Raw genomic sequence first — 113465 nt, forward strand, 5'->3', positions numbered from 1 at the left:
CGGCGGCGTGACGGGGGCCGTCGGAGGAGGGGACGACCTCCTCGGGCACGGCGTCGATCGCGGCGTCGACGTCGGCGTGCGCACCGGGCTCCGGCTCCGCGTCCGGGGTCTCCTGCGCGAGCGCATGCTCGTAGGCGAGCGCGTGCACGGCGATCGAGGAGGCGACGGCGGCCTGCTGCTCGTCCTCGGCGGAGGGCTGAGCCGGCTGCTCGGCCGCCAGCGCGGCGGCCTGTTCGGGCGTCAGTCGGGCGTCCTGGTCCTCCTCGTCCTCGTCCACGAGGTCGAGCACGATGGGCTCATCGCCGTAGATGTCGCCCGCCGGGTCGCCCGCGAGCGGGGCCGGAGCGGGGAGCCGCTGCTCGGCGTCGAGGAACTGCTTGGCCTCGAAGGCACCCGGGTTGAAGACCTCGTCGATCCCGCCGAGCCCGCTCATGCCTTGAGCGCTTCCGAGAGCTTGACCCGGCCACCCATTTTCAGCAGCGAGTTCTCGTAGATCCGCGAGCCGACGAGGATGACGAGCGCCGCAGTGACCGCGAGGATCAGCAGGGACAGGATCGGCTCCCACCACTGCGCCGAGCCGACGAAGAGACGGACGGGCATGCCCACGGCTGCCGAGAACGGCACGTAGGACATGATCGTCATCACCACCGGGTTGTCGTTGAAGAAGATGACGGCGAAGTACGGGATCATGATCAGCATCGTAATCGGCGTGGTGGTCGAACCGATGTCCTCTTGACGCGAGACGAGGGAACCGGCCGCGGCGAACAAGGCGGCCAGCAGGATGAAGCCGAGCACGAAGAACACCACGAACCAGACGACCGGGGTCCCGAGGCCGGCCAGCAACTCCGTCTGGCCCGTCACCGTCAGCCCAACGACCGACAGCGCCGCGATCGCCAGGATCTGCCCGAACGCCAGGATGCTGTTGCCGAGCACCTTGCCGGCGAGGAGCGCCTTCACGGGGATGGCGGACATGAGGATCTCGACGACGCGGGTCTGCTTCTCCTCGACGACGCTCTGCGCGATCGACGCCCCGAAGGTGGTGGCGGAGACGAAGAACACGAGACCGAACCCGAGCGACACGATGTAGAGCAGGAAGCCGGCGGAGCCGTCGGCGTCGGGGTCGAGGATGGTGACCTGCGGCTGTGCGCTCAGCTGCATGATGAGCGTGCTGGAGGCCTCGGAGTCGAAGATGACCTGGACGCCGGTGGGGTTGTCGTCGGTGGCCGGTGCGATCGCCGCCTCCACGTCGCCCGACTTCACCAGGGCTTCAGCTGCGGCGACGTCGGCCGCCTCCGTCACGTCGAAGGTCTTGCCGTCGACGAGTCCCGCACCCGCGTTCCCCACGACCGCGACCCTCGTGGTCTCCGTGGCGGTGTTCTTCGCGAGGAACCCACCGACGACGATGCCGGCGAGGATCACGAGGAGCAGGATGCCCGTCGAGATGAGGAACGTCTTGCTCCGCAGACGCATCTTGACCTCGCGCTCGGCGACGAGGCCGATGCTCTGCACGAGGCTGGGGGAGGCCGGGCCGGAGCGACGACGACCGGCGGGCTGGATCGGGGACTCGGTTGCCGTGGTCACTGGATGACCTCCTTGAAGATCTGGGCGAGGGTGGGTCGGAGGGGGGCGAAGCTCGTGACGTCGCCCTGGGTCAGCGCCTCACGGAGCACGGCCTGCGCCGCCTGGGCGTCGTCGGCGTCGAAGAGGGCGTAGCCACCGTCGAAGTCCACGACGGAGATGCCCGGACGCTCGCGCAGCCAGCCGGTGTCGGCCGCGGTGAGCAGCTCGTAGCGGTTGCCGGCGTGGGCTTCGCGGAGGGACTCGCGCGAGCCGGAGGCGCGGATCCTGCCACCGGCGATGATCACGAGGTCGTCGCAGAGGCGCTCCACGATGTCGAGCTGGTGGCTCGAGAACAGGACGGGGGAGCCGTCGGCGGCGAATTCGCTGAGCACCCCGACGACCACGTCGACCGCCATCGGGTCGAGGCCCGAGAACGGCTCGTCGAGGACGAGGACGTCAGGGTCGTGGACGAGCGCCGCGGCGATCTGCGCCCGCTGCTGGTTGCCGAGCGACAGGCTCTCGAGGGCGTCGTTCCGGCGCTCGCCGAGGCCGAGGCGCTCGAGCAGTTCGCCGGCGTTGCGCTTGGCCGCGTGGGTCGTGAACCCGTGGAGGCGGGCCAGGTAGACGAGCTGTTCCTCGACCCGCATCTTCGGGTAGAGGCCGCGCTCCTCCGGCATGTAGCCGAACCGGCGGCGGTCCTCCGGGGTGAGCGGGGTGCCGTCGAGCGTGACGGTCCCGGCGTTCGCGGCGAGGACACCGAGCAGGATGCGCATCGTCGTCGTCTTGCCGGCGCCGTTCCCGCCGACGAACCCGGTCATGCGGCCGGGGGCGACCTGGAAGCTGACGTCGTCGAGCACCTTCCGCTCGCCGTACGACTTGTCGATGTGGCTGAGTTCGAGCATCGGCCGCCTCCTGTGATCTGCGTGCTGGACCGAGTGTCCTGCGTCGGGTTCTCCCGGTATGGCGATCACGCTACGCGGCGCAGGGTGCCACCGGCATCCGCCGCAGGGCGGGTTGACGCGACGACGCCCGGCATCCCTCTCCGTCGAGTGGGGGATACCGGGCGTCGTGGATCGGCCGAGCGCTGGATCAGGCGGGGCGGGACTCCGGGGAGACCGTCTTCGAGGGGTCGGTCTCGGCGACGGAGCCGATGGCCTCGTCGATGCGGGCGATGACCGCGTCGTCGAGCTTCACACCGGCCGCGGCGGCGTTCGCGGTGACCTGCTCGGGACGCGAGGCCCCGACGATCGCGCCGGCGATGTTGTCGTTGTGCAGCACCCAGGCGAGCGCCAGCTGCGCCATCGTGAGGTCGAGCTCGTCGGCGATGGGCTTCAGCTGCTGGACGGCCGTGAGCACCTCGTCGTCGAGGAAGCGCTTGATGGTGTCGGCGCCGCCCTTCTCGTCGGTCGCCCGGCTGCCCTGCGGGAGCTCTGCGCCCGGGAGGTACTTGCCGCTGAGGACGCCCTGCGCCACCGGCGACCAGACGATCTGGGAGATGCCGAGTTCGCGCGAGGCCGGGACGACCTCCTCCTCGATGACCCGCCACAGCATCGAGTACTGCGGCTGGTTCGAGATGAGCTGGAAGCCCAGCTCCTTGGACAGGGCGTGGCCGGCGCGCAGCTGCTCGGCGTTCCACTCGCTCACACCGATGTAGAGCGCCTTGCCCGCCCGGACGACGTCGGCGAAGGCCTGCATCGTCTCCTCGAGGGGCGTCTCGCTGTCGTAGCGGTGGGCCTGGTACAGGTCGACGTAGTCGGTACCGAGACGCGTGAGCGAACCGTCGATCGACTCCATGATGTGCTTGCGCGACAGCCCGACGTCGTTGTGCCCCTTCGGGCCGGTGGGCCAGTAGACCTTCGTGAAGATCTCCAGGCTCGCGCGTCGTTCGTCCTTGAGGGCGTCGCCGAGCACCTGCTCCGCCGCCGTGTTCGCGTAGGCGTCGGCCGTGTCGAAGGTGGTGATGCCGGCGTCGAGGGCGGCACGAACGCTCGCCGTGGCGACGTCGTTCTCCACCTGCGAGGCGTGGGTCAGCCAGTTGCCGAAGATGATCTCTGAGATCTTGAGTCCGCTGTTACCGAGGTATCGAAATTCCATGGTCGTCACGCTACTCCTCGCATCCGACCGACCAACGGGGTTGCGCTGAGACGGAGCGAACCCTCAGCTGCGCGGCGACGCCAGCCCGTGCTCGTAGGTGTAGATGACCGCCTGGATGCGATCGCGGAGGGCGAGCTTCTGCAGCACCTTCGAGACGTGGGACTTCACGGTCGCCTCGCCGACGAAGAGCCTGGTCGCGATCTCCTGGTTGGACAGGCCCTGGGCGACCAGCTGCAGGACCTCGCGCTCGCGCTCCGTCAGCTGCTCGTAGTCGGCACCGGTCGTCGGCCCGGCCGGGACGGCGGGGTCCTGCACGGCGTCCTCGACGACGGGGCTCTGCCGGGTGAACCCCTCGATGACCCGGCGCGTGACCGCCGGCGAGAGGAGCGCCTCCCCGCCCGCGATCACCGAGACCGCCGCGACGAGTTCCTCCGGCGACGAGTTCTTCAGGAGGAACCCGCTCGCACCGGCCCGGAGCGCCTCGGCCAGGTAGTCGTCGCGGTCGAAGGTGGTGAGGATGAGCACTGCGGCGTGCACCTCGGGATCCGCGACGATCCGGCGGGTGGCCTCGAGCCCGTCCATGCCCGGCATCTGGACGTCCATGCAGATCACGTCCGGCGCGAGCGTCGTCGCCAGCGCGACGGCCTCGGCGCCGTCCGACGCCTCACCGACGATCTCGATCCCGGGCTGCGAGCCCAGGATGATGCGGAAGCCGGCGCGCAGCAGCTCCTGGTCGTCGACGAGGAGGATGCGGGTGGGCTGCTCGGTCATGCCTGGTCCTTCGTGGTGGTGGTCTGGGGTCGTCCTGCGGCGGCGGAGGCGAGGCGGGCGTCGGCGATCGACGTTGCGACGGGCTCCATCGCCTGGTCGCCCGGCCGGCCGAGCGGGATGGCGGCCCGCACGAGGAAGCCGCCGCGGGCGCGTGCCCCGACCTCGAGGACGCCGCCCGACGACGCCACGCGCTCCCGCATCCCGATGAGTCCGAGCCCACCGCGGCGGGCCACCGTCGGGACGGTCCCCGTGTTCGTGACCTCGAGCTCGACCGCGTCGTCCAGATAGCGGAGCCTGAGTTCGGCCGTCGCCGTGGTGCCGCCGTACTTGCGGGCGTTCGTGAGCGCCTCCTGCGCGATCCGGTACAGGTTGAACGACACGACGGCCGGGATCGGGACTGGTGTGCCCACGAGTTCGAACCGCGTCGGCAACCCGTTCGCCGTCGACTCGTCGGCGAGCCGGCCCAGCTGGCCGACGCCGACGGTCGACGGGCTGCTCTCCTCGTCGGTCGGTTCGCCGTGCGCGCGGAGGGTGCCGAGCATCTTGCGCAGCTCGTCGATCGCGCTCCGTGCGCCCAGCTCGACGTTCGTGAGGGCATCCCGCGCGGCAGCCGGGTCCGCATCGAGCACGGTGCGCGCGGCACCGGCCTGGACCCCCATGACCGAGACGTGGTGGGCGACGACGTCATGCAGCTCGCGCGCGATCCGTACCCGCTCCAGGGCGACCGCCTGTCGGGCCGAACGGGCACGCTCCGCCTCGAGCTCGGCCGTGCGCTGCTCGAGCGCCGCCCGTTCCCGGGAGGACTGGTACACGCGCTCGCCGAAGAAGTAGGCGGCTCCGAAGTAGAGGATGTTCGTCAGGATCTGGATGAGGATGAACGCCACGAGCGGCGAGAAGAGCCCCACCCGGGAGAGGCTGGGCAACGCGTCTGGGTCGGTCGCCTGGATGAACATGGAGATGAGCAGCCAGACGAACATGGCGACGATGATGAGGACGCGGACGAGTGCAGCACGACGTCGGTTCGGGACCCACGCCCCGACCGTGTAGATCGCGAGGAACAGCGCGATGTTCGTGAAGAGGACCTCGGGTACGAGCACCGTGCCGCCCACGATGAACATGACGGCGACGACGATCGAGACGGCGCACGGGAAGCGGCGGCGAAACGCGAGCGGCGCGGTGATGCCGATCGCCCAGAGGACGGACGCCCACATCGGTGCGGGCTCGGGGTAGAACCCGGCGATCGTGTACAGCGTGAGGCTGAGGAGGGTGCCGACGCCGAGGGCGATGGCGAGGATGATGTCGGACCGCTGTTCCGACGGCGTCGCGGCCGGACGTCGCCACTCGGCGTCGTAGGGGTCGACCGGGCGGTCCTGCTGGTCGACGGCGGGCTCGCTCATGCCGTCCACGCTAGCGCGACGCCCCGCCTGGGACATCCGTCGAGCGGCGGAGCGCGGCGGTCCGGTGCTCGAACAAGAGCCCGGAGCGGCACTCAGGAGAGTGCTGCTCCGGGCTCCTCCGCGGCACGGTCGGGTCAGGCCGCGGATCGCCCCGTGATCCCGGCGGTCGACGTGATGACGTCCGCCATCTTCTTGCCGAGCGCCTCGTAGAACATCGACAGGGGGAACTCGTCGTCGAGGACCGCGTCGGTGAGTCCGCGCGGCGGTCCGCTGAGGATCTCGTCGGACAGCCCACGCGCCCACTGCGACGCGGGGTGCGGCGTCAGCGTCGTCCGGACGAGCTCGTACGCGGCAAGCCAGTGCGCGGTCTTCGGACGGTCGATCGATCGCCAGTACAGCTCGTCGATGCTCTCGCCGAGCCGCACGACCACGTCGGGGACCTCGTCCCAGTCGATCGTGAGCCTGGTGTCGGTCCAGTGCAGCACGCCGTGCTGGTGCATCCACGCGAACAGCAGCTGGCCGCCGACGCCGTCGTAGTTCCGGACGCGCGAGCCGGTGATGGCGAACCGGAAGATGCGGTCGAAGATGATCGCGTACTGCACGAGTTTCGCGTGCTCGAGGATCGCCACGTCCGCCGCGTCGAGCGTCTCGGTCTCCGCGCGGGTCGTCAGCGTGCGCTCCAGCCGGACCGACTCGCGGAACGCCGTGAGGTCGCAGCGCAGCTCCTCGAGGGAGTACAGGAAGAACGGCATCCGCTGCTTGATCATGAACGGGTCGAACGGGAGGTCACCGCGCATGTGCGTGCGGTCGTGGATGAGGTCCCACATGACGAAGGTCTCCTCGGCCAGCTGCTGGTCGTCCATGAGGGACGCGGCGTCGGCCGGGAGCTCCAGCTTGGTGATCTCGGCCGCCGCTCGGACGACCCGACGGTACCGGGCCGCCTCGCGGTCCTGGAAGATCGCGCCCCAGGTGAACGCCGGGATCGCGCGCATCGCGACCGTCTCGGGGAAGAGGACCGCGGAGTTCGTGTCGTACCCCGGCGTGAAGTCGAGGAAGCGGATCGGCACGAAGAGCGCGTTCGTGTAGTCGCCGGCCTCGAGCGCGGCGATGAACTCGGGCCAGATGACCTCGACGAGCACGGCCTCGATGTGGCGGTCGGTCGAACCGTTCTGCGTGACCATCGGGAACACGACGAGGTGTCCCAAGCCGTCCACGCGGTGCCGCTCGGGGTGGAAGGCGACGAGCGAGTCGAGGAAGTCCGGGACGCCGAAGCCGTCGCGCTCCCAGCGGTCGAAGTCCGCGACGAGGGCGTCGAGGTACTCGGCGTCGTGCGGGAAGTTCGGAGCGAGGGTGCGGACGCTCGCGACGATCGTGGCGACGTGCCCTGCCGCCGGCCCGTGGTCGCTCGCCTCGGGGATCGAGCCGTCCTTCACCTGGACGGCCTGCAGCGCGGTCGCGGCGGCCTTGAGGTCCGTCCAGGCCGGGTGCCCGACGAGTGCGGCGGCGTCTTCGACGACCTCCGGCTCTCCGACGATGCTCTTCGTGTGGGTGGTGGCGACGTTCGACATGGTGAACCTCCTTCCGCGTGCGCAGGCGTCGCCCGGGGTGGGTGACGATTCCTTCGAGCGTAGGGGCGGAGGGGGTGCGGATTTCTTGCGTCAGGAGCGACTTCGCTGCAACATTCGGCCGTTCGCGCTGGGGAACTGCACGGCCGACCGCGGCGTGCCGCTACCCCCAGCGGCGCTTGATCCAGCGGTCGAGGACACCGACGAGCGCATCGGTGATCGCGCCGAGCAGCGCGAGCACGATGATGACGAAGAAGATGCGGTCGACCCGGCCGTTGTTCTGCGAGTCCACCAGGCGGAATCCGAGTCCCATGGACGAGGCGATGAGCTCCGCCGCAACGAGGAACAGCCACGACTGCGCCAGCGCGAGCCGGAGGCCGGAGACGACCGAGGGCGTCACGGCGGGCAGCTGCACCGTCCGGAACAACGCGACACCGTTCAGCCCGAAGGCGCGGCCGGCCTCGACCAGGTGCTTGTCGACGTGGCGGAGCGCGGCGGAGACCGTCGTGTACACCGGGAAGAACGCGCCGATCGCGATGAGCGTGATCTTCGACTCCTCACCGATCTTCAGCCAGAGGATGAGCAGCGGGACCCATGCGAGCGACGGGACGGCCCGGATCGCCGCGAAAGTCGTCGACAGCAGGATGTCGCCGAGGCGCGAGAGCCCCACGACCGCGCCGAGGACGAGGCCGAGGGCGGCGCCGATGAGGAACCCGATGAGGACGCGCTGCACCGAGATGGCGACGTCCTGCTGCAGCCAGCCGCGCTGCGCGAGATCGACGCCGGCCGCCCAGACCTCGGCGGGTGCCGGGAGTTGCGAGGCCGGCACGAGGCCGAACGCGGTGACCAGCTGCCAGGCCCCGAGGATGACGACGGGGACGAGGAAGCCGCCGAGGACGACGACGATCCTGCGGGACCCGAGGACGGCGCGCGCTTCGCGGCCGGACTGGGTCGCCTGGGCACCCGCGGCTGCGGTGGTGCCGAGACCGGCGAACTCGGTCATGGGTTCCTCTCGGGACGGTTCAGGGGCCGGACTACTTCGTGCCGATGGCGGACGGGTCCGCGTCGTCCACGAAGCTCGGGTTGAAGAGGTCGGCCAGGGCGTCGTCGACCTTGTCCTGCGACGAGACGTCGCCGGACTCCACGAAGATCGGGCCGATGATCGACAGGACCTGCTCCTGCGCCTTGCCCGGGGCCGGGTCGACGTCGAGGTTCGAGCGCTCCGTGATCACCTTCGTCGCCACGGCGAGGTCGAGGCCCGCGGCGTCCGCGAGGATCTGCGCCGTCTCGTCGGGGTTCGACGCAGCCCATTCACGAGCGTGCTCGTAGGCGTTGACGACGGTCTGCGCGACGTCCGGACGCTCGTCGATGAAGGACTCGGTGGCGGCCAGGATGCCGTAGCTGTTGAAGTCGACGTTGCGGTAGATGAGCTTCGCGCCCGCCTCCTCGGCGCCGGCCATGATCGGGTCGAGACCGGCCCAGGCGTCGACGGAGCCGTTCTGCAGGGCCGCCCAGCCGTCGGCGTGCTGGAGGTTCTCGATCGTGACGTCGGAGGCGGACAGGCCGGCCTCGTCCAGCGCCTGCAGGAGGAAGAAGTAGGGGTCGGTGCCCTTCGTGGCGGCGACCTTCTTGCCCTTGAGCTCGGCGACGTCCGTGATCGTCGAGCCCTGGCCGACGACGATCGCCGACCACTCGGGCTGCGAGAAGACGTCGATCGCCTGGATGGCCGATCCGTTCGCCCGGTTCAGGAGCGCGGCGGACCCGGCGGTGGACCCGACGTCGATCGCGTCGGCCCGCAGCGCCTCGTTCGCCTTGTTGGAGCCGGCCGACTGGACCCAGTTGACGGTGATGTCCTGGTCGTCGAGTGCGTCCTCGAGCCAGCCCTGGTCCTTGATGATGAGGGAGAGCGGGTTGTAGGTCGCGAAGTCGATGTTGAGCGTGCCGCCCTCGGTGGTGCCGGCGGTGCTGTCGCCGCCGGCCGCAGGAGCGTTCTCGCCCGCGACGCAGCCGCTGAGGAGGAGCGCTGCGGCGGCGGTCGCGGCGACGAGGGCCGCGCGCCCGGCGCGGGAGGTGGTGAAGCGGCGTCGTGAGGTCATGCGTTGGTCCTTGCTGTGGATCGGTGCGGGATGACGGCGGAGGTGGTGGGTGGCTCAGTACGGGAAGTGTGGGATGGACGGCAGTCGTTGGTCGCCGCGGGCGAGACCGTGGCGGTCGATGCCGAGTCCGTCGAGGAGGCGGCCGCGCAGCTCGGCGAGCTCGGCTGACCCGCGGTCGCGCGGGCGGTTGCCGGGGACGGTCACGGTCTGCGCGATGGTCGAACCGGGCTGTCCCTCCTCGCGACCCAGGAGGATGACCCGGTCGGCGAGCTGGAGGGCCTCGTCGACGTCGTGCGTCACGAGCAGGATGGTGGTGGGCGCGGCGAGGTGGATGGCGAGCAGCAGGTCCTGCATCTTCAGCCGGGTGAGGGCGTCGAGGGCACCGAACGGTTCGTCGAGGAGCAGGACGCCCGGCCGGCGGGCGAGGGCCCTGGCGAGTGAGGCGCGTTGCGCCATGCCGCCGGAGACCTCCCGCGGGCGGTGGTCGGCGAAGTCCGCGAGCCCGACGAGTTCGAGCAGTTCGGCGACGCGGGCGCGCCCTTCGGCTGCGGGTGTCCGCTTGGGCAGACCGAGTGCGACGTTCGCCGCGATGGTGCGCCAGGGGAGGAGTCGAGGCTCCTGGAAGCCGAAGGCCGTGCGCGGGTCGATGCCGGCGACGGGCGTGCCGTCGATGAGCACGGAGCCGGCGGTCGGGTGGTCGAGGCCGGCCGCGATCCGCAGCAGGGTGGACTTGCCGCAGCCGCTCGTACCGAGGATCGCCACGACCTCGCCGGCCTCGGCGGTGATCGTGACGTCGCGCAGCACGGGCCGCGGGGCGTCGGCGCGTTTGCCGGCACCGCTCGCGAAGGTGCGGCCGACCCCGGCGAACGCGACCGTGGAGGCACGATCCGCCGAGCCGACGTGGACGGCGTCGCGGGTGACCGGCGAGCTCGCGGCGAGCGGGCTTGGGGCAGCGTTCGTCATGGGTCTCGGGCTCCAGGGGTGGGGTGCCCGCCATGCTACGCGAGGGTGACGGACCGCTCTCGGCCGCCGAAACAGAGCGTCACATTGGCCTCCGCCGGTGACATCCGGAGGGTTCCGGTGTTATGCGTCCGCTACCAGCTGCCGACCTGCGTGAGGGCGACGTCGAGGATGGCGACGGCCTCCTCCCGGTTGACCCGGGCGAGCAGCAGCGCGCTGACCGACAACGACGTGAGCTGTCGGGCGGCCGCGGCGAGTTCGTCCGCGTCCGCCTCGGGACGGGCGAGGGCGAGGGCGTCCGAGACCGCGGTGGTGAGCTCGGCCCGGTAGCCGTCGACGACCTCGCGCAGTGCATCGTCGTGGGCCGCGAGGCCGGCCGCGCTGTTGAGGAGGAGGCAACCGCGGCGGGGGGAGTCGTCGGGCAGGGTCGCGATGACCGTCTGCACGCCGGAGAAGTAGGTGGTGAGCCCGGCTCTGCCGTCCGTCGCCCGCGCGAGGACCGAGAGGCGCGGTCGGATGACGGTGTCGAGGTAGTCCTGCACGGCGGCGTCGAACAGCCCGCGCTTGCTGTCGAAGGCGTGGTAGAGGCTCGACCGCCGCAGGCCGGTGGCCGCTTCGAGGTCGGCGAGCGAGGTCGCCTCGTACCCGCGGTCCCAGAAGACGTCGCGCGCCGCCTGGACGACGGCGACGGTGTCGAACTCCTGCGTGCGTCCCATGGGTGCCTCCTCCTGGCTCGGCCGGCCCTCCGGACAGGCGGGTTGTGTACCGAGCGTTCTACTATTATAGTAGACCCATCGGTACAGAACGTCGCTCCGTTCGGACGACTCGACGCCGATCTCCCGGAAGGCCCGTCCCATGCTCGTCGTCAGTCTCGTCCTCGTCGGCATCGCCGCCCTCCTGCACGTCTACATCTTCGTGCTCGAGTCGCTGCGCTGGACCGAGCCGGCAACCCGCAAGACCTTCGGCACCTCGGAGCTCGAGGCCGAGACCACCCGCGGGATGGCGTACAACCAGGGGTTCTACAACCTGTTCCTCGCGATCGGCACGATCGTCGGCATCGTCTTCCTCATCACTGGCTCGACCGGTATCGGCGCGGCCCTCGTCTTCGCCTCGGCCGGCTCCATGCTCCTCGCCTCCCTCGTCCTCATCACCTCGGACCGCACGAAGGCCCGCGCCGCGATCGTCCAGGGGACCACCCCGTTGCTCGGACTCATCGCGCTCGTCATCGCACTGGCCGTCTGACACCTCCGCGACGCCCCAGGCGTCACCCCGTCCGCAACCCGACGACGTGCTGCGCGCTCCCACCGAATCACCGCACCAAGGAAAGGCACCACATGAACACCCCGCGCTCAGCACCCAGATCCAGCTCGTCTCGCGACCGGTCGGCTGGCCGACCGAGTCCGACTTCCGGACCGTCTCCGTCGAACTCCCGGAGCTCGCGCCCGGCCAGCTCCGAGTTCAGAACCTCTTCCTCTCCGTCGACCCCTACATGCGCGGTCGCATGAACGACGCCCGCTCCTACGTCGCGCCGTACCAGCTCGGTGAGACGATGACCGGCGGCGCCATCGGCCGGGTCGTCGAGTCTGCCGCCGAGGGCTTCTCCGTCGGCGACGTCGTCCTGCACCAGTTCGGCTGGCGCGACCTCGTCCAGGAGGACGCCAGCGGGTTCCGCGTCGTCCCTGAGCTCCCCGGCGTCCCGCTGTCCGCCTACCTCGGCGTCCTCGGCATGACGGCCCTCACCGCGTACGTCGGTCTGCTCGAGGTCGCCAGGTTCCGGGAGGGCGACACGGTGTTCGTCTCCGGTGCGGCAGGTGCCGTCGGCACGATGGTCGGCCAGATCGCCCGTCTCAAGGGCGCGAAGCGCGTCATCGGTTCGGCCGGATCGGCTGAGAAGGTCGCCCTGCTGACGGAGAAGTACGGCTACGACGCCGCGTTCAACTACAAGGACGGCCCCGTCACCGAGCAGCTCGCGGCCGCGGCACCCGACGGCATCGACGTGTACTTCGACAACGTCGGCGGCGAGCACCTCGAAGCGGCGATCGACGCCTTCAACGACGGCGGACGCGCAGCGCTCTGCGGCGTCATCTCGCAGATCAACGACACCGAGCGTGCCGAGGGCCCGCGCAACCTGTCGAACATCGTGACCCGCGGGCTGACCCTCACGGGCTTCACCGTCGGCAACTACACGCAGCACTTCCCGGCGTTCTCCGGTGAGATGGGCGCCTGGTTGCAGAACGGCGACGTCGTCTTCGACGAGACCGTCTACGAGGGCCTCGACCACACGCTCGACGCGTTCCTCGCGCTCATGCGCGGCGCCAACACCGGGAAGATGGTCGTCAAGCTCTGACGCGATCCCTCGACCTCGCCTGACACCGGCGATCGACGGCCCGTCCACCCGCTCCGGGTGGACGGGCCGTTCGTCGTCGTCAGACCGCTGCGAGGACCCCGCCGGCCGCATCGATGCGGGCCATCGCGAGGCGTTCGGCGGCGACGAGCGTCGTGACGCCCTCCGCTGCGGCGTCCCGGTAGATCGACTGCACGGTCCGCCCGATCGCCGACACCCGCTGCTCGATGGCAGCGGCATCGGCGCCCGGTTCGGACGCCATGGCGAGGTAGATCACGCCGCCCGCGTTCGCGACGAAGTCCGGCGCCCACAGGATGCCGCGCTCCTCGAGGGCCACCGCGTCGGCGCGGGAGGCGAGCTGGTTGTTCGCCGCCCCGACCACGGCGCGACACCGCAGCTGCCCGATCACCCGGGCGTTCAGGGCGCCGCCGACGCCGCACGGCACGAAGAGGTCCGTCTCGACGAGGTGCTCGTCGCCCGGTTCGATCCAGCTGGCGCCGATCTCCTCGGCGAGGGCGCGCTTCCGTGGGTCGACGTCGGTGACGATGAGGCGAGCACCCTCGGCCGCGAGCCGTCGGGCCAGACGGCCGCCGACCTGGCCGAGCCCGGAGATCGTCGACCGGTGGCCCGCGACGAGCGGGGTGCCGAAGACCGTCTCGAGCGTCGCGGTGATGGCCGCGTGCACGCCGGCAGCCGTCGCCTCGCTCGGTTCGCCGACGCCACCGCGGTCGGCCGGCAGCCCGCTGACGTGGTCGGTCCGCTCGGCGACGACGGCCATGTCCTCGGCGGTCGTGCCCACGTCCTCCGCGGTGCGATAGGCGCCGCCGAGTGCTTCGACCGCGTCGCCGAGGTCGAGCATCGCGTCGCGGCGCTCCGCGGGGTCGAGGGTCGTGCCGACGGGCAGGTGGATGACGGACTTGCCGCCGCCGTGCGCGAGACCGGCGGCCGCGTTCTTCATCGTCATCCCCGCGGCCAGGCGGAGGGAGTCGTCGACGGCCTCGAGCCAGGACCCGTACCGCCAGAGCCGCGCGCCGCCGAGGGCCGGCCCCAGGGCGGTGGAGTGCAGGGCGACGCTGATGGTCAGCCCGGAGCGCGGTCCGCGGCTGATGGAGAGGCGTTCGTGGGGGAGGGTGGTGCTGTGCATCGCGTCGCTGGACGCGACCGGGTCGAATGACGTCATCGTCGGATCTCCTCGTGGGTGATTGGTGCGGGCTCCTGGTGGGAGCGGATCGCAGGGCGATGGTGGTGCCCGGCTCTCCTCCCCAGATTCTCCACGCCGACCGCCCGCTCCACAACCGTCGGCTCGACCGGGCCGCCGGACGGGCTGCACCTAGGCTGGACGGCATGGGCGGAGTGCTGACGGGGTTCGCGATCATCGGCACCGTGATCCTCGTCGGCTACCTCGCCGGGCGTCTCGAGGTCGGGGGTCCGACGACCGGGCACGTGCTCAACCGGGTGGCGTTCTTCGTCACCAACCCGGCGCTGCTGTTCACCGTGCTCGCCACGGCCGACCTGCACGAGGTGTTCAGCAGTTTCATCTGGGTCGCCCTCGCGAGTGCCCTGTCGGCCGCCGCGCTCTTCGTGCTGCTGAACGCCGTGTGGCTCCGCAAGGACCTCTCGGTCGCGACGATCGGCGCGCTCGGCTCGGGCTACGTCAACGCCAACAACATCGGCATCCCGGTGGCGGTCTACGTCCTCGGCGAGGCCGGCTACGTCGCCCCGGTCATCCTGCTGCAGCTCCTCGTCTTCGCCCCGATCGCGCTCACCATCCTCGACGTCAGACAACGCGGCTCCGTCTCCTTCCTCGGCATCGTGACGCAGCCCTTCCGCAATCCGATGATCGTCGCGTCGATCGTCGGCGTCGTGCTCAACCTGTTCGGCGTCCGGCTCCCCGAGCCCGTCATGGCTCCGTTCGGGCTCCTCGGCGGCGCTGCCGTGCCGCTCATCCTCATGGCGTTCGGGATGTCGCTGCACGGCATGCGGCCGTTGCAGGCCGGCAGCGGACGTCGGGAGATCTTCGTTGCGACGGCGATCAAATCGGTCGTGATGCCCGGGTTCGCCTACCTCATCGCCCACTTCGGGTTCGGGCTGAGCGGCACGCCGTTGTTCGCCTCCGTCGTCCTCGCGGCCCTCCCGGCGGCCCAGAACGTCTACAACTTCGCCAGCCGCTACGAGCAGGGTGTCACGCTCGCCCGCGACACCGTCCTGCTGACGACGATCCTCTCCGTGCCGGTCCTCGTCGTCGTCGCCGCCCTGCTCGCCTGACCCCCGGAGCCGGTCTGTTCAGAGCGCCGCTGTCCTCCGAAGTATGGACAGCGATGGCCGGAAAAGCCGAACGATCGCGACTACTCTTGGGCGGGCACGACTGAGATATACCACCGTCCAGTCCGGCGGAGCGCCGTCGGACCCGACCCGATGGGACGACATGACCGAAGGCACGACCCCACGACACGAGCGTTCCGGAGACTGGGCCGCATCCCGCGAGACCGTCGGCGACGAGATGCTCGCCGTGCAGGACTTCTCCGGTGAAGAGGAGGGGTACCACAAGACCCTCAAGCCGCGGCAGATCCAGATGATCGCGATCGGTGGCGCGATCGGTACCGGGCTCTTCCTCGGAGCCGGCGGTCGCCTGAACAGCTCCGGCCCGGCGCTCATCCTCGTGTACGCGCTCTGCGGGTTCTTCGCCTTCCTCATCCTCCGCGCCCTCGGCGAACTCGTCCTCCACCGCCCGTCCTCGGGCTCGTTCATCTCCTACGCGCGTGAGTTCTACGGTGAGAAGATGGCGTTCGGCGCGGGATGGTTGTACTTCCTCAACTGGGCGATGACCTCGATCGTCGACGTCACCGCGGCAGCGCTCTACATCAAGACCTTCGGCAAGCTGTTCGGCTGGAAGGAGCTCGAGGACTTCCCGCAGTGGGTCTTCGCGCTCGCAGCTCTGGTGGTGGTGCTGGCGCTCAACCTCGTCTCCGTCAAGCTGTTCGGGGAGATGGAGTTCTGGTTCGCGCTCATCAAGGTGTCAGCGCTCGTGATCTTCCTCATCGTCGGCGTCTGCTTCATCGTCTTCGGCGGACGCACCGACATCGGCGCCGTCGGATTCTCGGTCATCGGCGACAACGGCGGGCTGTTCCCGGTCGGGGCCTTCGCCCCGATGATCGCGATCTCCGGTGTGGTCTTCGCCTACGCGGCCATCGAGCTCGTGGGCACGGCGGCCGGTGAGACGGCCGAACCGAAGAAGATCATGCCGAAGGCCGTCAACACGGTCATCTTCCGCATCGCGATCTTCTACGTCGGCTCGGTGCTGCTCCTGTCGCTCCTGCTGCCCTACACGGCCTACCAGGCCGGTGAGAGCCCGTTCGTCACCTTCTTCTCGCACATCGGGTCGGAGCAGGCCGGGGCGATCTCGGCGTCCGTCATGAACTTCGTGGTCCTGACCGCGGCGCTGTCGAGCCTCAACGCGGGCCTCTACTCGACCGGTCGCATCCTCCGCTCGATGGCCGTCAACGGTTCGGCCCCCGCGTTCACGGGCAAGATGAGCAAGAACGGCGTCCCGTTCGGCGGGATCCTGCTCACCGCTGCGCTCACCCTGCTCGGCGTCCTGCTGAACGCGCTCTACCCGTCGAAGGCGTTCGAGCTCGTGCTCGAGATCTCGGCCATCGGCATCATCGGCGGCTGGGCGACGATCATCCTCTGCCAGATCCAGCTGCAGCGCTGGGCGAAGCAGGGCAAGGTCGAGCGGCCGTCGTTCCGCCTGTTCGGAGCACCGTTCACGTCGTATCTGACGCTCGCGTTCCTCCTGTTCGTCCTCGTGACCATGGGCTTCTCGGAGACCGGGCGCTGGGTCCTCGCCTCCCTCATCGTCCTCATCCCGATGCTCATCGTCGGATGGTTCGCCGCCAAGCCGCGGATCATGGCCGCTGCGGCCGCACGCGAGGGGCACACGGGCACCTGGCCGGTGGTGGCCGAGCGCCCCGCCATCGATGCGAACAAGCGGAAGCGCGGGGGCGCACCGCGGTCCTAGCGGGATGCAGGTGCCGACGGGTCGGTGGTTCGCGGGGAATCGCTAAGCGATAGTGATCACTTCGGGTCGGTTTCGAGCATTCCCTTGCACCTCGGATGTCGGTTCAGCAGGATGTGGGCAACCTCTTCCGTGCACCACCGGACCCCGCTGGAGTTCCCGTGAACCGTCGTCTCCGTCTCGTCGCCGTGCTCGCCGCGTGCGGCATCGTCGTCGCCACACCGCTGAGCGCTGCGGCGCAAGCACCTGCCCCGACCCCGGCCGACACGGTCGCCTACGAGCCGAGCGACGCGATCATCGCGAATCCCGAGCGCGGCTTCGACCACACGAACAACACGCACTACTACCCCGAGGGGACCGAGGGCGGGCCGGGGTACACACCGCTCGACGTCGCCACGCTGGCGGCCTACCGCGAGGAGGGCATCACCGAACTCGTCCGCGTCTTCTACCTGGAACGGTTCGTGGCCGAGCCGACCCTCGACCCGGCCTGGCTCGCACTCGTCCAGGCCGACTTCGACGCGGCTCGCACCGCCGGCATCTCGATCATCCCCCGCTTCGCGTACCTCGCTGGCGGCGACTTCCCCTACACGCCGCCCTACGGCGACGCACCGCTCGACATCGTGCTCACCCACATCGAGCAGCTCACGCCGATCTTCCAGGACAACGCCGACGTCATCTCCGTCGTCCAGGCCGGCTTCGTCGGCCTCTGGGGCGAGGGCTACTACACGGACCACTTCGCCGCGGACCCGGCGAACCCCGGTGTCCTCACGGACGAGGACTGGGCGAAGCGCCGCGCGGTCGTCGATGCGCTCCTCGAGGCGGTTCCCGCCGACCGCTCCATCCAGGTGCGGACCATGAGCATGAAGCAGAACATCCTCGGGGTGCCGTCCGGGACCGCTGGGGCCATCACCGAGGCGCAGGCGTTCGACGGCAGCGCCATCTCGCGCATCGGTCACCACAACGACTGCTTCCTCGCGGCACCCGACGACTGGGGCACGTACCTGTCCGACCCGATCTCGCTCGATCAGGACTACCTCGCGCAGGAGAGCGACTGGGTGCCGGTCGGCGGTGAGACCTGCAACGTGAATCCGCCGCGGTCGGAGTGGGCGACCGCCTCGGCCGAGATGGAGCGCTACAACTTCAGCTACCTCAACTGGGACTACCTGCAGGACGTCCTGCAGTCCTGGGGGCAGGAGAACCTCGACACCACCGCGAAGCGACTCGGCTACCGATTCGTGATGACGGAGAGCTCGGTCGTTGACGGCACGCTCTCGCTCACGGTCCGGAACGACGGTTGGGCGGCACCGTACAACAGCCGGCCCGCGTACCTCGTGCTGTCGAACGCCCAGCGAACGGTGCGCGTCCCGTTCGGTTCGGACGCCCGCACCTGGGGTGCAGGGGAGACCGTCACGCTCCAGGCCTCACTCGCCGACGTCCCGGCCGGTCGTTACGACACCGCGCTGTCGTTGCCGGCCACGCACGAGTCGGTCGCGGCCAACCCGCTCTACGCGGTCCAGACCGCGAACGTCGGCACCTGGGACGCGGCGACCGGCGTGAACAGCCTGCAACGTCAGGTGACTGTCGGCGCCGACGGGGTCGTCATGGCCGAACCGGTGGCCGGTGCTGCGGCCAGGCTGCCCGACACGGGCGTCTCGTCCTTCGCTCCCGCATGGCTGGGTGGTGGCGTGATCGCCCTCGGTGCCCTTGCACTGGTCCTCGCCCGCCGCCGTCGTCAGGCCTCCTCGCCCGCGTCCTGATCGGGGGACGTTCACAACTCCTGCTCGATCGGGGCGGCTACCGTCTCCGGTCTCGGACAGGGCCGCCGAGGCATGACCTGCAGGAGTTGTGAACACGGTTCGGACGGTCGGGCGGTCGAGCGCCGGACGATTGGGTGAGGCGGGGCCAGCGGGTGCCTGTCCGCAGGCGAGGCCGTCTGCCGTGTTCACAACTCCTGCTGAGTGCTCGTTCTCGGCGCCTGGGGTCCCAGCCGAGCGCTGGCGTGCTCCGACAGCAGGAGTTGTGGGCGGTGCGGAGCGGTGTCAGCCGAAGATCATCGGCGAGTCGTCGTCCTCTTCGTCGGAGAGGGTGAAGTCGAGGTCGACGACGACGGGAACGTGGTCGCTCGGACTGTCGCCCTTGCGCTCGTTGCGGTGGATCGACGCCTCGACGACGTGGTCCGCGAACGCCTGTGAGCCGTAGATGAAGTCGATGCGGAGGCCCTCGTTCCGTGGGAACCGGAGCTGCTTGTAGTCCCAGAAGGTGTAGCCCTCGGGGACGAACGGTCGGACGGTGTCCTGGAGTCCCGCGTCGACGAAGGCGGCGAGAGCGGCGCGCTCCGGTGCGGAGATGTGGGTCGAGCCAGGGCCGAAGCTCGGGTCACCGACGTCGGAGTCGAGCGGCGCGACGTTCCAGTCACCCATGAGCGCGAGTGGCAGCTCGGGGTTCTCGGCGAGCCAGGAGCGGGTGTCGGCCTCGAGCGCGGCGAGCCAACGGAGCTTGTAGTCGTAGTGCGGGTCGCCGACCGCGCGGCCGTTCGGGACGTACAGGCTCCAGAGGCGGACGCCGTCGACCGTCGCGCCGATGGCTCGCGCTTCGAGCGGCAGGCCGTCGGCGTCGAACCCGGGACCGTCGAGCGCGAGGCTCGCCGGTGGCTTGCCGAAGCCCGGCATGTCGGGGAAGCCGATCTGCACGTCCTCCATCGGGAGGCGGCTGGCGATGCCGACGCCGTTCCACTGGCTGAGCCCGTGCAGCTCCACCTGGTAGCCGGCCTTCGTGAAGGCCTCCATCGGGAACTGTTCGGGCTTGCACTTGAGCTCCTGCATGGCGAGGACGTCGACGTCCTCACGGACGAGCCAGTCGACCACGCGGCCGACGCGGGTACGGATCGAGTTGACGTTCCAGGTGGCGATGCGCATGCCCCAACGCTATCGAACCTGCCCCGCCCTCCGTCTCCGTCCGATGTCCCCAACTCAGGAGACGCTGGGCGTGTCGCCCGGGCGTGCCGCCGGTGAGCCCCGACACGCCGGAGGCTTCCTGAGTTAGGGACAGAGGACGAGGCGTCGGGTAGGGCGACGGGTGGGGGATTGAGCGGAGGTTCCCAGGGATGGCGCGCAGGTGTCGCGTACCGTCGAGGGTATGACGACGTCCACCGCCGCCACGTTCAGCCTGTCCGCCGCCTCGACCGGAGGGGACAGTGCCCTCGGAGGGGTCGCCGACTGGGCGGTCGACCTCATGGAGACGTTGGGTGGTCCGGGGGCCGGGCTCGCCATCGCCCTCGAGAACCTCTTCCCGCCGCTGCCGAGCGAGATCATCCTGCCACTCGCCGGATTCGCCGCCAGTCAGGGCAAACTCGGGCTCGTCGAGGTCCTCATCTGGACGACGGCCGGCTCCGTGATCGGTGCGCTGGCCCTCTACGCGATCGGTGCCGTCCTCGGACGGGACCGCATGCGCCGCCTCGCGGAGCGGGTCCCACTCGTCCACGTCGAGGACGTCGACCGCGTCGAGGCCTGGTTCCAGAAGCACGGCTCGAAGGCCGTGTTCTTCGGACGGATGCTCCCGATCTTCCGGAGTCTCATCTCCATCCCCGCCGGCGTGGAACGGATGTCGGTCCTGCGGTTCACCCTCCTCACCTTCGCGGGCAGCGCCATCTGGAACACCATCTTCGTCCTCGCCGGCTTCTTCCTGGGCGAGCAGTGGCACATCGTCGAGGAGTACGCGGGCATCCTCCAGAAGGTGGTCATCGCCGGCGTCGTGATCGCCGTCGGCGTCGCGGTCTGGCGTGGCGTGCAGCGCTACCGCCGGGAGCGCAGCGGCGCCGGTCGGGCCGAGGGCTGACCGTCCCCGCCGGGACCGTTCTCAGGACTCTTGCGGTGTGTCCCCCGTCGCCGCCACCGGGGCACCGACGGACTCCTGAGAACGGTCCCGCTCACACCCAGCGGGGCGTGGTGAGTTCCTCGGGCTCCGGCGCGGTGTGCGAGGCGGCGACCGACTGCGCCTCCACGCGGATCGCGTCGAGGACCGTCCGCACCGCCAGCCGTTCGGCGCGGTCGGGCCGCGACAGGGCGACGATCCGACGCGTCGCGTCGAGCCCAGCGAGCGGGCGGAGGACGATGCCGCGCTCCGGGCCGCTGGCCGTGTATCGCGGGAGGAGGCCGATACCGAGGCCGGCCGCGACCATCGCCTCGGCGATGCGGTTGTCGCTCACCCGCTGCACCACTCGGAGCTCGCCGCCCGATTCTGCCTCGATGCTGCGGAGCAGGCGGTCGAGCGGATAGCCGACCGGCACGCCGATCCAGGACTCGTCCGCGAGGTCCGCCGGGGTCAGGACGGTCTGGCCGCTGAGGCGATGCCCGACCGGCAGCACGACGTCGAGCGGCTCGGAGAGCAACTGCGTGATGCGGAGGCCGCGACGGACCCAGTTACGCTCGCCGCTGATCGCCTGCGCGATGACGATGTCGAAGTCGGCCGCCAGATCGGGGAAGTCCTCGAGATCGGGATCGCGGTCGCTCACGACGACCCGCAGGCCGGGTACCGCGTCGAGCGTGCGGAGCACGGCGGGGACGACCATCTGCCCGAAGGTGGGGAAGGTCGCGACCGTGACGGTGCCGATCGGACGGTTGCGGTACTCGTCCCACACGCTCGTCGCCCGCTCGATCGCGACGGCGACGTCCGTGGCGCTGGCCGCGAGGGCCCGGCCGGCGTCGGTGAGGACGAGCCCGCGACCACGCCGTTCGGTGAGCGGCAGGCCGGCCTCGCGCTCGAGGACCTTGAGCTGTTGGGAGACCGCGGACGGGGTGCGATGCGTGGCCTCGGCGACGGCGTGCACGGTGCCGCGCTCGGCGAGTTCGCGGAGCAGGTCGAGTCGGCGGACGTCCATGTAGCGATGCTACCGAGTGACGTCAGTATTGTTCGCTTGTCCTTCACGTCCAACAGGCGTTTCATAGAACCATGACCATCTATCTCGGCATCATCGCCCTCCTCGCTGCGAGTGCAGCCGTCGGATCGGTCGTCGTCGTCAAGCGCGACGGCTACCGTGCCATCCCGGCCCGCACCTACCCGAAGTCCTTCTAGGACCTCGCACCCGCCGGCCCGACCGGCGCATCCGACCTCCTCGCGACTCGTCGCCGGGAGGTCGTTCCATGTCCGCGCCGCGAGAGGCGCTCAGGCGAGGAAGCCGCGCAGGAGCGCCTCGGAGCCGGCGACGTGCTCGGCCATCGCCTGCGCCGCCTCCTCGGGGTGACCGCGCAGGATCGCCTTGACGATGCGCTCGTGCTGTTCGTCCGAGTGCGCGATGTTCACGGCCAGCAGCGGGATGCCGTTCAGGAGTTCGTTGACGCGCATGCGCGACTCGGCGACGAGCGGCAGCAGGCTGGGTGCACCCACGAGCTCCGCGATGAGCAGATGGAGGCGGGAGTCGTGGCGGCGGTAGTCGGCGGGCACCGCGTCCCGGCAGTCTCCGAGCGCCTGCCACAGGCGCTCGCGGTCGGCGCCGGAGAGCTTGCACTGCGCCGCCTCGCGCGCCGCTCCGACCTCGAGGATGCTGCGGAGCGTGAGCGTGTCCTCGATCTCCGCCGCTGAGATCGTGACCCTGCCGACCTCGGGGCGGTCGGCCGCGTTGATCGTATCGTCGTCGGGCAGCTCGTCCATGACGAACGTCCCGCCGTAGCGCCCACGCCGCGAGGTCAGGTAACCGGCCTCGGTGAGCGCGGCGATCGCATCCCGCACGGTGTCGCGGCTGACCCCTTGCATCGTCGCGAGTTCGCGCTCGGCCGGCAGACGACCGCCCGGCTCGATGAGCCCGAGACGGATGGACTGCAGGAGTCGCTGGACGGTCTCCTCGAAGGCGTTCCCGGCGCGGCCCGGACGCAGGAGGAGCTCGGCGCTGAGCACCTCGGTCGCCTCGTCGCCCTTCCGCGTCTCGCTCATCGGATCAGTCTATTTCCCCGGGGTCGCGTCCCCGCCCGGGCATGTCGTCAGCTCATTCCGGGGTCACGTAGGCGGAGGAGATGCCGCCGTCGACGAGGAACGTCGACCCGGTGATGAAGGACGAGTCGTCGCTCGCGAGGAAGGCGACGGAGGCGGCCAACTCCTCGGGCTCCGCGAACCGACCGAGGGGGATGTGCACGAGTCGCCGCTGCGCGCGCACCGGGTCCTTCGCGAAGAGCTCCTGCAGCAGCGCGGTGTTGACGGGACCCGGGCACAGGGCGTTGACGCGGATGCCCTGCCGCGCGAACTGTACGCCGAGCTCGCGGCTCATCGCGAGCACGCCGCCCTTGGACGCCGTGTACGAGATCTGCGAGGTGGCCGAACCGAGGACGGCGACGAACGACGCCGTGTTGATGATCGAGCCCTTCCCCTGCCGCACCATGTGGCGGATGGCGGCGCGCGAGCACAGGTAGACCGACTTGAGGTTCACGTCCTGCACCCGCTCCCAGGCCGGGAGCTCGGTCGTCTCGATCGAGTCGTCGTCGGGCGGTGAGATGCCGGCGTTGTTGAAGGCGATGTCGACCGAGCCGTAGGTCTCGGCCGCCGTGTCGAACAGGTGGTCGACCTGCGCCTGGTCGGTCACGTCCACCTGGACGAAGAGCCCACCGACGAGCTCGGCCGCCGCCTGGCCGGTCGTCGGGTCGAGGTCGCCGATGACGACGGTCGCGCCCTCCGCGGCGAAGCGCTTCGCGGTGGCGAGACCGATGCCGCTCGCGCCGCCGGTGATCACGGCGACCTTCCCGGCGAGCCGCTGGGTGAGGTCGATGGGGGTGATGGTCATGTGGTGCTCTTTCTCTCTGCCCCGCCCTTCGACAAGCTCAGGGACCGGGGTGGTGCTCAGGGACCGGGGTGGTGCTCAGGGACCGGGGTGGTGCTCAGGGACCGGGGTGGCGCTCGGGGACCGGGGTGGCGCGGCCCTTCGACAAGCTCAGGGACCGGGGTCGACGGCGAGGAAGACGTTCTTCGTCTCGGTGAAGGCGAGCGGCGCGTCGGGACCGAGCTCGCGCCCGAGACCCGACTGCTTGAACCCGCCGAAGGGGGTGGAGTAGCGGACGGAGGAGTGGGAGTTGACGGACAGGTTGCCCGACTCCACCGCTCGGGCGGCCCGCATCGCACGGCCGATGTCACGGGTCCAGATCGAGCCGGAGAGGCCGTACTCCGTGTCGTTCGCGAGGGTGAGGGCGTCGGCCTCGTCCTCGAAGGGCAGGACGGCGACGACGGGACCGAAGATCTCCTCCCGGACGGTGCGGTCGTCGCGGCCGGGCGTCAGCACGGTCGGCGCGAACCAGTACCCCGGGCCGTCCGGGGCGCTCCCGGTGAAGGCGACCGGCGCGCCCTCGGGCACGTACGAGCGCACGGCGGCCAGGTGCGGAGCGGAGACGAGCGGCCCCATCTCGGTGGCCTCGTCGTTCGGATCGCCGACGACAACACCCTGCACGGCCGGCTCCAGCAGCTCCATGAACCGCTCATAGACGCTCCGTTGGACGAGGATCCGGCTGCGGGCGCAGCAGTCCTGGCCCGCGTTCTCGAAGACGCCGTAGGGGGCGGCGGCGGCCGCGCGTTCGAGGTCGGCGTCCGCGAACACGATGTTGGCGCTCTTGCCGCCGAGTTCGAGGGTGACGCGCTTCACCTGCTCGGCCGCGCCGGCCATGATGCGCTTGCCGACGGCGGTCGACCCGGTGAAGACGACCTTCCGGACGGTCTCGTTCGTGACGAAGCGCTCGCCGACGACCGATCCGCGGCCCGGCAACACCTGGAACAGGCCCTCGGGCAGGCCGGACTCGAGGGCGAGTTCGCCGAGGCGGATGCTCGTCAGTGGCGTCCACTCCGCGGGCTTCAGGACCACCGCGTTCCCCGCCGCGAGCGCCGGCGCGAAGCCCCAGGCCGCGATCGTCATCGGGAAGTTCCACGGGGTGATGATGCCGACGACGCCGAGCGGTTCGTGGAAGGTCAGGTCGATGCCGCCGGCGACGGGGATCTGCTGACCGAAGAGCCGTTCGGGCGACGCCGAGTAGTACTCGAGCACGTCGCGGACGTGTCCGGCCTCCCACCGCGCCTGGGTGATGGGGTGGCCCGAATTGACGACCTCGAGGCTCGCGAGGTGCTCGCGGTCGGCGTCGACCGATGCGGCGAACCGGCGGAGCGCCTGGGCGCGGTCGGCGGGGCTGACGGCCGCCCAGGACCGCTGGGCGACTGCGGCGCGAGCGATGGCGGCGTCCGTCTCCGCGAGGTCGAGGTGCTCGACGGTCGTGACGACGTGTTCGTTCGCCGGATTGAGGATCGTGTAGCTCACGGTGCGGTGCTCCTGCTCTCGGTGCCGGGTGTGGTGCTGGTGCTGGTGGGGAGACCTGCGGTGGTCCCGGCGTCGCGGTGTCGTCTCGCGGCGTCCACGAGCCCGGCGAAGAGACGCCGGTCGGCCGTCTCCTCCTCGGGGTGCCACTGCACGGCGAGACCGAAGGGGACCGTCGGCAGCTCGACCGCCTCGATGACGCCCTCCTCGGTGCGGGCGGTGACGACGAGTCCGTCGGCGACGCGGTCGATCGACTGGTGGTGGTAGACGTGCACGTCGAGCTCGTCGTCGTCCTGCCGGAGCAGCGCGGCCAGTCGCGAGTCGGCGTCGATCGCGACGGTCTTCGGGCCGAAGACGCCCTCGCCGGGCTGGAAGGAGTCGTCGCCGACGAGGTCGGGGAGGTGCTGGACGAGCGTCCCGCCGAGCGCGACGTTCAGCAGTTGCGCGCCACGACAGATGCCGAGGAACGGCAGCTCGGCGTCGATCGCCGCCGTGAGCAGCGCCTCCTCCCAGGCGTCCCGATCCGTCCGCGGACGACCCGTGCGGGGGTGGGCGGCTTGCCCGTACAGGCCGGGGTCGACGTCGGCGCCACCCGAGACGATGAGTCCGTCGAGGCGGGCCAGCACGGACGCGGCCACCGCTCGGGTGACCGGCTGGGGTGGGAGGAGGACCGCGATCCCGCCCGCATCCGTCACGGCGTCGAGGTACACCTTCGGGAGGAAGGACGCCGGGACGTCCCACACCCCGGTCTGGGCCTGTTCGAGGTAGGTCGTGATGCCGATGAGCGGAGCGCTCGAGACGGGCGGGTCGGTCGCTGGGACGTTCGGGTCAGAGGCGTTCAAAGCCGCGCACCCGCTCCCAGTCCGTCACCGCGGCGTCGAAGGCGGCGAGTTCCACCTTCGCGAAGTTCAGGTAGTGGTCGACGACCTCGTCGCCGAAGGCCTCGCGGGCGGTCGTCGACTGCGAGAAGAGCTCGGCCGCCTCCCGGAGCGACGTCGGGACGCGGGGTGCACCGCCCGTGTAGGCGTTGCCGCTGGTCGGGTCCTCGAGCTCAAGTTCGTTCTCGATGCCGTGCAGTCCGGCGGCGATGAGCGCGGCGACGGCGAGGTACTGATTGACGTCGCCGCCCGGCACCCGGTTCTCGACGCGCATGCCGAGCCCGCGGCCGACGACCCGGAGTGAGCACGTGCGGTTGTCGTGTCCCCAGGCGACGGCCGTCGGGGCGAAGCTGCCGTCGACGTAGCGCTTGTAGGAGTTGATGTTCGGGGCGAAGAACATCGTCAGCTCGCGCATCGCGGCGAGCTGCCCGGCCAGGAAGTGCCGGAAGAGCTTCGACATGCCGTCGGGCGCGTCGGGGTCCGCGAACACGGCCGAACCGTCCTCGCCGCGGAGGCTGATGTGGATGTGGCAGCTGTTGCCCTCGCGCTCATCGAACTTCGCCATGAACGTGAGGCTCTTGCCGTGGGCGTCGGCGATCTCCTTCGCCCCGTTCTTGTAGATCGAGTGGTTGTCGCAGGTGACGAGGGCGTGGTCGTAGCGGAACGCGATCTCCTGCTGTCCGAGGTTGCACTCGCCCTTGACACCCTCGCAGTACATGCCGGCGCCGTCCATGGCGTTGCGGATGTCGCGCAGCAGCGGCTCCATGCGGGTCGAGGCGAGGATCGCGTAATCGATGTTGTAGTCGGTGGCGGGGGTCAGCTTCGTGTAGTCCTTCGCCCAGGCCTCCCGGAAGGTGTCGTCGAAGACGAGGAACTCGAGCTCCGTGCCGACGAAGGGGACGAGGCCGCGTTCGGCGAGCCGCTCGAGCTGGGCGATGAGGATCTGGCGGGGCGAAGCGACCACCGGGGCGTCGTCGAGCCACTGGAGGTCGGCGGTGACGAGGGCCGTGCCCGGCAGCCAGGGCACGCGGCGGAGGGTCGAGAAGTCGGGGATCATCGCCATGTCGCCGTAGCCGCGTTCCCAACTCGACATCGCATAGCCGTCGACCGTGTTCATCTCGACGTCGACCGCGAGCAGGTAGTTGCAGCACTCCGCCCCGTGCTCGGCGACGTCCTCGACGAAGAGGCGGGCCGAGACGCGCTTGCCGACGAGTCGGCCCTGCATGTCGGTGAACGCGAGGATCACGGTGTCGATCTCGCGCGCGGCGACGGCCGTCGTGAGCTCCTCGAGCGTCAGGTTTCCTGAGCGTGGGTGCATGGCAGCTCCTCGTTGATCCGGGGGACCCGTCGTGGGCGTTCTGCCTCGATGGAGAACTGAAAGGTCGCGAACTCGACCATTACATCACAGCACCTCCGGCTGATCGAGGCATTTCCGAGATGGATTTCCCCACAAAGGTATGTACACGCGACCATTGCAGGTCCTAGAGTCGGGCCAACCGAATCTGAGGACGTTGTGCGAGCCCGACGAGCGCGCAACCCGAGCGACAGGACGCATCGATGGCTGACGACACGCGCAAGATCTCCGGGGTGACCTACACCGCGGCTGGCGAGGGGTACTTCGAGAAACGCAGCCTGAAGCGGTCGGCCGGAGTGTGGGGCCTCTGGGGCCTCGCCGTCGCGGCGGTCATCTCCGGCGACTTCTCCGGCTGGAACTTCGGCATCGACTTCGCCGGGTTCGGCGGCATGCTCATCGCCTTCGTCGTCCTCGTCGCGATGTACTACGGCATGATCTTCTCGATCGGGGAGATGGCCGCGGCGATGCCGCACACCGGCGGGGCCTACTCCTTCGCGAGAGCGGCGATGGGACCGCTCGGCGGGTTCGTGACCGGACTCGCGGAGACCATCGAGTACGTCGCGACCACGGCCGTGATCGTGTACTTCTCGGCCTCCTACGCCGACGCCATCACGAGCGAACTGCTCGGCTTCTCCATGCCGTCGCCCGTGTGGTGGGCGATCCTGTACGTCGCGTTCATCGCGCTCAACTCCGCAGGTGCGAGCATCTCCTTCCGCTTCGCGATCGTCGTCTCGATCATCTCCATCGGTATCCTGCTCGTCTTCTCCGCGATGGCGATCTTCTCCGGCCAGTTCGCCTGGGCCAACCTGTTCGACATCGCCCCCGACGCGGGTCAGACCGAGTTCCTGCCGCACGGTGTCCTCCCCATCCTGTTCGCCCTTCCCTTCGCGATGTGGTTCTTCCTCGGCATCGAGGAGCTACCGCTCGCGGCGGAGGAGTCCCACAACCCGGTGCGCGACATCCCGAAGGCAGGGTTCTGGGCTCGTGGAACCCTGATCGTCACCGGCTTGCTCGTGCTGTTCCTCAACACCGGTGTGATCGGTGCCGAGGCGACGGGGACGGCAGGGGAGCCCCTGCTCGACGGCTTCCGGGCCATCGTCGGTGACGGTGCGGCGGCGGTCCTCGCCCTCTTCGCCCTCATCGGGCTCCTCGCCTCGCTGCAGGGCATCATGTTCGCCTACGGTCGCAACATGTACTCGCTGTCCCGTGCCGGGTACTACCCGCGGTTCCTCTCGCTCACCGGCAAGCGGCAGACGCCGTGGGTTGCCCTCGTGGCCGGGGCGATCATCGGGTTCATCGCGTTGCTCGTCGTGGACGCGGCCGGTGGATCGGGCGGCGTCGCCGGGGCGATCGTGCTGAACATCGCGGTCTGGGGCGCGGTCCTCGCGTACCTCATGCAGATGATCGCGTTCCTGCTGCTGCGGAAGAAGTTCCCGAACGCCAAGCGGCCCTACCGCAGCCCGTGGGGTGTGCCGGGGGCGGTCATCGCAGCCGTCATCGCCGCGCTCATCTTCGTCGGCTTCCTGCTCAACCCGACGTTCTTGCCGGCGATCATCGCGATCGTCGTCGTGTACGTCGTCATGCTGGTCGCCTTCGCCGTCTGGGGTCGCCACCGGCTCGTCATGTCGCCGGAGGAGGAGTACGCGGTCTCCGGCGGCCTGCACGGCGACCCGGAGACGGACGGCTACGGCGGCGCGACCGAGGCGGAGCTGCTCGCGGCCGACCGGCCCGAGGACCCGGGCTCCGGCACCGCGCGTTGACCCCCGGACGCAGCCGCCCCGACGCAGGTCGGTGGCGGCGTGGCGTCCCCGAGCCCCGGCTGGTCGTGCCGACACGCCGGGGCTCTCCTGCGTCCGGGATGCGGACCGCCCCCATCCGGGCGACTGCGGCGATGGGGGTCACAGCTTGTAGACTCGTCGACGTGACGGACGCACGAGCTCAGCTCATTGACCACATCTCGGCGGAAGCCGTGTTCCACGGTGACTTCACCCTGACGAGCGGCAAGAAAGCGACGTACTACGTCGACCTCCGCAAGGTGAGCCTCGACCACCGCGTCGCGCCCCTCATCGGGCAGGTCATGATCGACCTCATCGCCGACGTCCCCGACGTCTTCGCGGTCGGTGGCCTCACCATGGGTGCCGACCCGGTGGCCGCCGCGATCCTGCACCAGGGTGCCGCGCGCGGGCTCACCTACGACGCGTTCGTCGTCCGCAAGGAGCCGAAGGACCACGGCCGCGGCAAGCAGGTCGAGGGCCCCGACCTCCAGGGCAAGCGCGTGATCGTGCTCGAAGACACCTCCACCACCGGTGGCTCACCGCTCAAGGCGGCCGAAGCGCTCGAGAAGGTCGGAGCCGAGGTGGTCGCCGTCGCCGTCGTCGTCGACCGCGCGACCGGCGCCCGCGAGATCATCGAGGCCGCGGGCTATCAGTACCTGGCCGCGATCGGCCTGGAAGACCTGGGACTCGTCTGATGTCCGGCGACGGAACCGGAAGCGGCGGGGCCGGGCTGCCGGACGAACCCGCGGACGGAACCGACTGGCTGCTCTCGCAGCTCGACGCCGACGACACGGAGGCGATCGAAATGCAGCCCGACACCGACGCGGTCGACGAGCAGCCGTCGGCAGCCGTCACTTCGGTGCCCGCTGACGACGACGACCGGACGCGCGTCCTGCCCGTCATCGGCGACGCCGATGCGCAGGCTCCTGTCTCACCGGTCGCCTCCCCCCTGCCGGCCGAGCCTCAGTGGTCTGCCCCTCCCGTTCCGGATGCCCCCGTGGCTCAGGCGCCAGTCGCGCCGACGCCCGCTCCCACCGAGCCCACGCCCGCTCCCACCGAGCCGACGCCCGCAGCTTCGGCCGTTGGTCCCGGCGAGTTCGCGAGCGAGGCCGAACTCCTCGCCTGGTGGCAGAGCCAGGTGCCGAACCCGGCCGACGACACGACACCGGTCCCGACACCGTCGGCGCCGGACGCTCCGAGCGCGGAGCCCGCCGCACCCGCCACGCCTGCAGCCCCGGCCGACCCGACGCACGAGGAGGCCCCCGCCCGGTCAGAGGGTCTGCGCCACCCGAACGCCCTCGAACTCCCGGTCGTCCCGCCGACCCCTGCCCCGGCATCGCCCGTGCCGCCCGCCCGCAACGAGCTGACGGTCGACACCGACTCCGTCCTCCAGCACGCGCCCGCCGGCACCTTCCGGCCCGCGCCCACGAACCCGGTCGTCCTGCCACCGGTCGACGACGAGCCCTGGAGCCTCGGCGGCAGCGACGACACCGACGCCGCTCCAGTGGCCGCGGAGGACGTCTCGACGGCCGTCCTGCCCACGGCCCGAGCACTCGCAGCCGACGACCCGGCTGCCTGGGCCGCGGTCGAAGCAGAAGAGACCGCCGCGACGACCTCCACTTCGACGCCCGCCGGCGGCACTCCCGCCGCACCGCTGCCGCCCACCGCCCCGCCGGTGACGCCGATGTCCGCCGCCGCGGACCACGATGTGCCGTCCGGCTCCGCGACGACACCCGACACCGAGGTGCAGGACGACGATCTCCCGGAGGGCTCCTGGAGCCTCTCCGAGACGTTCGGCGACGACGTCCTCGGTGGCGAGACCGTCGAGGTCCGTGACACGACGATCGACGCTTCGGCGCCCACCGCCGCGCGACCCGACGAAACCCCGGACGACGACGCAGCTGCCGATGAAGCAGCTGCCGACGACGTCTGGACCGCCGAGCCGGCGACTGCCGACGCCTCCGCACCGCGCACGGATCCGCTGGCCTGGTTGACGGAACCGTTCGGTGAGACGTTCGGCGCCGCGCCGGCGGCACCGGAGGAGCAGCCGTCCGAGGAACCGCAAGCGGAGCCGGTCGAGGAGGCACCCCAGCAGGTCGACACCGCGGAGGAGTCCGTCGACGTCGCCACCACCGACGAGGCGACGTCTCCGACCGCGAGCGAGCCGGTCCAGCCGACCGCCGACTCGGACCCCGAGCCCGCGTCCGACGGCATCGTCGCCTCCGAGCCGATCACCCCCGCGGCACCGTTCCGCTGGGACACGGTCGCGGCGGCGTCGCCCGCGAGCGCGGCAGAGCCGACCTCACCAGCCGACGTCCCGTGGCCCGAGACGGTCCCCGACGTCGACGCCGAGCCGCTCGATGAGACGCGGCCGTTCGACAGCCTCGGCGGTCCGGGCTTCTCGGCCCTGGCGGGTGCCGCAGCCGCAGCAGCAGCCGTTCCTCCTGCGCCGACACCCGACACCGAGCTCGGCCGCGACGATGCGCCGGTCGACGACGACGCGACGGACACCGCCGACGTCCCCCCGGCCTTCGGCCCTCCGACCCCGAAGGCCGAGCGTTCGATCACGGAACTCATCTCCCTCGACGGCGTGCAGCCCGAGCCGACGGTCAGTCCCTTCGGCACCGCGCCATTCGTGTGGGACCTCGCGCCGAACGACGCCCTCGATCCGCTCGTGCACGCGGCCCCCACGACCCAGCCCATCCCGGTCCCGCCGGTGGAATGGGAGGGCGCCGAGTCGCCAGCCGTGAGCGCGGAGTCCCTCTCGGAGCTCGCGCTCGAGGGCGAGGTGCCAGATGCCGCGTTCATCGCCGGCGACGTTCAACCCTTCGCTCCGGGCCTCGCCGCCGTCACGCTCGGTCGCCCGCTCGTCGACGGACCCGGTGACGAGTTCGCCAGCTGGACCGACGACGCGACCGAGACCGACAGCTCCACGCTGGACGACGCACCGATCGTCCCCGCCGCGAACGACACGGTCGACCTCTTCCCGACGCTGTCGCTCGGTGGGTTCGACGCAGCCGTCGCGGCCGGTGGCCTCGCCGCTGCAGGGGCCGCAACCGCTGCCGGTGCCGCTTCCGGCCTCGGCTCGGGCGACGACTCCGACGACTCGGAGACCTCGGCCGACCTCGACGCCGACTCCGCTCCCGAGACGGCACCGACCCCCGTGGCCGAGACGGCCGCACCCGAGACCCCGGCGTTCGCCGTCGACCCGGAGGAGCTCGACGACGAGTTCGACGAGGAGATCGTCGAGTTCGACGCCGCCCCGCTCGCTGCAGCGGGCGTCACCCCGCTTCCGTCGTTCGTGCCGGACGGGGCCGTCGCCGACGGTGCGACCGATCCCACCGCGGATGCCGCCGCGTCGGATGCCCCACTCGCTGACGAGGGCTCGATCGACCCTGAGCCGGTCGGCGAGCCCGAGCCGGTCAGCGAGGAGCTGCGGCTCGAGTCGCTGTTCGACCTCGGACCCGAGACGGATGCGGTCCAGGTCGCCCCGGCCGATGACGCCGCGACCGACGGTGAGCCGGCTGCCACGCCGCCCGCCGACACCGAGCAGGCCGACGGCACGGCCACGGTCGCCCCGTCCGAGCCGTCCGATCAGCCAGACGCCACCGCCACCGCCACGGCGGAGGCGGCCTCGGCACGGTCGCTCGCAGACGCCTTCGCCGCCGAAGGCGGCTGGTCGCTCCAGGCCGACGCCGTCGCCGACCCTGATCTCCCGCTGGCCCCCATCCCGGGCCTCGTCGCCGCCGACGGTACCGATGTCGACGACACGGACCCCGACGACGACACCGGCGGGTCACGACGAACCGGGGCCCACGCTGCCGGAGATAACGACAGCGCTCCCCACACCTCCCCGGAGGCCGAGCCCGATGTCGCCTCGAACACCGCGCCCACACCAGTGACCCCCGCCTCGGTGTCCGTCTTCGGCGCACACGCCGCCGCCATCCCCTCGCAGGGACCGGTCGCGAACGTGCCGCAGACGGCCCCGGCCGCGCTGCCCGGCGAGACGGTCGCGTTCCCGGAACTCGACGGCGCGAGCGCGCTCACGACCCCGGCCGCGGCCGCGGGCATCGTCGGGGCCACCCTGCCGCCTCAGGCCACGCAGTCCGCTCCCGACCGCGATCTCCCCGAATACCGCGGAGAGCACGCGGATCAGGGCATCCCGAAGGCGCTGCTCTGGGCGGTCGTCGGCCTGGGTGCCGCGGTCCTGCTCCTGCTCGCGTTCTACTTCGGAACGCTCGTCGGTGCCGCGAACGCGGCCGGTGCGGCTGCAGACGCCACGATGCCGAGCGCCTCCGCAGGATGGTCGACGGCCGGGGCCCCGGACACCCTCTGACGACACACCTCACACCGCGGATGCATGCCGGACGAGGCATGCGTGCTGATGACGCGGGTCAGGCGACGTCGATGACGGTCACACCCGTCGAGCGGTCGCCGGACGCCAGGGCGACGAGTGCGGCAGGAGCCTCGTCGAGGCCGATGCGGTGTTCGATGAGGTCCTGCGGGCGCAGCGCGCCGCTCGCGACCAGGTCGAGCAGCTCCGAGTAGTCGGACGCCGGCATGCCGTGGCTGCCGTGGAGCGACAGCTCCTGCGAGATGATGCGCGGCAGCGGGAGTGTCGGTTCGCTCGAGAACAGCCCGATCTGCACCTGACGTCCCATCGGCGCCAGTGCCAGGAGGCTGAGGCGCATCGTGGACTCACGCCCGAGGGCTTCGACCGAGACCTGCACGCCCGCCGGCGCGGCTTCGGCGATGCGCGTGAGGACGGCGGCCTCGTCGAGCCCGCTCGAGTCGATCGTGTGCGTGACGCCGATCGACGCCGCACGCGCCAGGGCAGAGGCGTCGATGTCGACGGCGATGACCTCGGCACCGAGCGCGACGCCGATCATGGCCGCGCTCAGCCCCACGCCGCCGCAGCCGACGACGAGCAGGCGCTCCCCGCTGCGGAGCCCGGCGCGGTGGACGAGCCCGCGGAAGGCCGTCGCGAAGCGGCACCCGAGGAGGGCGGCGGCGCCGGCGTCGAGGGACTCGGGCACCGGGATGAGGAGGGCGGCGGCGCCGGCGTCGAGGGACTCGGGCACCGGGATGAGGTTGACGTCCGCGTCGTGCAGGGCGACGAGCTCCGCGTAGGAACCCCAGTGGGTGAAGCCCGGCTGCGTCTGGTTCGGGCAGACCTGCCCGTTCCCCGCGAGGCACTGGGCGCAGCGTCCGCACGCGCACACGAAGGGCACCGTGACGCGGTCGCCCACGCGGAACCGCTGGACGGCGGGGCCGACGGCGTGGATGCGCCCGACGAGTTCATGGCCGGGCACGTGGGGGAGGGCGATGCCGTCGTCATGCCCGAGCCAGCCGTGCGCATCGCTCCGGCAGAGACCCGTGGTCTCCACCCGCACCACGACGCCTGCGTCGGACGGCACCGGATCCGCGACGTCGCGGACCTCGGGCTCGGCGGTGAACTGGTCGTAGACGACGGCGCGCATGGAAGTCCTCGGTGCGTGGCGGGGCGGAGTGGTTCGGTGTGGCTGGTGGTGGCGGGAGGGCCTAGATCTCGACCTCGACGGGCTCCGTCTTCACGAGGTCGATGACGCCACTCAGGATCTCGTTCGGACGGAACGGGTAGCGGTTGATCTCGGCCTCGTCGCTGATGCCCGTGAGCACGAGGATCGTGTGGAGACCGGCCTCGATGCCCGCGACGATGTCGGTGTCCATGCGGTCGCCGATCATGCCCGTGTTCTCCGAGTGGGCGCCGATCTTGTTGAGCGCCGATCGGAACATCATCGGGTTCGGCTTGCCGACGACGTAGGGCTCCATGCCGGTGGCCTTCGTGATGAGGGCCGCGATGGCGCCGGTCGCCGGAAGCGGGCCGTCCTTGCTCGGTCCGGTCGCGTCCGGGTTGGTCACGATGAAGCGCGCGCCGCCGGCGATGAGGCGGATGGCCTTGGTGATGGCCTCGAACGAGTAGTTGCGGGTCTCGCCGACGACCACGTAGTCGGGGTTCGTCTCCGTCATGGTGAAGCCGGCCTCGTGGATGGCCGTGGTGATCCCGGCCTCCCCGATGACGAACGCCGAGCCGCCCGGCTCCTGCTCGGCCAGGAAGGCGGCCGTCGCGAGTGCGGAGGTCCAGATGAACTCCTCGGGCACGTCGAGCCCGGAGGCACGCAGTCGGGCGCTCAGGTCGCGCGGGGTGAAGATCGAGTTGTTGGTGAGCACCAGGAAGGGCGTCCGCTGGTCCTGCCACTGCTGCAGGAGCGCGGCGGCACCAGGGAGGGCGTGGTTCTCATGGACGAGCACGCCGTCCATGTCGGTGAGCCAGCATTCGACCTCGTCGCGTCGTGACATGCGTTCCTCCAGGTGCTCCGTGCGGGCTGCGCGAGCGCTGCGCCGCGGGGGTGGCGCGGCGTCGGGCCCGGACCTCCAGTGTGGCACGGCGCGGGTAGGGTTGGCTGGTGCCAGAGACCCCGCTCCACCCGGACGACCCGGTCGCCGGTCCCGATCAGGCCGAGAGCCCGATGGCCGGCGTCGGTCCGTGGCCGGGGGAGTGGCCGGACGACCCCTGGTACGACCCCGAGCTGCTGCGCGACGGCGACACCCGGAACGTCGTCGACCGCTACCGGTACTGGTCGATGGAGGCCATCGTCGCCGACATCGACGACCACCGCCACCCGTTCCACGTCGCCATCGAGAACTGGCAGCACGACATGAACATCGGGTCGATCGTGCGCACCGCCAACGCGTTCGCCGCCGACACCGTCCACATCGTCGGCCGCCGTCGCTGGAACAAGCGCGGAGCCATGGTGACCGACCGCTACCAGCACGTCGAGCACCACGTCGACGTCGCGGCGCTCGTCGCCTGGGCGTCGGCGGCCCAGCTGCCGATCATCGCGATCGACAACGTGCCGGGATCGGTCCCGATCGAGACGTTCAGGCTCCCCGAGCGGTGCCTCCTCCTCTTCGGACAGGAGGGGCCGGGGCTCTCGCCGGAGGCGCTCGCCGCGGCCGACGCCGTGCTCGAGATCACCCAGTTCGGGTCGACGAGATCGATCAACGCGTCCGCGGCAGCGGCCGTCGCGATGCACGCCTGGGTCATGCAGCACGTCTCCTTCAACGCATCCTGATCGGGTTGGCCCCCGTCCGCGGGTGGTTTCCAACGGCAGCGCTGCGCCTACCTCAGGAACACCTCAAGATTCCCTCAATTGACCCCGCGGTCCCCCAAAGTGCCGACACCGCCCGGCATACTGTCTAGCGGAGCAACACTCCACCGCTGAACCCGAATCCCTCCGGCACCCGAAGCCACCGAGGGCCACCGCACGGACCCGAATCCGTGCGGTGCGAATCGGCGGTCACCCGAAGGATGAATCGAAGATGACGCACCGTTCTGCCCTGGGAGCCTCGCCCGAACGAGGAACCCGCCCGTCCAAGGTCCGTGGCATCGCCGCGCTCGCCGTCCCCGCAGCCCTCGCGGTCGCCCTCATCGTCGGCGTCGCCGCGCCGGCTCAGGCCGACGCCCGGGTCGACGAGGCGTCGAGCTCGATGAGTGCGACGCAGACCGGCTCGGGCGAGCTCATCGCTCCGGCCGGTGCGTTGTTCGCCTCGCTCCTCATCTGGGGGGCCGGAGCCGCCTTCGCGACTCGCCGCCGGATGCTCGCCGAACAGCGCGAGGAGGCGTCGCTGCTCTCCAGCTGATCAGCGCGCTGCACCCGCAGCTGGTCGCCGTGGCCCGAACCGCGTCGCTCAGCTGCTCCAGACGGAACGCGCCCGTTCCGTCGCACCGGTGGCCGCCGGGAGTCCCCCCACTCCCGGCGGCCTCCGGTGTTTCCGGGGTACGACGGCGGGGTCTCCGCCACGGACGACGGCCGGTCCGTCCGGTGGCTCGACGACGTTCCAGAGAATCTGCCGCGTTCCGCGTCATGATCGCGCCTCCGGTCGATCACTCAAGGGAGTGCAACGCTGTCGGGCGGACCCGAACCCGGATCGACGCGGCGCTCGGACGCCGACGTCGAACGATGCCCGACCCGAATGGGCGTCGCACGCAGCAGGCGGACCACACGCGCCGGAGCGTCGTCCCACCCGAGGACGACGCTCCTGCGCGGGCTCCTGCGTGCACGACCGGTGCCTAGCCGATGAGGCTCGGTCGGAGGTCGCGGAGCGTCCTGGCGTGCGTCATCCGCGTCACGCCGATCGCCGAGAGGCTCAGTGCGATCGCCAGCCAGGCGAGCAGGACCCCGGCGTCCTGCAGCGCGGCGTCCATCCGTCCGCCGTACATCAACTGGCGCATGCCGTCGACCGCGTAGGACATCGGGAGCACGTGGTGTAGTGCGGCCAGCGGCGCCGGGAGCGTCTGCCACGGGAACGTCCCGCCGGCGGTGACGAGCTGGGCGACCATGAGCACGAGTCCGAGGAACTGCCCGACGCTGCCGAACCACACGTTGAGCGTCAGGATGATCGCCGCGAAGGTGAGGGACGCGAGCGCCATCATCCCGTAGGTCGCGAGCGGGTTGTGGACCTCGAAGTGCAGGGCGCCGGCGAGGATCCCGAACAGCGCGACCATCTGGATCGTGCCGAGGAGGCCCGGCGTGAGCCAACCGGCGACGGTCACCTTGATGGGGCTGTGGAGCGCGGTGATCGCGCGCCGCGAGACCGGCTTGACGATGAGGAAGAGCGCGTAGATGCCGATCCAGGCGGCGAGGCTGACGAAGAACGGGGCGAGTCCGGCCCCGTAGGTGCCCGCGCTCGTCACCGAGGAGTTGGTCAGTTTGACCGGATCGGCGATCGTCTTGGCCTGGAGCTCGCGGGAGTCCGCGGTGGTCGCGGGGATGGCGTCCGCGCCGGACTGCAGACCGTCGCGGAGGGTGACGATGCCGTCGCGGAGGGTGCCGAGGCCCGTCTGCAGGGTCGTGAGGCCGGTCTGCAGCGATGCGGCACCGTCGGCTGCCTGCTGTGTCCCCGAGGCGAGCGCGGGCATGGCGTCGCTCAGCGTCCGGGCGCCCCCGGCAACCTGCTGGGCACCACTGTTGAGCTGGTCGACCTGCGAGACGACGGTCTGGACACGCTCGTTCGCCGTCGTGGCGTCGGCGGCCACCGGGTCGAGCAGTGCCAGCACCTGGGCGATCTGCTCGGGGGTGAAGCCGTTCTTAGCGAGGGTCTGGGAGATCTGTGCGCGGGCCGCGGGGATCGAGTCGACGAGTCGCTGTGCGGCCGCGCCGACCTCGTCGCCCTTGCCGGCGAGGGTCGACGTCCCGGACGCGACCTGCTCGGCACCCGCGGCCAGCTGATCGGTCTGGGCGGGCAGGCTGGCCGTCCCCGAGGCGATCTGCGCGGTGCCGGAGGCGAGGGTCGCCGCACCGGCCTGAGCGGTCCCGGCACCGTCGAAGGCCTGCTGCGCACCGTCGGCCAGCTGCGTCGCGCCCGAGGTGGCGTCGACGAGCTTCGTCTTGATCGTGTCGAGCGCGATGAGGAACCGGCCGGCGGCCTGGCGGTTCACCGTCTGCACGATGGTCGCCTTGATCTGCTTGACGGCCTGCTCGCCGATCGTCGTCGCCAGGTAGCTGTTGGCGTCGTTCGTCGTGAGCTGGACCGTCGCCTGCTGTGGGGCGTCGCCCGACGCGGAGGTGAGCGAGGTCGAGAAGTCGGCGGGGATCGTGACGCTGAAGTCGAAGGTCCCGTCGTTCACACCCCGGGCGGCGTCGGCCGCGCTGACCTCGTGCCAGGCGAACGATCCGTCCTCGATGAGCTGGTCGGCGATGTCGTCGCCGTAGTTCTCCGTCTCGCCGGTCGCGTCGCCGGTGGTGTCGTCGGTCGCCGGCGCACCGGTGTCCTCGACGACGAGCGCCACGGGCACCTGGTCGAGCTTGGCGTACGGGTCCTGGTTCGCCCAGAGGTACAGGCCGCCGTAGAGCAGCGGGACGCACATGAGGGCGACGAGGGCGAGCCGCGACATGGGCGTGGCCCACAGGCGGGACAGTTCGGCGCGGATCATCGCGAAGATCTTCACAGGAGGTCCTTCTGGGGACGGGTGGTGCTGACGGAGGGGAGTGCCGGGCGGTCGTGACGCATGAGGCGCGTCACGACCAGTCCTGCTGGAAGAGGGGGACGAGTTCGTCCGTGGCGTTTTCGGACACCGGGGCGTCGGCGGTGGCGTTGATGGCGGTCGCCGAGGCGTCGCCGGCGATCACGAGGATGCCGTAGCCGCGGGCGGCGAGCTTGCGGGCGAGGTTCCACCACTCGAGCGGGTCGCCGCCGTGGCGGTCGGGGGAGACGAGGACGAGTGCGGTGACGTCCTCCCGGAGGACCGCGAGCTCGGTGAGGAGCCGCACGCGGTCGGTCGGCGCGACGGTCGAGATCGGCTGCTTCGCGAGGTGCGCGAGGTCGAGCGACTCGAGGAACCGCGCGACGGCGAAGGGGTGGCTCGCCCGGCCGGCGAACATGAGCTCCTCGGCGACGACGCCGGAGACTGCTACGCCGCTGGCCGGTTCGGAGACGTCGGGGGCGTCGATGAGGGCGATCACGCGGCGCATCGTCTTGCGGTCGGTCGCCCCGTCGACGAGGACGGTCCCGGTGTCGGGCTTCATCCGGCCGGAGGCGATGAGGCCGAGGACGGTCGGCCGCTGCTCGGTCTCAGCGCGGGCGAAGGTCGCCTCGCCCGTTCGGAACGAGAGGGAGGTCGGCTCGAGGACGATGCCGCCCTTTCCTTTGGAGACGCCGTCGAGTTCAACGCGCATGGGAGGACTCCTCGTTCGTACCGGTGCCGGTGGTGTGGCGGTGGGTGTCTGCGTGCTCGGTGTCGGCGCGGTCGGCGACCGCCGTGGCGTCCTGCCACGACAGACCGACCGCCCCGAGGGTGGCGAGCATGACGAGGCGGCGGCCGGCGCTCGTCGAGAGGCCGGATCGGGTCGCCTCTTCGAGCACCCCGACGGCCGTGCTCTCGACGAGTCGGGCGAGCACGCCGGCGTCGATGTCGGGGCGGATGGAGCCGTCCGCGACGCCCGCCTCGACGGTGCGGAGGAGGAGGGTCCGAACCGGTTCGAGGGCGGCCGCCGTGACGGCGCGGAGCGGCCCGCGGACGGCGAGCGGCGCCATGATCCGGACGTGGTCCACCTGGGCCCAGAGGACGTCGCCGATGAGCGCGATGGTGGTGAGCGGGTCGTCGCCCTGGACGGCCGTGATCGACGAGGCGACGCGCTCGGCCCCCGCCACGACGACGGCGTTCACGAGCTCGTCGCGCGTGGCGAAGTGTCCGTACACCGAACGGCGGGTGAGGCCGGCGGCCGCCGCGATGGTCTCGAGGCTGGCGTCGGGGTCGCTGCGGAGCGCCAGGCGGGCGGCTTCGAGCAGCGCGACCCGGTTCTCCGCGGCGTCGCGACGAGGGGCGCGCGACCCGCTCGCAGGCGCTTGGGTGGTGGTCATGACAGCGATCGTACTATCTTGCACAGCGGTGTGCAATATCGATGTCGCCAGGTGCGGCGAGCTCTCAGCGAGGGCTGCCAGCTTCCTCCCACGCCAGGGCCTGGGAACGGAGCTATGGTTGAACGATGACCGGTGAGAATCTGATGGCAACCCCTCCGACACTGCTGCCGGACGACAGCGCCACCGATGCCGAGTTCCACGCGGCCGTCGGTTCGATCGAGGCGCTGGCGGACCTCCTCGCGGCCCACCCCCGCTCCTCGCTCGGCTGGGCACTCCTCGCCGACGCGGTCCACGACCCCCAGTCGCCGATCCCCGGCTACGCGGCCGCTCGGGTCGGGTACCACCGCGGCCTGGACTCGCTCCGTGCCGCCGGCTGGCGCGGTCAGGGCCCGATCCCGTGGTCGCACGCGCCGAACCGCGGGGTGCTGCGCTCGCTCTACGCGCTCCGCCGCTCCGCGAAGGCGATCGGCGAGACCGAAGAGGTCGAGCGTCTCGACACCTTCCTGCGTGAGGCCGACCCCACCGCGTCCGATGAGATCGAGTACCTCGTCGCGGCGGCGGCCCCGCCGACCTCCGCGATCGTCATCCTCGGCTCCGACTAGCCCTTCCCCGGTCCCTGAGCCTGTCGAAGGGCAGGCCGCGTCTCCGGTCCCTGAGCCTGTCGAAGGGTGGACCGACGGCCTACAGGCCGAGCGACTCCAGGTACGCCGCGGTGTCCTGCCAGCCGTGCACGGCCACCGACGGCACCCCGAGCGCGAGGACCGGGTAGTCGTTGCCGCCCTCGTCGAGACGGTCGCCGACGAAGACCATCTCCTCCAGCGGGATGCCCGTGTGTTCGGCGAGCCGCGTCATGCCGAACGCCTTGTCGACGCCCGCCATGGTGATGTCGACGGAGGTCGAGCCGCCGGATCGGACCTCGAGGTCGGGGAGCAGCGCCTGTACGGCGGCGCGCAGCGACTCCTTCTTCGCGCCGTCGGGGTCCCAGGCGGTCTTCTCGGCGACCGGCGCGGCCTGCCCGAGAGCGGAGAAGGTGATCTGCGAGCCGCGGTCCTCGAGGATCGGTCCCCAGGTCTCGTCGGCCCAGAGGCCGAGTCGCTTGGCCTCGGTCTCGAGCGCGCCCATGGCGCGGGCCTTCTGATCGTCGGTGAGGTCGTGCTTGTAGACGGTGACCCACGCGGTGCCATCGAAGCGGTCGTACCGGGTGCCGCAGGTGGGCATGAGGTGCAGTCGGCCGAGGGCCTCGGGCGACGCAGCTCCGAGCCGGTCGAGCACCTGGTTCTGGAACTGCACGATCTGGCCGCCCGAGATGATGCACACCGAGGTGCGTTCGAGGAGCGCGACGAACAGTTCGGCCATGCGAGGGTCGAGCGCGGACTTCGACGGGGCGAGGGTGTCGTCGAGGTCGAAGGCGACGAGGCGCGGCAGGGAGGTCATGGGTTCCGTTCGGTCGGTCGAGAGGACGGTCGTCGAGGGCGATCGGCAGGCAGGACGGCCGCCCGAGGCCTGAACATCCCCTCATGGTATCGAGCGCAGCCTGGGACTCGGTGCCCGTGACCCTCCTCCGGTACGATGGAGGGGTGCGTGCACGAGACGCCCGCCCGCAGAGGGTGGGCGTCCGGCCTGTCAGGGCGTGGTTCCCCAGCGGATCCGCCGGGCACACGAGAATCCGGAAGGGGCGGCATCCAGATGCCAGCAATCGTGATCGTCGGCGCCCAGTGGGGCGACGAAGGCAAGGGGAAGGCCACCGACCTGCTCGGTGACCGCATCGACTACGTCGTGAAGTTCAACGGCGGCAACAACGCGGGGCACACGGTCGTCATCGGTGACGAGAAGTACGCCCTCCACCTGCTGCCGTCCGGCATCCTGACGAGCGGCGTCGTCCCCGTCATCTCCAACGGTGTCGTCATCGACATCGAGGTGTTGTTCCACGAGCTCGAGGCACTCCAGGCCCGCGGCATCGACGTCTCGCGCCTCCTCGTGAGCGCCAACGCGCACGTCATCACCCAGTACCACCGCACCATCGACAAGGTGACGGAGCGCTTCCTCGGCAAGCGTCAGATCGGCACCACCGGCCGTGGCATCGGCCCGGCCTACGCCGACAAGATCAACCGGGTCGGCATCCGCATCCAGGACCTCTTCGACGAGAACATCCTGCGCCAGAAGGTCGAGGGCGCCCTCGACCAGAAGAACCACCTGCTGGTCAAGGTCTTCAACCGCCGCGCCATCACGGTCGACGAGATCGTGGCCGACCTCCTCGCCTACGCCGAGCGACTCCGCCCGATGGTGGCCGACACCGCGCTCGTGCTGAACGAGGCGCTCGACGACGGCAAGATCGTCCTCTTCGAGGGTGGCCAGGCCACGATGCTCGACGTCGACCACGGTACCTACCCCTTCGTCACCTCCTCCAACGCGACCTCGGGTGGTGCGGCAACCGGCTCCGGTGTCGCCCCGAACCGCCTCGACCGCGTCATCGGCATCGTCAAGGCCTACACGACCCGCGTCGGCGCCGGCCCGTTCCCGACCGAGCTGTTCGACGAGTCCGGCGACTACCTCCGCTCGAAGGGCTTCGAGTTCGGCACGACGACCGGCCGCCCGCGTCGCGTCGGCTGGTACGACGCCCCGATCGCCCGGTACGCGGCGCGCATCAACGGTGTCACCGACTTCGTCCTGACGAAGCTCGACATCCTCGACGACCTCGCCACCATCCCGGTGTGCGTCGCCTACGAGGTCGACGGCGTCCGGGTCGACGAGGTGCCGGTCTCGCAGACCGACTTCCACCACGCCGTCCCGATCTACGAGGAGTTCCCCGGCTGGCAGGAGGACATCACCGGTGTCCGCCGCTTCGAGGACCTCCCGAAGAACGCCCAGGACTACGTGCTGGCGCTCGAGGCGATGAGCGGTTCGCGCATCTCCGCGATCGGCGTGGGTCCCGGCCGCGACGCGATCGTCGTGCGTCACGACCTCGTCGACTGACCCGAGCAGCGAACGACGAGGGTCGAACGCGCCATGGTGGACGAATCCAGTCAGCCGTCCCTGCCCGGGCTGCCACCGGTCGAGGAGCTCACGAACGGTGAGGTCAGGCCTCGGCCGGCGGTGCGTGCCCAGCGCGACGCCGGAGCGCTCGACCCGCGGGTCCGGCGCGCCCTGGCGACGCTCGACGACGATCCCGACCTCTCGCTCGTCACCCTCGCGAACGCGCTCGGGATCACCCGCGCGACACTCATCCGGATCGTCCGTGAGGCGATCGGCATGACCCCGAAGGAGTACGCGGCCGGCGTCCGCGCCCGCCGCATCTCCTGAGCGGGCGCCGGTGCGAGACGGCGCAGGTGGGAGACTGTGGGGGTGAGCGACGACAACCCCTACCTCCTGCTCGGTTCCTACACCTCGGAAGCCGACGGCACCGGTGCCGGCATCAGCCTGCTGCGTCAGGACGAGGCGGGCACCCTCCGCCTCGTGCAGTCGTCGGAGGCGCAGTCGCCCTCGTTCCTGACCCTGCACCCGACGCTGCCGATCGTCTATGCGGCGAGCGAGTCGACCGGCGCCGTCGAAGCGTTCAAACGCTCGGGTGAGTTCGGGCTCGCGCCGTTCGGCAAGCCCATCGAAGCCGGCGGCTCGGTGTGCCACGTCGCGACGGTCCCTGGTGCCGACGTCCTCATCGCGAGTTGCTACGGCGACGGTCGGGTCGTGACGGTGCCGCTCGCGGAGAACGCGGCGTTCGCCGGCGACCCGCGTCTCGGCGAGGCGTCCGTCGACTCGTGGGCGTCGCCCACCGCGCTCGCGGCGGAGTCCGCCGACGCGGGCGAGGACGCGCTCACGCTCCTCGCGCTGGAGGCCGCTGTCGGCGAGGCGCTGCCGTCCCGACCGTCGCGGGCGCACGCCTCGGCACTCCTCCCGGACGGCCGCATCGCGACCACCGACCTCGGCCACGACACGGTCCGCATCTGGCAGCTCCGTGGGTCGCGGTTGGTGCTCGACCACACCGTCGTGTTCCCGCGCGGCACGGGCCCGCGACACCTCGTCGTCCACCCGAGCGGCCACCTCCACGTCATCACCGAGTACTCGGTCGAGGTCTTCACGCTCGGTGTCGACGGCACCGACGGGCACTGGCACATCCTCGCGGCGACCGTCGCGACCTCGGAGGGCGTGTCCGAGGGCGACACGGGTGCCGAGATCAGCCTCGCCGCCTCGCGGGAGCAGCTGCACGTCGGCGTCCGCGGGAGCGACCGCATCGCCACCTTGCGCGTCACCGGCGACGGTTCGCGCGTCGAGGCCGTGGCCGACGTCGAGTGCGGCGGGACGATGCCGCGCCATCACCGGGAGTCGGGTCGCTTCCTGCACGTCGCGAACCAGCTGTCGAACTCCATCGCGAGCTTCCGGCTCGACGAGCGCACGGGGGTCCCGACGACGCTCCTCGGGACGCTCGACGCCGGTTCGCCCACCTGCCTCATCCTCGCCTGACCGCGAGACCGGTCCTCGCGCGACGCCCGCCACCGGATACGGTGGAACGGTGACTGCACGACGCCCTGAGCCTCGCCCCATCGACGGCCGGACCATCCGCCTCGAACCGCTGGACCGCGCGCACTATCCGGAGCTGTTCACGGCGATCGCGCACCCGGAGGTGTTCGCCGGCGGCTACGGCGGCGGACCTGCGGGGTTGCCGACGACGCAGGCCGAGTTCGACGCCTTCGCCGACGGGTACTTCACGACCGGCGTGCGCAACACCTACGTCATCCGTCTCGTCGGCGGCGAGCACGACGGGCTCCTCGTCGGCACGTCCACGCTCGGCGACTTCGACGAGCCGGGGGAGGCCGCCCACCTCGGTTGGACCGCGTACGACCCGCGCGTCTGGGGCACCGCCGTCAACGCCGAGACGAAGCTGCTGCTGCTCGGACTCGCCTTCGACGCGGGCTTCGGCCGGGTGAAGATCCAGGCCGACGAGCGCAATGAGCGCTCACGCACCGCGATCCTGCGCCTCGGGGCCACGTTCGAGGGGCTCATCCGCCGCGACAAGCAGCGGGCCGACGGCACGTGGCGGACCACCGCGCTGTTCTCCGTGCTCGCCGAGGAGTGGCCGGAGGTCCGGGCCGGTCTCGAGGAGCGCCTCACCCGGAGCCCCGGCCCCGTCGCCCTCCGCGGCTGACGCGGCCCCGGAGCCTCGCCCCGCCCGGTCCCTCACCCCCCGCCCGGTTCTTGAGCCCCCCCTCGCCCGGTCCCTCAGCCCCCGCCCGGTCCCTGAGTCCCGCGCCCGGTCCCTGAGTCCCGCGCCCGGTCCCTGAGCTTGTCGAAGGGCTGCCCTCCCGGTGTCGCCCCTGCCCTTCGACAGGCTCAGGGACCGGAGGTGGGCCTGGGCGATGGCGACGGGCACTGTTCACCTGCGCGACACCGGCAGGCCCCGATCGCGCTACGTCGCGACCCTAGCTTGTCCTCCAGACGACGGACGCGGTATCCGACGGCCCGACAGCACGGGCGGCCGCCGACGTCACTGGAGGAACCGTGAACACCAGGCGTATGACCGCCCTCGCCATCGTCGCACTCGCAGCGACCGCGCTCACCGCATGCTCCGCCGGAGCGGACACCGGAGCCGGCTCCGACGTCGACGCCAAGCAGGCGACCTCCGCCGAGGACTTCGGCGGGATGGACGCGCTCGTCAAGGCGGCGAAGGCCGAGGGCCAGCTGAACGTCATCGCCCTCCCCGACACCTGGGCGAACTACGGGAAGATCATCTCCGCGTTCGAGGACAAGTACGACATCACGGTCAACTCGGCCGACCCCGACGTCTCGAGCGCCGAGGAGATCACGGCCGCGAAGAACCAGCAAGGTCAGGACACCGCTCCCGACGTCTTCGACCTCGGCTCCGCCGTCGCCCTCGACAACCTCGACCAGTTCGCGCCGTACCAGGTCGCCAACTGGGACGACATCCCGGAGGGCTCGAAGGAGAAGACCGGCCTGTGGGTCTACGACTACACCGGCCTCGTCTCCATCGGCTACGACGCGGACGCCGTCCCGGCACCGAAGTCGCTCGACGACCTCCTCGGCTCCGAGTTCGCGGGCAAGGTCGCGCTGAACGGCGACCCGACCCAGGCCGGTGCCGCCGCAGCCGGCGTCTACCTCGCCGCCCTGCAGTCCGGTGGTTCGGCTGACGACATCCAGCCCGGTGTCGACTTCTTCCAGAAGCTCAACCAGGCGGGCAACTTCCTGCCCCTCGACCCGACCCCCGCGACCATCGCCTCGGGTGAGACCCCCGTCGTGATCGACTGGAGCTACAACAACCTCGCCGCGGCGACCGAGAACGAGGGCCAGCGCAACTGGAAGACCACCGTCCTCCCGGGTTCGGCCGTCGGCAGCTACTACAACCAGGCCATCAACGTGGACGCGCCGCACCCCGCGGCCGCGCGACTCTGGCAGGAGTTCATCTTCAGCCCCGAGGCGCAGAACCTGTACCTCGCCGCCGGCGCGTACCCGTCGACCCTCGCCGCGATGGTCGAGGCCGACACCGTCGACCAGAAGGCCCTCGACGCCGTGGGCGAGATGCCCGCCGACCTCGTGCAGTTCACGCCGGAGCAGACCGAGCAGGCCACCTCGCTGCTCGCCGAGAAGTGGGCGGCAGCGATCTCCTGATGAGTGCCTCCGCCACCCGGCGGAGTGAGGCGGGGTCGGCACACGCCGGCCCCGCCGTCTCGCTCCCGCCGACCGACGCATCGGACGCTCCGGCCGAACCCGCCACGGCGCGCGCACACCGCCGTCCGCGCTGGGCACTCCTCGGCTTGACGCCGTTCGCCCTGTACGCCCTGCTGTTCCTCGCGGTCCCGACGTTCCTCGCCCTCGCCACCGGGTTCTTCGACGGCGACGGCGCGTTCACGCTCGACAATCTCACGGCGCTCGCCGAGCCGGCGGTCCTCGGGGCCTTCGCCAGCTCCTTCTGGGTCTCCGCCGTCACCGCGGTCGCCGGAGCCGTCATCGGAGCCCTCGTCTGCTACGCGCTCCTCGCGGTCCGACCCGACGGGCTCATCCGCACCTTCGTCGATGCGGCTTCGAGCGTCCTCGCCCAGTTCGGCGGCGTCATGCTCGCCTTCGCCTTCATCGCGACCATCGGCATCCAGGGTCTCGTGACCGTGTTCCTCAAGGACCGCCTCGGGGTCGACCTCTTCGCCGACGGCGTCTGGCTCTACCAGGTCCCCGGGCTCCTGCTGCCGTACCTGTACTTCCAGGTGCCGCTCATGGTCATCACCTTCATGCCGGCGATGGAGGGGTTGAAGCGGACCTGGTCCGAGGCGAACGCGACCCTCGGCGGCACCCGCCTCACCTACTGGACCCGGATCGCGATGCCGATCCTCGCCCCCTCCTTCCTCGGGTCGCTCCTGCTGCTGTTCGCGAACGCGTTCTCGAGCTACGCCACCGCCGCCGCACTCATCAGCCAGGGGGCGCAGATCGTGCCGCTGCAGATCCGCGGTGCCCTCATCAGCGAGACCGTCCTCGGCCGGGAGAACCTCGCCGGTTCGCTCGCGATCGGGATGATCGTCGTGATGGTCGTCATGATGACGGCCTACTCCGCCCTGCAGGCGCGGACGGAACGGTGGCAGCGATGAGCGCCGTCCGCGACTCGGCCACGCCGTCGAAGCTCACCAGCCGGATCATCCTCGTCGTCGTCGCGGTGGTGTTCGCCGTCCCGATCCTGTCGATGGTCGAGTTCACCCTGCGCGCCGGGATCGACGGCGGCCACGACCTCGGCCACTGGGCCGCGATCCTCGACCCGGAGAACTCACGGAAGTACCGGGTGCTCTTCCAGGGCATCGGCAACTCTGTCGTGCTCGCCGCGGTGACGGTCCTGATCGTCGTGGTGCTGCTGCTGCCGACGATGATCCTCGTGAAGCTCCGCTTCCCGAAGCTGCAACGCGTCCTCGAGTTCGTCTGCATCATCCCGATCACCGTCCCCGCCATCGTGCTCGTCGTCGGACTCGCACCGGTCTATTCGGTCGTGGCCAAGCTCCTCGGCAGTGCGCCGTGGACGCTCGCGTTCGCCTACGGGATCACGGTGCTGCCGTACGCCTACCGGGCGATCGCCGCGAACCTGCAGTCGGTCGACGTCGGCACCCTCGCCGAGGCCGCGCGCACGCTCGGCGCCGACTGGGGGACCGTCCTCGTCCGCGTCCTGCTGCCCAACCTGCGTCGTGGCGTGCTGACGGCGTCGGTCATCTCGGTCGCCGTCGTCCTCGGTGAGTACACGATCGCCTCGCTCCTCGGACGCAACACGCTGCAGACCTCGCTCGTGCAGGTGTCGAAGAGCGACCCCTTCGTGGCGGTGGCCTTCGCGCTCCTGGCGCTCGCCTTCGCCTTCGTCCTGCTGTTCATCATCGGCCGCGTCGGATCGATCCGTCGCATCAGGGAGACACCATGACCACCATCGACCAGTCGGCACCCGCAGCGACGCCCGGAGACGGACGCCTGGCCGGCGCAGCGGTGCGGTTCGATCGCGTCGTGAAGGACTACGGCTCGGGCGCCCGCGCCCTCGACGGCGTGAGCCTCGACCTCGCGCCCGGCGAGTTCGTCGCGCTGCTGGGGCCGTCGGGGTGCGGGAAGACGACCGCACTCCGCAGCCTGGCGGGACTCGAGGACATCACCTCGGGGAGCGTGCTCATCGACGGCGTCGACGTCGTGTCCGTGCCCACCAACCGGCGCGACCTCGGCATGGTGTTCCAGTCGTACTCGTTGTTCCCGCACCTCACGGTGCTCGAGAACGTCGAGTTCGGCCTGCGCATGCGGAAGGTGCCCGCGGCCGAGCGACGGACGCGTGCCGCCGAGAGCCTCGACCTCGTCGGCCTCGGCCACCTCGCCGCCCGCTACGCCCACCAGCTCTCGGGCGGGCAGCAGCAGCGCGTCGCCCTCGCCCGGGCATTGGTCACGCGTCCTCGGGTCCTCCTCCTCGACGAGCCGCTCAGCGCCCTCGACGCCAAGGTGCGCGTCCAGCTGCGCGACGAGATCCGTCGGATCCAGTCGGAGCTGCAGATCACGACCCTCTTCGTCACGCACGACCAGGAGGAGGCGCTCGCCGTCGCCGACCGGGTCGCCGTCATGCGTGCCGGCGTCATCGAGCAGATCGGGACGCCGGAGGAGCTCTACTCGCGGCCGTCGTCGCCGTTCGTCGCGGAGTTCATCGGCCTGAGCAACCGGATCCCGGGGGAGCTCGTGCCCGGTGGGGTCGAGGTGCTCGGGCAGGTGCTGCCGGTGATCGGCGAGCAGCCGGGGGACGGGGCCGTCGTCGCGCTCGTCCGGCCTGAGGACGTCGTGTTCACCGACGCGACGGAGCCCGCGGTCGGGTCTGCTGCGGTCGTGCTCACGTCCAGCTTCCTCGGCCCGGTGCGTCGCACGACCGTCGAGCTGCCGGACGGCACGCTGGTCGCGGTGCAGCACGGCGCGACGGAACGACTGGAGGCGGGGGAGTCCGTCCGCATCCGCTTCGCCGGTCGTCCCGTCCCGGTGCAGACGGCCTGAGCACCGGTCCGCGAGCCCGCCACCGGTCCCTGAGCCCAACTCCGGTCCCTGAGCCCAACTCCGGTCCCTGAGCCCACCACCGGTCCCTGAGCTTGTCGAAGGGCTACGCCTTCGCATTCTGCCGTGGCACGACGACCTGCTTGATGATCAGCAGGATCGACGCCGTCACCGGGATGGAGACGAGGGCGCCGAGCAACCCGATGAGCGAACCACCCACCATCGCGCCGATGACGACGAGGGCGCCGGGCACCGCGACCGCCTTGTTCATGACCCGCGGCGTCAGCACGTACGACTCGATCTGCATGTAGACCAGGTAGTAGACGATGACGATGAGTGCCGTCGTCGGTGAGTCGAACAGCCCGACGGTCGCGACGACGACGGTCGCGATGATCGAGCCGACGAGCGGGATGAGCGTCACGAAGAAGATGACGACGGCGAGGATCCCGGCGTACGGCACCCCGACGATGAGCATCATGATGAGCCCGAGGACGGCGTTGATCCCGGCCAGCACCACCATGCCGCTCACGTATCCGCCGATCGAGGCGGTGATCTGGTCGGTGATCGACACGACGCGCGGCCGGGAGCGACGGGGCACGAGGGAGTAGAACGCGTTCTTCATCGCCTGCATGGACGCGAGGAAGTAGAGCGCGAGGACGAGGGCGATGAAGCCGCCGAAGAAGCCGTTCGCGATGCCGATGCCGAGGTTGAGGGCGCCGCCGGCCAGGACGACCCACGTCTTCGGGTCGGCGGCCACCCCGTAGAGCCAGTCGAGCGCGCCCTGGAGGTCGACGCCCGGACCGAGGTAGTCGCTCAGGGACCGGAACCACTCCTGGTCCTGGATGCCGGTCAGGAAGGCCGGGGCGTTGCTCACGAGCTCGACGGCCTGCCGGGTGACGACGGGGATGACGAGGGCCAGGAGGAGCGCGAGCAGGACGGCGAAGACGGCGAAGACGATCGCGATCGCGAACGGGCGCTTGATGCCGCGTGCCTCGAGCCGGACGACGACCGGGTCGAGGCCGAGCGCGATGAAGAGGCCGACCGCGATGGAGACGAGGATGGTCGACAGCGAGCCGAGCGTGAGGACGAGCAGGATGGCCGCGAGGGCTCCGAGCGCTCCGACGAAGCCGATCGCGAAGGGGCGCTGAAGGGTCGTCCTGACGGCGGTCGTCACCGCTGCCGGGCGGTGCGCGCGGAACCGGACCCGCTGCTGACGTGCCGCCGGACGCAGCGGCTGGTGGCGATGGGGTGCACTCGTCATGCCGCAAGCGTATTGCCCACGGCCCGTTTGCCCGACAGCTGTCGTGGTACCGGAGGATGAGACCGGGGCACGCAGGATCACCCGACTGCGGGATGTGCCGGGTGCTCGGGTTCAGGACGATGGGAACATGTCATCGATCACCCGCTCGCACGCCGTCCACACCCGGGTCACCGCACCGCTGCGGGCGGTCCCGCTGACGGAGCCGGTGCCGAGCCGGGGCGACGAGGCCACGGAGCAGGGAGTGGTCGCCGAGCGCGTCAGCGCTACGGCACACGTCGCCGCCGGCGCTGCCGGGGTCGACCTCACCGCCTCGGTCGAGCCGACGCAAGCGCCCGCGGCCGGAACCGGCGGGACCGACGCCGGAACAGGCCTCCGGTTCCTCGGTGCGGGCTGGGCAGCCGACGCGGCGGTCTTCGCCCAGTACCGCCGCCGCGGTAACTGACCGCGAGGTCCACGCCGGGTCCACCTCGCGGATGACCCGCACGGCGGAGCTTGCATCGCCCGGCCGACGCGACGAGGGACACCCGCCGCCGACGATGGGAGCATGAACACTTCGATCCTCTCCGCTCGCGGACTCACGAAACAGTACGGGCCGACCGTCGCCCTCGCCGGCGTCGACCTCGACATCCTCCCCGGTGAGTCGGTCGCCATCATGGGTGCCTCCGGCTCCGGCAAGACCACGCTCATGCATGCGCTCGCCGGGATCGTCACCCCCGACACCGGCTCGATCGCCTTCAACACCCCGACGGGCGTCGTCCGCGTCGATCAGCTCGACGAACGCCACCGGTCGCAGCTGCGGCGCGAGTCCTTCGGCTTCGTCTTCCAGCAGGGCCTGCTCATCCCCGAGCTGACCGCCGTCGAGAACGTCGCCATCGCGCTGATGCTCGGCGGGACACCGCGCATCGCCGCTGAGACGAGCGCGGCGGCGTGGCTCGCCGCCCTCGGACTGGCCGGCATGGAGACCCGCCGGATCGGCGAACTGAGCGGTGGTCAGGCGCAGCGCGTCGCGATCGCCCGCGCCCAGGTGACCGGCGCCCCCATCGTCTTCGCCGACGAGCCGACCGGCGCGCTCGACTCCCGGACCTCGGCCGACGTCATGGGAGCCCTGCTCCACGCGACGACCGGGCAGGGACGCACGCTCGTCCTCGTGACGCACGACGAGACGGTCGCCGCGCGGTGCTCGCGGACCATTCGCCTGGCCGACGGTCGGATCGTCGGGCAGCCGGGCGGGGTCGGCGCGCCGACCCCGCCGCAGCAGTTCGCGACCGGGCAGGCACCCGTGCCGCAGCAGATGCAGCAGCCGTACCCGCCGCAGCAGCTCCCGTACCAGCAGCAGCCCGCCGGGCAGCCGTTCCCGCAGCAGCCGTACGCCCAACCCGCAGCGCAGCCGTACCCGCCGCAGGCCTACCCGGGTCAGGCGACCGGCGTCGTCCAGAACGGAGCCCGACCGTGACCGCCGCACTCGGGGTCGCACCGACCCGGACCCCGGTCCCCACCGGCAGCGGCCGCAGTCCCGTCGTCCGTCTCACCTGGATGCTCGCCCGCCCGGGCGCGCAGAGCCCCGCGACGATCGTCCTTCCGGCGGTCGCGTTCGCCGTGACCACCGCACTCGTGCTCACGGTGCTGGGTGGCGCCATGATGTTCTGGCGGTGGACCGGTGAGACGGCCTTCATCTACCAGGTGCTCAGCGTGCTGGCGCTGGCCCTGCTGCTCGTCCCGCTCGGCTCGCTCGGCGGGGCGGCCGCGCGGCTCTCCGCCCGACGCCGCGACGACCGACTCGCCACCCTCCGACTCCTCGGCGCGACACCCGGCACGGTCACGGCGATGACCGTCCTCGAATCGGCCGGCGTCGCCCTCCTCGGCGCGTTCGCCGGGATCCTGCTGTACCTCGGCATGCTGCCGCTCGTCGGGCTCATCCCGTTCGGCGGTTCCCCAATCGGGGTCGAGGGCGTCTGGGTCGGTGTCCCGATCATCGCCGCGGTGGTCCTCGGGGTCGTGCTGCTCGCAGCAGCGAGTGCCGCCATCGGGCTCCGCGCCGTGAACGTGAGCCCGCTCGGCGTCCGCACGAAACAGCAGGCGCCGACCGTGCACTGGCTGCGCATCGTCGTCGGTGCCGTCGTCGTGATCGTCGCCTACGGCATGCTCTCCGTCGTGACGGGGCTGCAGGAGGTCGCGGCCATCGTCGCCGTGCTCGGGGTGGGGTTCGCCGCCGGCGTCGGGGTGCTCGGGTTGATCGGCCCCTGGGTGGTCGGGGTGATCGGCCGTGGGTCGGCCAAGCGCGCCAAGACGCCGGAGCGGCTGCTCGCTGCCCGCACGATCCTGGAGTCGCCGAAGGCGGCGTGGCGTCAGGTCAGCGGCGTCGCGATGACGAGCTTCGTCGCGGTGGTCGCGGGCACCGGTGTGGCGCTCATGGACGCCGCCGGCGGCTCCGAACTCGACCGCGAAAGCGCCATCCTCATCGACGACATCCGCACCGGCGTGATCATCACGCTCGTCGCGTCGTTCCTCATGGTCGCGTGCTCCGTCGGGGTGAACCAGGCGTCGGCGGTCCTCGACCGGCGAGACCTGTACGTCAGTCTCGACCGCCTGGGGGTGCCGCGGGACGTCATGGAACGGGCTCGCGGTCGCGCGGTCATGCTGCCCCTGCGGGTGGTCGCGCTGGGCTCGGCCGGACTGGGCGTCCTGCTCGTCCTGCCGATGGCCAGCATCAGTGTCATCCTCGCCCCGCTGTCGGTCCTCGTCATCGTCGGGTGCTTCGCCGGTGGCATCGGGCTCGTGTGGGCGGCCCTTCGCGCGACCCGTCCGGTCGTCTCCGGGGTGCTTCGAGCGCCCGAGCGCGTCTGACCGCCCGGCCCGCACGACGAGAGCGCCCGTTCCGTCCCCTGCATGACGCGGGGAGGACGGAACGGGCGCTCTCGGTGAGCTCGGGTCAGCCCGTGACGACGGCGATCTCGTTCGGGACGCCGGGCAGTTCACCCGTCGTGATGTCGCCCGACGCGAGATCCACGGCGTGGATCGACTTCGTCGCCGGGTCGGTCACGTAGGCGACACCGTCCTGGACGACGAGCGCCGGGTGGGCGTCCTGCCACTCGGCCGGCGGCTCCCAGGCGTCGATGACCTCGATGGTGTCGGTGACGGCACCCGTCTGCTCGTCGAGGATGTGCAGCGAACCGTCGTTGCCGAGCACGATGACCTCGTCGCTCGGCCCTCGGGCGACGTCGCGCCAGGTGTAGCCGACGCCCTCCGGCAGGTCGACGATCTTCGTCGTCTTCGTGACCGTGTCGGTGAACGCGAGCTGGCGGAGGTCGTAGCCCTCGGCGTCGGGGTCGCTGTTGTAGTCGCCGACCGCGATGGACGACGTCTCGCTGACGTACTGGTTGCCCGTGCGCCCGTAGGCGTCCGGCGCCTGGATCTTCGTGAAGACGCCGCTGTCGTAGACGAGCACGCCGTCGCTGCAGCCGAACACGACGACCTCGTCCTTGACGGTGCCCTCACCGTGCACCGACGGGCACTGCTCGTTGCGGGCGATCTCGGTGCGCGAGTCGTCGAGCACCCGGACACCGGTCCGGGCGTCCGGGGTGCCGATCGTGGACAGCACGGTGCCGTCCTCGAGCTCGATGGCGACACCGTGGTGCGCGGCTTCCGACGGGATCGTCTCGGTCTCGGGCAGCTCGTCGGTGGCTTCGAGGAGGTCAGCGCTGTCGAAGATCGTCGTGTCGCCGGAGCCGTCGGCGAACAGGATGGTCTTGTCGGCGTGACGGACGACGTGGCCTGCGGTGTCGGCGGGGAAGACGAGGTCGGTCAGGACCGGGTCGGCCTGCTTCGAGGTGCCGTCCTCGTCCGTCCACGTCCCGGTGTCGAGGACCTGGAAGCCCTTCGTCGTGGTGACGAGCACGTGCCGGCCGTCGCCGGCGGCGTTCACCCGGTTGAAGCCGGCGAGGGGGAGGTCGCCGACCACCTCGAGGGATGCGGCGTCGAGGACGAGGAGGCCGCCGTCGTAGGTCAGGGTGATCCGACTCTGCGGGTCGGCGGAGGTCGACGCACTCGGGTCAGGCGCGGAGCCGCTCGCGGTCGAGCATCCGGTGAGCAGGAGGGCCGCGGCGGTGCCGACGGCGAGGAACGGGACCCGGCCGCGCTTCAGGCGCGGAGCCAGGGGACTGCGGTGGTGCTGCTGCATGGTTTCCTATCGGTTCGTGGACGCCCGCTCAGGGCGAGAGTCCGGTGGCGATGCGCTCGGTGTTCGCGCGCATCATGGTGAGGTAGGTGGGGGCGTCGCCCGACTCGGCGGTCAGCGACTCGGTGAACAACGGGACGACGGCGACGTCGACGTCCGCCTCGTCGGCGAGCACCTGCACGAGCCGGTCGGGTTGCGAGGAGTCGGCGAAGATCGTCCGGACGCCGGCCTCCTCGATCGCGGTCGACAGTTCGTCGAGGTCCGAGGCGCTGGGAGCCGCGAGGGTGGTGCCGCTCGGGATGACGGCGCCGATGACCTGGAAGTCGTAGCGGGCGGCGAGGTACCCGAACACGTGATGGTTGGTGACGAGCTTCCGCTGCTCGGCCGGGATGGCGGCGAACGCCTCGGCCATCTCGGCGTCGAGCGCCTCGAGCTCGGCCGTGTACGTGGCGGCGTTCGCCTGCAGCTCGGCCGCGTCGAGCGTGGGTATCTCCTCGAGCAACGCCTCGGTGACCCCGTCCACGACCGACGTCATCTGCGTCGGGTCGGTCCAGAAGTGCGGATCGCTCGCGCCGGACGCGGTCTCGAGGACGTCGACGAGCGAGCCGGCCTCGACGATCGGCACCCCCTCGTCGGCCGCGGTCTCCAGGTGCTGGGTGAGTCCCTCCTCGAGTCCCAGGCCGTTCGACACGAGCAGCTGCGCACCGGTGATGCGTGCCGCCTGCCGCGCGGAGATCTCGAAGGAGTGCGGATCGGCGTCGGGCGGCATGAGGGTCATGACCTCGGCCTGGTCACCGACGAGTTCACCGACGACGTCGCCGAGGATGTTCGTGGTCACGACGACGAGCGGGCGGTCGTCGGCGCTCGCCGCACAGCTCGTCAGGCCGGTTCCGAGCACGAGGCCGGCCGCGAGGACGGCGGTCGTGCGCAGGAGGACGGTCGTGCGGGGGATGGTCGCTCGCATGGTCAGCGTCCCGTCTCGGCGAGGAACGCCGGTGCCGTGTCGAAGGTGAAGGTGCGGGCGATCCGCGCGGCGTCGCCGTAGTCGATCTCGGAGACGGTGCGCGTGCCCGGGGTGTTCAGGTAGGCGCGGTTCTGGTCGACCTCCAGCTGGACGCCCGTGGCGAGGTCGGCTGCACCGACGAGTGCGGCCGCGGTCCCCGTCACGGAGCCGGTGGCACCGTCGATGACGAGGAGGTCGCCGGTCGTCGTGAGGCCGACGACGTGCTGGTCGCGGTCGTCGACGGCGGTGACGAGCTGGAGCGGCGTGGGGGTCGGCAGCAGGGCCCAGCTGCGCTCGCGGGTGTCGAGCAGCCAGGCGCCGGAGGTGCCGGCGACGGCGGCGACCGTCGGACGGCCGGGACGCGCATGGAAGGACGTCGCACGGTCGGCGGCGGCGACAGCCTGCGGATAGGGGATCGCCTCGAACGTGGGGACCGGGTCGGCCTCGCCCGAGCTGCGGTCGACGACGGCGAGGACCGCGCCCTCCGCGCAGCCGATGACGACGCCGACGTTGGTCGTGATGCTGCCGGCCGGATCGGTGCACCCGGCGAGCACAGCATCGGCAGCGGTCACGGACGCCGACGAGGGGTCGAGGAGGTCGCCGTCGAGGCCGTGGAGATGCAGCTTGCCGGTCCCGTCGGTCGCGACGACCGTCTCGCCGATCGGCACGGTGATTCCGGGAGCACCGGGCGAGGTCCGGATCCGACCGGACTGCGTGATGTCGCCCGTGCCGAGGGCGGCGGTGTCGAGGAGGAGCGTCTCGCCCGAACCGGCGAACCGGACGGCGGTGGTCGTCGAACCGGCGGTGATCGTCGCCTGTCCGTCGCCCTCGATCTCGCCGACGACCCGCGCCTCGGCGCGGTAGTAGTGCTGGTGGTCCTCGTGGTCGACCGTCCACACGCCGGTGTCGATGATCGTCACGGTGCCGGCGGGCTCGGACTGCGCGGCGACGAACCGGCCGTCGCCCGTGAGCGCCGATATCGGGCCGAGTTCGGCGAGCGTCGTGCGCTCCTCGCTGAGCAGGTCGGTCAGCTCGACGGTGCCGTCGACGTCGGCGGTCGCGAGGTGCAGTTGCGGCTCGGGGAGCTCGCTCGCGCCCTCGACGTAGCCGTGTCCGCGCGGTTCGTCCGAGGCCGTCGCGGTGGGTGATGCCGACCCCTGCGGCGCGCAGGCGCTGAGCGTCAGTGCGAGGGCGCCGAGAGCGAGCGCGGTGCGTGTGGCGCGGGTGAGCCGGTCGTCGGTCGGGCGGATGCCGCCTGGTCGGATGGTCGGTCGGAGGAGTCGGTGCACGGTGCGCTTTCCAGATGGGTCGGTTCGGTGAGGTGGTGGTCGGGGTGGTCGAGGTGTCGGTCGGTGGGCCGCCGGAGCCGTCCGACGAGCGCCCGCGCGCCCCACGACACCGTGGCGAGCAGGATCGAGCAGGCGGCGATGGACGCTCCGGCCGCGGTGTCGCCGTACCAGGAGAGGAGCAGGCCGAGCAGTACGGCGAGGCCTCCGAAGCCTGCGGCGAGCAGCATGATGAGCGGGATGCGCCGTGCCCAGTGGGCCGCGGCGACGGCCGGCCCGAGGAGGAGGGCCACGACGAGCAGGGTGCCGACGGCGCTGTACGAGGCGACGACCGCGAGGGTCACGAGGCCGACGAGCATCGCGTGGGCGAGTCGCGGCCGGAGGCCCATGGTCTGGGCGACCCGGCGGTCGAAGGCGAGGGCGACGAACGGGCGGTGGAATGCGACCGCGACGCCCACGGTGACGAGGAGTGCGATGGCGAGGCCCACCAGGTCCGCGGGCCGGATGGCGAGGATGTCGCCGAAGAGGATCGCCGTGAGGTCGGTGGCGAACGATCTGCTCGACGACACGATGATGACCCGAGGGCCAGCATGCCGACGAAGAGGAGACCGATCGAGGTGTCGTGGGACAGCCTGCCGCGCCGCGAGACGAGGCTGACGCCGGCGGTCATGACGACCGCGCTGACGGCCGCGCCGGCGACCGGCGGCAGGCCGAGGAGTGCCGCGGTGGCGACGCCGGGCAGCATGCCGTGGGCCATCGCCTCCCCGAGGAACGCGAGGCCGCGGAGGACGACCCAGGTGCCGACGACACCGCAGACGGCCGCCACCAGCAGACCGCCGACGAGGGCGCGCAGGAGGAAGGCCGCAGTGAACGGCTCGGTGATCCAGGTCATGGTCGAGCACTCTACATGAAAATGATTCTCAGTATTGATAGGGTGATGACATGCGATCCGCGACGAGCACCACTCGCCCTCCGATGGCGGGACGGCCCGTCGTGTCCGGCATCCGACTCCACGACGTGTCGGCCGAGTACGACGGCGCGCGCGTGCTGCACGGGATCTCAGTCGAGGTCGGGGCGGCCGCCATCACCGTCGTCACCGGGGCGAACGGAGCGGGGAAGTCGACGTTGCTCGCGGTGATCGCAGGCCTCCACCGACCGACCTCGGGCGGCGTCGACGGCCTCGACGGTCGGTCGGCCGCCTACGTCCCGCAACGCAGCGCCGTGCCTGAGCGCTTCCCGGTCACGGTGCGCGACGTCGCGTCGATGGGACGCTGGCCGACGCTGCGTCGCTGGTGGGGTCGACTCGGGGCTGGGGACCGACGCATCGTCGACGAGAGCCTCGCCCGCCTCGACGTCCTGCACCTCGCCGGGCGCTCCTTCGGTGAGCTGTCGGGCGGGCAGCGCCAGCGGGTCCTCGTCGCGCAGGCGCTCGCGCGTGAGGCCGACCTCCTGCTGCTCGACGAGCCGACCGTCGGCCTCGACCGTGCTGCTGGGCTGGCGATCCGCGAGGTGCTCCGGGCGGAGGCCGACCGTGGCGCGACGGTGGTGGAGGTGACGCACGATCCGGTCGCGGTCGCGGAGGCGGACGCACGGGTGCACCTCGAGGCGGGGCGCCTCGTCGAGGGTCCGCGGTGAACCGGCTGAGGATCGCCCGGGGTCCCATCGCCCATTCCGCGTGCGTTGCTAGAGTTTTCGCATGAGCCAGGCCGAGCAGGAACCCGAATCCACCACCGCCGCCCCTGCGGCGGACGACCAGGCGGCCACCGAGCGACTGGGCCGCCTGCGGAGCAGCATCGACAACATCGACGCGGCACTCGTCCACCTGCTGGCCGAGCGGTTCAAGTGCACGCAGGAGGTCGGTCGTCTGAAGGCCGAGCACGACATGCCCGCGAGCGACCCGGCGCGCGAACAGCGGCAGATCACCCGTCTCCGGGCGCTCGCCGAGGAGTCGCACCTCGATCCGGCCTTCGCCGAGAAATGGTTCAACTTCGTCGTCGCCGAGGTCATCCACCACCACGAGCGTCTCGCCAACCAGCACTGATCCCTCGTGTTCCGTTCCGCCAGCGCGGTGCGCTGACGCGAGCGCGGGTCTGTGGCGTGAGCGCGGGTCTCCGGAGGGCCGCGCCCACGCGTGTGGCCTGCGGTCACGCCCGTTCGTGTGCGGTCAAGCCCGTTCGTCCCTGCTGGGCCCGGTTCGCGTGCGGTCACGTCGGCGCACCGCGCTGACACCTCGAGTGGGCCTGGGCAAGGGGTGACGCTTCTTCGGGCGGTGTCCAGCGTCCTGCGCCATCATGAGTCCATGACCTGGAACGCCGACTCCCTGCCCGATCAGACCGGACGCGTCGTCCTCGTCACCGGAGCGAACGCCGGCCTCGGCTTCTGGACGAGCCTCGGGCTCGCGCGAGCGGGCGCGGAGGTCATCCTCGCATCGCGGAGTGCGACCAAGACCCAGGCGGCGATGCGCGCGATCCGGGTGAAGGTGCCCGATGCCCGACTCGGCCATCTCCCGTTCGACACCTCCTCGCTCGACTCGGTGCGTTCGGCGGGCGAGCGACTCGCGGGCCTCGACCGACTCGACGCCCTCGTCGCGAACGCCGGCATGGTGCACATGCCGAAGGAGCGGCAGGAGACGGCCGACGGCATCGAGCTGGTCTTCGCGACGAACGTCGTGGGCCACGCCGCCCTGCTCGCCGAGGCACTGCCGGTGTTGCAGCGCACGGCGGATGCGCACGATTCCGCGCCGCGCGTCGTGCTCCTCGGAAGCCTCTCCACCCTGCTCGTCCGGTTCCACGGCGACGACCTGCAACTGCGGGACGGGTACAGCGGCTGGCAGGCGTACGCCCAGTCGAAGATCGCCCTCTCGTCGCTCGGCTTCGAGCTCGACCGCCGGCTCGCGGCGTCGCACAGCACCGTCCGGGCGCTCGTCGCGCACCCCGGCTACTCGGTCAACGGACTCGACCGTCGCGTCCCCGGCGTCAACGAGCCGACCCGTGGGCGCCGCTTCTCCGACACCCTGCAGTCCGTCTACGCGCAGAGCAAGCAGCGTGGTGCCGAGCCGACGCTCCGAGCGGTCACCGACGAGTCAGCCGACGGTGGTTGGTTCTTCGGTCCCCAGTGGCTCACGAAGGGTGACGCCGTGCGGCAGACCCCTGCGGCGATCACGACCGACCGGGACGTCGCGGCGGCGCTCTGGACCGACCTCGAGCGGCTCATCGGCACGCCCATCCTCCCGGCCTCCTGACCACAGCCGTCAGCGCACCGCGCTGGCACGAGCGCGGGGGAATCGGCCCCAGCGCGGTGTGCTCGCGTGACTGCGCCTCAACCGGCGTGGCTGCGGGGCATGGCGCTGAGCGCACCCCTCCGGAGACCCGCGCTCGCGCCACAGACCCGCGCTGACGTCAGCGCACCGCGCTGGCGCAAACCGAACTCAGTCGGCGGGGGTGGCCGGCGGTTGGAGGACGCGCAACCATTCCTCGGTCTGCGCGACGTGCGCCGACGCCGCCCCGGCCGCCCCGACGGGATCGCGCGAGATGATCGCCTCGGTCATCGCCCGGTGTCCGCGGTTGCTGACCCGACGCAGCTCGTCGCCGGCGGGCAGGCTGAAGACGTCGTAGGCACGTGAGCGCGACCGGAAGACCTGCAGCAGGGCCGTCAGTGTGGCGTTCCCGGCCGTCCGTGCGATGAGTTCGTGGAACCGGTGGTCCAGCTCGCTGGACTCGGCGGGGTCGGTCGTGCGTTCCATCGCCTCCACGAGTTCGGCGAGTTCGGCGCGCACCTCGTCGCTCGCGCGAGCAGCCGCCTGCGAAGTGGCATGGGTCTCCAGCACCCGCCGCAGCTCGTACATCTGCAGGAGACCGTCGAGGGGGAGGAGGTCGACCGTGAGCGACAGGCTGCCGATGATCTCCTCGGGCCGGAGCATCGACACGTAGGTGCCCGAGCCGTGCCGCGACTCGATGATCCCGAGGGCGGCCAGCATGCGGACGGCCTCACGCAGGGACCCGCGGGACACGCCGAGTTCGTCGCAGAGCTCGTTCTCGGCCGGGAACCGCTGCCCCGCCACGAGCCGTCCCGACGCGATCATGTGTCGCAGGCCGTGGAACGCGGTGTCGACTGCGGACATGCGGCTCCTCCTCAGGGGTCGTCCCGCCATCGTAGCGGCCCCTCACCGGTGATCCGCGAGTTGCCGCGGAGCGATAGACGTCCGACGACTCCATGTTCGAAAGGCGAGTCATCTGATGACTCGATCCCGAAACGACCCGAGCGATCACTTGTAACACGACAGAAACCCAAGTCATCAAACGTTGCCCCTATGGTTATCGGACAATCCACTGCATAATCGACTCGGAGGAACGTCACTGTGGACACTCGCACCATCGCACGGCCAGCGCCGCTCACGCTCGGCGACGGCCGACCGGCAACGGCCGGGTGGACGCTGGATCCGACCAAGCGTCACATCAACCACGGATCCTTCGGGGCGGTCCCGATCGTCGCGCAGGAGCACCAGCAGGCCCTCCGCCGCGAGATGGAGGCGGCACCCCTCACCTGGTTCCCGGCCCTCCCGGCCAAGGTCGGCGCGGCCCGTGTCGGGATCGCCGACTTCCTCGGGGCGTCGGTCGACCAGCTCGCCATGGTTCCGAACGCGAGCGCCGGGGCGAGCGTCGTCTTCTCCAGCCTCCCCGTGCAGCGCGGCCTCGAGATCATCGTCACCGACCACGGCTACGGCGCGGTCACGATGGGTGCCGAGCGACTCGCGCGACGCTGGGGCGGCACCGTCCGGACCGCCCGCATCCCGCTCGACGCCGACGCGCAGACCGCCCACGACGCCGTCGTCGCCGAGTTCAGCGACCGCACGGCCCTCATCGTGATGGACCAGATCACCTCGCCGACCGCCCGACTCCTGCCCGTCCAGCAGATCGCCGCCACCGCCCGTGCCGCCGGCATCCCCACCCTTGTCGACGCCGCTCACGTCCCCGGCCTGTACGCCGACCCCATGCGCGACCTCGACTGCGACTTCTGGGTCGGCAACCTGCACAAGTTCGGGTGCGCCCCTCGCGGTGCCGCCGTCCTCGTCGCCCGCAGCCCGCTCGCGCAGGAGCTCTACCCGCTCATCGACTCCTGGGGTTCCCCGTACCCGTTCCCGCAGCGCTTCGACACCCAGGGCACGGTCGACGTCACGAGCTACCTCGCCGCGGCGACGTCGCTCGGGTTCATCGAGGACATGTGGGGATGGTCGGCAGCCAGGGACTACATGACCGAGCTCGCCGACTACGCCGTCGAGGTGGTCGCCGACGCCGTGACCGCCATCACCGGCGAGGACAGCCACGTCGACGTGGGCATGCCCGTCAACGCCCTCCGGCTCGTCAAGCTCCCGACCGGCCTCGCGACGACCCACGCGACCGCCGACGGGCTCCGCGACCGCGTGTCCGCCGAGCTCGGCGTCGAGGGTGCGTTCACGAGCCTCGACGGTATCGGCTACGTCCGACTCTCCACCCACGTCTACAACACCCCCGAGGACTTCGAACACTTCGCCGAGCACGCCGTCCCGGTGCTTGCGCGATGGGCCGAGGAGGAGCGCGCGGCCACGAGCTGAGCGCGGAACCGCCCGACCCGACACCACCACACCCGCACCACCGCACCGCACCGGCACCACAGCATCCACCCCCGCAGCACCCCCACCAGCACCACTCAAAGGAGAAGCGAGCATGAGGAAGTCACGCGCAACGGCAGCCATCGGCCTGTCCGTCGTCACCGGCCTCGCCCTGTCGGCCTGTGCCGGCGGCGCGAGCGACGGCACCGTCACCCTGCAGATGGTCGAGAGCCTGACCAACCCCGCCCGGACCGAGGTCCTGAAGTCGCTCATCGCGGACTTCGAGGCCGACAACCCGAAGATCAAGGTCGAGCTCATCTCGCCGCCGACCGACCAGGCCGACCAGAAGATCACCCAGATGCTGCAGTCCGGCTCCGGCGTCGACGTGCTCGAGGTCCGCGACATCACCGTCGGTCCGTTCTCCACTAACGGCTGGCTCGACGACATGAGCGGCGAGCTCGAGGACTGGAAGGGCTGGGACGACCTCACCGACAACGCGACGAAGTACGCGAAGGGCGAGGACGGCAAGGTCTACTACGTGCCCTACGGCTTCTACGGGCTGAGCCTGTTCTACCGCACCGACCTCATCAAGGAGGCCGGTTTCGACGGGCCCCGACGAGCTGGGACGACCTCCTCGAGCAGGCCTCGGCGATCCAGGACCCCTCGAAGAACCAGTTCGGCTACGCCTTCCGTGGCGGCACCAACGCGAACAGCAACGTCGTCGCGGCCATCGAAGCCTACGTCGCCGACGACCTCGACACCGAGAACGCGTTCAAGCTGACCAACGGCGACACGATCTTCTCCGCACCGGAGGCGCTCGACGCCGTCAACACCTACTTCGACCTCTTCAAGGAAGCTTCGCCGCCGTCGTCCGTCGCGTGGGGCTACCCCGAGATGGTCGAAGGCTTCTCGAACGGTTCGACCGCGTTCCTCCTGCAGGACCCGGAGGTCATCGCGACCGTCGAGCAGTCCGAGGCGATCACGGCCGAGCAGTGGAGCACCGCTCCGCTGTTGACCGGTCCGACCGGCAAGGCCGCGCAGCCCATGGCGACCGCGGGCTGGGGCACGGCCGCGTCGAGCGAGCACAAGGCCGAGGCCGCGAAGCTCATCGAGTTCCTCTCCGAGGACAAGCAGGCCACCACGTTCGCCCAGGAGAACAGCCTCGTCCCGATCGTGAAGAGCGCGGCGGACAGCGACTTCTACAAGACCGGCCCGTGGGCCAGCTACGTCACGATGAACGAGAACCCGGACACCTACCTGAGCGTCACGCAGCCGCGCGGCTCCTCCTGGTGGACCGAGTGGATCCAGAAGTCCGACTCCGAGATCCAGCAGGTCCTCATCGGCCAGCTGACGCCGGAGAAGCTCCTCGCGGGCTGGGACGAGTACTGGACCGAGAAGTGGAAGAGCGAGTAACCGTCCATGACGACCACCACTGACGAAGCGGGTCGCAGGCAGCAGCCTGCGACCCCGACACCCCCGGCCGGTCCCTCGCGGACCGCCGGTGGGCGTCGGCGGCGCACCTTCACGGTGCGCCGCGGCTTCGGCCTCCTCGCCTTCCTCGCCCCCGCGTTCATCTTCGTGGCGATCTTCATCTACTACCCGATGATCGCCGGCTCCCAGATGGCGTTCCGCAACTGGAACCTCGCCAACCTCACCGACACCTCCTGGGTGGGCTTCGCCAACTTCCTGGCCGTCTTCGCCGACCCCGCCTTCGGCAAGGTCGTCGCGAACACCGTGCTCTGGGTGGTGGCCTCGATCGTCCCGCAGTTCGTCATCGGCTTCGGCATCGCCCTGTGGCTGCGCCGGAAGTTCCGGTTCCGCGGCCTCTACCAGGCGATGATCTTCTTCCCATGGGCCATCTCGGGCTTCCTCATCGGCATCCTGTTCCGCTGGATGTTCAACAGCGAGTTCGGCGTGATCAACGACCTGCTCCAGAAGGTCGGGCTCATCGACACCCCGATCCCGTGGCTGGCCGACCCGAACACCGCGATGTTCGCCGTCATCGTGGCGAACGTCTGGTACGGCGTCACCTTCTTCGCGATCATGATCCTCGCCGCCCTGCAGTCAGTGCCGGAGGACCTCTTCGAGGCCGCGGCGCTCGACGGCGCGGGCAAGGCGCGCATGCTCTTCCAGATCACCATCCCGTACATCCGCACGACGCTCGCGCTCACCGTGCTGCTCCGGGTCATCTGGATCTTCAACTTCCCCGACATCATCTACGGCATGACGGGCGGTGGTCCGGCGAACCAGACCCACATCCTCACCACCTGGATGATCGCGACCACCCAGCGCGGCGATTACGGCCGGGCCTCCGCGATCGGCCTCATCGTCGTCGCGATCCTGCTGGTGTTCACCGCGTTCTACCTGCTGTCCATGCGTGAGAAGAAGGTGAAGGCATGATCGACAAGGAGACGCAGACGGCGAAGGTCGTCAAGTTCCTCTTCCTCGGGCTCTGGCTCGTCATCACGGTGTTCCCGCTGTACTGGATCGTCGTCACCTCGTTCAAGAAGCCGGGCGCGATCTTCTCCTACCCGCTGACGTACTGGCCGGAGGTGTTCTCGGTCGAGAACTACCTCGGCCTGTTCAGCAAGGCGCAGTTCGGCACCTACGTCGTCAACAGCCTCATCGTGGCGACGATCGCGGCGGTCGTCGCGACGTTCATCTCGATGCTGTCCGCCTACGTGCTGGCACGGTTCGAGTTCCGCAGCAAGGGGGCGATCCTGCTGGCGTTCCTCGCGACGCAGATGATCCCGTCGTTCATCGCCCTCGGACCGCTCTACCTGCTGATGACGCAGCTCAAGCTCGTCGACAACCGGTTCGGGCTCATCCTCATCTACATCGCGGTGTGCATCCCGTTCTGCACCGTCATGCTGCGCGGGTTCTTCGAGAACATCCCCGACGCCCTCGAGGAGGCGGCCATGATCGACGGCTGCTCGCGGTTCGGCGCGCTCTTCCGGGTGCTCGTCCCGGTGCTGAAGCCCGGCATCGTCGCGGCGTTCATCTTCAACTTCGTGAACTGCTGGAACGAGCTGTTCCTCTCGGTGACCCTCATCAACAGTGACGCGAACAAGACGATCCCGACGGCGCTCAACGGCTTCATCACGAGCTACAACATCGACTGGGGTTCAATGTCGGCGGCGGCCGTGCTGACCATCATCCCGACGATGGTGCTGTTCGCCTTCGCGAGCCGGTACATCGTGCAGGGCCTGACGGCCGGAGCGGTCAAGGGCTGAGCCGCGCCGGCGGTCAGTCTCCTGCAGCGTCGAGCGCGGCGTCGATGGCCCGTCTCAGGTCGTCGGCGCTGCTTGGCGTGGTCTGGACGCCGTCGATGAACAGGCTCGGGGTTCCGCGGACGCCGAGTGCCGCTCCGTCGTCGAGGTCCTCCTGGACCGCGGCTCGCGTGGCCGGGTCGGCGACGGCCGCATCCCAGGCTGCGAGGTCGAGGTCGAGGGATTCGGCGATGACCCGGAAGGTCTGCATGGCTTCGCCCGCGCTGAGTTCGGACCAGGCCGCCTGCTGTTCGAAGACCGCGCTGTAGTAGTCGTCGAACGCCCCCTGCTGTGCGGCCGCCTCGCCGGCGATCGCAGCGGACATCGCGTTGTCGTGCATCGGGAGCGGGTAGTTGCGGGCGACGAAGTCGACCTGACCGGCGTAGTCGTCGGCGAGCTGCTCGAGGACGGGGGCGAGTCGACCGCAGGGCGGGCACTGGAAGTCGAAGAACTCCACGACCGTCACCGTCGCGGTGTCGGTGGGCCCCTGGAGGTAGGACGGCGATGAGCCGAGCGCGGTCTGTGCGCTCGCCGCGGGAGGAGGTGTCGGCGTCGGTGTCGATGGCGAAGCGGCCGGTGAAGCGCAGGCTCCGAGGGAGAGGACGAGGGCGGCGGCGAGCAGAGCTGACCTGCGGACGGGAACGGTTCGGCGACGTGGCATTCCGTCATTCTAGACAGAACTGCTGATGTTTCACTGGACGACAGTGCTCGATCGTCCGAACCTGCAAGCTGGCTGATAGTTGGATCGTCTAGCGACATCCGGCGGGATGATGAACCATGTTCGGTTCGAAGCAGACGACGAGGTCACTCCGCTACGCCCGCTACGGCGGGCCCGACGTACTCGAGTTCATCGAGTCCGAGATGCCGCATCCCAGATGGGGCGAGGTCGTGGTCGACGTCCTCGCGAGCGGCATCAACCACATCGAGGCGTTCGTCCGCGAGGGTCACCTCGCCGAGACGGTGCCGATCGAGCTGCCGACGGGGCAGGGGAGCGACTTCGCCGGGCTCGTCCGCGAGGTCGGCACCGGGGTCGAGGGCTGGAAGCGGGGCGACGAGGTGATCGGCCACGCCGTCCGTGGCGCGCACGCCACCCAGGTCGTCGTTCCGGCGTCGTCCCTCGTCCGAAAGCCGAAGCGCGTGAGCTGGGAGGAGGCCGGTGGGCTGTACCTCGCTGGACTCACGGCGCTCGACACCCTCGACGGGCTGCACCTCAAGCAGGGAGACACCCTCGTCATCTCCGCGGCGGCCGGCGGCGTCGGGAACATCGAGGCGCAGCTGGCGAAGTTCGCGGGCGTGCGGGTCATCGGCACGTGCGGTGAGCGGAACCACGACTTCCTCCGTGAACAGGGCGTCAAACCGGTCGTCTACGGCGAGGGCATGGCCGATCGGATCCGGAAGCTCGCGCCCGACGGCGTGACGGCGTTCATCGACAACTTCGGTCAGGACGGGCAGGAACTCGCGTTCGAACTCGGCGTCGCACCGGAGAAGTACCGTTCGAGCGAGGACCGGAAGGCGATCGAGCTCTCGGCACTCGACCCCGACGAGGAGTTCGCCGCCCACGCCACCAAGCAGTTGCAGCGGCTTGCGGAATACGCCGGCGACCACGCGCTGAAGGTCGTCGTCTCGGCGTTCTACCCGTTCGACCTGATCGTCGACGCCTTCGAGGATCTCGAGCGGCTGCACGCGCGGGGCAAGATCATCGTCGGTATGCGCCCGGCGAACCCGGACCGCATCGTGAAGCAGCGCGACTTGCACGACGCCAGGCCCTGACGGCGGTCAGCGCACCGCGCTGGCCCGAGACGTCGGGTTCCGGCGCCAGCGCGGTGCGCTGACCCGAGATGCTCCGTTCCGGCGTGGGCGTGGGCGCGGGTCCGGAGCGTGAGCGCGACCCTCCGGATACCCTCGCTCGCGCGTGTGGGGTGCGCTCGCGTCAGCGCACCGCGCTGGCAGCCGAGCCGGGAGGGCGGTCGGCTAGTTGAAGATGAAGCCGAGGACGGTCGCGCCGCCTCCACCGAGGACGAGCGCGACGACGAGGACCCAGGCGATGAGCCGCTGACGACGCTTGCGCTGCTCGCCCCATTCGGCCAGTTCCCGGTCTTCGCTGCTGCTCATCACCCCAGCCTACCGGCGGGGTTCTCGGCCGGCATCAGGCGACGGCCGGGACGAGGGCCTTCACCGAGGTGGTCCTCGCCCGCGCGATCGCGAACGTCGTCGCGGCGAGCGATCCGAGGAGCCAGAGGACGAGGCCGACGACGCCGGCCGCGGCTCCCGTGTCACCGATCGCGATCGCCTGCAGGCCGCCGAGCGCCGGTGCGATCGGCAGGAAGGCGAGGATCTGGTCCAGCACCTGCGGAGCGGTCGTGATGATCCCGGTCGCCAGACCGATGAGCGCGACGATCATCGAGATGAACCGACCCGCGCCGCCGAACAGCGCGTTCAGCGCCTGGTTCGCGGCGGCGAAGACGAGCCCCGCGAGGACGGCGACCCCGGCGAAGCCGAGCCAGCCGCCCGCGTCGAGGTCCAGCAGTGGTGCGGTGATGACGGCGACGAGCAGGCCCTGCAGCATCCCGATCGCTCCGGCCGGCACGAAGGCGCTGAGCGCGAGTCGCAGCGATGAGCGGGTGGATCCGAACGCCCGCGTGGGCACCGGTCGCAGCACGAGGAAACTGGCGAGCGCACCCAGCCAGAGGGCGAGGACGGCGTAGAAGGGAGCGCTGTTCGTGCCGAAGGACACGGTCGCCGAGTCACCGGCCGAGACCGGGTCGGCCACGACGTCCGCGAGCGTCTGCCGGTCGGAGCTCGTGTAGGTCGGCAGACTGTCGACCGCGCTCTGCAGACCGGACGCGAGCGAGGTGATCCCGCCGGACAGGGTCCCTGCCCCCGACGCGAGCTGGTTCGACGCGTCGGCGAGCTGGGTCGTGCCGGTCGCCGACTGCGCCGCGCCGTCGGCGAGTGCGGACGCACCCGACGCGACCTGTGCCGCAGCGGCGTTGATGGTGGCGATGCCGTCCACCAGCGTGGGAAGGCTCGCGGAGAAGGTCGCCGCACCGGTCGACAGTTCCTGCGCTCCGGAGGCGATCGCCGTGGTGCCAGCCGCGAGTGCCGTGGTCCCTGGGTACTCGACCGATGGGTTCGAGGGGTCGAGGGAACCGCCGTTCGCGATCACGTTGCTGGTCGTGGCGAGTTGCGCGATTCCTTCGCAGTACTTCTCGGACGCGCCGGAGGCGGCGCATCCGGCGCTGAGCAGTGCGAGCTGCTGTGCCACTTGCGTGGTCGCGGCGGCCGTACCGTCTGCGGCGGTCGAGAGCTGCGAGACGCGGTCCGCCAGCTCCTTCGCACCGCCGGCAATCTTTGCCGCACCGGGGACGAGCCCGGGGCTGCCGGTCGATGCGTCGGGCTGTGTGCCGGCGTACAGCGCGGAGAGACCGTTCGACAACTGCCCGGCCCCGTCGCTCAGCTGCGTCGCGCCTGACGAGAGCTGCGTGGCGCCCGTGGCCAGCTGCGTGGTGCCGTTCGCGAGTTGCTGCGCACCCTGCGCGAGCGAGAGTCCGCCCGTCGAGAGCTGCTTCGCGCCGTCGGCGGCTTCACCGAGCTGGTCGTGGAGGGTGTTGAACCCGACGTAGACGTTCTCGAGGTAGGTAGTGGTGAGCTGTCGACCGAGGAGCGAGGCCGCGGTCTGCGTGATGGTCTGCGAGATGGCGTCGTCGACGAGTTTGCTGCGGTCGCTCGTCGTGACGTCGAGGCGGGCGCGCTCGGCGTCGGCGGCGTCGCCCGAGAAGGACGTCGCGGCCTTCGAGAAGTTCTCGGGGATGGTCACGACGGCCGTGTACGAACCGTCGGCGAGTCCCGCCTTCGCGTCGGACGCGTCGGTGATGACCCAGGTGTAGTTGGTCTCCTGGTCGCCGTCGACGAGACCTGCGGAGAGCTGGCGTCCGAGCGGCACGGTCTGGCCGTCGACGGTCACCGGCTTGTCGTCGTTCACGATGGCGGCGGTCACCTGACCGAGTCGTTCCGCCGGATTCCACAGTGCCCAGACGAGTCCGCCCGCGATGACGAGCGGCACGAGGATGAGGCCGATGATCGAGACGACCGTGACGCCCTTGCCGGAGCGGGCCCGTTCGAGGCGGTTCAGGATGGTGCTCATGCGTCGACCTTCGATTCAGCGATGGCGGTGGGGGTGGGGGCGGCACGGTCGAGGTCGAGTACCTCGGCGGCCGTGGTCGGCAGGACGCCGGCGAGCGAGGACGCGTCCGCGGTGCCGACGACGATCGTGAGCGGCCGGCGTGTGTGCTCCGCGGCTCTGGTCGCCGCCAGGAGGCGCTCGTACAGTCCGCGTCTCGTGTCGTCGTCGGGCACGGTGTCGACGCCGTCGAGGACGATGACGGCGGGGCGTTCGGCCAGCGCCGAGGCGAGCGTCTGAACGGGTTCACCGTGGTCCAGGCGGACGTACGCGACGCGGGACCGGACGGCACCGGCGCGGACGGGTAGGACCAGCCCGGCGACCTTGAGTCGCCCGTGGTCGGGTTCGAGGCGGCCAGCCAGCGTCAGCAGCAGGGCCGTGACCGAGACCGGCCGGGCACCCTGCACGGCGAGCACGCCGCCGACGGCGACCGTCGTGTCGACGTCGGAGTACAGCGGTCCGTCCGCACCGGCGAGCGTGACGCCGGCGGCGGCGATCGCGACCTCGTCGCCGTTGCGCCACTCGCGCAACTCGAGTTCGCGCTGCAGGCCCTCGCCCTCGACGTCGAACGACGGCAGGATGCGGTCGAGCCAGGTCGGCAGGTACCAGGCGTGGTCGCCGAGGAGCGCGAGCACCGCCGGCACGAGGGTCATGCGCACGATGAACGCGTCGACGAAGACCCCGACCGCGAGCCCGAGGGCGATGGGTTTGATGTTCGTGTCACCCTCCGGCACGAAGGCGGCGAACACCGCGAACATGATGACGGCTGCGGCGGTGACGACCTTCGCCGAGCCGAGGAAACCGGTCTCGACGGATCGCTTCGCGAGTCCCGAGTGGACGAAGTCCTCGCGCATCCGGGAGACGAGGAAGACCTCGTAGTCCATCGCGAGCCCGAAGAGGACACCCATGAGGATGATCGGCATGAAGCTGATCACGGGACCGGTCCTGGCGACGTGGAGCGCCTCGGCGAACACGCCGTGCTCGAAGACGAGGGCCACGACGCCGAACGACGCGGCGACCGACAGCAGGTAGCCGAGGGTCGCCTTGATCGGGACCCAGATGGAACGGAAGACCATCGTCAGGAGCACGAGCGACAGGCCGACGACGATCAGGCCGAAGGGGAGGAGGGCGCCGCCGAGGCGGTCGGAGATGTCGATGCCGATGGCGGTGAACCCGGTGACCTGGAGGTCGACGTCGTACTCGTCCTGGAAGTACTGGTGGAGCCCGCGGATCTCGGCGACGAGGTCCTTCGTCGCCTGGGAGTCGGGGCTGCCGCTCGGGATGACCTGGATGATGCCGGTGTCGGCCGTCGCGTTCGGGGTGGCGAGGGGGACGGCGGCGACGCCGTCGAGTCCTTCGATCTCCTGCTTGAGGTCGGTCATGAGTGTGAGCGGGTCGGTGCTGCCGACGATGCTTCCGGTGACGACGAGCGGGCCGTTGAACCCCTCCCCGAAGTGTTCGGACACGAGGTCGTAGGTGGTCCGTGCACTGTCACCCTCCGGAAGGGAACCGGCGTCGGGCAGGGCGAGTCGCAGCGACAGGGCGGGGATGGCGAGGGCCCCCAGGACGGCGACGACGGCGATGATCGTGACGATGGGGAGTCGGGTGACGCCGCGTACCCAGCCGAGGAAGAAGCGGTTGGGGTGCCCTTCGACAGGCTCAGGGACCGCGTGTTGTGGCTCAGGGACCGGGTGTTGTGGCTCAGGGACCGGGTGTTGTGGCTCAGGGACCGACCGACGGGGCTGGGCCTGCCGCTTGACGCGCCTCGTCTTCGGGCGAAGTCGGTTGCCGGCGAAGCCGAGCATGGCCGGGATGAGGGTGAGTGAGATGACCACCGCGATCGCGACGCCGACCGCCGCGGCGACACCCATCGTCGTGAGGAACGGGATGTTCGCGACGGCGAGCCCGAGCAGGGCGATGATCACGGTGAGTCCGGCGAAGATGACCGCTGAGCCGGCCGTGGCGGTCGCACGCGCTGTGGACTCCTCCGGATCAAGGCCGGAGCGCAGGCCGTCCTGGTGCCTCGAGATGATGAAGAGGGCGTAGTCGATGCCCACGGCGAGACCGAGCATGAGCGCGAGCATCGGAGTGGTCGAGGAGATCGGCCCGAAGACCGTCGCGACGAAGATGAGGGCCATCGAGATGCCGACGCCGAGCAGCGCGGTGATGAGGGGCATGCCGGCGGCGAGGAAGGAGCCGAAGGTGAGGACGAGGACGACGAGGGCGACGACGACGCCGATGAGCTCGATGAGGCTCAGGGTGGGCAGGCTGTTGCTGAACAGCTGACCGCCGAGCGACGACTGCGCGCCGGCCGGCAGGCTCTCGGCGAGGGCCGCCTCTGCTCGCTCGAGGCCGGAGACCGTGCCGGCGGTGATGTCCGACTGGGCGCTGTCGAACTGGATCGAGATGAGGGCGGCCCGCTGGTCGTCGGAGACGGCGCCGGTGATGTTCTCGTCGAAGGGTGAGACCGCCTGCTCGACCTGGTCGATCCGACCGAGCGAGGTGATGGCGTCGTCGATGGCGGACCGGACGTCGGCGTCGTCGACGGTGTCGCCGGCGGGTGCGACGACGACGATCTGAGCGGATGCGCCGCTCACCTGCGGGAAGGTGTGCTCCAGGGAGTCGAGGGCCTCCTGGGACTCCGTGCCGGGGATGGAGAAGGCGTTGTCGGTTCCCTGGTTGAACAGCAGTGCGCCACCGCCCGCGACGGCGAGCACGGCGATCCACAGGATCAGCACGAGCTTCCGCGCGCGGAACGCCCAACGGCCGAGGGTGTACAGCAGAGAGGACACGCGTCGCTCCTAGTGGTGTCGGCACGCTGCCCGCAGTCGGGCCGACCGAGGTTCGGACAGATTCGATACAGCGGTGTATCCGATACACGACTGTATTCGATACAATCGTGTATCGGCAAGGGGCCGGAGAAGCTGTCAGTAAGGTGTCAGGATGCACGTGCGCGAAGGAGTCGAGTCCCAGAACGACGAGGCCCCGGTCGAATCGGCCCGTCGGCAACGCACCAGGGAGCGACTCGTCGACGCCGCCTACGAGGTCTTCGCCGAGTTCGGCGTGCACGCGGCGTCGGTCGAGCAGATCAGTGAGCGCGCGGGCTTCACGCGCGGCGCTTTCTACTCCAACTTCGATTCGAAGGAGGAGCTGTTCTTCGCCCTCGAGTCACGCGAGAACCAGCTCCGACTCGATCGTCTGGAGGCCGGACTGCAGGCGGTCAGCCCGTCGCTCCTCGATGCAGCGGGCCGCTACACCGAGGGTTCGCTCGAGGCTCTGATCCGTGCCTTCCTCGAGCTCCAGCCCGATGACCGCCGCTGGTGCCTCGTCCAGTCGGAGTTCCGGATGCTGGCGATGCGCGACGCCGACGTCGCAGCCCGTTACCTCCAGCACCAGGAGAGCGCGGGCCGACAGCTCGCCGCGTGGCTCGACCAGGCGGCCGGACTGGCACACGTCCGGTTCACGATCCCCACGCCCGACATCGCGAACATTGTCGTCGCCCTCTACGAGTCGGCCATCCAGACCGCTGTGCTCATGGATCCGGACGGCGATGAGGGCTCACCGCGCGAGCTGGCGATGCGCACGCTCCCGGCCATCGTCCGCGCCCTCACGGAGTCGATCGACGACTGAGGTCAGGCCGACTCGTCGACTCCCTGCGGTTGCATCGCTTGGGCGAACATGACGATGATGCCGCTCGGACCGCGGACGTAGCTGAGCCGGTAGACGCCCTGATAGTCGGCGACACCGCGGAGCGGGTGGCAGTCATGCCTGGCGGCGATCGCCAGCGCCTCGTCGATGTCGTCGACGGCGAACGCGACCCGGTGCATGCCGATCTCGTTCGGCAGGGTCGGCTCCGTCTCGATCGCGGCCGGGTGGAGGTACTCGAAGAGTTCGAGGCGGCCGCGACCGTCCGGCGTCTGCAGCAGGGCGATCTTCGCGTGGTTGCCATCGAGGCCCACGGCCGTGTCCGCCCACTCGCCGCTCACCGTGTCGCGGCCGACCACGCTCAGCCCCAGGTCCGTGAAGAAGGCGATGGTCGCCTCGAGGTCGCGGACCGCGATCCCGACGTTCTCGAGTCTGATGTCCATGCGGTGAACGATATCGCGGTCGCTCAGGCCGGATGGCCCGACACCCGTGGGTGCCGGGCCACCGGGCCTCGCCGTTTCACCCGCTCAGGGCGCTGGTCGGCGGCGTCAGAGACGCCCGGATCGCCGGGTACAGGCCGGCGATCGCGCCGATGACCAGTGTCGCCCCGATCCCTCCGCCGATGACGCCCAGCGGCAACGAGACCGGCCACCCGTTCATCGTCGCGAAGGCGGCGGTCACCACGGCACCCAGCGCGGCACCGGCCGCACCGCCGAGCGCCGACAGGAGGAGCGCTTCAGTCAGGAACTGCGCGCGGATGTGTCCGCGCGTCGCTCCCAGCGCGCGCCGGAGTCCGATCTCCCGCTTCCGCTCGAGGACCGAGATCACCATGGTGTTCGCCACACCGATGCCGCCGACGAGCAGCGCGACCGAGCCGAGGCCGAGAAGCAGGCCGGTGAACGCCTGATCTGCCGCATTCTTGGCGGCGAGGGCGTCCGAGGGGCGCGACACCTCCACCTCGTTCGGAGCCTTCGGCGAGACGGTTCCGGGGAGCACACCTCGGACGGCGTCGACGTCCTCGTCCGCAGAGCGCTCGTAGACGGTTGTGGGCCGTCCTTCGTATCCGAACAGTTCGGCGGCGATCGGTTCACCGATCAGGGCCGCCGTGTCGATCTCGGGTGCGAGGCCGACGGGCGCGAGCACCCCGACGACGGTGAAGAGCCGGTCGCCGAGCCAGACGAGCGTTCCGGCTTCGCTCACGCCGAGCCGCTCGGCGGCCGTCGATCCGAGGACGACGGTCGGGAAGGATCCGGTCGCGGCGTTCAGCCAGTCGCCATCGACGAGCGATGCGTCCAGCACCTCGAGCAGATCCGGTGTCGCCGCCCGGACGTCGAGTCCGCCGCTGCGGTTCGGATCGATGAGCCGTGAGCGGTACACGGATCGGTCGGGAAGTGTCGCCGCCCCGGCGACCTGCTCGACACCGGTGATGCGACGGACACGATCGACGCTCGTCGCCGGCAACTCGGTCTGCTCTCCGGTCATCGTCTTGCCGGCCTCGACCCGCAGGAGGTTCGTTCCGAGGGTGTCCAGTTCCGCGGCCAGCTTCGCCTGACTCGACGTCGAGATGCCGACCACGGCGATCATGGCGGCGATACCGATGGCGATGCCGAGTGCCGACAGGACCGCGCGAGCCGGGCGAGCCCGCAGCCCGGTCGTCCCGAGGCGGAAGACGTCGCTCCCGAGGAGACGGGACCGCCGACGCGGATCCACGCGGCCCGCATCGGTCGACGGGTCGCGGCTCATGCGGCGATCCCGGAGTCCGAGACGAGGTGGCCGTCGCGGATCGCCACGCGACGCGGCAGGCGTTCGGCGAGTTCGACGTCGTGGGTGATGACGACGATGGTCGTCCCGGCGAGATTCAACTCGTGCAACAGCTCGACAACGCTGTCGCCGGAGCTGGTGTCCAGGTTGCCGGTCGGTTCGTCAGCGAGGAGGAGCGGGGGGTCCCCGACCACCGCACGGGCGATCGCGACGCGTTGCCGCTCGCCACCGGACATCTGGTTCGGCTTGTGGTCGAGTCGATGTCCGAGACCGACGCGGAGGAGCGCGGCTCGAGCACGGCGGCGTCGTTCCGATCGTCCGACGCCGGCGTATACGAGACCGTCCGCGACGTTGTCCACCGCGGAGAACCCCTCGGCCAGGTGGAACTGCTGGAACACGAAACCGATGCGATATGCCCGGAGCGCGGACAGCTCGGTGTCGGACATCTGCTGCACGTCCAACCCGTCGATCCGTGCGGTCCCCGAACTCGGGCGGTCGAGGGTGCCGATGAGGTTCAGCATCGTCGACTTGCCGCTGCCGCTCGGACCGACGATGGCGATGAATTCACCGCGGGACACCGTGAGATCGATGCCGGCGAGCGCGAGCGTCGGAGGTGACCCGTAGCTTCGGGTCACCTGTTCGAGGCCGATGATCTCGTCGCTCATCGAGGGACCACGACCTCGAGGCCGGCTTTCAGGCCCTCGCCGGATATCTCGACCAGGCCGCCGGCGAAGAGCCCGGTGGTCACGGGGACCTTGCGGTGGGTGCCGCCGGCGTCGACGACCTCGACGCCGAAGGTCTGGTCGTCGAAGGCGATGAGCGCGTCCACCGGGACCGACAGGACGTCCTCCCGTCGTTCGGAGGGGAATCCGACCGTGACGGTCGCGCGTTGGAGGTCGCCGGTGGCGGCAGGATCGTCCAACGCGATACCGACCGGGATGATGACCTCGGGTTTCCCGTTGGAGTCCTGGCGCTCGGTCGGAACGCCGACGTCCGTGACGGTGCCGGTGGTCGTCGATCCGCCGGGGAGCCGGACGTCGACCTTGCCGCCGATGACGGCGAGCTGTTGGTCGCTCGGCTTGAGCGCGACCTCGACCCGTTTCGTCGTCGCCGTCGCCGTGACGATGTCGGTGCTCGCCGGCGTGCCGACGGGGGCGTCGACGGCGCCGATCCTGACGTCGCCGGGTTGGATGACGACGGACCCCAGCGGGAGTTCACCGGTCTCCGGCAGCCCGAGGGCATCCTGCCAGCGCTGGATGGCGACGCGCGTACTCCAGGCGAACTCGGTGTCGGGTACCCGGTCGAAGTGTCCGAGGGCGGCCAGGCTCATCTCCAGGGCGAGGACGTCGGGGCCGTCGCTCATGCCGCTGGCGAAACCACGCCAGGCGGGAAGCGGCCCGTGCAGGAGCGGAACGGGCACATTGTCGACGGCGAAGAGCGACTGACCGAGGCCGATGACCGTTCCCGGGGCGGGAACCTGGGTGATCGTCCCGCCGAGTGTGCTTCCGAGCTTGCGTTTGTCGGTGTAGTCGAGCGCACCGGTCATCTCGGAGACACCGGACAACTCACCCTGCACGATCGGGACGGTTGCGGCCGCGGGGGTCGTCGTCTCGGTGGTGGAGGCGCTGGACCCGCCGTTCGTCAGGACGAGGAACGCGGCGGCCCCGACGACGGCGACAACGGCGGCGCCGCTGAGGACGACGATCGCGCCGCGTCGTCGTCCGGGTCTGTCGGGTGGAACGAGTTCGTCCTCGATGGTCGGATGGCCGGTGGATGCGGGGACGGGGGTGCTGCTCATGCGAGGACTCCTCGGGATCGGGGACCGGGCGTGGCTGTCGAGCCACGCACAGTCGGTGTGACGGGCGACGGCTGCATCAGTCCTCGCGGGAGATGCTCGGCACGCCGTCGCCTGCGCCCGTACCCTGGAACGTCGCCAGGCATTCGTCCGTCACGTCGTCGGGTACACCGTCGGGTACCCGCAGCCCGGAGTCGCGGGTCGGGTCGGGAACGTCGAAACCGTGTTCACGGAGGCACTCGGCGGCTTCGATCGTCTGCTGGAGCGACTGCTCCTCCGACATGCCGCCGCCGGTCGGTGCGGGTGGCGGCCCGACCTCCTCCTGACACAGGGGCACGGCGGCTTCATAGGCCTCCATGTCGACCTCGTTGACGTTGATCTTCATGGAGCCGTCCGCCTCCGGGTCGGGCATGTCGACGCCCTTCTCGCGGAGGCAGTCGTTGAACTTGAGCTGCCACTCCTCGAAGCTCACCGGAGCGGCGGAGGCTGATTCGGTGGAGGCCTCGCCGCTGCACGCGCTGAGCCCGAGGAGGAGTCCCGGGACGGCGAGGAGGGCGGTGAGGGCGATCAAGGGGCGGCGTGACGTGGTCGTCATGGTGGTCCTTTCGTGGAGCGAGCCGGAGCTGGATGCGTCATCGGCGTCGGACCAGTTCATCGAGACCGATGTTGCGAGGGCGTAAGCGCTGAAACTGACATGTTCTTTATGCGTCATGTGTATTCTGATATTCCACATTCCCGAGTGATGGAGATTCCATGCGCGTGCTCATCGCCGAAGACGAACGATTCCTGGCCGAGGCGATCCGCGACGGCCTCGCCCTCGAGGCCATCGCCTCCGACGTCGTCGGCGACGGCGGCAGGGTGCTCGAGGCGGTGTCGATCAACGAGTATGACGCCGTCGTCCTCGATCGCGACCTCCCGACGGTGCACGGCGACGAGGTCTGCCGTGTGCTCGTCCGCGAACACCCGGGGGTGCGCATCCTGATGCTCACCGCGGCCCGCCGACTGGACGACACCGTCAGCGGGTTCGGGCTCGGCGCCGACGACTACCTGACGAAACCGTTCGAGTTCCCCGAGCTGGTCGCGCGTCTGCGGGCACTCGCGCGACGGAACATCGAGGCGAGGCCGCCGATCCTGGAGCTCGCCGGTCTCCGGCTCGACCCGTTCCGGCGCGAGGTCTACCGGGACGGACGGCTGGTCCGCCTCTCGCGGAAGGAGTTCGCCGTCCTCGAACAACTCATGATCGCGGATGGTGGGGTGATCAGCGCGGAGGCGCTCCTCGAGAAGGCCTGGGACGAGAACGTCGACCCCTTCACGAACACGATCCGGGTCACCGTCTCGAACCTCCGCCGCCGCCTCGGTGCGCCGTGGGTGATCCAGACGGTTCCGGGCAGTGGGTACCGGATCGAGGCGCTCCCATGACCGAGGACGGATCCGCGCGCCGGCGACGTCGGCTGCCTGCTCGAGCGCGACTCACCCTCACCTCATCGGCGCTCGTGACGGCGGCCGGCGCGGTGATGGTCGTCGTCATCTACGCCTTCATGCGCTTCGTGCCGACCTACGCGCTTGCCACGACGGCGGATCCCGAGCAGGTGCCGGCGGCACCCGCACCGACCGGTGTCGGCTCGCTGCCGGACACGATCGGCGTCACGCTCGACGGTTCGCCGGCCGCGCTCCTGATCCGCGACCAGGCCGACATCCTGAGCACCCTCCTCGTGGCGTCCGTCGTGGTCCTGATCCTCCTCGCCGGGATCACCTCCTGGATCAGCTGGATCATCGCGGGGCGGATCCTCCGGCCGCTGCAGGAGATCACCGAGGCGGCACAGCGGGCGGCCTCCGGGTCGTTCGACCACCGAGTCGGGCTGGACGGTCCGCCGGACGAGATCACCGAGCTCGCCCGGACGTTCGACGACATGCTCGGCCGACTGGACCGCTCCTTCCACGCCTACCAGCGGTTCGCGGCCAACGCCTCCCACGAACTCCGGACTCCGCTCGCCACCATGCAGGCGATGCTCGACGTCGCGGCGCACGGTGCGGCCGCCGGTGCGCCCGGCACCAGGGAACTGCTCGCGAAGCTCCGACAGACGAACGACCGCAGCGTCCGCACCGTCGACGCGATCCTGGACCTCGCGGACGCCGGGCAGACGGAGCCGGACCGCCGGGCGACCGATCTCGAGGAGATCGTGGCCGACTCGGTCGACGAGGTGCGTCAGAGCGCGGCGGCCCGGCGGATCACCATCGAGACGCGTGGCGCGGGCGGGACGACCGTCTCGGCCGACGGTCGGATGCTCGAGCACGCCGTGGGCAATCTGCTGCGCAACGCGGTGCGGCACAACGTCGACGGTGGTCGCGTGTCGGTCACCGTCGGTCGTGCCGAGGACGCCTCGCCGGTGTTGGTCGTCGAGAACACCGGCGCCTGTCTCGCCGAGGCCGACGTCGCCCGGTTCACCGAGCCATTCTTCCGCGGATCCGGGCGGATCGACGACGGCGGAGCCTCGCGAGGACTCGGGCTCGCGATCGTCGAGGCGATCGCCGAGGCCCACGGTGCGGCGCTCGAGCTCGAACCGCGCGCCGACGGTGGTCTGCGGGTCGTGCTCCGGTTCGTGGAGCCGGCGGTGGTGGCGGCGTGAGCGTAGAGCGGACCCGCGTCGTCAGCCTGCGGCGACCAGGCGCTCGCCCCGTGCCCAGACGAAGAAGCCCGCGAGGGTGAACGCCCCGTAGAACAGGTACATCGACGCCGACACCCAGTACCCCGCGCCGAACAGCAGTGGCACGCCGACGAGGTCGACCGCGACCCAGATGAGCCAGAACTCCACCCAGCGCTTCGCCATCCCCCAGGTCGCGAGCAGGGAACCCATGAAGATCCAGGCGTCGGCCCAGACCGGTTCGTAGGAGCCGAGCGCCCGGAACACCGGGATCAGGAGCAGCGTGCCACCGACGAGGAGTCCGACGAGAATGAGCCGCACCCGCCATCCGGCCCAGCGGGGCCGGATCACGGCGACCGGGCCGGTCGTCACCTCGACCCGCTCGGCCCGTCGCCACTGCACCCAGCCGTAGACCGACACGACGATGAACATGAGCTGGCGGCCCGCCTGCCCGAGGAGGTTGGTCGGGTTGGGCGTGTGGAAGACGGCGCCGAGGAACACGGTCAGCAGGAGCGCGTTCCCGATGATGCCGACGGGCCAGGCCCAGGCTCGGCGACGCATACCGCCCAGGGCGCTCGCCAGGCCGAAGAGGTTGCCAACGACCTCCCGCCAGAGGACCACCTGGTCGCCGACTCGGAAGGTCGCATCGAAGAGCCAGAGGAGGATCCCCACTGCAGTCCTCCGATCGGGTCCGTCGCCAGCTGATGCACGGTCACGCGACCGACGGTCCACCGTACAACGTGCAGAGCCGCCTCCCGATCGGGCGGCGGCTCTGTGACGATCTGCGGCTCGATGGCCGTGTTCGCCGGCTAGCTCGCGGCGGGCAGTCCTCCGCCGGCGGCGATGACCTGCTCGAGGAAGGCGTCGGTGGCGGCGGCCTGCTTCCGCATCACGCGCTCGGCGTCCTCGGCACTGCGTGCCTCGGCGGCCGCGACCAACCCGGTGACGTAGGCGGCGAAGATGTCCCACTGGAAGAAGTCGATCGTCGGCAGCGAGGTGTAGGTCACCCGGGTGTTCATCTGACGGGCGACCTGCTGCAGCAGCGAGTTGCCCGAACGCTCGACCATGAAGTCGGCGAAGGCGGAGGACGAGCGGAGGACGTGCTTGTCGCGCGCCTCGATGTCCGCGAGCACGGCGTCGCCGAGCTCGCGGAACGCCGCGACGTCCTCGTCGGTGAACTGCGGGATGCTCCACCGCGCGCTGAGCTCGTGGAAGCCGTTCAGGAGGCGCAGTGCCTCCGCGTACTGCTGGGGCGTCGGCTTCGCGACGCGGGTGTACCGCTGCGGTGCGGTCTCGACGAGGCCGATGTCGGCCAGCTTGCTGATCGCCTCGCGGATCGGGGTCCGGGACACGCCGAGCCACTTCTCGAGCTCCTCATCGTTGAGGCGCTCGCCCGGCTCGAGGGTGCCGTCCTCGATGGCGGTCAGGAGCTGCTCGAAGACGATGTCGCGCAGGAGCTTCCGAGGGCTCGTCTCGACGGTTTTGGGAACAGGCATGGGACTCCGATCGTCGAGCTGGGATATGACCAGTTCAGAATACCGATATCCAAGGTGTGTTGGATAGGTTTGTGCTTCATGTGTTGTAGAACATGCCGGAAGCACAGGTGTGGTCGGGGACGTCACAGCTTGCTATCCTGACGCGCACGGGCGGGGCCCGATGACGCAGGAGGGTGGACGTATGTCGGCTGATTCGACGGCCAGGACGCCGCGGCATCGTCGGATCCACCTGTTCCAGACGCTCGGAGCCCTGCTGGGCGGGGTGACGAGGGTGACCGTCCCGGTCCTCGAGGACGCCGACCGCGCGGCGCTCGTCGCCGAACTGGACGAGGTGACGCGGTTGATCGGCGTGCAGGACCCGGTCGCGTACGCCGACGCCTCGTGGCCGCTCATGGATCATCTCGTCGCCCTCTGCCCGAACCGCATCCTGGTCACGACCGCTCGCGATGCGCTCGCGCTGCTGGCGCCGCAACTCGAGGTCACCGCCGACACCGACTGGCTCGATTGGCCGTCGCTCGCGGTGGACTTCCCGATCCTCCGGGACGCGGTAGCGGAGGGGGACGCCATCGGCGCGGAACTGGCCGTCGAGCGACTATGGGGGATGGCCGCCACGCTTCCGTGAAGCATTCCAAATGCTGATATGCTGAAGTCGTCGCTTGCGACACCACCTCCGGAGACGCCGGTCAGGACATTCGGGTTCCTGGCCTGAGCGCCCGGTGCTGAGCCGGGTGGGTGGGTTTCGGGTATCCGCCCACCCGGCGTCTCGAACCCCATCCGGAAACGACACAGCCCCCGCGCCGTCAGGTGCAGGGGCTGTGTGGAGGCGGCTGGCTCAGCCGATGACCGGGCCGAACCGCTCGGGGAGCACGCTCTTCGACACGCGACGGAGTTCGGACACCGGGATGGTCAGGACGTCCTGGATCTCAAGGGCGGGCTCGGTCGCGTCGCCGACGGCCGAGGCGTCGGTCACGCCGATGCGGAGCACTGGGTAGCCGCGGCCCTCGCACAGGCCCTGGAACTTGACGTCGTCCTCACGCGGCACCGAGACGATGACGCGTCCGGTGGACTCGGAGAAGAGCGCCGTCGTGAGGTCGACGCCGTCGCGGGTGAGCAGCTCACCGAGGAAGACCCGGCCGCCGACGCCGAAGCGCATGACGCTCTCGGCCAGCGCCTGGGCCAGGCCACCGTCGGAGAGGTCGTGGGCGGAGGACACGAGGCCCTCCTTCGCTGCGGCGTGCAGCAGCTCGGCCAGCGTCTTTTCGCCGGCGAGGTCGACCTTGGGCGGCAGTCCGCCGAGGTGGTCGTGGATCGTGCCGGCCCACGCGGAACCGTCGAGCTCGAGTGCGGTGGTGCCGAGGAGGTAGAGGTTGTCGCCCTCGTCCTGCCAGCCGCTCGGGATGCGGCGCGCGACGTCGTCGATCACGCCGAGGACGCCGACGACCGGCGTCGGGAAGATCGGGACGTCGCCCGTCTGGTTGTAGAACGACACGTTGCCGCCGGTGACGGGCACGCCGAGCTCGAGGCAGGCGTCCGACAGGCCGGCGACGGCTTCGGAGAACTGCCACATGACCTCGGGGTTCTCCGGCGAGCCGAAGTTCAGGCAGTCGGTGACGGCGGCCGGGACGGCACCGGTGACGGCGACGTTGCGGTAGGCCTCCGCGAGCGCGAGCTGTGCACCCTGGCGCGGGTCGAGCTGGCAGTAGCGGCCGTTCGCGTCGGTCGCGATGGCGAAGCCGAGGCCGGACTCCTCGTCGACGCGGATCATGCCGCCGTCGTCGGGGAAGGACAGCGCCGTGTTGCCCATGACGTAGTAGTCGTACTGGTTGGTGATCCAGCTCTTGTCGGCGAGGTTCGCCGAGCCGAGGAGGGAGCGGAACTGCTGCTCCAGCTCGGCAGGGGCGTCGGTGCGGGGGAGGGCCGACGCGGAGTCGGCCTGCAGCGCGTCGATCCAGGTGGGGTAGGCGACGGGGCGCTCGTAGACCGGGCCGTCGACCGCGACGGTCGAGGGGTCGACGTTCACGATCTCCTCGCCGTGCCAGTTGATGACGAGGCGGCCGGTGTCGGTCACCTCACCGAGCACGGAGGTCTCGACGTCCCACTTGTCAGTGACGGCGAGGAAAGCGTCGAGCTTGCCCGGCTCGACGACCGCCATCATGCGCTCCTGCGACTCCGACATGAGGATCTCCTCGGGCGTCAGCGAAGGGTCGCGCAGCAGCACGTGCGACAGCTCGACGAACATGCCGCCGTCGCCGTTGGCCGCGAGCTCGCTCGTGGCGCAGGAGATGCCGGCGGCACCGAGGTCCTGGATGCCCTCGACGAGGCTGTCGCGGTAGAGCTCGAGGCAGCACTCGATGAGCACCTTCTCGGCGAACGGGTCGCCGACCTGGACGGCCGGACGCTTCGTCGGGCCGTTCGCGTCGAAGGAGTCGGACGCGAGGATGGACGCGCCGCCGATGCCGTCGCCACCGGTGCGGGCACCGAAGAGGACGATCTTGTTGCCGACGCCCGAGGCGTTGGCGAGGCGGAGGTCCTCGTGACGCAGGACACCGACCGACAGGGCGTTGACGAGCGGGTTGCCCTGGTACACCTTGTCGAAGTAGGTCTCGCCGCCGATGTTCGGCAGGCCCAGGCAGTTGCCGTAGGAGGAGATGCCGGCGGTGACGCCGTGCACGACGCGCGCGGTGTCGGGGTGGTCGATGTCGCCGAACCGGAGCTGGTCCATGATGGCGACCGGTCGGGCGCCCATCGAGATGATGTCGCGGACGATGCCGCCGACGCCCGTGGCCGCACCCTGGAAGGGCTCGATGTAGGAGGGGTGGTTGTGGCTCTCGACCTTGAAGGTCACGGCCCAGCCCTCGCCGACGTCGATGACGCCGGCGTTCTCGCCCATGCCGACCATGAGGTTCTTCTTCATGTCGTCGGTGACCTTCTGGCCGAACTGGCGCAGGTAGATCTTGCTGGACTTGTAGGAGCAGTGCTCGCTCCACATGACCGAGTACATGGCGAGCTCGCCGCTCGTGGGACGACGACCGAGGATCTCGCGGATCTTCGCGTACTCGTCGGCCTTCAGGCCGAGGGCGCCGTAGGGCTGCTCGCGGTCCGGTGTCGCGACGGCGTTCTCGACGGTGTCGGCGACGGCGGAGCTGGTGGGGGTGGTGGTCGTCACGAGGGCAGGACTCCAAAGGAAGTGGTGGGATGCCGGACCCACCAATCTTAGCGGCGCGCGGCGACGAACAGATCATCGGATGGGCGTCGGCGGTCGAGGCCGATTCGTCACGGCGCGGTGCAGGATTCGGGGTCTGTTCACGAGGTTCGAGATCGACCGTGACGATCGGTGCGATGGTTGCGTCCTATCACCAACGAAGCGATCAACCGCTCGCTCGAGACGAACCAGGAAGGGCAACACCATGTCGAACACCACCAACTCCCCGAAGCCCACCGTCACGAAGGGTGTCGTCGGCGAGAACAACGCCGCCACGCAGACGAACACCCACGGCAAGACGGTCATCGACAACGGCGTGGTCGCGAAGATCGCCGGCATCGCAGCCCGCGAGGTCCGCGGCGTGCACGCCCTCGGTGGCGGAGCGGCCCGTGCCTTCGGTGCTATCCGCGACGCCATCGGCTCCTCCGACCTGTCGCAGGGCATCCGCGTCGAGGTCGGCGAGACCCAGGTCGCCGTCGACGTCGTGATCGTCGCGGACTACCCGGTGGACCTGCAGGCCGTCGCGAGCGAGGTCCGTGCCTCCGTCATCCGCGCGATCGAGCAGTTCGTCGGCATGGAGGTCACCGAGGTCAACGTGACCGTCAGCGACGTCTTCATCCCGTCGGACGACGAGGACCAGAACGCTGAGGCGCGAGTCCAGTGACCGCCACCAACACCGGCATCCTGATCGGCGCCGTCCTCGCCCTCAGCTGGGTGGCCTTCGGGTTCTGGGCGTTCGTGTTCGTCGCGGTCGCGATGGGGGTCGGCGCCCTCGTGGCCCGCATCGTCACCGGCCAGACCGACCTGAACGCGATCGTCGACGCCGTCCGCGGGAAGCGCGTCTCGTCATGACCACCGCCGTCCTCGACCGGGGTGTGTCCCCGGTCGCCGAAGCGCCTGTCGTGCATCCGCACGGCGGGCCGGGCCGGACGCGGATCACCGCGAAGGCCCTCGAGCACGTCGCCGTGAACATCGCGGCCGAATCGCTCGGGGTCCCGGCGGGACGCGTGAAGGTCGAGCTCGCCGACGACCGGGGTGCACTCGCGCTCGTCGTCACCTCGCCGATGCGTGCGATCCCACTGGCGCGCGTCTCGGCCACCCCCGACGCGCTCCAGCGCTCAGGGGGCTCCATCGTCGAGCGCGTCTCGGCCGCCACCGGTGCCATCGCTGCTCGCGTCGAGCAGTTGTCCGGTTCGAGCGTCTCGCGCGTCTCCATCCGCGTGAGCGGACTCGAGATCGACCAGGAAGGACGGGTCTCATGACCGCCACCGCAGCCACGACCCCGGTCGCCGGCCCGACGAGGGTGCTCCGGCGCCTGGCTCGTCGCGAACTGCACTCGCCGCGCTCGACCGCCGCGATCCTCCTCGCGGTCCTGCTCGTGCTCGTCGCACTCTGGATCGCCGTGGAGACGGTGCTCGCCCTCATCGGCCTCCGCCCGCTCCTCGTCGCCCCGGGTGAGATCCCGGCCGCCGCGGCCAGCCTGCCGACGACGCAGCCCGTCATCCTCGGTGTCGCGGGGGCACTCGTGCTCCTGCTCGGGGTGATCCTCATCGGGATCGCGCTCGGACCGGGACGCCGGCACCGTCACCTGTTGTCGACCGGGCGCGTGCTCGCGGTCGTCGACGACGAGGTCATCGCGTCGGCGCTCGCACAACGTGCCTCGACGACGGCCGCCACGCACCCGGACGGCACCTCGGTGGCCGTGGGTCGTCGGACCGCGGCGATCCGGATCACCCCGGCCAGTGGCATGCCCGTCGACCGGTCCGAGGTGGACCGCGCCGTCGCCGCAGACCTCGACGCGTTCGGCCTGCAGCCGTCGCTCCGGGCGACCACCTCCATCTCGTCGAACGGGAAGGTCGGACAGTGAACTCCACCAACCGCGGACTGAACCGTCTGCTCATCCTCTTCATCGGACTCGTCCTCGTCGTGATCGGGGCTGCGGCGCTCGCCGTCGTCACCGTGCCCGTCGTCGCCGACTGGTGGCGCGACAACCGCGCCGCCGTGCTCGACACGATCGACGGCTGGTTCGCCTGGAACCCGTTCGGCGCGGACGCCGGTCAGACGGCCCCGCTCCTGGTGCCGATCGTCGGGATCGTGCTGCTCGTGCTCGTCGCCGCCCTGCTCATCTCGTTCATCCTGCGTCAGGGTCGGGGCCGTTCCGGCGTCGTGCATCGCGCGACCGTCGAGCACGGCGACATCGTGCTCGAGACGGACGTCGCGGCCAATGCCCTCGGCGATGCCCTCGACGACACCGAAGCGTTCTCGTCCGTCCGCGTCTCCGCCTGGGACGTGAAGCGGTCGCAGGCGCTCAAGGTCGCCGTCACCTGCCGGCGAGGCGTCTCGCCCCGCACGGCGGTGGAGACCGTCAGTACGGCGGTGGAGTCGCTCGACCGCCTGCTCGGCGTCGAGCTCCCCGTCCTCGTGGAGGTCGATGGCGGCCTCCGCGCCGCCAAGCCGAAGCGCGTCCTCCAGTGAGCGTCACTGATCCGGACGTGCCGGTGCAATTGCAAGCCCCCGTCCGAATCGGCTGATCCGCAGCCACGCGTCGCAGAATGCCAGTGTCGCGGGATGAACCATCGGGACACATCAACGCCCCACGGCGATCCGTGGGAGAGGGAGCAACACCATGGGTAAGAAGATCCTCCTCATCATCGTCGGCCTCATCGCCTTCGGTGCCTACACGCTCGGCGCGAAGGCCGGACGCACCCGGTACCGCGAGATCAAGCACGCCGCAGAAGAGTTCTGGAACGACCCTCGCGTCGAGAAGGCGCGCAAGAAGGCCGTGAAGAACGCGAAGAAGGCCACGGCGAAGGCCCAGAAGGAAGTCCAGAAGAAGCTCCACTGAGCCCGTTCGCCCGCCCGTCCTCGGGTGGAACGCCGCCCGCTCGTCCCGGTTTGGGAGAGCGGGCGGCGTTCGTGTTCACAACACCTTCGACAGGAACGCGCGTGTCCTGGCGTGCTGCGGATCGGCGAGCACCTCGCGAGGCGCCCCCGTTTCCACGACGACGCCGCCGTCCATGAACACGAGCGAGTCGGCCACCTCCCGGGCGAAGCCCATCTCGTGCGTCACGACGATCATCGTCATGCCGTCCTTCGCGAGTCCCTTCATGACGTCGAGGACCTCGCCGACAAGCTCCGGGTCGAGTGCCGAGGTCGGCTCGTCGAACAGCATGAGCTTCGGATCCATCGCGAGGGCCCGCGCGATCGCGACCCGCTGTTGCTGACCGCCCGACAGGTGACCGGGGTATGCGGCCGCCTTGTCGCTCAGACCGACCCGGTCCAGGAGTTCCCGACCACGCTGCTCGGCGACCACGCGCCGTTGGCCCTTCACCTGCATGGGCGCCTCGATGATGTTCTCGAGCGCCGTCATGTGGGGGAACAGGTTGAACCGCTGGAACACCATGCCGATGTCGCGCCGCTGCTTGGCCGCCTCCTTGGGCTTCAACTCGTAGAGCTTGTCGCCCCGCTCGCGGTATCCGATGAGGTCCCCCTCGACGAGCAACCGTCCGCCGTCGACCCGCTCCAGGTGGTTGATGCAACGCAGGAAGGTCGACTTGCCGGAGCCCGACGGCCCGACCAGGCACATCACCTCGCCGCGTCGCACCGTCAGCGAGATGTCCTTGAGGACCGTGTTCGAGCCGAAGGACTTCACCACGCCCTCGGCGCGAACCATGTCGGTCGTGTCCGTGTTCGTCATCGTCGTTCTCCGCTCTCGCCGTCCACCGGGCTCTGCTTCGCTCGTGCTGCCTCGGCCTCCTGGACCTGGATGGCCTCGGTGGTGACCGGTGCCCCGGCGTCGATGCGGGTGAGCCCCCGCGCGAACCGCTTCTCCAGGAAGTACTGACCCACCATGAGGATCGAGGTGAACAGCAGGTACCAGAGCGACGCGACGATGAGCAGCGGGATCGGGTTGAACGTCTCGGACGAGATGTCCCTCGACCTCGTGTAGAGCTCCTGCGTGAACGGAACGGCCGTCACGAGCGACGTGGTCTTGAGCATCGAGATCACCTCGTTGCCGGTCGGCGGGATGATGATCCGCATCGACTGCGGCAGGATGACCCGTCGCATCGTCTGCGCCCAGCTCATCCCGAGCGCCGTCGACGCCTCCTCCTGTCCGCGGTCCACCGACAGCAGACCGGCGCGCACGATCTCCGACATGTAGGCGGCCTCGTTGAGCGCCAGCCCGATGACGGCGATCCAGAACGTGTTCAGCGCGGCGTCCGTCGGCAGCTGCGCGATCGGCGGGAGGAAGGGCAGTCCGATGTTGAGCGTCGGATAGATCGTCGCGAGCAGGCCCCAGAAGACCAGCTGCACGTAGACCGGCGTCCCGCGGAACAGCCAGACGAAGCCCCATGCGATGGCCTTGAGCACCGGGTTCGGCGACAGCCGCATGATCGCGAGCACGACGCCGAGGACGATGGCGCCGATCATCGAGTACACCGTCAGCTGCAGCGTGATGAGCGCTGCCATGGTGATTCGCCGGTCGAAGACGTACTTGCCGACGGCCGGCCAGTCGTACGCCGGTCGCGTCGCCGCGTCGACCACGAAGGCGACGAGCAGGAGCACGATGATGACGGCGAACACGTTCCGCCAGGGATGGCGGAGCTTGACGACCTTCAACGGCACCGGGGGCGTGGACGCCGTTCCGGTGGTTCTGGAGTCGCTCATGGTCAGCTCGTCGCGCCGTTGATGTCGATCTTGTCGATGGCGCCGGACTCGACGCCCCACTTGCTCAGGATCGAGCCGTAGGTGCCGTCGTCCATCAGGGACTGCAGGGCGGCCTGGAGGGCCTTGCCGAGGTCGCCGCGGTCCTTCGCGATCGGCATGCCGTAGAGGAACGTCGAGTACACGTCGCCGGAGAGTTCGAGCTTGCCGTCGCTCTGCTGGACGGCGTACTGCACGACCGGGGAGTCGGCGGTCATCGCGTCGGCGCGGCCGAGCGTGACCGCTGCCGTCGCCTCGTCCTGCGTGTCGTAGCCGAGGGCCTCGATCGCGGGCTTGCCGGCGTCCGTGCAGGCCTGTGACTTGGCGGGGACGTCGTCGAGGGCCTCCGTCGTGCCGTTCTGGACGGCGACCTTCAGCCCGCAGGAGTTGTCGGGGTCGACGGACTTGCCCGCGAGGGTCGCCCACTGGATCCCTGCGGTGAAGTAGTCGACCATGTCGACCTGCTGCTGGCGCTCCTTGGTGTCGAAGAAGGACGACAGCCCGACGTCGTACTTGCCACCGGTGATGCTCGGGATGATGTTGTCGAACTTCGCCACCTGGTAGTCGGTGGTGAGGCCGAGCTTGCCGGCCATCGCGTCGGCGAGCTCGATCTCCCACCCGATCGGGTCGCCGTTCGCGTCCTTGAACTCGTTGGGCGCGTAGGTCGCGTCGGTGCCGAGGATGAGCTTGCCGGCCTGACGGATGTCGTCGGGGAGCAGCGCTTCGGCGGCCTTGTCGACGGTCACCGCAGGCGCTGAGCCGGTGGCGTCGGGTGTGGCGACCTCGTTGTTGACGCAGCCGGTGAGCAGCAGCGCGGCGGCGGCCGTGAGTGCGGCCGGGAGCAGGTATCGGTTCTTCATGTCAGGTTCCTTGCTCGGTTGATGTGGTGGTGGAGGTGAAGACGCGGCGTCCGGCGATCCAGGTCCCGACGGTCCTGGTGTGGGCGATCTCGGAGGTGGGGCCGGCGAACGGGTCACGATCGACGAGGACGAGGTCTGCAACGGCTCCGACCTCGATCACGCCGGTGTCGTCGCGGTGGTCGATCCGGTTGGACCCGCGCGTGTACGCGGCGATCGCGGCTCCGAGCGTCAGCGACTGTCCGGGGTTCAGCGGTTCGGGGTGGTGATCGGGGTCGTCGGCCGGGAGCGTCCGGTTGACGGCCACGTGCAGGGCCTGCCACGGGTCGGGGGTCGTGACGGGCCAGTCCGATCCGGCGCAGAGCAGAGTGCCGAGTCGTGCAGCATCGCCGAACGGATACTGCCAGGAGGCGCGTTCATCGCCGAGCAGGGGCAGGTTCAGCTCGAGCATCTGAGGCTCCCACGTGGCCCAGAGCGCCTGCATGTTCATCGTGACGCCGAGTCGGGCGAACCGCGGCAGGTCGTCGGGGTGGACGATCTGCACGTGCGCGATGTGGTGCCGGTTGTCGCTCTCGCCGTTGCGCTCCCGCGCGGCCTCGAGGGCGTCGAGGCACTCGCGGACCGCTCGGTCGCCGATCGCGTGGAAGTGGACCTGGAACCCCGCGGCGTCGAGCCTCGTGACCGCCTCGATGAGGATCGCGGGCTCCAGGAACGAGATGCCGTGCTCGGGCGCGGTGTCGCCGCAGTGGCAGGTGCGGAGATAGGGGTCGATCATCGCCGCGGTGCGGTTCTCGGGGATGCCGTCCTGCATGATCTTGACGGTGCCCGCGGTGAAGCGCCCGGTCGTCGTCCCGAGGGCGGCGGCGTGGCGTGCGATCGCGTCGCGACGTGCGACGAGGTCGTCGATCTGCTCGAGTCCACGATCCCGGTCCCACCAGAGCGCCCCCACGACGTCGCTGGTGAGCGACCCGTCCGCCATCGCCTGTAGGTAGGCGTCGCTCGTGTCGGTGTGGCTGCCGTAGTCGCCGACGATCGCGTCCTGCCAGCCGGTGACGCCGAAGCTGTGGAGGGTCCGCTGGGCTGCGCCGAGGGCGGCCGCGACGTCCTCGTCGGTGTCGACCGGGACGAACCGCGACACGAGCGAGCGGGCACCCTCGTGGAGCATGCCGTTCGGGGTGCCGTTCGCGTCCCGCTCGATCCGGCCGTCGGCGGGGTCCGGTGTGGCGTGGTCGATGCCGGCGAGACGGAGTGCCGCGGTGTTCACCCAGGCGCCGTGGTGATCGCGGTTCTGGAGGAAGACGGGACGGTCGGGCACCACCCGGTCGAGGTCCGCGGCGAGCGGGGTGCCGCCGGGGAAGGCGGCCTGTTGCCAGCCGCCGCCGACGATCCACGGGCGCTCGGGGTGGGTCTCGGCGTAGGCGGCGATCGTGGCGAGGTACCCCTCGGGGGTGCGCTCGGCCGACAGGTCGCACGCGAGCTGTTCGAGTCCGGCCTCGACGGGGTGGACGTGGGCGTCGACGAAGCCGGGGAGCAGGAGACCGCCTCGGAGGTCCACGATCTCGGTGTCGGGATCGATCGCCGCGTATGCGTCGGCGTCGAGGGCGACGATCCGGCCGTCGGCGACGGCGACGGCTCCGGACTGCGGCGTGAGCAGGGCGTTCCGGAAGACGGTGCCTCCGGTGAAGACCGTGTCCGCGTTGCTCGTCATATCACCTGCTCGAAGCGTCGGTGGTGCCGTCTGGCCGGCGCGTCATCCTCGGCGCGCTAGCGGTATCGAGAGCATAACCCGGATCGAGGTGACGGATTCGTGCGTCCGATCGCGTTTCTGCAACGGAATCCTTCAGCCGGAGCGTCAGTGCGCGCGAACGGGCCCGGAGCAAGCGCTCCGGGCCCGGCTGATTGCAGGAGGTGTCGACGCGGCTCAGCCGACGAGCGTGCGCAGTCCCTCGACCAGCGGCGTGGTCGGACGCCCGATCAGTCGGCTGAGGTCGCCGCTCGTGTCGGCGAGGAGCCCGTCACGCGTGTTGCCGTCGAGGGCGACGACGAATCCCGCGGTGCCCTCGTCGAGACCGGCGGCCAGCAGGGCCTTGGTGTGGTCCTCGGGGGAGAGGTCCTGGTACACGACCTCGCGACCGACGACCTCGCCGATCGCCTGCGCCAGCTCGGGGTGGGACCACGCGACGTCGCCGGCGAGCTCGTAGGCCTTGCCCTCGTGGCCGTCGGTGGTGAGGACGACGGCTGCCGCCTCCGCGTAGTCGGTGCGCGATGCGCTCGACACGAGACCGTCGCCGACGCTCCCGACGAACGATCCGGTCGCCTTCGCCTGATCGACGGACTGACCGTAGTTCTCGGTGTACCAGCCGTTGCGCAGAATGGTGAAGGGGAGGCCGGACGCGCGGATGAGCTCCTCGGTCGCCTTGTGCTCGGGAGCGAGGATCAGGGGGAGGTGTCGGCCCGGAGCGCGCTCGTGTAGACGAGGCGGGCGACACCGGCGCGCTTGGCGGCGTCGATGACCGCGGCGTGCTGGGCGACGCGCTGGCCGACCTCGCTGCTGGAGACGAGCAAGACGGTGTCACCGGCCTCGAGGGCGGCGTCGAGGGTGGCGGGGTCGGCGAAGTCGACCTTCGCGGTGCGGACGCCCTGCGCGGCGAGATCGGCGAGCGCCTCGGTCCGGCGGCCCGTGGCGACGATGGTGGCGGGGTCGGTGCCGCGGGCGAGCAGGTGCTCGACGACGAGGTGGCCGAGCTGGCCGGTGGCTCCGGTGACGACGAGAGACATGTGAGGTCCTTTCGATGGGGTTCGCTGAGGAGGAACCCGCTTCCGATCACATTACTTCCCGATCTGCAGTACCCACTTTGAGGTAAGCTACTGTCCAACGAGTAAGGAATGAGTCATGACGAGCGTAGACACGCAGCTGGGAAGACGCCCCGGATTCACCGACGGCGTCCTGCCTGCCGCCTGCCCCTCGCGCACGGTGCTCGACCACGTGACCAGCAAGTGGGGCGTGCTCGTCCTCCTGGCGCTGTCCGACGGCACCCATCGTTGGGGTGAGCTGCGGCGGGTGGTCCAGGGCATCAGCGAGAAGATGCTGGCCCAGACGCTCCGGACGCTCGAGGAGGACGGCCTCGTCGTCCGCGTCGCGCACCCCGAGATCCCGCCCCGTGTCGAGTACAGCCTGAGCGACCGCGGTCGCGACCTCAACGAGCACCTGATGCCCTTGATGGCGTGGATCGACCACAACGCGTCGGAGATACTCGGACGCGCCTGAGCCTTCATTCGCCCATCTTTGGGCGAACGAGCCTCGCGTCGCCCGAAGATGGGCGAACGAGGGGCGCTAGGCGGTCCGGCCGAGCGCTGCAAGGACGTCGACGAGCGTCGACGGGTCGCCGACATTGCCCGGCACGACGACGTAGAGCTTCTCCTCGTCCTCGGGCGTCACCACGCTCCACACCGAGACCCCGGGCAGCACCTGTCCGAGGACGCGCGCGCGCCTGGCGCCGAGGCCGACCCGGGCGACCTCGGCGGAGGTGATGCCGCCCTTCGACACGACGACCTCCACCGATCGTCGGAGCACAGCGGTCGCCGATGTCAGTGCGATCATCACCCGCTCGCCATGGTCGAGCGTGTTGTGCGAGGCGTCCCGTTCCCGCTCGGACGAGATCGCGGCGAACCCCGTCGCGGTGAGTCTCGCTCGAGCGGCCTCCGCCGCGGCCCGTCCGGTGGCGACGGCATCCTGGAGGGCGTCGCTCGTGGGGACGATCTCGGCGGGGCCGAACGCCGCCTCGACGGGTGCGAGTTGTCGCGTCGCACCGATGGTGTGGGAGCCGCAGACGAGGAGCGCGGCGACCGGCTCCGCGACGAGCGGCGAGGGGAGGAGGCCGTCGCTCTCGACGCCCGCGATGGCCGCAGCGAGGGGCGACGCTGACCGGACGACCACGTCGGCTCCGTCGGCCCAGGCCGCCGTGATGGCCTGCGCGATGATCCGGACGTCGTCTCCGGTCTCCGCGTCCGGGAGGAGCACTGTTCCGGGAACGGCCTCGCGGAGAGCTGCACGGAACTCGGCGGCGCCGTCGCGGAGACCCGCCAGACCGAAGTGGGCGGTCTCCCGCCCGGACTGTTCGCGCACGTAGTCCGGCAGGTGCCCCGAGCGGAACGGGAACACGGGGTCCTGGGCGTACTCCGTCTCATGGGCCGGCAGTGTCTCGTCACCGATCCGGACGTAGTGGGTACCGTCGATCGTCGTCCGCCCGCCCTCTGGGAAGGCCGGGACGAACACGATGACGCTCGCTGGGCCGGTGAAGACGGCGGTCTCGGGGAACACGTGGCCGCGCAGGGTCGAGTCGCCTCGGAGGACGACGTGCACCCGTTCGCCGAGACGGCGTCCCGCCTCCTCCGCCTCAGTCCGAGTGCGTTCGAGGAGCGCGACCGCGTCGGCCTCGGAGACGGCACGCGTGTTGGTGAGCAGGTAGACCGCGTCGGCTCCGCCGAGAGCCTCCTCGATGAGGTCGGCGTCCCACTCCAGCAGGACGTCGACGCCGGAGGCCGACTGCGTGCCGGTGGGGTCGTCATCGAGGATGAGGGTCTTCATGCGTGGGGCCCCTGGTAGGTCTCGATCACCCGGGAGTCATCGCGTGCGCCGAGGCCGGACGCCGCTGCGGCGAGGAAGCGTTCGCGCGCTGCGTCGAGGACGGGGGTCGCGGCTCCGGCGGCGCTCGCCGCATCGGCGACGAGGCCGGTGTCCTTGACGAAGATGTCGACGCGGCTCATCACCGGCGCGTCGGTGTCCTGCAGCATGCGGGGTCCGCGGTCCGACAGCATCCAGGAGGCGGCTGCACCGGACTCGACGAGGGGGAGGACGGCCGCCGGGTCGAGGCCGAGCGAGGACGCGAGGGCGAGGGCTTCGGCGGCAGCGGCGATGTGCACGGCGCAGAGGTGCTGGTTGACGACCTTGATCGCCTGGCCGTCGCCGATGGCTTCGCCGACGATCCTGGCGGTGCCGAGGGCGGCGAGCGGCTCAGTTGCGGCGGCGATCGCGGTGGGGGATCCGGATACGAACATGGTGAGCTCGCCGGTGCTGGCGCGTGCCACGCCGCCGGTGACCGGGGCGTCGACGACCGCTGCGCCCGCGGCTTCGAGACGGGCAGCCTGCTCGACGACGGAGGCGGGGCCGACGGTGCTCATGATGATCCAGGTCTGGCCGGCGGGATCGGTGTCGGCGAGGGCGAGGGTGACGAGTTCGGCGAGCTGGTCGGGCGTCGCGACCATGACCACGACGGTGTCGGCCTGCGGTGCCTCGGTGATCGACGCGACCGCGCTGATGCCGGCGGCGGCCGCGCGTTCCCGTGCGGCGGGGAAGGGGTCGACGCCCGTGACCCGGTGGCCGGCCGCGGCGAGCTGGGTGGCCATCGGCAGGCCGATCGCGCCGATGCCGACGAAGGTGATGGTGTGTGCGGGCTGTGGCGTCGATGCCATGGCGTCCTCCGGGGGATTGGTTGGACCAATCGTAACCGCGGAGGTCGACACGGGCAAGCGGGCTGAGGTGGACGCTCGGCCGCCCGTCGACAGGCTCAGTGCGGCGCACCTCAGAGATCGAGGGTGATTCGGGCGACCCTGGCCCGATGACCGAGGTGGCGCGGCTCGGTTGCCCTTCGACAGGCTCAGGGACCGGGGCCATCCGGGTGCTCCTCTCCCGCTCATCGAGGCGGCGCGAACCGAGTGCCCTTCGACAGGCTCAGGGACCGAAAGCTTGCGAGCGCAGTCCAGCCCGGTCACTGAGCCTGTCGAAGTGCCCACGAAGAACCCTTCGGCAGGCTCAGGGACCGAATCGGTTCCGGGTGCACCTCTCCCGGTCACTGAGCTTGTCGAAGTGCCCACGAGGAACCCTTCGACAGGCTCAGGGACCGAAATGGTTCGGGTGCACTTCCTCCGGTCACTGAGCTTGTCGAAGTGCCCACGAGGAACCCTTCGACAAGCTCAGGGACCGATACGGTTCGGGCGCGCTTCTCCCCGGTCGCTGAGCTTGTCGAAGTGCGTAAGTGGACGACCCCGCGTTCCGGGTGCACCTCTCCCGGTCACTGAGCTTGTCGAAGTGCACACGAGAACCCCTTCGATAGCCTCGGGGACCGGTGGAGGTCAGAACGGTGCGGGGTCCGGTTCGGTTCGGTGGTGTTTCCCGTCGGGTGTCGTCCAGTCGAGGACCCCGCCGGGTCCGTGGTCGAGGTTCCACCCGGGGAGGTGCTTCAGTCGGTGGTGATGTCGACACAGGCAGGCGAGATTGCCCACATCCGTCGTCCCGCCGTCCTCCCAGGCGATCGAATGATCGAGGTCGCAGGCTCTGGCTCGTCTGCCGCATCCCGGTGCGCGACAGGTGCCGTCCCGGAGGCGGACTGCGCGTTGCAGATCGGCGGGAACGCGGTACTGATTCCGCCCCACTGAGAGGACGGCGCCGGTCTCCGGCTGGACCAGGATCCGGGTGAAGCTGGGGGCGTTCACCGCGATGCGGGCGGCAGTCTCCGGGTCGATCGGACCATAGCCGTCGAGGGTGGCCGGGGCGTCCGAGACGCCGGCCATGCTCAGCGCGGGGACGGTGATCTGCACGGTCGGTTTGATGTGCTCCTGGACCTCGATCGGGTGCGCGAGGACCGGTCTCGTCATGACGTCGTCGGGCGTGACGCCGGTGAGCGCGAGGGCCGCGAGGGCGTCGGCCTGCAGCTGGGCGCAGGTGCGGGTCTCGCCAGCTGCGCGTGATTCCGCTGCCGCTGCTTCGACCCGCTCGATGATGCCCTGCGCGATGGGCGCTGTGGTGAAGAGGTGCACCCAAGCCATGCCGTCGGCGGCAGGCTCGAACTCGACGCGGCGGTCGGCTTCGGAGCGGACGGCGCGTGCGGTGATGGATTCGGGGTGGAGGCGCTCGCGCAGGACGCGGGCTCGCCTGCGGAGGTTCGCGTTGGTGGACTCTTCCGCGACCGTTAGGACCTCAGCAAGGAACGCCGACCGCCCCTCGACTGGCACGTCACTGAGTTGGTCGATGATCGTCTGCGCGTGCCGGGCTGAGATGCGGCCGGCCTCGAGTGATGCGAGCACGGCGGGTGCGTCGTTGACGAGGCGCTCGGCGTCGTTCGTCGCCCGCTGGACCGTCTGCTCGGGCGTGCGCGTCGCCATCGCGAGCGCTGCGCAGGTGGAACGGCGCGAGAGCGCCAGACGCTCGGCCGGCGGGAAGATCGCCGGGACCGTGGCGTCAGCGAAGGCGTCCGCATAGGCGGCAGAGCGGGCGAGGAGGCGGGCCTCCTCGGCGTCGAGAGCAGCACGCCGACGCTGGATGTCCGCGTAGCGGTCCGAGAACTCCGCGAGCTGCGCGGCGTATTCGTCGCCAGCGCGAACTGCGGCGGCGGCGGTGGTCTCGGTCATGGACCAAGTCCACCATGGACCACTGACATTCCAGACGTTGAGTTGTCTCGGCTGTGGAAGTTGCTCGTGCCCTTCGACAAGCTCAGGGACCGGAGAGGGTTGCTCGGGGACCGGAGGCGCCTTGCCGGACTCGCGGGGTTCCATCGTGGGCCCTTCGACAGGCTCAGAGACCGGGAAAGGGTTACTCGTCGACTCGGAGGGTGCTCCGTGTGCGCCTCGACAGGCTCAGGGACCGGTTGAGGTGGCCCGGACGGGGTCGGGGCCGCGAAGCGTCAGCTCGCGCCGTCGTCGGCATCGAGCTGCAACCAGTCCTCGAAGTGCTGGCGCATCGCGCGTCGGGCGGCCTCGGCGTCTCGAGCGGCCAGGGCGTCGACGACGGCGTAGTGCACGCTGTCGGTCCGCCGGACGCCGCGCTCGTCCGGCTGCTCCACCTCGATCGCGCGGAGTCGACGCTGCCGGATCGTCTCGCGCAGCACGTGACTGAAGCCCTCGTGCATGAGTCGGAAGATCGGGTCGTCGACGATGGCGTTCAGTCGGCTGTGGAAGTCGACGTCGGCCTCGAGCGCCGCATCGTGATCTCCGGCGAGCGTCGCGGCGATCATGCGGTCGACGTCGTCGCGCAGCACCGCGACCGCCTCGTCGGTGACGAGCCCGGCCGCCGCCTCGGCGACGGTCTCCTCCAGCATCATGCGCGACCGGGCGAACTGATCGTCGGACAGATAGCCCAGCTGCCGGGAGATGGTGAACCAACTGCGGACGAAGTCGTTGCCCGGGGCGTCAATGGAGGTGCCCCGGCCCTGGGTGCGGTGGAGGAAGCCGAGCCGTTCGAGGACCGCGAGCTGTTCGCGAAGGGCGCCGCGGCTCATCTGCAGTGCCTCGCCGAGCTCGCGTTCCGGCGGCAGTCGCCGCGCGGTGGTGCCGGGCTCCGGCGTGGCCAGCTCAACGAGCCTCGCCACGAGCGCTTCGAGCGGCTCCGCCATGCTGCCCCCTCGATTGGTCCGACCAGTGTCGATGGTAGCCGGTGGTGGGGGCCGCCCTTCGACAAGCTCAGGGACCGGATCGGGGCTCAGGGACCGGATCGGGGCTCAGGGACCGGAATGGCGCTGCGGGATCCCTCCACCGACGCAACACGCCCGCCCCGACGGATCGGGACGGGCGTGGAGACGACGTGTGCTGGCTAGACCGCCTGGAGGGCCTGCACGGCGCTCGTGAAGAAGGCGAGACCGTCGACACCGGAGCGCATGGCGAGCGGGGTGTCGGGACCGAAGCCCGGTTCGATCGCGTGCTCGGGGTGCGGCATGAGCCCGACGACGTTGCCGGCCGGGTTCGTGAGGCCGGCGATGTCGTCGAGCGAACCGTTCGGGTTCACGCCCGCGTAGCGGAAGGCGACCAGGCCCTCGCCCTCGACGCGCGCCAGGGTCTCGGCGTCGGCGATGTAGCCGCCGTCGGCGTTCTTGAGCGGGATGGTGATCTCCTGCCCCTTCGAGAACTGGTGGGTCCAGGCGGTGTCGGCGTTCTCGACCGTGAGCAGCTGGTCGCGACGGATGAACTGCTGGTGGGCGTTCCGGATGAGGCCACCGGGCAGCAGGTGCGCCTCGACGAGCATCTGGAAGCCGTTGCAGATCCCGAGGATCGGCATGCCCTTGCCGGCGGCGTCCTTCAGCTCGGTCATGATCGGCGAGACCGCGGCGATCGCGCCGGCGCGGAGGTAGTCGCCATAGCTGAAGCCACCCGGCAGGATCACGGCGTCGACACCCTGGAGGTCGTGGTCGCCGTGCCAGAGCGCGACGGGCTCGGCACCCGCCATGCGGACCGCGCGCTGGGCGTCGCGGTCGTCGAGCGAACCGGGGAAGGTGATGACACCGATACGGGTCGTCATGCCTCGGAGCCCTCGGGGTAGTGAATGGCCACGACGTCCTCGATCACGGCGTTCGACAGGATGTCGTCGGCGATCTGCTGCACCGTGGCGCGCGTGGCGTCGGTGATGGGGCCGTCGACCGTGAGCTCGAAGCGCTTGCCGATGCGGACATCGGTGAACTCGCTCTTGCCGAGACGCGCGAGGGCGCCGGCGACGGCCTTGCCCTGGGGGTCCAGCAGTTCGGCTTTCGGCATGACTTCTACGACGATGGTCGGCACGGAGGTCTCTTTCGTTGCGACGCGGCGGGGATGCGAACAGTCTAGCGCCGAGCGCACGACGCCCGTCCGACGAGGTGCGTCGGACGGGCGTCGTGGTCATCGGGTCATTCGGGAAGGGCGGCGTCCGCTTCGTTCGCGTCTCCGGCGATGCCGCGGGCGAGCGTCTTGTTGCGGAAGAAGTCCGGTCGGAGCTTCGCCTGGATGAGCATGATGACGATGCCCGCCACGATGATGATCATGCCGAGGATGAACACGAGCCCGACCCCGCCGATGTTCGACCCCGAGCCGTAGGACGGGTCGGCGCTCTCGATGATCGTGGTGAAGAACAGCACACCCAGGATGAGACCGCCGACGAGCGGGGAGAAGAACTGGAAGAAGAAGTTCCGTGCGCTCGAGAACCACTGCTTCCGGAAGTACCAGACGCACGCGAACGCGGTCAGGCCGTAGTAGAAGCAGATCATCATGCCGAGGGTCGTGATCGTGTCCCAGAGCACGTCCTCGGAGATGAAGCGCATGACCGCGTAGAACACCGACGCGACGACACTGGAGACGATCGTCGCGTAGCCGGGCGTGAAGAACTTCGGGTGCACCTTCGAGAACTTCGGCGACAGCGCGCCGTAGTGCCCCATCGCGAGCAGGGTCCGCGCGGGGGAGACGAACGTCGACTGCAGCGAGGCGGCCGAGGACGACAGCACCGCGATCGACACGAGGATCGCGAGCGGACCGAGGATGGGCCCCGCGAGCGAGAAGAACACGTTGCCCTGGATGTCCTCGTTGCCGAGCCCGAACTCGCCGTCGCCGACGCCCGCGTAGTTGATGAGCGCGACCGACAGGAACAGGTACAGGACGACGATGATGACGACCGTGGCCGTGGCGGCCTTGCCTGGCGTCGAGCTCGACCCCTTCGTCTCCTCGCTCATCGTCAGCGTGACGTCCCAGCCCCAGAAGATGAAGATGGAGAGCGAGAGGCCGGCGGCGAAGGCGCTGAACGAGCCGACGGCGAACGGGTTGAACCAGTCGAGCGAGATCGGGAGGGCGTCGAACGCGTCACCGCCCGCGACGTGCGCGAAGGCGACGATGCCGAACAGCACCATCACGAGCAGCTGGAAGCCCACGAGCACGTACTGCAGCTTCTGCGTCGTCTGCATGTCGCGATAGGAGATGAGCGTCGCTCCGAGCATGAACGCCAGACAGGTGATGACGTTGATGAACGGGTTCGACGTGAGGCCGGCGATGTCGGGGTTCTGGAAGATCTGCGACAGCATCAGGTAGAAGAAGTCGACCGCGATGCCCGCGAGGTTCGAGAGCACCACGATGGTCGCGGCGATGAGGCCCCAACCGGCCATCCAACCGACCCACGGGCCGAACGCGCGCGTCGCCCAGGTGAACGAGGTGCCGGAGTCCGGCATGCGGCTGTTGAGCTCCCGGTAGCCGAAGGCGACGAGCAGCATCGGGATGAAGCCGACGAGGAAGATGGCCGGCACGTGGGTGCCGACCTCCGCGACGGTCGGACCGAGGGCACCGGTCAGGGTGTACGCCGGAGCGATGCACGAGATGCCGATGACGATCGCGCCGACGAGGCCGACGGTGCCGGCGCCGAGGCCCTTCTTGGAGAGGGCGCCCGTCGCGGTCGTCTCGGGGTGGGCGATGTCGCGCGGGGGAGTGGTTTCGGGAGGAGTCATGTCGGGTCTCCGAGGGTCAGCACGGAGTCGCGGGGCACGACCACCATGGGTACGGGGAGCTCGCGCAGCATCTTCGCTGCCGTGGAGCCGAGGAAGAGGTGCTTGGGGGTGGCGAGTCGGCTGGAACCGACGAGCACGATCTCCGCGGGCTTCCACTCGAGGTGCGAGACGGCGTCCTCGATTCGGGTGCCCGAGGCGATCTCGGTGGTCACGTCGATGTCCTTCGGCAGGTGCTCGGTCGCGTAGGCGAGGACCTCCGCCGCGTGCGACTCGGCCCGGGCGGTCGCCTCGGGGTGCTCGGCGCCCTCGGGCTGGTCGAGTGCGACGAGCGAGACCAGGCGGAGCGGGATGACCGCGTTCTTGGCGACGACGATGGCCGCGTCGAGCAGCTGGTGCGCGCCTGCCCGGGTGCCGATCGCGCAGGTGATCCGGCTGACCGTGCCGCCGGTGGGCTGCGCGTCGAGGAGGTCGCGGCTGCCGACCGGAGCGAGGGCGACCGGGACGACCGCCGAGTGCAGGAGCGTGTTCGCGACGCTGCCGAGCGTGAACCGGCCGAGGAGTCCGCCGCGCGCCGCACCGATGATGATGAGCCCGCCCTCGAGGATGCGGGAAGCCTCCAAGAGGCCCTCCGCGAACGACTCGTCGTACACGAGGTGCGTCTTGGCCGTGATGTCGGCGGGGACCGCGTCGAGCGCCTCGGCGAGCCAGCGGTCGGCCGTCTCACGGAGGAACCGTTCGTACCCGGGATCGGCCGGGGTGATCGTCGGGCGTTCCTCGTTCGCGAGCACGAGGACGATGTCGAGCCGGGCGCCGGTGGTCCGAGCGATCCGGATGCCGAGCGCGAGCGCGTCGCGTCCCGCCGGCGTATCGGTGTAGCCAACGATGTATCTCATCTGGTGTTCGCTTTCGATCGGGTGCGCCCTTCGACAGGCTCAGGAACCGCTTGTCGACGGGCTCGGGAACCGCCTGTCGAAGGGCGGGACCGGGACCAGGATGCACGGCGGTGTGCGGGTGTTTCGTTGGTGCAGGGTATCGACGGGGGTGGCCGCTCGACAAGGGCGGGGAGCGGAGCGCCCTTCGACAGGCTCAGGGACCGAGGAGGTCGGACACGCTTACGCCTGGTGGCGGGCGATGATCGCCTCAGCGGTGTCGGCGCCCTTGCGGATCGCGCCGTCCACGTGCTGGTACCCCTCGGCGGCGAGGTCGCTCGTCGACCAGAAGATCGGACCGACCGGCGTCGACTGCATGGCGCCGTAGCGCGAGAGGCCACCGAGGTCGAAGCTCGCCGCGTACGCGCCTCGCGTCCACTCTTCGCTGCCCCAGTCGCTCTCGTAGTAGACGACGGGGGAGAGGGCCTGCTCGCCGTAGTAGTGCGACAGCGAGGTGAGGATCCGTTCGCGACGCTCCTCGGCGCTCAGCTTGAAGACCTCGTCGGCGCGCTCGTCCGAGACGAACCCGACGAGCGTGCCGCGCGGGTCCTCGTGGTTCGTGTTGTCGTAGGCCTCGTGGACGAGCTCGTACGGGCTGAACGCGGTCGCCGAGAGGCCGTCCTCGCGCCAGAACGGCGTCTCGTACACGGCGTGGACCTTGATGACGAGCCCGAGCGACATGTGCTGGTGCATCTGGTGGCTGAGGCGCGGCAGCGGCGGCTGGAAGTCGATGCGGGAGTAGAGGTTCGGCGGGACGGCGACGATCGCGTATCGCGCGTTGACCGTCACGCTGTCCGCCTCGGCCGAGACGCCGGCGTCGGACCACTCGAGGCGACGCACGGGCGAGGACAGGTGGACGTCGTCGCCGAGGGCCTCGGCGAGCTTGATCGGGACCTGCTGCAGGCCACCGACGACACGCTTGTCGAGGATGAAGTCGGCCTCGACGAGGTGGGTGAAGCTACCGGCGGACGCCGCCATGAGGAGCGCCTGCAGGAGCGAGAAGGAGTGGGAGGGCTTCGTGAGCATCGCGGCGGCGATGAAGAGGGCGATGTTGTCGCGCGCCTCGACGTCGTCCGTCTGCTCGGCGAGCCAGGCGCTCCACGAGATGCGGTCGTACTCCTTCGCCCGGGCGTGCGCCCACGGCTCGGTGACGCCGACCTGCTCCACGAGCTCATCGAGCAGGGTGATGAGTCGCTCCATCTCGGCCGCGGTCGACTCGGCGACGGGGAAGATGTCGCCAGTGAAGCGGGTGCGCACGCCCTCGGCATTGACGTAGACGCTGTCGCCCTCGCGGTAGCGGGAGTAGGTGTCGAGCCCGAGCTCCTCGAGCGTGGCGAGCAGAGCGGTCTGGTCGGGGGAGACCCACTGGCCGCCCAACTCGAGCATGGCTCCGTCGATGTGGTTCGTCCAGAGGCGACCGCCGACGCGATCGCGCGCCTCGAGGACGGCGACGGACAGGCCCGCCGCGCGGAGCTTGGTGGCGGCCGTGAGCCCGGAGGCCCCGGCGCCGATGATGACGACGTCGCGTTCGATAGCGCTCATGAGGTGTCTTCCTGTTCGTGGCCCTTCGACAAGCTCAGGGACCGGGGTGATGCTCGGGGGCCGGGGTGGTGCTGTCGGTACCGGGTGGTGCTCGGGGACCGGGTGGTGGTGCTGTCGGGTGGTGCTCGCGGGCCGGGGTGGTGCTGTCGGGCCCGTGTTGTGCTCGGGACCGGCGCCGATAGTCGAGTATGGCGGATCCGGTGGTCGGATGGAACCGAGGATGGCGAGGTCGCCGGTCGGATCGGTGATCAGCGACGGTTTCCGTCGCGCCAACCGAGGTGGGTCAGCCGATGGGCGTCATGGTGTACTTCGTGTACAGGTACTCGTGGATGCCCTCGAGCCCGCCTTCGCGTCCGATGCCCGACTGTTTGACACCACCGAACGGTGCTGCGGCGTTCGAGATGACACCGACGTTGAGGCCCATCATGCCGGTCTGCAGACGGCCGATCATGCGCTGTCCGCGGGCGAGGTCGGTGGTGAACACGTAGGAGACGAGCCCGTACTCGGTGTCGTTCGCGAGCCGCACGGCCTCGTCCTCGTCGTCGAACGGCACGATCGCGAGAACCGGGCCGAAGATCTCCTCGCGGAGGATGTCGGACCCCGGCACGACCCCGGTGACGACCGTCGGCTGGAAGAAGGTGCCCGGGCCGTCGACGGCCTCGCCGCCGGTGAGGACCTCGGCGCCGCGCTCGACGGCGTCGCCCACGAGGGTCTTCGCCTTCGTGACCGCGCGGTCGTCGATCAGCGGACCGATCGTCACGCCGTCTTCGGTGCCACGACCGATGCGGAACGCGTTCACCTTGTCGGTGACGCGCTTCGCGAACTCGTCCGCGACGTCGCGGTGGACGATGAAGCGGTTCGCAGCGGTGCACGCCTGTCCGATGTTGCGGAACTTGGCGGCCATCGCGCCCTCCACGGCCTTGTCGAGGTCGGCATCCTCGAACACGACGAACGGGGCGTTGCCGCCGAGCTCCATCGAGGTGCGGAGGACGTTCTTCGCGGACTGCTCGATGAGCTTCTGACCGACGGCCGTCGAACCCGTGAAGCTCAGCTTGCGGAGCCGCGGGTCGGCGATGATGGGGCCGGAGACCGCGGAGGAGCTGGAGGTGGTGATGACGTTCACGACGCCTGCGGGGAGCCCGGCGTCTTCGAGCAGCTTCACGAAGTACAGGGTCGTGAGTGGCGTGAGCTCGGCGGGCTTGACGACGACCGTGCAGCCGGCGGCGAGCGCCGGGGCGATCTTGCGGGTCGCCATCGCGAGGGGGAAGTTCCACGGCGTGATGAGGAAACACGGACCGACGGGGTGCTGCGAGACGGTCATCATGCCGGTGCCCTCGGGGTTCGACCCGTAGCGTCCGGAGATGCGGACGGCCTCCTCGGAGAACCAGCGGAGGAACTCACCACCGTAGGTGACCTCGCCGTTCGCCTCGGCGAGGGGCTTGCCCATCTCGAGCGTCATGAGGAGGGCGAACTCCTCGCGACGCTCCTGGAGGAGGTCGAAGGCCTTCCGCAGGATGTTCGATCGGGTGCGCGGCGCGGTCGCCGCCCACTCGTCCTGGGCGGCGACCGCGGCGTCGAGGGCCGCGGTGCCGTCGGCGACCGAGGCGTCGGCGATCGTCTTGATGACGTCGCCGGTGGACGGGTCGCTCACGTCGAGCGTCGCGCCCTCGGATGCGTCGCGCCAGACGCCTCCGATGAACAGGCCGTTCGGGACCTTGGCGAGCAGATCGGTTTCACGTGCGTCGGTCATGGGTGGAGCTCCTTGGTGGTGTCGGTGCCGTCGGTCACAGTGTTTCAGCGTGCATGCCCCTCGACAAGCTCGGGGACGATCACATCGGTCCCTGAGCTTGTCGACGGGCGGGGGCCGCCTCGGTCCCTGCCCTTCGACAGGGGGTTCCTGAGCTTGTCGAAGGGCGGAACCGGCGGGCGTTGCGTCAGTTCGCGGTGAGCGCCTCGAGGACGACGTCGAGTCCTTCGTCGAGCAGCTCGAGGGGGATGGTCAGCGGCGGGAGGAAGCGGACCACGTTGCCGTAGGTGCCGCAGGTGAGGACGATGACCCCGGCCTGGTGGGCGGCCTTCGCGACGCGTGCTGTGAGGGCGGCGTCGGGCTCGCCGGTGGCCGGGTCGACGAACTCGACCGCCATCATGGCGCCGCGCCCGCGGATGTCGCCGATGCGGGGGTCGGAGGCCTGTGCCGCGGTGAAGCGGTCGACGATACGGGTTTCGATCGACCGGGCCGAGGCCGCGAGGTCCTCCTCCTCGTACGCTTCGATCGCTGCCAGGGCGGCGACACAGGCGAGTGGGTTGCCGCCGTAGGTGCCGCCGAGGCCGCCGGCGTGCGGGGCGTCCATGATCTCCGCGCGTCCGGTGACGGCGGAGAGTGGCAGGCCGCCGGCGATGCCCTTGGCGGTGATGATGAGGTCGGGCACGATGTCGAAGTGCTCGGACGCGAACATCGCACCCGTGCGGGCGAAGCCGGTCTGCACCTCGTCGGCGATGAAGACGACGTCGTTCGCGCGGGCCCAGTCGAGCAGAGCCGGCAGGAAGCCGTCCGCCGGGACGATGAAGCCGCCCTCGCCCTGGATGGGTTCGATGATGACCGCCGCGAGGTTGTCGGCGCCGATCTGCTTCTCGATCTGGGTGATCGCGCGCTGTGCCGCCTCGGGGCCGGTCAGTCCGCCGTCGCGGAAGGGGTAGGACAGCGGTGCGCGATACACCTCGGAGGCGAAGGGGCCGAAGCCGCTCTTGTAGGGCATTGACTTCGCGGTCAGGGCCATCGTCAGGTTCGTGCGGCCGTGGTAGGCGTGGTCGAAGGCGACGACCGCCTGCTTCTTCGTGTGGCTGCGGGCGATCTTCACCGCGTTCTCGACCGCTTCGGCGCCTGAGTTGAACAGCGCGGTCCGCTTGGCGTGGTCGCCGGGGGTGAGGCGGTTGAGCGCCTCGGCGACCTCGACGTAGGAGTCGTAGGGGTGATGGTGAAGCAGGTGTGGGTGAACTCCTGGAGCTGTCGGGTGACGGCCTCGACGACGCGCGGGTTGCTGTTGCCCACGCCGGTCACGGCGATGCCGGACCCGAGGTCGATCAGGGAGTTGCCGTCGACGTCGACGAGGACGCCACCACCCGCGCCGGCCGCGAACACCGGCATCGTGGTGCCGACGCCGGACGCGACCGCGGCGTGCTTCCGGGCCATGAGTTCCTCGGAGATCGGTCCAGGGATGGCGGTGACGAGGCGACGTTCCTGGGGGAGCGAGGGTCCGCCGAGGATGGAGGGCGCGGGGGCTGCGGTGCTGCTCGTCATCGGTACTCCTTCGGCTGCCGCGTCCGGCGGGGGCGCCGAGGTCGTCCGCGAGCAGTGCACCCAGGCTAGGCAGCGGCTCGCGTCGAGGCAGTCGACAGTCTGTCCATGCAACTGGCATCAGTTGGACGATCCGGCATCGATGCGTAGACTCACGCCATGGCACCGACGCTGCAGGACCTCCTCGACCACCGTGCGCTCGGCCTGAAGCTCGTGGTGGCCGGGTCCGAGGGCGCGCTCGACCGGCAGGTCGCCTGGGTCTCCGGGTCGGACCTGCCGGACCCCACGCCCTTTCTCCTCGCCGACCAGGTGCTGCTCACGACGGGCACCCAGTTCGGGACAGCCGTGTCGACCACGCAGGTCGAGGCGTACGTCGCCCGGCTCGCCGACGCTGGTGTCGCCGGACTGGGGTTCGGCACCGAGGTGATCACGGCCGGGACGCCGCCGGAACTCGCCGAGGCTTGCGCGGCGCACGGGATGCCGCTCATCGAGGTTCCGTACCGCACGCCGTTCATCGCCGTCATCCGGTACGCGGCCGACCTCCTCACCGAGGCGGCGCGGGCAAGGGACGCCTGGGCCCTGGGCGCCCAGCGCGCCATCGCGTTCGCCGCCCTCCGACCCGACGCGACGGTCGCCGTCGTCACCGAACTCGCGCGGTCCCTCGGTGCCTGGGTCGTGCTCTTCGACGCGCATGCGACGCCGGTGGCGATCTCGGGCGACGGGCCCACCGCCGGTCCCGAGACCGAGCGCCTCCTGGAGCGGGTGGCCGGCGAGGCCACCATGCTCCTGAGCCGCGGACAGCGGTCGGGTGCGACGCTCGCGAGCCGCACCCGGACGGTGTCGCTGCAGACCCTCGGCCGGCGCGGGGACCTCCGGGGTGTGCTCGCCATCGCCGGGACCGACGGCCCCTGGACGCCGCGGCCCAAAGCGTCGTGACCTCCGTCGTCGCCATCGCCGGGCTCACCCTCGAGCAGGGCGGCGCGCTCGGACGGGCGGGGCGCTCGCTGCGCACCGGCGTCTGGCAGCTGCTCCGCGCCGGACAGACCACCGCGGCGCGCGAGGTCGCCGAACAGCTCGGTACGCCGTTGCCGACCGGAGCGGTTCGTGTCGGCGTCTGCTCCGGGCCGACCGAAGGGCGCGAGGCGCTCCTCACCGAGCTGGAACGAGCCGAGACGCTCAGTCCGGGTTCGCTCTTCGTCGCCGAACAGGACGGACGGCCCGTCCTCCTCCTCGCAGCGGCCGAGGGGGACACCGAGACGGACGTCGATCGGGCGGTCGAGGCGGTGATCGCGGCGGCCCCGGCTCGGCGGCTCGGCCTCTCCCGAGCCGTCGCGCTCGCTGAACTGACGACGGGGATCGACCAGGCGGTCTCCGCGCACGAGCAGGCGGTCTCCGCAGGCGAGGCCGTCGTGCGGTTCGGGGCGCTCGCCGCAGCGGGGATGGCCGGGCTGCTCGACCCCGTCCGCGCCGCCGCAGTGGCCGAGGAACTGCTCGAGCCCGTGCTCCGCGTCGACCGCGAGGAGGGCTCCGACCTCGTGCCGAGCCTCCGCGGCTGGCTCGAGGCGAACGGGCAATGGGAGTCCGCCGCCCGGCGCCTCGGCGTGCACCGGCACACCCTCCGCAACCGCATCACCCGGGTCGAACAGGTGCTCGGGCGACCCCTCGACACCTTCGCCGCCCGGGCCGAGGTCTGGCTCGCGCTGGTCAGCCTGCCGGACGGCGACGCGTTGCGGTCCCGCGCGGCCGTTCTGTAGCCTCGACCGCACGGCGCGCGTGTGCTCCGTGGAACCACGAAGGGGGCAGCGCGCATGAGGATCCGAACGGTGGTCGCCCGGGTGCCGGTCACGATCGCCCTGGTGCTGATCGTCCTCGTCGTGGGCGTCGTCGGGCGTGGCCTCTGGGAGTCGACGACGGCGCAACCGTGGTGGGACGCGGTCGCCTACGGCTTGCCCGCCTTCGAAGCCGGGCGCTGGTGGACTCCCGTCACCGGGACGTTCCTCGTCGTGGAGCCATGGGCCTACGTGTTCGCGGTGGTCGGGTTCGCCTGGGTCGGCCTGCTGGAGTGGTGGCGGGGATCGAAGGTGGCGCTCATCACCTTCGCCGCCGGTCAGCTCGTCGCCGTCCTCGCCACCGCCGGGTTCCTCTGGGCCGCGAGTCAGCTGCCCTGGCCCTGGGCGACGAGCCTCGCCGGGATGCTCGACGTCGGTCCGTCCGGCGGGACGATGGCCTGTTTCGCCGCCTGTGTGTCGCTCTTCGCCTCTCCGTGGCGGCAGCGGGGCTGGATCATCGTCGCGTCCTACGCCGCGATCGGGGTCCTCTTCATCGGCTCGCTCGCGGACCTCGAGCACGCCTTCGCGGTGCTCTTCGTCCTCGCGGTGAACCGTTCCTTCCGCATCCAGCGGGCCAGCATCCGCGAGCGCCGACTGCTCGCGTTCACGACGAGCGTGGCCCTCGGTGTCGTCCAGATCGTCGCCCTGCTCGTGCCGACCAACGGCCCGTTCGGTCCGACCGCTCCCGCGGAGGGCCCGTGGCTCGACGTCGCGATCGACACGGTCGTGATCATCCTCGTCGCCAACGGCCTGCGACTCGGTCGCCGGTGGGCATGGGTGCTGAGCGTCGTCTGGGCGATCCTCAACGTCCTGGTCGCGGTCCTGTACCTGGCGCTGTCGCCGCTCGATCCCGCCGACCTCCCGATCGACTGGGGCGACACCGACGTGTTCCTGGCGACGTCGGTGCTCTGGCTCGCCTTCCTCGTCTACCTCCTTGCGACCCGCAGCGCATTCTCGTCCCACCGACGCCGGCAGCTCGGCGTCGGGCGGAAGCAACAGCAGGACCTGCCATCGTCGGACGACGCCCGCGCGCTCATCCGGACCGACGGCGGCGGCTCTCTCTCCTGGATGGCCACGTGGGACGGCATGGAGTACTTCCGCACCTCGGTGGGTCTCGTGCCCTACCAGAAGCACGCGGGCGTCGCGATCGTGCTCGCCGACCCGCTCGGTCCACCGGAGCACCTCCAGGCGAGCGTCGAGGAGTTCGTCCAGGCGGCCGAGCGTGACTCGCTCATCCCGTGCTTCTTCAGTTCCAGCAAGCCGACCAAGGACGCGATGCCCGACGGATGGCGCGACCTCATCATCGCCGACGACACGATCGTCGACCTCCCCGGTCTCGCGTTCACCGGCAAGGCCTGGTCGAACATCCGCACGGCGCTCAACAAGGCGGAGCGCGAGGGCATGGTCTTCCGCATGAGCACCTACGCCGCCGAGACCTGGGGCGTCCGACAGCAGATCCGCGCCATCTCCGAGGGCTGGGTCGGCGACAAGGGTCTGCCGGAGATGCGGTTCACCCTCGGGACCCTGCAAGAGGCCGACGACCAGGAGGTCCGTCTGGCACTCGCGATCTCACCGGACGGCGACGTCGACGGATTCCTCAGCTGGCTCCCGGTCTTCGGCCCCGACGGTGAGCACCGCGGGTGGACGCTCGACCTCATGCGGCGACGCGAGGAGGGCTTCGGCTCGGTCATGGAGTTCCTCATCGCCTCCTCGGCCAAAGTCTTCGCCGAGGAAGGTGCGCAGATCCTCTCGCTCTCGGGTGCGCCGCTCGCGCACCGGGTGGAGGACGACGAGGGCCGCATCGCGCACCTGCTCGGTCAGCTCAGCGGCATCCTGGAGCCCGTCTACGGCTTCTCGTCCCTCCACCGGTTCAAGCAGAAGTTCAACCCGCGATCGGAGCCGATCTACCTCCTGTACCGCGACGAGGGCGACCTCACGCGCATCGCCGCGGCGCTCACCCGCGCGTTCCTGCCGGACGCGACCCTCCGACAGTTCGCCGGTGCCGGCATCGACATGCTCAAGCGCGACTGAGCGGAGGCCGACCCTCAGGCGGTCTCGCCGCCCGGGAGTCCCGCGGCGCCGAGGTGCGTCGCCCCGCGGGACCGCGCACGCTGCTCGGCGAGGGCGGCGGCGAACTCCGTCTCCCAGTCGGAAACGACCTCGATGCCGAGGCGCCCGGCCTCCTCGATGGTCAGCTCCTTCGGGAAGCCGTTCGTGTCCGACAGCCGGAACACGTCGTGTCCCGTCATGACCCGCCCGGCGTACCCCTGGACCATCTGGAGCCCTGCGCCCAGCGTGCGTCGGAACGACTGCTCCTCCTTGACGAGGACGGCGACGACCTCGTCGCGGGCGGCGGCCACCTCCGGGTAGTCGTCGGCGTACAAGCCGGCGATGACGGGCACGATCTCGCCGAAGAAGTTCTCGTGGAGGTCGAGCGAGAGCGCGAGCCGGATCGCCCGTCGGAGCAGCCGCCGCATGACGTAGCCCTGCTCCTTGTTCGACGGACGCACGCCGTCCACCGCCAGGAAGGTCGCACCCCGCAGGTGGTCGGCGATGATGCGCATGGCGGCGGTCTCATCCTCGTAGCGTTTCCCGGTGAGCTCCTGGAGTCGCTCGACGATGGGCCACAGGAGCGAGATGCGGAAGACGTCGTCGGAGTCGATCGACGCGGCGGCGATGCGTTCGAGGCCGCCGCCGAAGTCCACGTTGCGCCGAGCGAGTTCCTCGAACGAGCCGTCCTCGCGTCGGCGGTACTGCATGAACACCTGGTTGCCGATCTCCATGAACCGTCCGCCGTCGCTCGCGGGATGCGCGAGGCCGTAGGACGGATCCTGGAACTCGGGGCCGAAGTCGTAGAACACCTCGCTGTCGGGGCCGCACGGGTCGCCGATGGGTGTGCCCTCGAGCGACCCGCCGCGGGACCACCAGTTCTCGCCGCCGTCGTAGAAGAAGATCCGCTCACCGGGCCGCACCCCGCGGGCGTCGCCGTCGGCCTGGGAGCCGATCTCCGCGATCCCGCTGGAGACCCCGCGCTCGGCGAACACGGACGCCCAGATCGACGCGGCTTCGTCGTCGCGTGGGATGCCGTTCGCGGGATCGCCGATGAAGCAGGTGACGGAGATACGCTCCGGATCCAGCCCGACGATGTCGACCAGGAAGGCGAAGAACTGCCGGATCTGCGTCTCCTTGAAGTAGTCGCCGAGCGACCAGTTGCCGAGCATCTCGAAGAAGGTGGTGTGCCGGTTGTCGCCGACGTCCTCGATGTCCTGGGCCCGGACGCACGGCTGGCTGTCGGTCAGCCGCCGTCCGTCGGGGTGATCCTGCCCGAGGAGGTACGGCAGGAGTGCCTGCATCCCGCTGCCGTTGAACAGGGTGCTCGTGTCGCCACGCGGGACGAGCGGTGCCCGCTTGATCAGCGCGTGGCCGTTCCGTTCGAGGAAGTCGAGGTAGGCGTTGCGGATCTCGTGGGCGTCCATGCCGACACGATTCCAGTTTTCGAGCCCGAGGGGAAGCCGGTGGGCGCGGCGACCGGCTCAGTCCGCGTCGTGGAGTGATCGCAGGGCGGTCACGACGTCCTCGTGCCAGCGGCGGGCCGCGGGGAGCACGCCACCGAAGATGGGGGTGTCGTGCGTCGCGCCCAGGTACATCGTCCCGCTCGCATCGACGCCGTCGGCCCGGAGCGCGGCGAGGTAGGCCGCCCCGTCGCCGCGGAGCGGGTCGTACTCCGCCGTGAGGATCACGGCGCGGGGGAGGTCGGCGTGCGACCGGGCGAGGAGGGGCGAGGCGTGCGGCTCCTTCGCCTGACGTCGA

The 113465-nt window shown here is 70.3% G+C and carries 103 protein-coding genes and 5 pseudogenes (2 of these 108 running past the window's edge); 47 read left to right on the top strand and 61 right to left on the bottom strand.

From position 1 onward, the window contains the following. The 11 genes from FGL15_RS12535 to FGL15_RS12585 all read right to left on the bottom strand — a co-directional run. Window positions 1-433 carry the 5' portion of a hypothetical protein gene (locus FGL15_RS12535; protein WP_079704981.1) on the bottom strand. 5 nt of this gene lie to the left of the window's left edge, so the window shows 433 of its 438 coding nt (coding positions 1-433); its start codon is at window positions 431-433; its stop codon lies beyond the left edge, outside the window. Then, entirely contained in the window at window positions 430-1581 is a 1152-nt protein-coding gene (locus FGL15_RS12540; RefSeq protein ID WP_240773528.1) for an ABC transporter permease, read from the bottom strand. The genes FGL15_RS12535 and FGL15_RS12540 overlap by 4 nt, the downstream gene beginning before the upstream one ends. Next, window positions 1578-2462 carry an ABC transporter ATP-binding protein gene (locus tag FGL15_RS12545; protein WP_137242383.1) on the bottom strand — a complete coding sequence of 295 codons (885 nt, stop codon included), beginning with the start codon at window positions 2460-2462 and terminating at the stop codon, window positions 1578-1580. The genes FGL15_RS12540 and FGL15_RS12545 overlap by 4 nt, the downstream gene beginning before the upstream one ends. Window positions 2463-2649: 187 nt before the next feature. After that, window positions 2650-3654 (bottom strand): aldo/keto reductase family protein, encoded by a 1005-nt coding sequence (locus FGL15_RS12550; protein WP_138946296.1) that lies wholly within the window; start codon window positions 3652-3654, stop codon window positions 2650-2652. 63 nt (window positions 3655-3717) lie between these two features. Next, window positions 3718-4425, bottom strand: a complete 708-nt coding sequence (locus FGL15_RS12555) for a response regulator transcription factor (RefSeq protein ID WP_138946297.1) — start codon at window positions 4423-4425, stop codon at window positions 3718-3720. Next, complete coding sequence (locus tag FGL15_RS12560) at window positions 4422-5822, bottom strand: sensor histidine kinase (RefSeq protein WP_138946298.1); 1401 nt, start codon at window positions 5820-5822, stop codon at window positions 4422-4424. Before FGL15_RS12560 ends, FGL15_RS12555 begins: the two co-directional genes overlap by 4 nt. 134 nt (window positions 5823-5956) lie before the next feature. Continuing rightward, window positions 5957-7390, bottom strand: a complete 1434-nt coding sequence (locus FGL15_RS12565; protein ID WP_138946299.1) for a DUF6421 family protein — start codon at window positions 7388-7390, stop codon at window positions 5957-5959. A 160-nt stretch (window positions 7391-7550) separates the two neighbouring features. Further along, window positions 7551-8390, bottom strand: a complete 840-nt coding sequence (locus FGL15_RS12570; protein WP_138946300.1) for an ABC transporter permease — start codon at window positions 8388-8390, stop codon at window positions 7551-7553. Between the two features lie 31 nt (window positions 8391-8421). Beyond that, window positions 8422-9483 (bottom strand): aliphatic sulfonate ABC transporter substrate-binding protein, encoded by a 1062-nt coding sequence (locus tag FGL15_RS12575; protein ID WP_138946301.1) that lies wholly within the window; start codon window positions 9481-9483, stop codon window positions 8422-8424. Between the two features lie 54 nt (window positions 9484-9537). Further along, window positions 9538-10446 carry an ABC transporter ATP-binding protein gene (locus FGL15_RS12580; protein ID WP_138946302.1) on the bottom strand — a complete coding sequence of 303 codons (909 nt, stop codon included), beginning with the start codon at window positions 10444-10446 and terminating at the stop codon, window positions 9538-9540. 131 nt (window positions 10447-10577) lie between these two features. Further along, window positions 10578-11159, bottom strand: a complete 582-nt coding sequence (locus tag FGL15_RS12585; protein ID WP_071262226.1) for a TetR/AcrR family transcriptional regulator — start codon at window positions 11157-11159, stop codon at window positions 10578-10580. Between the two features lie 139 nt (window positions 11160-11298). On the opposite strand from FGL15_RS12585, the gene FGL15_RS12590 reads away from it, so the two are divergent. Continuing rightward, window positions 11299-11685, top strand: coding sequence for a DUF1304 domain-containing protein (locus tag FGL15_RS12590; RefSeq protein ID WP_079003829.1), 387 nt, complete (start codon window positions 11299-11301; stop codon window positions 11683-11685). 49 nt (window positions 11686-11734) lie between these two features. Then, on the top strand, window positions 11735-12790 hold the full coding sequence (locus tag FGL15_RS12595; protein ID WP_138947303.1) for an NADP-dependent oxidoreductase: 1056 nt from the start codon (window positions 11735-11737) through the stop codon (window positions 12788-12790). A 79-nt stretch (window positions 12791-12869) separates the two neighbouring features. Here the strand turns inward: FGL15_RS12595 and FGL15_RS12600 are convergent, their stop codons facing one another. Continuing rightward, a complete protein-coding gene (locus tag FGL15_RS12600) occupies window positions 12870-13967 on the bottom strand; it encodes a Glu/Leu/Phe/Val dehydrogenase family protein (protein ID WP_240773529.1) in 1098 nt (365 codons plus the stop codon). A 164-nt stretch (window positions 13968-14131) separates the two neighbouring features. Here FGL15_RS12600 and FGL15_RS12605 point away from each other — a divergent pair, with 164 nt between their 5' ends. The 3 genes from FGL15_RS12605 to FGL15_RS12615 all read left to right on the top strand — a co-directional run bounded on the left by FGL15_RS12605 (window position 14132) and on the right by FGL15_RS12615 (window position 18559). Beyond that, window positions 14132-15052: an AEC family transporter gene (locus tag FGL15_RS12605; RefSeq protein ID WP_138946303.1), complete on the top strand. Its 921-nt coding sequence runs from the start codon at window positions 14132-14134 to the stop codon at window positions 15050-15052. A gap of 160 nt (window positions 15053-15212) precedes the next feature. Continuing rightward, a complete protein-coding gene (locus FGL15_RS12610) occupies window positions 15213-16805 on the top strand; it encodes an amino acid permease (RefSeq protein ID WP_205858618.1) in 1593 nt (530 codons plus the stop codon). A gap of 158 nt (window positions 16806-16963) precedes the next feature. Beyond that, entirely contained in the window at window positions 16964-18559 is a 1596-nt protein-coding gene (locus tag FGL15_RS12615) for a DUF4832 domain-containing protein (RefSeq protein ID WP_240773530.1), read from the top strand. 282 nt (window positions 18560-18841) lie between these two features. Here the strand turns inward: FGL15_RS12615 and FGL15_RS12620 are convergent, their stop codons facing one another. Next, the gene (locus tag FGL15_RS12620) at window positions 18842-19717 is read right to left on the bottom strand and encodes an exodeoxyribonuclease III (RefSeq protein WP_079001329.1); all 876 of its coding nucleotides are present in this window, start codon (window positions 19715-19717) and stop codon (window positions 18842-18844) included. A 220-nt stretch (window positions 19718-19937) separates the two neighbouring features. On the opposite strand from FGL15_RS12620, the gene FGL15_RS12625 reads away from it, so the two are divergent. Then, window positions 19938-20636, top strand: coding sequence for a DedA family protein (locus FGL15_RS12625; protein ID WP_138946305.1), 699 nt, complete (start codon window positions 19938-19940; stop codon window positions 20634-20636). A gap of 91 nt (window positions 20637-20727) precedes the next feature. On the opposite strand, the gene FGL15_RS12630 is transcribed toward FGL15_RS12625, so the two are convergent. Then, window positions 20728-21678 (bottom strand): LysR family transcriptional regulator, encoded by a 951-nt coding sequence (locus tag FGL15_RS12630; protein WP_138946306.1) that lies wholly within the window; start codon window positions 21676-21678, stop codon window positions 20728-20730. Window positions 21679-21749: 71 nt separating this feature from the next. On the opposite strand from FGL15_RS12630, the gene FGL15_RS21265 reads away from it, so the two are divergent. Further along, window positions 21750-21872, top strand: coding sequence for a hypothetical protein (locus FGL15_RS21265; protein WP_255376692.1), 123 nt, complete (start codon window positions 21750-21752; stop codon window positions 21870-21872). A gap of 90 nt (window positions 21873-21962) precedes the next feature. On the opposite strand, the gene FGL15_RS12635 is transcribed toward FGL15_RS21265, so the two are convergent. The 5 genes from FGL15_RS12635 to FGL15_RS12655 all read right to left on the bottom strand — a co-directional run bounded on the left by FGL15_RS12635 (window position 21963) and on the right by FGL15_RS12655 (window position 27273). Beyond that, on the bottom strand, window positions 21963-22727 hold the full coding sequence (locus FGL15_RS12635) for a FadR/GntR family transcriptional regulator (protein ID WP_138946307.1): 765 nt from the start codon (window positions 22725-22727) through the stop codon (window positions 21963-21965). 52 nt (window positions 22728-22779) lie between these two features. Continuing rightward, window positions 22780-23568, bottom strand: coding sequence for a 3-oxoacyl-ACP reductase (locus tag FGL15_RS12640; RefSeq protein ID WP_194718745.1), 789 nt, complete (start codon window positions 23566-23568; stop codon window positions 22780-22782). 147 nt (window positions 23569-23715) lie between these two features. Beyond that, a complete protein-coding gene (locus tag FGL15_RS12645) occupies window positions 23716-25080 on the bottom strand; it encodes an aldehyde dehydrogenase (RefSeq protein ID WP_137242375.1) in 1365 nt (454 codons plus the stop codon). Further along, window positions 25077-25919 carry a gamma-glutamyl-gamma-aminobutyrate hydrolase family protein gene (locus FGL15_RS12650; protein WP_138946308.1) on the bottom strand — a complete coding sequence of 281 codons (843 nt, stop codon included), beginning with the start codon at window positions 25917-25919 and terminating at the stop codon, window positions 25077-25079. The genes FGL15_RS12645 and FGL15_RS12650 overlap by 4 nt, the downstream gene beginning before the upstream one ends. Beyond that, the gene (locus FGL15_RS12655; RefSeq protein WP_138946309.1) at window positions 25906-27273 is read right to left on the bottom strand and encodes a glutamine synthetase family protein; all 1368 of its coding nucleotides are present in this window, start codon (window positions 27271-27273) and stop codon (window positions 25906-25908) included. Before FGL15_RS12655 ends, FGL15_RS12650 begins: the two co-directional genes overlap by 14 nt. Window positions 27274-27512: 239 nt before the next feature. Between FGL15_RS12655 and FGL15_RS12660 the strand changes: the two genes are divergently transcribed. From FGL15_RS12660 to FGL15_RS20365, 3 genes are all read left to right on the top strand, one after another. Then, the gene (locus tag FGL15_RS12660; RefSeq protein WP_138946310.1) at window positions 27513-29069 is read left to right on the top strand and encodes an amino acid permease; all 1557 of its coding nucleotides are present in this window, start codon (window positions 27513-27515) and stop codon (window positions 29067-29069) included. 161 nt (window positions 29070-29230) lie between these two features. Then, the gene (pyrE, locus tag FGL15_RS12665; protein ID WP_175116436.1) at window positions 29231-29779 is read left to right on the top strand and encodes an orotate phosphoribosyltransferase; all 549 of its coding nucleotides are present in this window, start codon (window positions 29231-29233) and stop codon (window positions 29777-29779) included. Beyond that, complete coding sequence (locus FGL15_RS20365; protein WP_168223394.1) at window positions 29779-33420, top strand: hypothetical protein; 3642 nt, start codon at window positions 29779-29781, stop codon at window positions 33418-33420. The genes pyrE and FGL15_RS20365 overlap by 1 nt, the downstream gene beginning before the upstream one ends. Window positions 33421-33478: 58 nt before the next feature. Here the strand turns inward: FGL15_RS20365 and FGL15_RS12675 are convergent, their stop codons facing one another. Continuing rightward, the gene (locus tag FGL15_RS12675) at window positions 33479-34564 is read right to left on the bottom strand and encodes an alcohol dehydrogenase catalytic domain-containing protein (protein WP_138946311.1); all 1086 of its coding nucleotides are present in this window, start codon (window positions 34562-34564) and stop codon (window positions 33479-33481) included. 61 nt (window positions 34565-34625) lie between these two features. After that, complete coding sequence (locus FGL15_RS12680; RefSeq protein ID WP_079705004.1) at window positions 34626-35423, bottom strand: HAD-IIA family hydrolase; 798 nt, start codon at window positions 35421-35423, stop codon at window positions 34626-34628. Between the two features lie 170 nt (window positions 35424-35593). Here FGL15_RS12680 and FGL15_RS12685 point away from each other — a divergent pair, with 170 nt between their 5' ends. Further along, a complete protein-coding gene (locus FGL15_RS12685; protein WP_138947305.1) occupies window positions 35594-36199 on the top strand; it encodes an RNA methyltransferase in 606 nt (201 codons plus the stop codon). 247 nt (window positions 36200-36446) lie between these two features. Then, window positions 36447-36767, top strand: a complete 321-nt coding sequence (locus FGL15_RS12690; RefSeq protein WP_138946312.1) for a hypothetical protein — start codon at window positions 36447-36449, stop codon at window positions 36765-36767. Window positions 36768-37197: 430 nt separating this feature from the next. Here the strand turns inward: FGL15_RS12690 and FGL15_RS12695 are convergent, their stop codons facing one another. The 3 genes from FGL15_RS12695 to FGL15_RS12705 form a co-directional block, all read right to left on the bottom strand. Then, window positions 37198-39075 carry a YhgE/Pip family protein gene (locus tag FGL15_RS12695; protein WP_138946313.1) on the bottom strand — a complete coding sequence of 626 codons (1878 nt, stop codon included), beginning with the start codon at window positions 39073-39075 and terminating at the stop codon, window positions 37198-37200. 70 nt (window positions 39076-39145) lie between these two features. Next, window positions 39146-39802 carry a hypothetical protein gene (locus FGL15_RS12700; protein WP_205858619.1) on the bottom strand — a complete coding sequence of 219 codons (657 nt, stop codon included), beginning with the start codon at window positions 39800-39802 and terminating at the stop codon, window positions 39146-39148. After that, the gene (locus FGL15_RS12705; RefSeq protein ID WP_137242368.1) at window positions 39792-40487 is read right to left on the bottom strand and encodes a TetR/AcrR family transcriptional regulator; all 696 of its coding nucleotides are present in this window, start codon (window positions 40485-40487) and stop codon (window positions 39792-39794) included. Before FGL15_RS12705 ends, FGL15_RS12700 begins: the two co-directional genes overlap by 11 nt. Before the next feature lie 125 nt (window positions 40488-40612). On the opposite strand from FGL15_RS12705, the gene FGL15_RS12710 reads away from it, so the two are divergent. After that, window positions 40613-41089, top strand: coding sequence for a DUF3151 domain-containing protein (locus FGL15_RS12710; protein WP_138946314.1), 477 nt, complete (start codon window positions 40613-40615; stop codon window positions 41087-41089). 79 nt (window positions 41090-41168) lie between these two features. On the opposite strand, the gene FGL15_RS12715 is transcribed toward FGL15_RS12710, so the two are convergent. Beyond that, window positions 41169-41921 (bottom strand): HAD-IIB family hydrolase, encoded by a 753-nt coding sequence (locus FGL15_RS12715; RefSeq protein ID WP_064295553.1) that lies wholly within the window; start codon window positions 41919-41921, stop codon window positions 41169-41171. 252 nt (window positions 41922-42173) lie between these two features. Between FGL15_RS12715 and FGL15_RS12720 the strand changes: the two genes are divergently transcribed. From FGL15_RS12720 to FGL15_RS12755, 8 genes are all read left to right on the top strand, one after another. Then, window positions 42174-43460, top strand: a complete 1287-nt coding sequence (locus tag FGL15_RS12720) for an adenylosuccinate synthase (protein ID WP_064295554.1) — start codon at window positions 42174-42176, stop codon at window positions 43458-43460. 33 nt (window positions 43461-43493) lie between these two features. After that, window positions 43494-43787: a winged helix-turn-helix transcriptional regulator gene (locus FGL15_RS12725; RefSeq protein ID WP_138946315.1), complete on the top strand. Its 294-nt coding sequence runs from the start codon at window positions 43494-43496 to the stop codon at window positions 43785-43787. 42 nt (window positions 43788-43829) lie between these two features. Then, window positions 43830-44945 carry a beta-propeller fold lactonase family protein gene (locus FGL15_RS12730; RefSeq protein WP_168223395.1) on the top strand — a complete coding sequence of 372 codons (1116 nt, stop codon included), beginning with the start codon at window positions 43830-43832 and terminating at the stop codon, window positions 44943-44945. 49 nt (window positions 44946-44994) lie between these two features. Next, the gene (locus FGL15_RS12735) at window positions 44995-45627 is read left to right on the top strand and encodes a GNAT family N-acetyltransferase (protein WP_138946317.1); all 633 of its coding nucleotides are present in this window, start codon (window positions 44995-44997) and stop codon (window positions 45625-45627) included. A 368-nt stretch (window positions 45628-45995) separates the two neighbouring features. Further along, window positions 45996-47105: an ABC transporter substrate-binding protein gene (locus FGL15_RS12740; protein ID WP_138946318.1), complete on the top strand. Its 1110-nt coding sequence runs from the start codon at window positions 45996-45998 to the stop codon at window positions 47103-47105. After that, window positions 47105-48073, top strand: a complete 969-nt coding sequence (locus FGL15_RS12745; RefSeq protein WP_240773531.1) for an ABC transporter permease — start codon at window positions 47105-47107, stop codon at window positions 48071-48073. Before FGL15_RS12740 ends, FGL15_RS12745 begins: the two co-directional genes overlap by 1 nt. Next, window positions 48070-48882 (top strand): ABC transporter permease, encoded by an 813-nt coding sequence (locus FGL15_RS12750; protein ID WP_138946319.1) that lies wholly within the window; start codon window positions 48070-48072, stop codon window positions 48880-48882. Before FGL15_RS12745 ends, FGL15_RS12750 begins: the two co-directional genes overlap by 4 nt. Further along, the gene (locus FGL15_RS12755; protein ID WP_138946320.1) at window positions 48879-49976 is read left to right on the top strand and encodes an ABC transporter ATP-binding protein; all 1098 of its coding nucleotides are present in this window, start codon (window positions 48879-48881) and stop codon (window positions 49974-49976) included. Before FGL15_RS12750 ends, FGL15_RS12755 begins: the two co-directional genes overlap by 4 nt. 103 nt (window positions 49977-50079) lie before the next feature. Here FGL15_RS12755 and FGL15_RS12760 read toward each other — a convergent pair whose 3' ends face one another. Continuing rightward, entirely contained in the window at window positions 50080-51234 is a 1155-nt protein-coding gene (locus FGL15_RS12760; RefSeq protein WP_138946321.1) for an AI-2E family transporter, read from the bottom strand. A gap of 127 nt (window positions 51235-51361) precedes the next feature. On the opposite strand from FGL15_RS12760, the gene FGL15_RS12765 reads away from it, so the two are divergent. The 3 genes and pseudogenes from FGL15_RS12765 to FGL15_RS12775 all read left to right on the top strand — a co-directional run bounded on the left by FGL15_RS12765 (window position 51362) and on the right by FGL15_RS12775 (window position 54078). Further along, window positions 51362-51676, top strand: coding sequence for a hypothetical protein (locus FGL15_RS12765; RefSeq protein ID WP_138946322.1), 315 nt, complete (start codon window positions 51362-51364; stop codon window positions 51674-51676). A gap of 102 nt (window positions 51677-51778) precedes the next feature. Beyond that, window positions 51779-52456 (top strand): annotated as a pseudogene (locus FGL15_RS12770) (ABC transporter ATP-binding protein); the annotation flags it as partial. A gap of 227 nt (window positions 52457-52683) precedes the next feature. Then, window positions 52684-54078: an FtsX-like permease family protein gene (locus tag FGL15_RS12775; RefSeq protein WP_240773532.1), complete on the top strand. Its 1395-nt coding sequence runs from the start codon at window positions 52684-52686 to the stop codon at window positions 54076-54078. A gap of 85 nt (window positions 54079-54163) precedes the next feature. On the opposite strand, the gene aztD is transcribed toward FGL15_RS12775, so the two are convergent. The 4 genes and pseudogenes from aztD to aztB all read right to left on the bottom strand — a co-directional run bounded on the left by aztD (window position 54164) and on the right by aztB (window position 58589). Next, a complete protein-coding gene (aztD, locus tag FGL15_RS12780) occupies window positions 54164-55411 on the bottom strand; it encodes a zinc metallochaperone AztD (RefSeq protein WP_138946324.1) in 1248 nt (415 codons plus the stop codon). A gap of 28 nt (window positions 55412-55439) precedes the next feature. Continuing rightward, complete coding sequence (gene aztC / locus FGL15_RS12785; RefSeq protein WP_138946325.1) at window positions 55440-56372, bottom strand: zinc ABC transporter substrate-binding protein AztC; 933 nt, start codon at window positions 56370-56372, stop codon at window positions 55440-55442. A 2-nt stretch (window positions 56373-56374) separates the two neighbouring features. Next, window positions 56375-57700 (bottom strand): hypothetical protein, encoded by a 1326-nt coding sequence (locus tag FGL15_RS12790; protein WP_240773533.1) that lies wholly within the window; start codon window positions 57698-57700, stop codon window positions 56375-56377. Next, window positions 57592-58589: pseudogene (aztB, locus tag FGL15_RS12795) on the bottom strand (zinc ABC transporter permease AztB). Before aztB ends, FGL15_RS12790 begins: the two are co-directional and overlap by 109 nt. Window positions 58590-58639: 50 nt before the next feature. Here aztB and aztA point away from each other — a divergent pair. The 3 genes from aztA to FGL15_RS12810 all read left to right on the top strand — a co-directional run bounded on the left by aztA (window position 58640) and on the right by FGL15_RS12810 (window position 60938). Beyond that, window positions 58640-59332 carry a zinc ABC transporter ATP-binding protein AztA gene (aztA, locus tag FGL15_RS12800; protein ID WP_240773534.1) on the top strand — a complete coding sequence of 231 codons (693 nt, stop codon included), beginning with the start codon at window positions 58640-58642 and terminating at the stop codon, window positions 59330-59332. Between the two features lie 61 nt (window positions 59333-59393). Next, window positions 59394-59738, top strand: a complete 345-nt coding sequence (locus FGL15_RS12805) for a chorismate mutase (protein ID WP_138946326.1) — start codon at window positions 59394-59396, stop codon at window positions 59736-59738. 258 nt (window positions 59739-59996) lie between these two features. Beyond that, window positions 59997-60938 carry an SDR family NAD(P)-dependent oxidoreductase gene (locus FGL15_RS12810; protein ID WP_138946327.1) on the top strand — a complete coding sequence of 314 codons (942 nt, stop codon included), beginning with the start codon at window positions 59997-59999 and terminating at the stop codon, window positions 60936-60938. A 186-nt stretch (window positions 60939-61124) separates the two neighbouring features. On the opposite strand, the gene FGL15_RS12815 is transcribed toward FGL15_RS12810, so the two are convergent. Continuing rightward, window positions 61125-61817, bottom strand: a complete 693-nt coding sequence (locus tag FGL15_RS12815) for a FadR/GntR family transcriptional regulator (protein WP_071262252.1) — start codon at window positions 61815-61817, stop codon at window positions 61125-61127. A gap of 237 nt (window positions 61818-62054) precedes the next feature. On the opposite strand from FGL15_RS12815, the gene FGL15_RS12820 reads away from it, so the two are divergent. The 5 genes and pseudogenes from FGL15_RS12820 to FGL15_RS12835 all read left to right on the top strand — a co-directional run bounded on the left by FGL15_RS12820 (window position 62055) and on the right by FGL15_RS12835 (window position 66517). Beyond that, the gene (locus FGL15_RS12820) at window positions 62055-63287 is read left to right on the top strand and encodes an aminotransferase class V-fold PLP-dependent enzyme (RefSeq protein ID WP_138946328.1); all 1233 of its coding nucleotides are present in this window, start codon (window positions 62055-62057) and stop codon (window positions 63285-63287) included. Window positions 63288-63504: 217 nt separating this feature from the next. After that, window positions 63505-63834, top strand: a pseudogene (locus FGL15_RS21530) (extracellular solute-binding protein); the annotation flags it as partial. Window positions 63835-63935: 101 nt separating this feature from the next. Continuing rightward, window positions 63936-64697, top strand: a complete 762-nt coding sequence (locus FGL15_RS21535) for an extracellular solute-binding protein (RefSeq protein ID WP_370282224.1) — start codon at window positions 63936-63938, stop codon at window positions 64695-64697. A 6-nt stretch (window positions 64698-64703) separates the two neighbouring features. Beyond that, window positions 64704-65684 carry a carbohydrate ABC transporter permease gene (locus FGL15_RS12830; protein WP_138946329.1) on the top strand — a complete coding sequence of 327 codons (981 nt, stop codon included), beginning with the start codon at window positions 64704-64706 and terminating at the stop codon, window positions 65682-65684. Continuing rightward, window positions 65681-66517 (top strand): carbohydrate ABC transporter permease, encoded by an 837-nt coding sequence (locus FGL15_RS12835; RefSeq protein ID WP_138946330.1) that lies wholly within the window; start codon window positions 65681-65683, stop codon window positions 66515-66517. Before FGL15_RS12830 ends, FGL15_RS12835 begins: the two co-directional genes overlap by 4 nt. 13 nt (window positions 66518-66530) lie before the next feature. On the opposite strand, the gene FGL15_RS12840 is transcribed toward FGL15_RS12835, so the two are convergent. Continuing rightward, window positions 66531-67214 (bottom strand): thioredoxin domain-containing protein, encoded by a 684-nt coding sequence (locus tag FGL15_RS12840; protein ID WP_138946331.1) that lies wholly within the window; start codon window positions 67212-67214, stop codon window positions 66531-66533. Window positions 67215-67330: 116 nt separating this feature from the next. Between FGL15_RS12840 and FGL15_RS12845 the strand changes: the two genes are divergently transcribed. After that, window positions 67331-68323: an NADP-dependent oxidoreductase gene (locus FGL15_RS12845; RefSeq protein ID WP_138946332.1), complete on the top strand. Its 993-nt coding sequence runs from the start codon at window positions 67331-67333 to the stop codon at window positions 68321-68323. 201 nt (window positions 68324-68524) lie between these two features. Here FGL15_RS12845 and FGL15_RS20370 read toward each other — a convergent pair whose 3' ends face one another. The 3 genes from FGL15_RS20370 to FGL15_RS12855 are packed head-to-tail and all read right to left on the bottom strand — an operon-like array spanning window position 68525 to window position 73525. After that, complete coding sequence (locus FGL15_RS20370; protein ID WP_162852291.1) at window positions 68525-68665, bottom strand: hypothetical protein; 141 nt, start codon at window positions 68663-68665, stop codon at window positions 68525-68527. 34 nt (window positions 68666-68699) lie between these two features. Next, entirely contained in the window at window positions 68700-70697 is a 1998-nt protein-coding gene (locus tag FGL15_RS12850; RefSeq protein WP_138946333.1) for a YhgE/Pip domain-containing protein, read from the bottom strand. Continuing rightward, window positions 70694-73525 carry an MMPL family transporter gene (locus tag FGL15_RS12855; protein WP_138946334.1) on the bottom strand — a complete coding sequence of 944 codons (2832 nt, stop codon included), beginning with the start codon at window positions 73523-73525 and terminating at the stop codon, window positions 70694-70696. The genes FGL15_RS12850 and FGL15_RS12855 overlap by 4 nt, the downstream gene beginning before the upstream one ends. Window positions 73526-73682: 157 nt before the next feature. Here FGL15_RS12855 and FGL15_RS12860 point away from each other — a divergent pair, with 157 nt between their 5' ends. Then, window positions 73683-74363 (top strand): TetR/AcrR family transcriptional regulator, encoded by a 681-nt coding sequence (locus FGL15_RS12860; RefSeq protein WP_168223396.1) that lies wholly within the window; start codon window positions 73683-73685, stop codon window positions 74361-74363. A gap of 2 nt (window positions 74364-74365) precedes the next feature. Here FGL15_RS12860 and FGL15_RS12865 read toward each other — a convergent pair whose 3' ends face one another. The 5 genes from FGL15_RS12865 to FGL15_RS12885 form a co-directional block, all read right to left on the bottom strand. Further along, on the bottom strand, window positions 74366-74821 hold the full coding sequence (locus FGL15_RS12865) for a VOC family protein (RefSeq protein ID WP_138946336.1): 456 nt from the start codon (window positions 74819-74821) through the stop codon (window positions 74366-74368). A gap of 76 nt (window positions 74822-74897) precedes the next feature. Further along, on the bottom strand, window positions 74898-76121 hold the full coding sequence (locus FGL15_RS12870; protein WP_138946337.1) for an ABC transporter permease: 1224 nt from the start codon (window positions 76119-76121) through the stop codon (window positions 74898-74900). Then, a complete protein-coding gene (locus tag FGL15_RS12875) occupies window positions 76118-76804 on the bottom strand; it encodes an ABC transporter ATP-binding protein (RefSeq protein ID WP_138946338.1) in 687 nt (228 codons plus the stop codon). Before FGL15_RS12875 ends, FGL15_RS12870 begins: the two co-directional genes overlap by 4 nt. After that, on the bottom strand, window positions 76801-77937 hold the full coding sequence (locus FGL15_RS12880; RefSeq protein ID WP_138946339.1) for a peptidoglycan-binding protein: 1137 nt from the start codon (window positions 77935-77937) through the stop codon (window positions 76801-76803). The genes FGL15_RS12875 and FGL15_RS12880 overlap by 4 nt, the downstream gene beginning before the upstream one ends. Before the next feature lie 76 nt (window positions 77938-78013). Next, window positions 78014-78529 carry a hypothetical protein gene (locus FGL15_RS12885; protein WP_138946340.1) on the bottom strand — a complete coding sequence of 172 codons (516 nt, stop codon included), beginning with the start codon at window positions 78527-78529 and terminating at the stop codon, window positions 78014-78016. A gap of 158 nt (window positions 78530-78687) precedes the next feature. On the opposite strand from FGL15_RS12885, the gene FGL15_RS12890 reads away from it, so the two are divergent. After that, window positions 78688-79353 (top strand): response regulator transcription factor, encoded by a 666-nt coding sequence (locus tag FGL15_RS12890; protein WP_138946341.1) that lies wholly within the window; start codon window positions 78688-78690, stop codon window positions 79351-79353. Beyond that, complete coding sequence (locus tag FGL15_RS12895) at window positions 79350-80561, top strand: HAMP domain-containing sensor histidine kinase (protein WP_138946342.1); 1212 nt, start codon at window positions 79350-79352, stop codon at window positions 80559-80561. The genes FGL15_RS12890 and FGL15_RS12895 overlap by 4 nt, the downstream gene beginning before the upstream one ends. Before the next feature lie 21 nt (window positions 80562-80582). On the opposite strand, the gene pnuC is transcribed toward FGL15_RS12895, so the two are convergent. After that, window positions 80583-81248, bottom strand: coding sequence for a nicotinamide riboside transporter PnuC (pnuC, locus tag FGL15_RS12900; RefSeq protein WP_138946343.1), 666 nt, complete (start codon window positions 81246-81248; stop codon window positions 80583-80585). A gap of 137 nt (window positions 81249-81385) precedes the next feature. Then, window positions 81386-82072: a GntR family transcriptional regulator gene (locus FGL15_RS12905; RefSeq protein ID WP_138946344.1), complete on the bottom strand. Its 687-nt coding sequence runs from the start codon at window positions 82070-82072 to the stop codon at window positions 81386-81388. Window positions 82073-82253: 181 nt separating this feature from the next. Here FGL15_RS12905 and FGL15_RS12910 point away from each other — a divergent pair, with 181 nt between their 5' ends. Continuing rightward, window positions 82254-82694, top strand: a complete 441-nt coding sequence (locus FGL15_RS12910; RefSeq protein WP_168223397.1) for an FCD domain-containing protein — start codon at window positions 82254-82256, stop codon at window positions 82692-82694. Window positions 82695-82904: 210 nt separating this feature from the next. On the opposite strand, the gene purL is transcribed toward FGL15_RS12910, so the two are convergent. Next, window positions 82905-85238, bottom strand: a complete 2334-nt coding sequence (gene purL / locus FGL15_RS12915; RefSeq protein WP_138946346.1) for a phosphoribosylformylglycinamidine synthase subunit PurL — start codon at window positions 85236-85238, stop codon at window positions 82905-82907. A gap of 241 nt (window positions 85239-85479) precedes the next feature. Between purL and FGL15_RS12920 the strand changes: the two genes are divergently transcribed. From FGL15_RS12920 to FGL15_RS12945, 6 genes are all read left to right on the top strand, one after another. Continuing rightward, window positions 85480-85938, top strand: coding sequence for an Asp23/Gls24 family envelope stress response protein (locus FGL15_RS12920; protein ID WP_064294168.1), 459 nt, complete (start codon window positions 85480-85482; stop codon window positions 85936-85938). After that, on the top strand, window positions 85935-86126 hold the full coding sequence (locus tag FGL15_RS12925; protein ID WP_138946347.1) for a DUF2273 domain-containing protein: 192 nt from the start codon (window positions 85935-85937) through the stop codon (window positions 86124-86126). The genes FGL15_RS12920 and FGL15_RS12925 overlap by 4 nt, the downstream gene beginning before the upstream one ends. After that, window positions 86123-86536, top strand: coding sequence for a hypothetical protein (locus FGL15_RS12930; protein WP_138946348.1), 414 nt, complete (start codon window positions 86123-86125; stop codon window positions 86534-86536). Before FGL15_RS12925 ends, FGL15_RS12930 begins: the two co-directional genes overlap by 4 nt. Further along, a complete protein-coding gene (locus FGL15_RS12935) occupies window positions 86533-87141 on the top strand; it encodes a DUF6286 domain-containing protein (protein WP_138946349.1) in 609 nt (202 codons plus the stop codon). The genes FGL15_RS12930 and FGL15_RS12935 overlap by 4 nt, the downstream gene beginning before the upstream one ends. Beyond that, on the top strand, window positions 87138-87749 hold the full coding sequence (locus tag FGL15_RS12940) for a hypothetical protein (RefSeq protein WP_138946350.1): 612 nt from the start codon (window positions 87138-87140) through the stop codon (window positions 87747-87749). The genes FGL15_RS12935 and FGL15_RS12940 overlap by 4 nt, the downstream gene beginning before the upstream one ends. A 151-nt stretch (window positions 87750-87900) precedes the next feature. Continuing rightward, a complete protein-coding gene (locus FGL15_RS12945; RefSeq protein ID WP_064294172.1) occupies window positions 87901-88119 on the top strand; it encodes a hypothetical protein in 219 nt (72 codons plus the stop codon). A gap of 75 nt (window positions 88120-88194) precedes the next feature. On the opposite strand, the gene FGL15_RS12950 is transcribed toward FGL15_RS12945, so the two are convergent. From FGL15_RS12950 to FGL15_RS12970, 5 genes and pseudogenes are all read right to left on the bottom strand, one after another. After that, window positions 88195-88971 (bottom strand): amino acid ABC transporter ATP-binding protein, encoded by a 777-nt coding sequence (locus tag FGL15_RS12950; protein ID WP_138946351.1) that lies wholly within the window; start codon window positions 88969-88971, stop codon window positions 88195-88197. Next, window positions 88968-89942: an amino acid ABC transporter permease gene (locus tag FGL15_RS12955; RefSeq protein WP_138946352.1), complete on the bottom strand. Its 975-nt coding sequence runs from the start codon at window positions 89940-89942 to the stop codon at window positions 88968-88970. The genes FGL15_RS12950 and FGL15_RS12955 overlap by 4 nt, the downstream gene beginning before the upstream one ends. A gap of 2 nt (window positions 89943-89944) precedes the next feature. After that, window positions 89945-90838, bottom strand: coding sequence for an ABC transporter substrate-binding protein (locus tag FGL15_RS12960; RefSeq protein ID WP_205858620.1), 894 nt, complete (start codon window positions 90836-90838; stop codon window positions 89945-89947). A 1-nt stretch (window position 90839) separates the two neighbouring features. Beyond that, window positions 90840-92543, bottom strand: coding sequence for an amidohydrolase (locus tag FGL15_RS12965; RefSeq protein WP_138946353.1), 1704 nt, complete (start codon window positions 92541-92543; stop codon window positions 90840-90842). A gap of 213 nt (window positions 92544-92756) precedes the next feature. Further along, window positions 92757-93613: pseudogene (locus tag FGL15_RS12970) on the bottom strand (SDR family oxidoreductase). 115 nt (window positions 93614-93728) lie between these two features. Between FGL15_RS12970 and FGL15_RS12975 the strand changes: the two are divergent. Then, on the top strand, window positions 93729-94103 hold the full coding sequence (locus FGL15_RS12975; protein ID WP_138946354.1) for a helix-turn-helix domain-containing protein: 375 nt from the start codon (window positions 93729-93731) through the stop codon (window positions 94101-94103). A gap of 66 nt (window positions 94104-94169) precedes the next feature. Here the strand turns inward: FGL15_RS12975 and FGL15_RS12980 are convergent, their stop codons facing one another. The 11 genes and pseudogenes from FGL15_RS12980 to gabT all read right to left on the bottom strand — a co-directional run bounded on the left by FGL15_RS12980 (window position 94170) and on the right by gabT (window position 107829). Beyond that, window positions 94170-95423: a four-carbon acid sugar kinase family protein gene (locus FGL15_RS12980; RefSeq protein WP_138946355.1), complete on the bottom strand. Its 1254-nt coding sequence runs from the start codon at window positions 95421-95423 to the stop codon at window positions 94170-94172. Beyond that, a complete protein-coding gene (locus tag FGL15_RS12985) occupies window positions 95420-96307 on the bottom strand; it encodes an NAD(P)-dependent oxidoreductase (RefSeq protein WP_138946356.1) in 888 nt (295 codons plus the stop codon). The genes FGL15_RS12980 and FGL15_RS12985 overlap by 4 nt, the downstream gene beginning before the upstream one ends. Before the next feature lie 660 nt (window positions 96308-96967). Then, window positions 96968-98242, bottom strand: a complete 1275-nt coding sequence (locus FGL15_RS12990; protein WP_168223398.1) for an HNH endonuclease signature motif containing protein — start codon at window positions 98240-98242, stop codon at window positions 96968-96970. Between the two features lie 272 nt (window positions 98243-98514). Then, complete coding sequence (locus FGL15_RS12995; protein WP_138946358.1) at window positions 98515-99222, bottom strand: FadR/GntR family transcriptional regulator; 708 nt, start codon at window positions 99220-99222, stop codon at window positions 98515-98517. 197 nt (window positions 99223-99419) lie between these two features. Beyond that, the gene (gene purQ, locus FGL15_RS13000; protein ID WP_064294181.1) at window positions 99420-100121 is read right to left on the bottom strand and encodes a phosphoribosylformylglycinamidine synthase subunit PurQ; all 702 of its coding nucleotides are present in this window, start codon (window positions 100119-100121) and stop codon (window positions 99420-99422) included. Further along, window positions 100118-100378, bottom strand: coding sequence for a phosphoribosylformylglycinamidine synthase subunit PurS (gene purS, locus FGL15_RS13005; protein WP_064294182.1), 261 nt, complete (start codon window positions 100376-100378; stop codon window positions 100118-100120). The genes purQ and purS overlap by 4 nt, the downstream gene beginning before the upstream one ends. A 104-nt stretch (window positions 100379-100482) precedes the next feature. After that, complete coding sequence (locus FGL15_RS13010; protein ID WP_138946359.1) at window positions 100483-102060, bottom strand: APC family permease; 1578 nt, start codon at window positions 102058-102060, stop codon at window positions 100483-100485. Next, window positions 102057-102953 carry a universal stress protein gene (locus tag FGL15_RS13015; RefSeq protein ID WP_079705049.1) on the bottom strand — a complete coding sequence of 299 codons (897 nt, stop codon included), beginning with the start codon at window positions 102951-102953 and terminating at the stop codon, window positions 102057-102059. Before FGL15_RS13015 ends, FGL15_RS13010 begins: the two co-directional genes overlap by 4 nt. Window positions 102954-103172: 219 nt before the next feature. Beyond that, the gene (locus tag FGL15_RS13020) at window positions 103173-104531 is read right to left on the bottom strand and encodes an NAD(P)/FAD-dependent oxidoreductase (RefSeq protein WP_138946360.1); all 1359 of its coding nucleotides are present in this window, start codon (window positions 104529-104531) and stop codon (window positions 103173-103175) included. A gap of 283 nt (window positions 104532-104814) precedes the next feature. Beyond that, entirely contained in the window at window positions 104815-106281 is a 1467-nt protein-coding gene (locus FGL15_RS13025) for an NAD-dependent succinate-semialdehyde dehydrogenase (RefSeq protein WP_138946361.1), read from the bottom strand. Between the two features lie 184 nt (window positions 106282-106465). Next, window positions 106466-107829: pseudogene (gene gabT / locus FGL15_RS13030) on the bottom strand (4-aminobutyrate--2-oxoglutarate transaminase). A 156-nt stretch (window positions 107830-107985) separates the two neighbouring features. Here gabT and FGL15_RS13035 point away from each other — a divergent pair. Genes FGL15_RS13035 through FGL15_RS13045 form a run of 3 tightly spaced genes read left to right on the top strand, consistent with a single transcriptional unit; the run spans window position 107986 to window position 111686 of the window. Next, window positions 107986-108762, top strand: a complete 777-nt coding sequence (locus FGL15_RS13035; protein ID WP_138946362.1) for a PucR family transcriptional regulator ligand-binding domain-containing protein — start codon at window positions 107986-107988, stop codon at window positions 108760-108762. Further along, window positions 108759-109580, top strand: coding sequence for a CdaR family transcriptional regulator (locus tag FGL15_RS13040; protein ID WP_138946363.1), 822 nt, complete (start codon window positions 108759-108761; stop codon window positions 109578-109580). The genes FGL15_RS13035 and FGL15_RS13040 overlap by 4 nt, the downstream gene beginning before the upstream one ends. 54 nt (window positions 109581-109634) lie before the next feature. Next, window positions 109635-111686: a bifunctional lysylphosphatidylglycerol flippase/synthetase MprF gene (locus FGL15_RS13045; protein ID WP_138946364.1), complete on the top strand. Its 2052-nt coding sequence runs from the start codon at window positions 109635-109637 to the stop codon at window positions 111684-111686. Between the two features lie 14 nt (window positions 111687-111700). Here FGL15_RS13045 and FGL15_RS13050 read toward each other — a convergent pair whose 3' ends face one another. Together FGL15_RS13050 and FGL15_RS13055 are read right to left on the bottom strand one after the other, a co-directional pair. Continuing rightward, complete coding sequence (locus tag FGL15_RS13050) at window positions 111701-113131, bottom strand: alanine--tRNA ligase-related protein (RefSeq protein ID WP_138946365.1); 1431 nt, start codon at window positions 113129-113131, stop codon at window positions 111701-111703. 57 nt (window positions 113132-113188) lie between these two features. Beyond that, on the bottom strand, window positions 113189-113465 hold the end of the coding sequence (locus FGL15_RS13055) for an alpha/beta hydrolase (protein ID WP_240773535.1). 869 nt of this gene lie beyond the right edge of the window; 277 of the gene's 1146 nt are visible here — the last part of the coding sequence; its start codon lies off the right edge, out of view — the gene reads right to left on this strand; the stop codon is at window positions 113189-113191.

This window comes from Plantibacter sp. M259 (assembly GCF_006065115.1).
GTDB classification, from domain to species: Bacteria; Actinomycetota; Actinomycetes; order Actinomycetales; family Microbacteriaceae; genus Plantibacter; species Plantibacter auratus.

Excerpts from the sequence above, each read along its gene's own strand:
- FGL15_RS12740 (WP_138946318.1), top strand. The coding sequence starts at position 45,996 with ATGACCGCCCTCGCCATCGTCGCACTCGCAGCGACCGCGCTCACCGCA.
- FGL15_RS12865 (WP_138946336.1), bottom strand. The coding sequence starts at position 74,821 with ATGGACATCAGACTCGAGAACGTCGGGATCGCGGTCCGCGACCTCGAG.
- FGL15_RS12750 (WP_138946319.1), top strand. The coding sequence starts at position 48,070 with ATGAGCGCCGTCCGCGACTCGGCCACGCCGTCGAAGCTCACCAGCCGG.
- FGL15_RS12605 (WP_138946303.1), top strand. The coding sequence starts at position 14,132 with ATGGGCGGAGTGCTGACGGGGTTCGCGATCATCGGCACCGTGATCCTC.
- FGL15_RS12585 (WP_071262226.1), bottom strand. The coding sequence starts at position 11,159 with ATGGGACGCACGCAGGAGTTCGACACCGTCGCCGTCGTCCAGGCGGCG.
- FGL15_RS12850 (WP_138946333.1), bottom strand. The coding sequence starts at position 70,697 with ATGAGCACCATCCTGAACCGCCTCGAACGGGCCCGCTCCGGCAAGGGC.
- FGL15_RS12630 (WP_138946306.1), bottom strand. The coding sequence starts at position 21,678 with ATGGACGTCCGCCGACTCGACCTGCTCCGCGAACTCGCCGAGCGCGGC.
- FGL15_RS12565 (WP_138946299.1), bottom strand. The coding sequence starts at position 7,390 with ATGTCGAACGTCGCCACCACCCACACGAAGAGCATCGTCGGAGAGCCG.
- FGL15_RS12745 (WP_240773531.1), top strand. The coding sequence starts at position 47,105 with ATGAGTGCCTCCGCCACCCGGCGGAGTGAGGCGGGGTCGGCACACGCC.
- FGL15_RS12845 (WP_138946332.1), top strand. The coding sequence starts at position 67,331 with ATGTTCGGTTCGAAGCAGACGACGAGGTCACTCCGCTACGCCCGCTAC.
- aztA (WP_240773534.1), top strand. The coding sequence starts at position 58,640 with ATGCGATCCGCGACGAGCACCACTCGCCCTCCGATGGCGGGACGGCCC.
- FGL15_RS12545 (WP_137242383.1), bottom strand. The coding sequence starts at position 2,462 with ATGCTCGAACTCAGCCACATCGACAAGTCGTACGGCGAGCGGAAGGTG.
- FGL15_RS12875 (WP_138946338.1), bottom strand. The coding sequence starts at position 76,804 with ATGAGCGACGAGATCATCGGCCTCGAACAGGTGACCCGAAGCTACGGG.
- FGL15_RS12555 (WP_138946297.1), bottom strand. The coding sequence starts at position 4,425 with ATGACCGAGCAGCCCACCCGCATCCTCCTCGTCGACGACCAGGAGCTG.
- FGL15_RS12995 (WP_138946358.1), bottom strand. The coding sequence starts at position 99,222 with ATGGCGGAGCCGCTCGAAGCGCTCGTGGCGAGGCTCGTTGAGCTGGCC.
- FGL15_RS12675 (WP_138946311.1), bottom strand. The coding sequence starts at position 34,564 with ATGCGCGCCGTCGTCTACGACCAGTTCACCGCCGAGCCCGAGGTCCGC.
- FGL15_RS12895 (WP_138946342.1), top strand. The coding sequence starts at position 79,350 with ATGACCGAGGACGGATCCGCGCGCCGGCGACGTCGGCTGCCTGCTCGA.
- FGL15_RS12990 (WP_168223398.1), bottom strand. The coding sequence starts at position 98,242 with ATGACCGAGACCACCGCCGCCGCCGCAGTTCGCGCTGGCGACGAATAC.
- FGL15_RS12765 (WP_138946322.1), top strand. The coding sequence starts at position 51,362 with ATGTCATCGATCACCCGCTCGCACGCCGTCCACACCCGGGTCACCGCA.
- FGL15_RS12960 (WP_205858620.1), bottom strand. The coding sequence starts at position 90,838 with ATGAAGAACCGATACCTGCTCCCGGCCGCACTCACGGCCGCCGCCGCG.
- FGL15_RS12805 (WP_138946326.1), top strand. The coding sequence starts at position 59,394 with ATGAGCCAGGCCGAGCAGGAACCCGAATCCACCACCGCCGCCCCTGCG.
- FGL15_RS12870 (WP_138946337.1), bottom strand. The coding sequence starts at position 76,121 with ATGAGCCGCGACCCGTCGACCGATGCGGGCCGCGTGGATCCGCGTCGG.
- FGL15_RS12610 (WP_205858618.1), top strand. The coding sequence starts at position 15,213 with ATGACCGAAGGCACGACCCCACGACACGAGCGTTCCGGAGACTGGGCC.
- FGL15_RS13025 (WP_138946361.1), bottom strand. The coding sequence starts at position 106,281 with ATGACCGACGCACGTGAAACCGATCTGCTCGCCAAGGTCCCGAACGGC.
- FGL15_RS12655 (WP_138946309.1), bottom strand. The coding sequence starts at position 27,273 with ATGCACCCACGCTCAGGAAACCTGACGCTCGAGGAGCTCACGACGGCC.
- FGL15_RS12570 (WP_138946300.1), bottom strand. The coding sequence starts at position 8,390 with ATGACCGAGTTCGCCGGTCTCGGCACCACCGCAGCCGCGGGTGCCCAG.
- FGL15_RS12950 (WP_138946351.1), bottom strand. The coding sequence starts at position 88,971 with ATGACGAACACGGACACGACCGACATGGTTCGCGCCGAGGGCGTGGTG.
- FGL15_RS12910 (WP_168223397.1), top strand. The coding sequence starts at position 82,254 with ATGTCGGCTGATTCGACGGCCAGGACGCCGCGGCATCGTCGGATCCAC.
- aztD (WP_138946324.1), bottom strand. The coding sequence starts at position 55,411 with ATGCAGCAGCACCACCGCAGTCCCCTGGCTCCGCGCCTGAAGCGCGGC.
- purQ (WP_064294181.1), bottom strand. The coding sequence starts at position 100,121 with ATGACGACCCGTATCGGTGTCATCACCTTCCCCGGTTCGCTCGACGAC.
- FGL15_RS13045 (WP_138946364.1), top strand. The coding sequence starts at position 109,635 with ATGAGGATCCGAACGGTGGTCGCCCGGGTGCCGGTCACGATCGCCCTG.
- FGL15_RS13035 (WP_138946362.1), top strand. The coding sequence starts at position 107,986 with ATGGCACCGACGCTGCAGGACCTCCTCGACCACCGTGCGCTCGGCCTG.
- FGL15_RS12945 (WP_064294172.1), top strand. The coding sequence starts at position 87,901 with ATGGGTAAGAAGATCCTCCTCATCATCGTCGGCCTCATCGCCTTCGGT.
- FGL15_RS12905 (WP_138946344.1), bottom strand. The coding sequence starts at position 82,072 with ATGCCTGTTCCCAAAACCGTCGAGACGAGCCCTCGGAAGCTCCTGCGC.
- FGL15_RS12660 (WP_138946310.1), top strand. The coding sequence starts at position 27,513 with ATGGCTGACGACACGCGCAAGATCTCCGGGGTGACCTACACCGCGGCT.
- FGL15_RS12560 (WP_138946298.1), bottom strand. The coding sequence starts at position 5,822 with ATGAGCGAGCCCGCCGTCGACCAGCAGGACCGCCCGGTCGACCCCTAC.
- FGL15_RS12920 (WP_064294168.1), top strand. The coding sequence starts at position 85,480 with ATGTCGAACACCACCAACTCCCCGAAGCCCACCGTCACGAAGGGTGTC.
- FGL15_RS12575 (WP_138946301.1), bottom strand. The coding sequence starts at position 9,483 with ATGACCTCACGACGCCGCTTCACCACCTCCCGCGCCGGGCGCGCGGCC.
- FGL15_RS12980 (WP_138946355.1), bottom strand. The coding sequence starts at position 95,423 with ATGAAGACCCTCATCCTCGATGACGACCCCACCGGCACGCAGTCGGCC.
- FGL15_RS12975 (WP_138946354.1), top strand. The coding sequence starts at position 93,729 with ATGACGAGCGTAGACACGCAGCTGGGAAGACGCCCCGGATTCACCGAC.
- FGL15_RS12710 (WP_138946314.1), top strand. The coding sequence starts at position 40,613 with ATGACCGGTGAGAATCTGATGGCAACCCCTCCGACACTGCTGCCGGAC.
- FGL15_RS13010 (WP_138946359.1), bottom strand. The coding sequence starts at position 102,060 with ATGACTCCTCCCGAAACCACTCCCCCGCGCGACATCGCCCACCCCGAG.
- FGL15_RS20370 (WP_162852291.1), bottom strand. The coding sequence starts at position 68,665 with ATGAGCAGCAGCGAAGACCGGGAACTGGCCGAATGGGGCGAGCAGCGC.
- FGL15_RS12955 (WP_138946352.1), bottom strand. The coding sequence starts at position 89,942 with ATGAGCGACTCCAGAACCACCGGAACGGCGTCCACGCCCCCGGTGCCG.
- FGL15_RS12685 (WP_138947305.1), top strand. The coding sequence starts at position 35,594 with ATGGCCGGCGTCGGTCCGTGGCCGGGGGAGTGGCCGGACGACCCCTGG.
- FGL15_RS12725 (WP_138946315.1), top strand. The coding sequence starts at position 43,494 with ATGGTGGACGAATCCAGTCAGCCGTCCCTGCCCGGGCTGCCACCGGTC.
- FGL15_RS12810 (WP_138946327.1), top strand. The coding sequence starts at position 59,997 with ATGACCTGGAACGCCGACTCCCTGCCCGATCAGACCGGACGCGTCGTC.
- FGL15_RS12890 (WP_138946341.1), top strand. The coding sequence starts at position 78,688 with ATGCGCGTGCTCATCGCCGAAGACGAACGATTCCTGGCCGAGGCGATC.
- FGL15_RS13050 (WP_138946365.1), bottom strand. The coding sequence starts at position 113,131 with ATGGACGCCCACGAGATCCGCAACGCCTACCTCGACTTCCTCGAACGG.
- FGL15_RS12715 (WP_064295553.1), bottom strand. The coding sequence starts at position 41,921 with ATGACCTCCCTGCCGCGCCTCGTCGCCTTCGACCTCGACGACACCCTC.
- FGL15_RS13020 (WP_138946360.1), bottom strand. The coding sequence starts at position 104,531 with ATGAGCGCTATCGAACGCGACGTCGTCATCATCGGCGCCGGGGCCTCC.
- FGL15_RS12760 (WP_138946321.1), bottom strand. The coding sequence starts at position 51,234 with ATGACGAGTGCACCCCATCGCCACCAGCCGCTGCGTCCGGCGGCACGT.
- aztC (WP_138946325.1), bottom strand. The coding sequence starts at position 56,372 with ATGCGAGCGACCATCCCCCGCACGACCGTCCTCCTGCGCACGACCGCC.
- FGL15_RS12590 (WP_079003829.1), top strand. The coding sequence starts at position 11,299 with ATGCTCGTCGTCAGTCTCGTCCTCGTCGGCATCGCCGCCCTCCTGCAC.
- FGL15_RS12835 (WP_138946330.1), top strand. The coding sequence starts at position 65,681 with ATGATCGACAAGGAGACGCAGACGGCGAAGGTCGTCAAGTTCCTCTTC.
- FGL15_RS12640 (WP_194718745.1), bottom strand. The coding sequence starts at position 23,568 with ATGACCATCACCCCCATCGACCTCACCCAGCGGCTCGCCGGGAAGGTC.
- FGL15_RS12840 (WP_138946331.1), bottom strand. The coding sequence starts at position 67,214 with ATGCCACGTCGCCGAACCGTTCCCGTCCGCAGGTCAGCTCTGCTCGCC.
- FGL15_RS20365 (WP_168223394.1), top strand. The coding sequence starts at position 29,779 with ATGTCCGGCGACGGAACCGGAAGCGGCGGGGCCGGGCTGCCGGACGAA.
- FGL15_RS12965 (WP_138946353.1), bottom strand. The coding sequence starts at position 92,543 with ATGACGAGCAACGCGGACACGGTCTTCACCGGAGGCACCGTCTTCCGG.
- FGL15_RS12755 (WP_138946320.1), top strand. The coding sequence starts at position 48,879 with ATGACCACCATCGACCAGTCGGCACCCGCAGCGACGCCCGGAGACGGA.
- FGL15_RS12625 (WP_138946305.1), top strand. The coding sequence starts at position 19,938 with ATGACGACGTCCACCGCCGCCACGTTCAGCCTGTCCGCCGCCTCGACC.
- FGL15_RS12930 (WP_138946348.1), top strand. The coding sequence starts at position 86,123 with ATGACCACCGCCGTCCTCGACCGGGGTGTGTCCCCGGTCGCCGAAGCG.
- FGL15_RS12720 (WP_064295554.1), top strand. The coding sequence starts at position 42,174 with ATGCCAGCAATCGTGATCGTCGGCGCCCAGTGGGGCGACGAAGGCAAG.
- FGL15_RS12580 (WP_138946302.1), bottom strand. The coding sequence starts at position 10,446 with ATGACGAACGCTGCCCCAAGCCCGCTCGCCGCGAGCTCGCCGGTCACC.
- FGL15_RS13015 (WP_079705049.1), bottom strand. The coding sequence starts at position 102,953 with ATGAGATACATCGTTGGCTACACCGATACGCCGGCGGGACGCGACGCG.
- FGL15_RS12690 (WP_138946312.1), top strand. The coding sequence starts at position 36,447 with ATGACGCACCGTTCTGCCCTGGGAGCCTCGCCCGAACGAGGAACCCGC.
- FGL15_RS12705 (WP_137242368.1), bottom strand. The coding sequence starts at position 40,487 with ATGACCACCACCCAAGCGCCTGCGAGCGGGTCGCGCGCCCCTCGTCGC.
- FGL15_RS12880 (WP_138946339.1), bottom strand. The coding sequence starts at position 77,937 with ATGAGCAGCACCCCCGTCCCCGCATCCACCGGCCATCCGACCATCGAG.
- FGL15_RS12815 (WP_071262252.1), bottom strand. The coding sequence starts at position 61,817 with ATGTCCGCAGTCGACACCGCGTTCCACGGCCTGCGACACATGATCGCG.
- FGL15_RS12635 (WP_138946307.1), bottom strand. The coding sequence starts at position 22,727 with ATGAGCGAGACGCGGAAGGGCGACGAGGCGACCGAGGTGCTCAGCGCC.
- FGL15_RS12550 (WP_138946296.1), bottom strand. The coding sequence starts at position 3,654 with ATGGAATTTCGATACCTCGGTAACAGCGGACTCAAGATCTCAGAGATC.
- FGL15_RS21265 (WP_255376692.1), top strand. The coding sequence starts at position 21,750 with ATGACCATCTATCTCGGCATCATCGCCCTCCTCGCTGCGAGTGCAGCC.
- FGL15_RS12620 (WP_079001329.1), bottom strand. The coding sequence starts at position 19,717 with ATGCGCATCGCCACCTGGAACGTCAACTCGATCCGTACCCGCGTCGGC.
- FGL15_RS12885 (WP_138946340.1), bottom strand. The coding sequence starts at position 78,529 with ATGACGACCACGTCACGCCGCCCCTTGATCGCCCTCACCGCCCTCCTC.
- FGL15_RS12680 (WP_079705004.1), bottom strand. The coding sequence starts at position 35,423 with ATGTCACGACGCGACGAGGTCGAATGCTGGCTCACCGACATGGACGGC.
- FGL15_RS12700 (WP_205858619.1), bottom strand. The coding sequence starts at position 39,802 with ATGCGCGTTGAACTCGACGGCGTCTCCAAAGGAAAGGGCGGCATCGTC.
- FGL15_RS12830 (WP_138946329.1), top strand. The coding sequence starts at position 64,704 with ATGACGACCACCACTGACGAAGCGGGTCGCAGGCAGCAGCCTGCGACC.
- FGL15_RS12600 (WP_240773529.1), bottom strand. The coding sequence starts at position 13,967 with ATGACGTCATTCGACCCGGTCGCGTCCAGCGACGCGATGCACAGCACC.
- FGL15_RS12985 (WP_138946356.1), bottom strand. The coding sequence starts at position 96,307 with ATGGCATCGACGCCACAGCCCGCACACACCATCACCTTCGTCGGCATC.
- FGL15_RS12935 (WP_138946349.1), top strand. The coding sequence starts at position 86,533 with ATGACCGCCACCGCAGCCACGACCCCGGTCGCCGGCCCGACGAGGGTG.